This window comes from Rhodococcus sp. G-MC3 (genome assembly GCF_030063335.1).
Lineage (GTDB): Bacteria > Actinomycetota > Actinomycetes > Mycobacteriales > Mycobacteriaceae > Rhodococcoides.
Genome location: NZ_JASISW010000017.1, coordinates 1 through 115,343, shown reverse-complemented (window position 1 = coordinate 115,343; position 115,343 = coordinate 1). Strand labels below are relative to the sequence as shown.

The following is a 115,343-nucleotide window of genomic DNA, read 5'->3' as shown; positions in this document are numbered from 1 at the left end:
ATCGTGCGCTGCGGATCCTGCAGCGGACGTAGTTTGAGGGTGATCTCGGTGATGATGCCGAGAGTTCCCTCGGAGCCGACCATCAGGCCTGCAAGGTCGTAACCGGCAACACCTTTGGCGGTCTTGCGACCGAGCCGGACGAGTTCGCCGGTGCCGGTGACGATCTGCATGCCCATGACGTAGTCGCGCGTCACGCCGTATTTGACGCAGCACAGCCCTCCGGCGTTGGTGGCGACGTTGCCGCCGATGGTGGACCACGGTGCACTGGCCGGATCCGGGGGGTACCAGAGGCCCTGTTCGGCGACCGCTGCCCGCAGGTGGTCGTTGATGACACCCGGCTCGACGACGGCGTAGCGCTCGAGCTGGTCGATCTCTTTGATCGCGTCCATGCCGTCGAGTGCGAGTACGACGCATCCCTCGATGGCATTGGCGCCGCCGGACAGCCCGGTCCCGGCGCCGCGGGTGACGACGGGCGCGCCGTGGGCGAGACATGCCCTGACGACGGCCTGGACTTCCTCGGCGGTGCGGGGGCGCACCGCGGCGGCGGGTGCCGCGTACGGCGCCCATTCGGCTTCGTCGTGCTGGTAGGACGCGATAACGTCCGGATCGAGCACGATGCGGTCCGCGGGGAGTGCCTTCGACAGCGTTTCAACGAGCGGGGTTTCCACAGGCGAGGTTTCGACGAGCATGTCTCGACTGTAGCTGTGAGCTGAGTCTCCGCCAATGTAGGTTTCATCTATGGTGGACCGGAAAACATGGATGCAGTTGCTGCTCGACGAGGCCTCGGTCGAGGATCTCGAGGCGCATCGACTCAGCGTTCCCGACGACGTCGACGACGCCCATGCCGCGCTCCGCCTGCGCGCGCAGCTCGACCAGCGGCGTCAGCGCAGCTCCGAACTCGCTGCCCTCAACGACATCGCCGTCCGGCTCACCACGGTCCGCGACGACCGGTCGCTGCTGCAGGAGGTCGTCGACCAGGCGCGCAGGCTGCTCGGGGTGGACCTTGCCTACATAGGTTCGGCCTACGGCAACTATTTCGTCATCGAGGTGACCAGTGGTGCGCTCACCCCGCAGTTGGTGGGACTCCGTTTGGCGCGGGACCAGGGTCTGGTCGGTTTGGTGATACGCAGCTCGGCTCCGGCGTGGACGCACGACTATCAGAACGAGCCGGCGTTCCTCCACATCACTGGTGCCGACAGTGCCGCCCGGTCCGAGAACATGCGCGGCCTGCTCGGTGTGCCACTGAGGGTGGGCGAACGCGTGATCGGCGCGTTGTTCGCCTGCAAACGGCAGGAGCGGGACTTCACCGAGAGTGAGATCGCGCTGCTGTCCGCGCTGGCGGCGCACGCGGCGGTCGCCATCGAAAACGTTCGTGCCATCGAGCGACTCGAATCCCTCAACGCTGAACTGTCGACGAGAACGGCGGAGCTCGAGAAGACGCTGCAATGGGACCGCACCCTGACGCAGGTAGTGCTGAGCGGGGGAGGTGTGCAGCGGCTGATCAGGGAGGTCGCAACCCTATCCGGCAAGAAGGTTCGATTCCTGAACGCTCAGGACGTCCCGGACGATGAGGATGCCGCGTCGGTCGTTCAGCGTTGCCGCGCCGGAAGTGACACCGCCGCAAGTGACACCGTTATCGGCCACCGGGTCGCCGCCGCCGGACAATTCCTGGGAACGCTGATTGCCTACGGGGACGATTCCGAGACCCGCCTCCTGCTCGACCGAGCTGCACCGGCACTCGCGCTCTCGCTGGCGGAGGAACGCGCGGCATCGGAGGCCGCCCGCCGGGCTCAGGATGCTTTCCTCGTCGATCTTCTGACGCATCCGGCGTCGACACCCGACGACGAGCGTCGACAGCTCCGGCTCGCCGGCCTCACCTCTGAGAAGTCCTATTGCATAGCGGTCGTTCTGGGGAGCACACGCGCGGCGATCCCGACGTCCGCCGGTACCGTCGTCGCCGAGCACGGTTCGAGGATCCTCGTGGCGGTTCCCGCCCGTGATTCATCGGCGGCACGTTCGGTGTTCCTCTCGGGCACCGTGGGGATTTCTGAACCTGCGCGCGGATCCGAGGCGCTGGCGAAGGCCTACCTCGAAGCGCAGCAGACCGTCGACGTCCTGACCACCCTCGGCCGGGTGGGGGATGTATCTTCGGCGAGAGGTCTTGGAATCTACCGAATTCTGTTGAGCCACTTGGCACGTGAGCACCTCGATGAACTGAGCGAGGAGCAGCTGGGGCCGCTGATGGCCGAGCAGAACAAGCGGGGAGTTCCGTTACTGGACACTTTGTCGGTGTATCTCGCGCACGGCCGTCATCATTCGGCGACGGCGTCGAGCCTGGGGGTTCACGTCAATACCCTGTATCAACGGCTCGACGCGATCGACCGCCTCATCGGCAAGGACTGGCGAGACCCCGACAAGGCGCTCGACCTGCAGGTGCTGATGCGATTGCGTCGGAGCGCCGACCTACTGGGGAAGTGACCTCGCAAATTCCAGCAGTGCTGCGTTGAACTCCTTGGGTCGGTCCATGTTCGCGGCATGGCCACACTTGTCGAGCACCACGGATCGGGAGTGGGGATTGTCCGTGAACGAATGCGCGTACGGCCAGAATTGGCTCTCGCGGCCGGCGAGCATCAGTATCGGAACATCAGCTCCTACAATCACTTCCCGCCAATCAGCGAGCGCATGATCCTGCAGCACGGCTTTCATCGGGACACTGTCACATTGTTGAACGCGGCAAACTGGGAGAATATGGCGTGACCACTCCAACGCCGTCGTACAAAGGCCACCGCTACCCGGTCGAGATCATCAACCACTGCGTGTGGTTGTACTTCCGGTTCCCGCTCAGCTTTCGTGAGGTTGAGGAACTCATGCTCGAACGCGGTGTCGTGGTCAGCTACGAGACGATCCGGCGGTGGTGCGCCAAGTTCGGGCAGGCCTACGCCAACCAACTGCGCCGACGGCGGGCGCGGCCCGGTGACAGGTGGTACGTCGATGAGGTCTTCATCAAAATCAACGGCAAACTGCATTATCTATGGCGGGCGGTCGACCAGGACGGAAACGTGCTCGACGTGCTGGTCCAGTCCCGCCGAAACGCGTTGGCGGCCAGGAAGTTCTTCCGTAAGATCCTCAAGGGTTTGCAGTATGTGCCGCGGGTGATCATCACCGACAAGCTCGCTAGCTACCAGGTCGCGCACCGCGAGCTGCTGGGATCGGTTGAGCATCGTCGGTCGAAGTATTTGAACAACCGGGCTGAGAATTCCCATCAGCCGACCCGACAACGCGAACGGGCGATGAAACGCTTCACCTCACCTGGGCACGCGCAGCGATTCCTGTCCGCGTTCAGCGGCATCTCGCCGCATTTCCGGCCCAACCGACACGGACTCTCGGCGCCCGAATGGCGTACCGAGATGGCCGACCGCTTCGCGGTCTGGCAGGAAGTCACCGCGACCGATGTCGCCGCCTGAAAGTGAACGGCCCGGCGGTGTCCCGTAGCAGTCTGTCCCAAACTAGCTGTGCGGCTACGTTTTTGGATTAACGTGACAGTGCCACCGCGACAGAGTCGTTCGCATCTTCTGAGCATCGGCGATCTCGGCCAACACCTCTGGATCGCACTTGCGATACAACTGCTCCACCGCCGGCCACACCTCACCCTCAGCGTCACCGAGGCCCGGGCGCTTCATCAGATCCAACACCGACTGCTCGGCCGTCGCCACCAACACGGCACCCAACTCGGTGTCGATGCGTTCCGCATCCAGACGTGCGGTATTGCGGACGACGAACCGAACCACCGCCTGCCGATCCGCCAACCGAATCGGGTCATGTCGCGTCGGGACCGCCACCACAGCCGTCGCCAACGCCCGCGGAATCACACCGTGCAACCGAGCCGCACTCACCCCCATCACGACTGCGTCATCGACACCGTAGGCAGCGACCGCGATACCGGCTGCTGCAGCCTCCAGGCCCGGCATCCAACCCGTCCCAACCTGATTGTCGGGCACCGCCGCGTAGAAGCCCGTCGCCACCCGATGCAGCAAACCCAGGTCCGTCAGCCGCACGAGCTCGGCCCGCGGGTGCGCATACACCTCAGCCGCCGTCGCGGCCCGCACCATCCGCATCGGAAGACGAGCAAACTCGGGAGGTAACCCGGTCTGACGGCGTCGAACATCGCCCGAAGTCACGGACACCTCCGTCAAGTATCGGATACGTAGGCTTCAAGCCTACAGAATCGACACTGACCGCAACACCCCAAACGAACGCCGACGCCACCTGCCCAAGCCATGCGCATCCACCTGCATCCACACGAACGCTCACCGGAGTTGGCAACGAGTTGTGACATTCTGTGACACCGAGCCCCCGATCCTGCCGGTCTACGGGCAAATCCACAGTTCACGAACACCGCACAACCCCAGGTGGACGAACCAGGCTCGCACCGGAAACGAGCGGCCGAAACAGGCTAAAAAGAAGAGGCCCCAACCATTTTCACTGGTCAGGGCCTTCTCGACGAGCCTCCTAACGGGATTGAACCGTTGACCGCTCGCTTACAAGGCGAGTGCTCTACCGCTGAGCTAAGGAGGCGTACTTGCGAGCCCATAGTATCCGTTGATCGGACGCTCAGCCAAAGCAGGTACCTTGTCGGTGGATCACCCCAGCTATCGGCAAAGACGGACATGACTTTCCTGCAAGACCTGACAACCTCTCTCGGTCGGCTCACCGGCGACCGTCGCGCAACCATCGATACCCCCACGGCGGCGCCGTCGCCGATGCGGCCGATCGACCTCAGCGACGATGCCGTCGTCGCCGAGGTCCTCGATCTGGCGGTCCGTGTCGGTGAGGTGCTGTTGGCCTCGGGAACGTCGGCGATCGATACCGCAACTCAAGTTCAGTACATCGCTGCTACCTACGGTCTGGCGCGCTGCGATGTCGACGTCACGTACAACTCGATCACCCTGAGCGCCCACCGCGGCCCGACGCGCCCGCCGTCGACGACGATGCGCATCGTTCATTACCGCTCGATGGACTTCACCCGTCTCGCCGCGGTCGACCGATTGATCCGCAGCGTCCGTACCAGGATGCTGACCCCCGACGTCGCCCGTGAGGCGCTGAACAACATCACCACCGCGCCTCACCCGTACAACCGTTGGATCGCGACGTTCGCGTGGTCTGGGATGGCGGCGTCGATCGGCGTCCTGCTCGGCGGCGGTGTCCTCGTTGCCGTGGTGAGCTTCCTGACGACGATGGTGATCGACCGTATCGGCCGCATCCTCAACCGTGCGGGGCTTCCGTTCTTCTTCCAGCAGGTCGTCGGCGGCTTCGTGGCAGCGACACCGGCCATCACGCTCTACAACTTTCAGGATCAGCTGGGCGTGTCCGTCTCACCGTCACTCGTCATCGCTGCCGGTGTGACGGTGTTGCTCTCAGGCCTCTCGCTCGTCGGCTCGGTGCAGGACGCCATCACCGGCGCTCCCATTACCGCGGTCGCAAGATTCTTCGAAGTGTTGATGATGACCGGCGGCATCATCGCCGGCGTCGCGACGTCACTGAAGATCGCCTCGATCCTCGGCAGCAACCTGCCGTTGATCACCAACACTGCACCTCCGGACATCACCGAAGTGCCGACGAAAGTACTGGCCGGTGCCGCGGCTGCGCTCTTCTACGCGCTTGCCTGCTACGCCGAGCGCCGCGCGCTCACCGCAGCATTCCTGGGCGGCTTCGCGGGCTCGCTCGTGTCGTTGATCGTGCAGACGCTCGACACCGGGCCGATCATCGCGTCGGCCTTCGCGGCCACCGTAGTCGGTTTGGCCGGCGGCCTGATGGCTCGTCGCGCGCTGATTCCGCCGTTGATCGTCGCCGTTGCAGGCATCACGCCGCTGTTGCCGGGCCTGTCGCTGTATCTCGGCCTGTACGCAATGCTCAACGATCAGCTGCTGCTCGGCATCAGTTCGCTGTTCGCGGCGTTCGGCATCGGCTGCGGCATCGCGGCAGGCGTCACCCTCGGTGAATGGGGAGCACGCACCCTGCGCAGGCCGCGCATACTCGCGCGTACCGAAGAACTGCTACGCCCGACACTTCGGCGCAAAGAAGAACCGCGCCGACCGATTGTTCGTCGGCGACGCGGTCCGGTGGAACTCGAAAAGAAGAAAGCTCAGGCCTCGGGAGTTCCCTCAGCGGACTGACGTGCAGCTGCGTCGGCCTCCATTGCTTCGCGGAGGCTGCGCGGGCGCATGTCGGTCCAGTTCTTCTCGACATACTCCAAGCAAGCACCGCGGCTGTCTTCACCGAATACAACGCGCCAGCCCTGCGGGACGTCGGAGAACGTCGGCCACAGCGAATGCTGATCCTCGTCGTTGACCAGCACGAAGAAACGGCCGTCTTCGTCATCGAACGGATTGGTACTCATCTCGCCTCACTCGTCGCATACATATATCGGCAGTCTTCATGTCCGAAGTGCCCCCCAGACCCTAGCAACGCACGATACGTCATGGGTTCGTCAGCTCCGCAGAAACTCCAGTACTGCCTCGTTGATCGCCTCGGGGCGCTCCAGATAACCGTAGTGACCGACATCGGGAATCTCTACGTACTGGGCGTCGGGAATGGCTTTGGCGAGCTCGGCACTCAGGTACGCCGGGATCATCCGGTCGTGCTCGAAACCGATCGACAGACACGGCACCCCGATTTTTCCGTACGCAGCGCCGCGGTCGAAGTTCTCATCCATACCGAGCTGTGCGCGCACGCCCGGCGATGTCGGAGCAACGGAGAATTCGAACAGGTCCAGCCAGTCACGCGCGGACCGAGGGTCGGCGAGCGTTGTCGGAGACAGGTTCATCGCAGCGGTGATCGCAGCCGCGTACTTCGGAGGCAGCGCGGTCTTGGTGTCGGCGACCGCCCGCTCCCCTTCACCGAGGGTTTTCTGGAATTCGTCGAGCCGGGCATGACCGGCGAGGAACACGGCCTTGCGGACCAGGTCAGGCCTGTGCAGCGCGAGTTCCTGCGCTACCCGCGACCCCATCGACGTCCCGACGACGAAGGCCTTCTCATCACCCTCGCGCACCAGCTCGATGAGCCCGGCGGTGTCGGCAACCAGGTCGCCGATGGTCATTCCGTGCACGCTTTCCGACGACGGCGCGATGCCCCGATTGTCGAAATAGCAGACGCGGTAGCCGGCCTTGACCAACTCGGGAACCTGGTGCAGCTCCCACACTCGGCCGGGGCTGCCAGTACCCATGATGAGGATCACCAGATCACCAGAACCCTTGACCTGGTAATTCAATGAGATCCCGTTCACGGTCGCGATGGGCATGTAGCTCCTTCTGTTTTTGCAGTTGCTCGCGATGAGTTTACGACCGATCGGGTTTCCAGCGCACACCACGGGGTAGTCCTCGGCAGGCACATGACCGTCCGGCAGGCCGAACGAATTTTGCGCAAGGAGTGCTGCACATGACCGATGAGAATGCATCAGAGGAAGCCAGAAAAGGCCTGTTCGACGCCGCAAAAGGCAAGGCCAAAGAGGTTGCGGGTGCGCTGACGGGCAACGACTCGCTCACCACCGAAGGCCAGTTGCAGGCCGCACAGGCCCGCGAGAACAAAGAAGCGAAAGCCACAGCACTTGCGGCCGACGCCCAGGCCGCGGAGGCCGGCGAGGATCTGGCGGCGGTGAAGAACACCGCGGACGCTCAGCGGGACGCCGCCGCACAGAGCGCGAAGGTCTCCGAGAACGAGGCCAAGCGCGACCAGCAGGCCCAGCGCGTGGCGGCTGAGCAGAACAAGGACCGAACAGTCGACGCAGCGGTGACCGATGCCGAGGTCGACGCGACTGCCGAGCAGATCGAGGCTGTGGCCGAAGGGCAGGCCGATGTCGCTGCTGCCACGAAAGACGAACTGGGAGCCGTCGTCGAACACAGCAAAGACGTATCGGACGCCGACGCGGCACGCGCCGAAGCCGAACGCATCCGCCGCAACGCCTGAACAGGAGCAATGCATTTCATGAACGTTCTCGAGATCCCACTGTCCATTTTAAAGTTCCAGTACAAACTCGTCCGAATCCCTCTGGGAATCTTCGAAGCCAAGGTGGTCGACACCTTGGACCCCGAAGCTCCGGCCCGACTCGCGTACGAGCGCACCGTCGGCTCGCTCGACAAGAAGGTCGGAAGCATTCTCGGTGACTCCGAGACCGCGCAACGCGGCGCCGATCAGGTGAAGCATGCCGACGACCTCGCGCGGGCCGTGAAGTTGGAGGCGCAGGCGGATGCAGCCGAGGCTGCAGCCGACGCGAAGCTGCGGACTGCTCGCGAGACCGCGGAGAACGAACGGGTCGCTGCCGAGAGCGCCGCGCAACAAGCAGCTCAGGACGCTCGCGCGACGGCGGACAAGCGTAAGGCACAGGCGGCCGAGCAGGCCGACGAGAAGGCGGCTGCGGACAAGAAGAAGGCCGACGACCTCGCGGCATCCCGCGCCGCATCCGCACGTGAGGCAGAGGCGAAGCAGAAGGCTCGGATCGGCAAGGTCGAGAAAGCCGCGGCCGCACCGGCAGAATCTGAACTCGCCGATGCAGCCGAGCACCAGGAGCAGGCGGAGGACAAGAAGGCCGAAGCCGAGCGCATCGAGAAGCTCTTCCTGGTGGAGAAAAACAAGGACTGATCTCGACAGCGGGCTGGTGGCTCAGCTTTTCTCGCAACCGACGGGGTCCCGTTGGTTTCGAGAAAGGTTGGGCCGCTGCGGTCATTCGTGCCGCAAACCCCTGAACGTCGCGCGGTACGCACTCGGCGACACCCCGATCTCGGACATCAGTTGCTGCCGCATCGACGTCGCCGTGCCGAACCCGGCGTCTTCCGCCACCCGTTCGATCGAGTGATCGGTGTTCTCGAGTAGCTCACGTGCCCGGCGGAGACGTTGACCGGCAATCCATTTCGACGGTGATATTCCCACTTCTGCCGAAAATTTACGAGTGAACGTACGCACACTCATGGATTGCTTCGCGGCCAGCACGTCGAGGGTCAAGGGTGTTGCGAGATTTGCCAGTGCCCAGGCCCGCGCTTCTGCGGTCGATGCTGCGGCAGACCTCGGCACCGGGGTATCGATGTACTGTGCCTGCCCACCACTACGGTGGGGCGGCACCACCGTCCCGCGGGCAACGCGATTCGCAACAGTCGATCCGAAGTCCGAGCGAATCATGTACAGGCACAAATCGATTCCCGATGCCTCGCCCGCGGCCGTCAGGATGTTGCCGTCGTGCGTGTAGAGGACGTTCGGGTCCAGATCGACGCTCGGATACAACTCGCGGAACTTCTCTGCCGAGGCCCAATGCGTCGTCGCGCGTCGACCGTCGAGCAATCCAGCTGATGCGAGTACGAAAGCGCCCGTACAGATCGAGGCTATGCGCGTACCTTCTGGAACGCGATCGAATACCGCGTTGTCGGCGAGCGGGTTCGGGCCGTAGTCGAGGTCCGATGCGGGCACGATCACGGTGTCGGCGCCCGCGAGCGCGTCGAGTCCGCGTGTGACGTGAATGTCCACGTCGGAGTCCGTTCTGACCGGCCCTGGCGTCGTCGTGCAGGTGACGACGTCGTACAGCGCCGCTCCATCCTCGGATCTCGCTTGCCCGAACAGTCGATGGACCGACCCGAACTCCATCGCCAGAAGCCCGTCGCGAACGAACACGACCACCTTGTGCGCACCCATGGCCGGATTCTTTCACATATTGTCCACTCGGCCACTGTTGCCTTCACGATGCTGCTGACAGGCTTGCGAGATGAACATTCTGTGGGTATTTGCGCATCCCGACCAGCGCTCGTTGAACGCTTCGCTTCGCAGTGCTGCTGTGGAAACATTGACCGGCGAGGGGCACACCGTCCGCCAATCGGATCTGTACCGAATGAACTGGAATCCTGTGGTCAGCGCCGACGACTATGCCCACGATCACGCCGAGCGACTCTATGTGGCGACGGCGTCGAGCAGAGCTCTCCACACGGGAACGCTCGCCGCTGACATCGTCGCCGAACAAGACAAGCTCGACTGGGCGGATGCAGTGGTACTCCACTTTCCGCTGTGGTGGTTTTCCATGCCTGCGATCCTCAAGGGCTGGGTCGATCGCGTGTTCGTGGAGGGGTTCGGCTACGGAATCCGAAGTGAAACAGGCGGATCGATGCGCTACGGCGACGGACGGATGGCAGGCAAGCGCGCCATGATCGTCACGAGCACGGGCGGCAGCGAGCACACGGTGTCCGAGCGCGGGATCAACGGTGCTCTGGCCGACCTGCTGTTCCCGATCCAGCATGGGATCTTCTGGTACACAGGCATGTCCGTCGTTCACCCGGTATTGATTCCCAGTGCCGACCGCATCACCCCACCCGGCTACGAAGTAGCGGTGAAGGAATTGACGCGGCGCCTGGGCTCACTGTTCACCGACGATCCGATTCCGTTTCGGCGTCAGAACGGCGGTGATTACGACGAGAAGTTCGTCCTACGCGAGGAACATTCTTCGGGATCCGGGGTGCGGGTACACGTGGCTGCGCCACCCGTGCGCGTTTAGGTACACGCTGGTGTCATGAAACGCGCACCGGCGGCGGAGCCGCACTCTCCCACGCCGACCACAACTGCGCGTAACGCCCACCGGCAGCGACCAATTGCTCGTGCGGCCCCTGCTCGACGATCTTGCCGTGCTCGAGAACCACAACCCGGTCGGCGGAGGCCGCCTGCGTCAACCGGTGCGCCACGATGAGAGTGCTCCGGCCGCGGGTAGCCGCTGCCGCCGCAGTTTCGAGGTCGCGTGCGCCGGAGCTGCCGGCCTCGGCGGTGGCCTCGTCGAGCACCGCCACCAAGGGATCAGCAAGAACCAAGCGCGCCAATGCGAGCTGCTGCGACTGCGCGGACGTCAACTCGTGCCCGCCCTCGCCGACTACGGTGTCGAGGCCGTCGGCCAGCGCAGCGACCCAATTCTCGGCACCGACAGTCGCGATAGCCGCCCGAACCTCGGCGCGGTGCGCATGCGGAGCCGCGAGAAGAAGATCGTCGATCAGCGGACCTGCGAAAACGTGGACTTCCTGGCTGACGATCGCGATGTGGCGTCGCAAACCTTCGGCACCGAGATCGTCGAGACAGACGCCGCCGATGTGCACAGTTCCCGACGTCGAGTCGATCGACCCGGCCGCGATGGCCGCGATCGTCGACTTGCCCGCGCCCGTCGAACCGACGAGTGCCACACTCTCACCTGCCGCAACGGTCAGGTCGATTCCGTGCAGCACCTCGTGCCCGGACTCGTACGAGTGCCGAAGCCCGGTCACTTCGAGCGTGCCGTCGACCGGCGTCGCCCCGGAGCCCTGTGCCCGCTCGTCGGGAATGTCGATGACGCCGACCAGACGCGCGAGCGAAGCTCCGGCGGACTGCACATCGTCGAACGAGAACATCAGCATGCCAATGGGATTGAACAGCCGGTGGAACAGCAGCGCGGCGGCGGTGACCTGACCGACGGTCACGTGGCCGTCCTGCACGAACAGGAAGCCTGCCGCGAGAATCACCGACAGCCCGACGCATTCGGCGCGGTTGCTTCGCGCTCCGAAGCGAGTGAACAGGCGGAACACGTCGACGCCGATATCGCGCGCTTTGCCCGACGCCGTGTCGATCTCGGCCAGGTGCGCGGTTTCGAGTCCGTAGGCCCGGACGGTCCGAGCACCCTGCATGCTGCTGATGAGTGCCTGCGATCTCTCCCCCATGGCGACGCGCTCGGCGGCATAGAGCGGCGCAGATTTGGGCAGGTACCAGCGCAGAGCCAGCACGTACATCGGGATCGCGACCATCCCGGCGAGTCCGAGGCGCCAATCGAGGCTCAGCATGGCAACCACACTCAGCGACACCAGCAGCAGCGCCGAGACGATATTGGGGATGACTTCGCCGATCGACTTCGCCATGACGGCGACATCGTCACCGACGCGAGAGAGCAGGTCGCCCTTGCCGACTCGTTCGAGCGTATCGATCGGAAGGTGGAGCGCACGCGCGAGCACCCGCTCTCGCAGCGCGGCCAGCATCGTTTCGCCCAGCTTGCTGATCGTGTACGAGCTCAGGGCGGTGAACACGCCGCCGACCACCGCAGCGACGGTGATGATGACGACGACCGAGATGATCGTCGAGGTGGGTGCACCGTCGGTGACACTGTCGACGAGAACACCGAACACATACACCGGAACGAGCGACATAGCCGCTGCGACAGCACTGATAGCGAGAGTGAGCAGACCGAGTCCGCGTCGGGCCTTCACCTGTTCGGCCAGATAGGCCCACGATCGTTTCCCGGTTGCAATGGGTAGCAATTGCGTGGATGTCACAGCGCTCATCTCAGGACCGTCTCCTTGTAGCGCGCATTGCCTGTGGCGAGATCGTGGTGAGTGCCTTCGGCAACGACGTGCCCGTTGTCTATCAACAGAACCCGGTGCGCCACCGCGAGCAGAGCGGGACTCGTGGTGATCAGCACGGTCGTCTGGCCAAGCTCATCGGAATGCCGAAGTTCCCTGATACCTGCTGCAATGGCATGTTCGGTAACAGCGTCGACCGCAGTGGTCGGGTCGTGCAGCACCAACACGGGCGCCGAAACAGCCAGCGCACGAGCGAGAGCCACTCGCTGTCGTTGCCCGCCGGACATGCTCGCACCGCGGTCGGTGACGGCGTGATCGAGTCCGCTCTCGTGCATTGCGACGACATCCGTTGCCGCCGATGCAGACAGTATCCGGTCGAGTTCACGATCGGTGCGCTCTCGTCCGGCGATGACGTTGGACCGGACGGTGCCCGCGAACAGGTCGGTGTTGTGTGGTTCGACGAGGACGGTGCGTCGCACTTCGGGAAGTCCGAGTTCACCAATGGCCAGACCGCCGATAGTGATGCTCCCGAGATAGTCGTCGGCTCCGACCTGCCCAGACAACACCGCAGCGAGTGCTTCGCCGTCCTGCGCGCGCAACGCCGCCACGCCGAGGAGCTCACCGGGTGCTGCCGACAGATCCAGTCCATCGAGCGAGCGGTAGGTAATTCCCGTGGCCACCACGTCGGTGGCCGTCGGCGATACGGAACCGCCTTCTGCCAGAACGTGATCTGCACCGAGGACGAGAGCCAACCGATCGGCCGAACCGCGAACCACAGCGGCGACGCCCGGCAGGCGAGACATCGTCGTCAGCGGTTCGATGACGAACTGCGAGAGACCGACGACGGTGATCAGCTCACCGACCGAAATCCGGCCCTGCAACGCGAACAACCCGGCAGCGCCGGCGATACCGACCGACAACAGCGCAGAAATAGTCGTCGAGAAGCCGAGGTAGACGCTGTTGGCCTTGGCCATGTTCATCGTCGCGTTCAGGGCAGTTCGACTCGACACCAGGAATCGATCCGACGCCGCGTGCTCGGCGCCGATGCCGCGCAACGGTCGAACGCCACTGACGAGATCGGTCGCCATGCCGGACACCCGCGCCACTTTCGCCTGCTGATCCGATGCACGCCGCGTCAGAAGCGGCGCTGCCTTCTGCAGCAGATACATGATCACCGGCGTACCGACCAGAACGGCGAGCCCGAGAGGTATGTCGATGATCAGCAGTGCGACGGCACTGACCACCGTCGCCGTGACAGCCGCGACCGTGCGCGCGATGACATCGAGAATCCACGACGTCTTCTCCGCGTCCGACGTCGACACCGTCAGCAGTTCGCCGGAGACCAGATCGGTCCTGACCCCGCGCGGATGCAGTACACGGGCGGCCACCTCGACGCGCATCATGTGAGCCTCACGTTCGATGGCGACAACGATGATGCGGGCACCGAATCGGTACGCGTAGGAGAGGACGACGAACAGCCCGACAAGGCCGAGCAAGGACAAAATCATTGCTCCCCCGTCGCCGGTGTCGATCGCCCGCCCGACGATGAGTCCGATAGCCACCGGAACCATGGTTTCGCAGAACTGGTGCACGGAGAAGAAAAGCGAGGAGATGATCATCCGAGCGCGCTGACGGATCACGGTGCGCCGAAGAATGGCACTACCGGTCAGAGTAGTCGGCACGGTCGCCCAACCGCAGGAGAAAAGGACATTAGCCGACCCTAAACCATTCCTCCAGTTTGTCGAGATTCCTCCAGCGGAGACCTGGGGGAAGACACTGCCAATCACCGAAAGTGGCGGGAGAGCGACGAATTCTCATAGAGTCGTGCCGCAGGCGAGCACATCAGCGCTCGCCGCAGCAGCCGATCTGAAGACGGAGAACAACAATGGCCGCCAAGACGACCACCGACAACGACCTCGCCGACGATAATCTCGTCCCATTTGCCGACGAAACCGCAAGCCAGGCGCAACGCGTCGTTGCCGCGTACGCGACCGACGCCGACGAGTGCCGCATGCTTTTGGCAATGTTGGGTATCGAACCCACTGCCAAGGTCGACTGACCTTCTTCGAAGAGCTAGCTTCGAACCTGAATGAACCGATAGGACAGTAGTGGCTGACGCCTCGCAGGGCTCGGATTTTGTCGTAGTAGCCAACCGGCTACCCGTCGACCTGGAAAAACTCCCCGACGGTAGTACGAGATGGAAGCGAAGCCCTGGTGGCCTCGTCACCGCGCTCGAGCCGATCCTTCGCGCCAACAAGGGCGCGTGGGTCGGCTGGCCAGGCGTTCCGGACGTCGAGTTCGAGCCGTTCGTCGAAGACGAACTCGAACTGTGCCCTGTCTCGCTCAGCGAACAAGAAGTCGCCGACTACTACGAGGGCTTCTCCAACGCCACTCTCTGGCCGCTCTACCACGACGTCATCGTCAAGCCGGTCTACGACCGCGCCTGGTGGAACGCTTACGTAGAGGTGAACCGGCGCTTCGCCGAGATCACCTCGCAGGCAGCAGCCGAAGGTGCCACTGTCTGGATCCAGGACTATCAACTGCAGCTCGTCCCGAAGATGCTCCGCATGCTGCGGCCGGACCTGACCATTGGGTTCTTCTTGCACATTCCGTTTCCACCGGTCGAGCTGTTCATGCAGATGCCGTGGCGGACGGAGATCGTCGAGGGCCTCCTCGGCGCCGACCTCATCGGCTTCCACCTCCCCGGCGGTGCACAGAACTTCCTGTACCTGGCACGCCGACTAGCAGGTCAGGTCACCTCACGCGGCTCCGTCGGTGTTCGGTCGAAGCTCGGGTCGGTGCAGGTCGGGTTCCGTTCCGTCCGCGTGGGCGCGTTCCCGATCTCCATCGATTCCGGTGATATCGACGAGAAATCCCGATCGAAGGTAGTGCGGGACCGGGCCAAGCAGATCCGCAAAGAACTGGGCAATCCCAAGCGCATCATGCTGGGAGTGGATCGGCTCGACTACACCAAGGGCATCGACGTCAGGCTCAACGCGTTCCGCGAGCTACTAGAGGAAGACCGCGTCGACCCGGCGGAGAACATCATCATCCAGCTCGCCACCCCGAGCCGTGAACGGGTCGAGAGTTACAAGGCGATGCGCGGCGAGATCGAACAGCAGGTCGGTCGCATCAACGGCGAATACGGGCAGGTCGGCCACCCAGTGGTCCATTACCTGCACCGGCCGATTCCGCGAGACGAGCTGATCGCTTTCTTCGTCGCCGCCGACGTCATGCTCGTCACCCCGCTGCGCGACGGTATGAACCTGGTCGCCAAGGAGTACGTCGCCTCACGCAGCGATCTCGGCGGTTCGCTGGTGCTCAGCGAATTCACCGGGGCTGCATTCGAATTGCGTCAGTCCTACCTCTGCAACCCGCACGACCTCGACAGCGTCAAGGACGCCATAGTCCAAGCCTTGGAGCAGCAACCCGAGCAGGGTCGACGGAATATGCGCGCCATGCGCAGGCAGGTACTGGCCCACGACGTGGACCGGTGGGCGCGGGCGTTCCTCAATGCGCTGGCACACCCGACCGAGGACGGGCAGAGCACCGTTTCTCGGTAGACGCTCGTCTTCCCGCACGAGTCGGGGGCTAGATGGGCTCGAGACTGCTCGTCAGCCAGCGACCGTCGACCTTCTCCATGTTCATCCGCACCCTGCTGCCACTGCTCGCGGCATCCGGTGCGTCGGAACTGGTGGTGATCTGGTTGAGGAACAACAGGAGCGTCGCTGCATCGGGTTCAGCAGACACCACTGCCGTTCCCTGAACCGTCACCTGCACCGTCAGCGATTTCTCCTTGGCTGCCGGAGCGATGACGTCCGTGACGAGCTTGGTGTACTCGTCCTTGAAGTCTCCGGTCAAACCATCGGCCGCGGAGGCCAACTGTTGATCGACCCCGTTGTAGTCGTACGCCAGCATCGCGATGGCCTGAGCGTCGGCAGCATTGACCGAATCCGTGCGCGCCTGCTCGGTCTGCTCGGTGTGCTGGTACTGGTAGTGCAGCAAGCCAACTCCAGCAGCAAGTACGACGAGGACAAGAACGGCGAACGCGCTCACAACATTACGACGGTTCACGGTACGAACTCCACTCTCGCCGCGGTCATGACGCCGCCGTCGTCGACCACCCGCACACGCAGACGGAAGTCACGTGGTTCGGGCTGGTCGGCGTCCGAGTTCTGCACCATCGCACGCGCTGCCACCAGAACCTCCGCGAAATCGTCTCCACTGCTTTCGATTCCGGCCTCGATGATGTCTCCGTTCGAATCCACGCGAGCCTGCTGGACCACCTGTACGAACGGACCCTCGCGACCTTCAAACTCAGCTTTGAAATCGCCACTCGCGCCCGCGAGGAGGCGGTCGACGTCCGCCTGCGCCGAGTCGGGGTGAATGGTCGTCAAGTTCAACACCGTCTGCCGCGCGGTCTGCACGAACAGCTCGCTGCGCGCATCCTCGGCATCGGCCGAGCGAATACCGAGGAACAAGTACACACCGACCGTCACAAGCGCCAGCACAAGGACGACGAACAGTGCGGTGAGCACGATCCCGCGGCGCGACCTCGCCCTGCCCGCCGCCACATCCGGGACAGCCACATCCGGGACAGCCACATCGCCGGGAGCCAATTCCGAGGCAGGGGCTTCCAACGACGGCTCCTGCGCCTTCTCCAATACCGGCGTGCCGCTCGCCCCGACCGGACCCGCCGCCCGGACGGCCCGGCGGCGTTCGCGCCGCGGAGTCGCCCCCTCGTCGGCACCGTCTCCTGTTTCCCCGCCGCTCATCGCGCCCTTCCTCGATACGTTCTGCACGCCATGCTAACTAGAACCAGTTATGCCGACAGTCCAATCGAAATATTGCCATGCCAGCAAGAGCCGCGGACGTCCGCTACTGGAACCTGTTCCCGCTCCTGCTACCGTCGAACGTTCGGGTTGGACTGCGAGAGGATCCACGAGAAGATGGCTCATACGCTCACCTGGCACGACGATGTCAGTCGTCAAGCCAAGTTCCTTTCCTGCGCGGCCAGGCTGACCCTGAAGCCGACGTTCTCACTGTGGCCACTCACCGACGGCGGCATCAAGGCCATCGGGCAGCTCGATCGCGCTATCGATCGCTTGCCGAAACCGAAGCGGGTGACCATCGAACAGGTCACCCTCGGCGGTGTGCCGTGTGAGAAGACGACACATCCCCGCCTCGCCGCCGGCTCCCTTGCCGGGGCGATGGTGCTGTACTTCCACGGCGGCGGATTCGTGTTCTGCGGTTTGGCAACTCACCGCAGCGCCTGCGCGACGATTGCTGCCCGGGCCGGCATTCCGGTCTACTCCGTCGAGTATCGCCAGATCCCCTACGGCGGAATCGGCACCTCCATCGCCGACGCCATGGCGTCGTACCGGATGGCACTCGAGGTCGCCGAGGATCCGTCGAAAATCATCGTCGCGGGCGATTCTGCCGGTGGCTACCTCGCAATGAAGGTCGCGGAAATCTCTGTGCTGGAGGGTCTCACGCCTCCCGCGGCGGTCCTCGGCTTCTCCCCGCTGCTCAATCTCGACCTGCGGAGCCATCCGCGCAGGTTCATGAAGAAAGACGCCTACTTGCCGATGAAGCAGGTGCTTGCGCTGGAAGATCGATGGCTGAGCGGTCCCGACGCCATCCCCGGTGCAGCCTCGCCGATCGATGCGGATCCGTCGGTGTTTCCACCCGTGTTCCTGTCCACCGCCCAATACGAACTCATGCGCCCCGACGTCGAGGCCATGACCCGCAAGTTGGCCGATGCGGGCCGCACCGTCGAGACGCACGTCTGGAAGGGCCAGGTGCATGCGTTCCCGGTCATGGCGGGCGCGCTGCCGGAGGGACGAACGCTGCTGAGACTGGCGGTCGATTTCGCTGCCCGCAACCTGTAGAACGGCGGTCATCCGATCTCCTGCTGCGCCGTCATGAGCCCCTGGAGGTTGCTGACGCCTCCGAGTTCCGGCTGAGAGTAAGCCGTGCCGTCGGGTGCGACGTACATGCCGGTCTGGGGGTCGTACGGACGGGCCGCCGAGGCAGGAGCGACACTGCTGTTGCCGCTGGGGATTTCGGTGTATGACGGTTGGCCTTGCTCGATCGGACCCCAGGGCGGGTTGTTGCCCTGAGGGACGTATCCCTCTTCGCTACGGCAGAGTTCAGGTGTCGGAGCGCGTCGGCCGGGATTCTCGACGCACGGCAGATTGCGCGCACCTCGCACTGCGGTGTTGTCTCCCTGATCGACCTTGCAGAACAGGTCCGCCGGGGTGTCGATCAACGAAACATCGTTCGGGTCTCGGCGCTGCTCGGGCGGTAAGAAACCAGTGGTGCAGGCGGGCGGGTCGTTGACCTCGAGCTGGAAGTCGACGATGGCTCCTTCATCGGCCGGTCCGCTGCCCGCCGCGGTGACGAGTGCCGCCGTGACGGGTGGGTAGAGCACCAAAATCTGCTCGATCCCGGCGTGGTACATGACGCCCACTTCACCGATGCTGACAAGGTTGGCCACGAGCAGAGGAAGTGTGGGCCGAAGATTCTGGAAAAGCTGATTCGCCTCCTGAGCAGCGCCGGGCCCCTTCTCGATCACCGCGCGCAGATCGGGATCACTGGCCCGGAGCTGATCGGTGAACGTCGCGAGGTTGCTTGTCCACGAGCGGATCGCGTCACTGCTGACCACCTGCCCATCGAGCAACGGCCCCACTTGGCTCAGCAGAGTCTTGGTCTGTTCACTATTGGCCTGGGCCTCCTGCACGAACAACCGCGTCGAATCGATCAAGTTCTGAAGGTCCGGCCCTGATCCGTTGAACGCTGCGAACGATTCGTCGACGACGGTCTGCAACCTCGTATCCGAGATGCTCCTGAGCAGTACGTCCGCTTGGTCCAGCATCGGACCGACGTCCTGTGGCACCGTCGTGCGATCCACACCGATGACGTCACCATCGATCAGAATCGTTCCCGATCCACGACGCGGAATCAGGTCCACGTACTGCTCGCCAACGGCTGACACACTCTTGACCTGGGCGTCGACATCGGACGGTATGGAATACGAACTGTCGATGGATAATTCGGCGTCGACGCCATCGGGCGTCAACCGCACGGCATCGACCTCGCCCACCGTCGTACCCCGATAGGTGACGTTCGCGTGGGAGTACAGCCCGCCGGTGGTGGGTAGTTGCACGATGACGCCGTACCGGCCGATCCCGGCGAGCGCAGGCGCACCGACGTACTGAGTGATCATGACGAGAAGTCCGATGACGGTGAGGATCGAGAAGATCACCAACTGGGCGCGGACGAACCTGGTCAGCATCATGGCGCAGGCACCCCCAGACCAGGAATGACGGGCAATTCGATCGGCGGCAGGCCCGGAATCTGCAAGGTCGGCGGCAAGGCCGGGCCGCGAAGGGGATCCCCTGCTCCCGACGCCGTCGGCGAGGCTTGGGTTCCCAGTGCACCTTCGAGGCCTCCGAGGCGCCCGGCGAGCGGAGTCCCGGTGAGGAAGTTGGCGTCCAGACGCGGCAACGACAGGTCGATCGTCATCGCGAGGTTCGCGTAGTCACCTCGGATCACGTTGTCGATACCTTCCTGGGGAAATGGATAGGTCAGCAGAACCGAGAGCACATCTGTCAGGGAATTTCCGGAGTCCGCCAACGCTTTCAACACCGGAGTCAGGCTGGAGATATTGGTCTGAAGATCCGCGCCCGAATTTTCCACGAGTCGCGACACCACATCACTGAGCCGCCCCAGCGAGGAGAATGCATTGGTGATGTTCGGTCGCTGAGCGATCAACACGTCCAGCGCAGGCGGGACCTCGTTCAATGCTTTTGTCAGAGTGGCATTCTGGTTCTGTACATTCACTGCCAGACGGTCGATCCCGCTCATCGCATCGATGATGTCGGCGCGCTGCTCGTTCAAGCTTCCGACGAGCTCGTCGAGCCGCGGCAGCAAATCCCGCACAGTGTCTTCCCTACCGCCGACCGCATTGTTGAGTTCGGTGGTGATGTCCTGAATTTGCGCCAGACCACCACCGTTGAGGACGACGGACAGCGAAGACAACGTCTGTTCCGTGGTGGGATAGGAACCTGCGCGTTCGAGCGGGATGACATCACCTCCGGCCAGCGTGCCCTCGGGAGCGTCGGGGGACACCAACGCGAGATGCTGTGAACCGAGGAGCGATGTCTGACCGATCTTCGCCGTCACGTTCTCCGGCAGCGTGACGCCCTCGTTCAGCGAGACCGTCACCAGCGCATGCCAATTCTGAACTTCGATGCCGGAGACGCTACCGACGGTGACATCGTCGACCATGACGGGCGAATTCTGCGACAGCGTAGTGACATTGGGCATCTGAATCTGCACCTGGTACGCACCGTCTCCTCGCCCTTCCGTGCCGGGTAGTGGTAACGAGTTCAGACCGTCCCACTGGCATCCGGACAAGGTCAGGACCAGCAATCCGGCAACCACGGCTACGCGCTTCATCGTCCACCGCCCAGCAAGTTGCTCAAACTGGGAACCTGAACGGTGGGCATGTCCGCAACCGGGGAAGGAGCGGGAGCCGGGGCTTGTTCGAGGCCCGGCTCCGTGTAGACGATCTGGTCGGGATGCGCGTCGACACCCATGATCGGATTGGCAAGGAACGCCGGGTAATTGAATACCAACGAGCTGAGCACCGGGCCGAGGTACTGCTTGCACAGGTCGGCGCTGCGTTCGGACGTCGCGTTCTCGATGCCGGCCACGGCGCCGCACACGAAGTTGATGGGATTGCCGAAGTTGTTGGCCGCGATGGCGCCGGTCAACGTCCCCTGCGCCGGCTGGTAGATGTTGTTGAAGTTGGCCAGCGCGTTGGGGCCTGCGTGCAGGATCCGCTCGATCTCGGGGCGCTTGGTGGTGAGTACCTGGGTTGCGTCGGCGAGGCGGGCGACGCCTTCCACAAGACCGGCCTGATTATCGGTGACGAACCGCTGCACTTCACCGACCGCCACGTTGAGATCGGTCATGGCAGTGCCGAACTCGTCGGAACTCTGTGCCAGCATCTCCGACACCGACGCCAACCGCCCACCGAATTGAACGATCTGCTCGTTGCTGTTCGACAACGCCGTGACGAAAGCCTGCAGATTCCTGATCGTGGAGAACAGATCGCTACGACCGTCGGACAGCACCCGCATCGTGTCCGACAACTCGGTCAGCGTGCTGCGGAGCGACTCGCCGTTGCCGTCGAGATTGTCGGCGAGGGTGTCGATGAACCGGCCGGCCGGGCCCTGCTCATCGACACCGTCCGGGCCGAGTGCCGTCGACAGCTTCGTCAACTCGGTCTTGATCTCGTCCCACTCCACCGGCACCGCAGTCCGTTCGATCGGAATGGTGTCACCGCCGGTGAGCGCAGGGCCTCCCGCGAACACCGGGGTCAGCTGCACGAACCGCGCCGACACGAGGCTCTGAGCGATGATGACGGCCTTCGCATCTGCTGGAATCTCGATCTCGGAATCGATGTCCATCGTCACCACCGCGATATCGCCTTGCGGGTCGATCGAGTCCACTGTGCCAACATTCACCCCGAGCACTCGCACGTCGTCGCCCGGGTACAGCCCAGTGGTCGAGGAGAATTGGGCGAGGACGGTGCTGTGGTTCAGACGGGTGTATGCGAAGGAGCCTCCCGCGACGAGCGCGAGGATCACTACGACGGAGACCACTATTTTCTTCATTTTACTGCCCCGGCGGTTTCAGAATCGGTGGAGCGTTCTTGGGCAGAAGATCCTGCAGAGTCTGCGGCAGTTGCTCGGGTGCGACGATGCCGTCGACAACCGTTTTCCACCACGAACTGGGCAGAATGTTCTGGATGTACGCGTTGAAGAACGGCCCACTGGCCACGGACTCTCCGAGGGCACTGATGTAGGGGCCGAGACCGTCGAGGGCTCCGGCGATGTTGTCGTTGTTCTTTTGCAGCACTGCAACAACAGAATTGAGCCTCTCGAGCGTCGGCCCCATCTGCGCTTGGTTCTCTTGAACGAGCGCGGTGAGCTGCCGAGAGACCGCTGAGATATTGGTGATGAGCTGGCTGATGGCGGTGCGCCTGCGATCGAGCTCACCGAAGAGTTCGTTTCCGTCGAGCACCAGTTGGTTGATCTGACCACTGCGATCGGCGAGTATGCCGGTGACGCTTTCCGCGCGGTCGAGTAGTTCCTGCAGGCTGTCGTCGCGCGAGTTGATACTCGCCGAGAGCCTGCTGATGCCGTCGAGCGCGGTCCGAAGTTCGGGCGGGGTATCGGCGAAGGTGTCGGACACGACGTTCATCGCGTCCCCCATCTGCGTCGTGTCGAGTTCGGAGACGGTGTTGCTCAGGTCGCCGAGCGCATCGGTCAGCGAGTAGGGCGAGGTGGTCCGGCTCGACGGTATGGTCTCGCGTGCGCCGATTGCCCCCGACCCTGAAGGCGTAACCTTCAACGACTTTCGTCCGAGGATCGTGTTGGTCTTGATGTCCACCGCGGTGGCGTCGCCGAGGGGGATGTTCTCCTGAACCGTGAACGCGACGCGCACTTCCTGGCCGGCCAACGCGATGTCGTCGACCTTCCCGACGGTGACGCCGGAGACCGTCACGTTGTCGCCGGCCATCAGCCCGCCCGCGTCGAGGAAGAGCGCCGAATAGTTCGAGCCCCCGGACAGAAATGGCAGTCGGTCGTACTGAAGCGTCGCGAGGACGATGCACACCGACAGCACGATGCCGATCAGCCCGACCTGTACGAAATTCCTACCTTTGTCCGCTGTATCAATTGTCATTGATGTTCGCGCACCTCCCCGTGTCCTGCTTCGCCGTCGGGACGAGAAGCGTCGGGGACCCCTCGGGGCCGGAGATCTTGAAGGTGTTGGAGCACAGGTAGAACTGGAAGAAACTGCCGTACGAGCCGACACGGATCAGCTTCTTGTAGTCCGCTGGAAGCCGGGTGAGCACCGTGTCGATGTTGTCCTTGCCCAGATCCAGTTGAGTAGCAGTGCGATTGGCCTGCGCGATCATCGACTGAATGTCCGGCCGCGTGGCCGCAAGCAGGCCGGCGAGATCACCGGTCGCGGAATCGATCCGCGGGATGGCATCGCCGATCGGGTCCTTGTCCTGCGCAAGCCCGCTGATCAACTGCGCCAGCGAGTCGATGGTCGTCTCGAACTGCTGTCCTTGGCTGTCGATGGTGCCGAGAGTGGTGTTCAGGTTGGTGATGACGTCGCCGATGAGTTGGTCGCGGTCGGCGAGAGCGTTGGTGAACGAACTGGTGTTGCCCAGCAATGACACCAACGTTCCTCCCTGCCCTTGTAAGACCTGCAACAGCGCACCGGTGAGGTCGTTGACCTGTTCGGGATCGAGACCGCGCAGCAACGGTTTGAACCCGCCGAGCAGAAGGTCCAGATCGAGCGCCGGAGAGGTCTGCTCCACCGGGATGGTGGCGCCGCCGTCGAGCTGGTCGGTACCGCCGGGGCCCTCCAGCAGTTCTAGATACCGGTCGCCCACAAGATTCTCGTAACGCACGGTGGCCACCGAACTGGTGAGCAGTCGATACTTGGCGTCCACATCGAAGTCGACCTCGGCCAGGTTTCCGTCGGCAATCTCCACGCCCTTCACCGATCCGACTGGAACTCCGGCGATACGAACCTTGTCCCCTGACTTCAAGCCGGACGCATCTTCGAACACGGCGTGATAGCCGTCGGCACTGCCGAATCGGTACTGGCTGAACACCAGCGCCAGCGCAGCGAAGATCAGCACCATGACGAGTGCGAAAATGGACAGCTTGACCGCATTGCCCCTCATGGCCACGCTCCCGCGAACAGGAACTGGAAGATCGTCGGCACGTTGACCGAGGGCTGCGTCGACGGAACGTAGGGGACGGTGCCGGTGTCCGCGACGACGAAGGGCGCAGGCCCCTGCTTGGGATCGAAGTCGGGGAGTCCGTAGCAGTTGGGTCCGCCCGAGGCCGCGACCTTGGGGAGGTCGCCGGGGACGGAATACCCCGGGTCGCCCAGCAGGAACGACGAGCTGAGCTGGATGGACGCGTTGTCGCCTGCACCGGCGAGGGGCCCGAATGCCAAGCGTCCCTTGTTGAGCCCGACGAGGAAGCAGGTGAGGGCGGGCGAATATTCGTCGAGCAGGGTTGTGGTGTCGGTAAGTGTGTTCAGTGCGGTCTCCACGGGTTGCTCGTTCTCGGTGAGCACCTGGTTCGCAGTGTCGGCGAGGCCGGTGAGGTTCATCAGCAACATGTCGAGGTTCGCCTGCTCGCTGACGATGGTGCCCGATGTCGTCGTCGCGTTGTCGAGGACACGCATGAGGTCCGGTGTCGCGTCCGCATAGACGTTCGTGACGACAGCCGCAGCCGACAGATCATGCTGCAGTGCAGGCAAACTCGGGTTCATCGTGGCGAGGTAGGAATCGGTGTCTTCCAGCAGTGAGCCCAACTCCTCGCCGCGGCCTCTCAACGCGGACGACACCGCGCCCAGGGTGGCATTGAGCTTCTCGGGTTCGAGCTTCTGCAACACCTCGGACAGGTGCTGGAACAGGGAGTTGAATTCGACGGTGACGCTCTCGGCGGAGATGACTGTGCCTGCCGCGATGGACTCGCTCGACGGATTCTGCGGAACGATGAGGTTGACGTACTTGGCACCGAACACGGTGGTCGACTTGATGTCGACGGCAACGTTGGCCGGAATCATCGCCAGAGTCGACGGGTCGAGATCGAGATCGATACGCGCCAGTCCGTCGTCCTGCGAGATGGACCCGACGCGTCCGACCTCGACGCCGCGCAGCTTGACCTTGGCCTGCGGATCCATGACCAAGCCCGCGCGTTCCGAGGTGACCGTAACCGGGACGGTGGTGATGAATCCGCCGGCGAACGTCGTCAGCGCGAATGCGGCGATGGCGACAAGACCGAGCACGAGGCCCGCGGCAGCAAGTTTCTTCATCGTTCCCTAGCCCGACAGGTTGAAATTGCCGGAGCTGCCATAGATGGCGAGCGAGATCAACAGGGTGACGGTGACGACGGCGATCAGCGACGCGCGGACGGCATTGCCCACTGCGACACCGACTCCCACCGGTCCACCGCTCGCGGTGTAGCCGTAGTAAGTGTGGATGAGCATGACCGCGAGCGCCATGACAATCGCCTGTGCGAAGGACCACAGAATGTCCGTCGGAATCAGGAAGGTGTCGAAGTAGTGGTCGTAGACGCCGGACGATTGCGCGTAGATCACCACGGTCGCAAAACGACTGGCGATGAACGAGGCGATCACGGCCAGCGAGTACAGCGGAACGATCGCGATCATTCCGGCCAACACACGGGTACTGACGAGATACGGGACCGACGGAATGGCCATCGATTCGAGCGCGTCGATCTCCTCCGACACCCGCATCGCGCCGAGTTGAGCCGTCGAACCGGCGCCGATGGTCGCGGCCAGTCCGATACCGGCGATGACGGGCGCCGCGATGCGCACATTGATGAACGCCGCGAAAAATCCGGTGAGCGCCTCGACGCCGATGTTCCCGAGCGACGAAAAGCCCTGCACCGCTATGGTAGCGCCCGCAAACAGGGTCAGAAACCCGACGATGACGACGGTGCCGCCGATGACCGCGAGCGCACCCGATCCCATACTGATTTCGGCGACCAACCGAAGGGTCTCGCGCTTGTAGCGGACGGCAGCTTTCGGCACCGAGGCGAGCGCCTCGAGATAGAAGATGGCCTGCTCGCCCAGGCGGTCGACCGAACGAGACGCGCTGGCGAGACGCCTGCGCGTCATCGGGAATCGGCCTGCAGCGGCAAGAGCCATTCAGTGCCGCCTCATCCGGCCGTCAATTTGATGCCGACGGCGGTGACAACGACGTTGACGACGAACAGTGCCATGAACGCGAAGACGACCGTCTGATTGACGGCGTCGCCGACGCTCTTGGCACCGCCCCGCACGTTCAGCCCGAGGAAACACGCGACCAATCCCGCGATCATGCCGAAGAGACCGGCCTTGATCTCGGACACGAGCAGTTCCCCGAATCCGGTGAGCAGGGTGATGCCGCTGACGAACGAGCCAGGGTTGACGCCTTGCAAAAATACCGAGAACACGAACCCGCCCAGGATGCCGATCGTGCAGACGAGGCCGTTGAGCAGAAGAGCCACGACCGTCGACGCGAGGACGCGCGGAACGACGAGTCGATGGATCGGATTGATGCCGAGGACTCGCATCGCGTCGATCTCCTCACGGATGGTCCGTGCGGCGAGATCCGCGCAGATCGCGGTGGCGCCTGCACCCGCGACGATGAGAACGGTGACGATGGGGCCGACCTGAGTGACGGCTCCGAGTGCGGCACCCGCCCCACTGAGGTCGGCGGCACCGATCTCGCGAAGCAGAATGTTGATGGTGAAGCTGACGAGCACGGTGAACGGAATCGCGACGAGAAGCGTCGGGACGATCGATACGCGGGCGATGAACCATGCCTGGTCGACGAACTCGCGACGCTGAAAGGGGCGCGAGAACACCGCGCGCAGGGTGAACCATGACATGTCGAAGAAGGCGCCGACGGAACGCAACGGGGTGAGGAGAAGTTCGTTCATGAACCCTCCGATGCTCGTGTTGTGATTCAGGTCATATTAACTAGAACACGTTCAGTAGTCAAAGGAAAGTCTTTTCCTACTGGTTCTGATGCAGCGCAACCTAATTGCGAGTATCGGCCGACTATTTCGCCTTGGAACTGGAACGTGATCTTCCATCCGATTCCACCCGAGACTCCGCCCCGACCACGCTCATCTTCGTACTGGATCGCCGATTGCGTGGTCGAAACCGCGAAAGCTCAAGAACCTACCGTGACCTGCGGCTCGCCGAGATCAAGAGCCGCGGAGGCCGAGAATGTTCTTCCCGGATCACGGCCGTCGAAATAGGACCCGAGCTCGGCCGCCAGCGAATCAGGAGTCCATGCACCGGCCGAAGCGTCGAAACGCTCCTCGACGACGGGCGCCGCCATGAGTGCGACCATGGGCCCGTACACGAGGAACACCTGCCCGTTCACGTGCTCGGCCGCCGGGGAGGCCAGATAGCTGACCAATGTGGCCACATGCTCCGGCGACAACGGATCGATGCCGGCGTCGGGCGCGCCGCCGAACACTCCTTCGGTCATCGACGTACGTGCACGAGGGCAGATTGCGTTGGCGCGCACACCATATCGAGCGAGAGCGCGTGATGCCGACAGGGTCAATGCCGTGATACCCGCCTTGGCCGCTCCGTAGTTCGCCTGCCCCTCAGGGCCGAGAAGCCCCGCCTCGGAGGACGTGTTGACGATCCGTCCGTATACCGGAGCACCGGCCTTCTTGGATTCGGACCGCCAATGCGCACCGGCGTTGCGAGTCAGAAGGAAGTGACCGCGCAGGTGAACACGGATCACCGCATCCCAATCGTCGTCGGACATGTTGAACAACATGCGATCTCGCACGATTCCAGCATTGTTGACGACGATATCGACACTTCCGAACTTTTCCTGCGCCACCCTGAACATTGCATCGGCGGTGGATCTGTCGGCGACGTCGCCGGGGACGAACGCTGCGCGCGCCCCCGCCGCCTCGATGAGATCCATGGTTTCGTCGGCCGCGTGCCCGGAGGTGATATCACCGAACACGACGTCGGCTCCCGACTGCGCCAGGCCGACCGCTTCGGCCCTGCCCAGCCCTGAGGCCCCGCCGGTGACAAGGGCTACCCGCCCGTCCAGACGTACATGCTGTTCGCTCACCAGTGCAATGTAGAACGTGTTCCAGTTTGAGGCAAGGGAGCTAAGCCTTCCAGCGGAGTGCGGCGCGAGGACATCCCGCGATGGCCTCGTCGATTACACCCGCGTTCTCGGGCAGTCGATCGGCGTCCGAGATGATCAGTTCATCGTCGTCGTTGAGGTCGAACACGTCCGGCGCCAGTCCCACACACACGCCGTTGGCCTCACAGAGATCGAAATCCACCTCGACCATCGCTGGTCCTTTCGTCGATGCGGCGTCACCGCCCGTGCGCGTTACGGCACACCTGGGTGTCACCAAACACTCACGGGTGACGAACTCACACTAGAACCTGTTCCACCCGGTGTGCAATGATTCGAGAAACCGAGAACGTGTGTCAGAAACGGGGCTCGTCGCATGCACATCACGTACACCGAGGAGCAGAGTGCGCTCCGCGAGGAACTGCGCACCTACTTCGCCAGCCTGATCACCCCGGAGCGCCGCGCCGCGCTGAGTTCGACGTCGGGCGAGTACGGGGAAGGCACCGTCTACCGCGACGTCGTCAAACAGATGGGTACCGACGGCTGGCTCGCGCTGGGCTGGCCCGAGAAGTTCGGTGGGCAAGCACGATCGGCCATGGAACAGCTGATCTTCACCGACGAGGCAGCGATCGCAGGAGCTCCCGTCCCATTCCTCACGATCAACAGCGTGGCGCCGACCATCATGGCGTTCGGCACCGAGGAACAGAAATCGTTCTTTCTCCCGCGCATCGCCGCTGGAGACCTGCACTTCTCGATTGGCTATTCGGAACCGGAGGCGGGCACCGACCTCGCCTCGCTACGCACGACGGCAGTCCGCGACGGCGACGACTTCGTCATCAACGGACAGAAGATGTGGACCTCCCTGATCCAGTACGCCGACTACGTGTGGCTCGCCTGCCGCACCGATCCCGCGTCCCTGAGCGGCGGCGGGAAGAAACACCGCGGTATCAGCATGATCATCGTCCCCACCGACTCGGGCGGCTTCTCCTGGACACCCGTCCACACCATGGCGGGCCCGGATACCAGCGCCACCTACTACCAGGACGTCCGCGTCCCGACGAGTTCCCTCGTTGGCGAGGAGAATCGCGGCTGGTCGCTCATCACCAATCAGCTCAACCACGAGCGCGTGGCCCTCACCTCGGCCGGACCGCTGGTGGCATCGCTGCGCGAGGTGCGCGAGTGGGCGCAGAACACCAAGAAGCCCGACGGCACCCGCATCGTCGACCAGGAGTGGGTGCAAATAGCACTCGCTCGGGTCCATGCGAAAGTCTCCTACCTCGAACTCCTCAACTGGGAGATCGCGTCGGCAGGGGATTCGTCCCCCGGCCCAGCGGATGCGTCGGCGAACAAGGTCTACGGCACCGAACTCGCCACCGAGGCGTACCGCACGATGATGGAAATTCTCGGACCGTCGGCGACGCTTCGTCAGGGCTCCCCCGGTGCTCAGCTGCACGGACGCCTCGAGCGTCTGCACCGGTCGTCGCTGATTCTCACGTTCGGCGGGGGTACCAACGAGGTGCAACGCGACATCATCGGCATGACCGCCCTCGGACTGCCGGCTTCGGCCCGCTGACCCATCAGGAGAGACATGGATTTCACGACGACGGAGGCCCAGCGCGATCTCGCCGGTCTCACGCGCGACATCGTCGCCAAATACAGCACGAACGAGGCTCAGCGACAACTCGATTCAAATCCGACGAACTTCGATCGCCCGCTGTGGGATGCGCTGGAGGCGAGTGGCGTGATGTCGGCGACTCTGCCCGAAGCGCTCGGCGGTGACGGGTTCGGCGTCCTCGAATGGGTCTCGATCGTGATCGAGTTGGGCCGCGGGTTGGCGGCGGTTCCATTCGTGTCCTCGACCACTGCTGCAATGGTTACTGCTGCAATGGTTACCGAAGATGATGGTTCACGCATTCTTGCCCTTGCGCTCGACGACGAAGACCAACTCGACCCACCCGTGGAAGCCACCCGCGCAGGTGACGATTGGGTCCTGACCGGAACCAAGTCCGGCGTCGACCACGCCCCGATCGCCGACGGCTTTCTCGTCGCGACAACCGACGGTGTCTTCCTTCTCGACGCGGGCCAGGTCACCGTGGTTCCACAGTCCGCTGTCGACAACCGGAGCATCGGCATCGTCCGCCTGGATTCGGTGACAGTCGATTCGAGCCGGCGCCGTGATGCGTCCGCCCAGTCGATCACCGCCCGCGCAACGCTGGGCACCTGCGCCTATCAGCTGGGCGTATTGGAGGAGTCGCTGCGGGTCACCGCCGACTACGCTCGCGAACGCGTGCAGTTCGGCAAACCGATCGGCAGTTTCCAAGCCGTCGCGCAGCGATTGGCCGACGCCTACATCGACGTCAAAGGAGCCCGCCTGACGCTGTGGAGGGCCGCCTGGGCTCTCTCGGCCGACCGGAACGCGGATGAGGAGATCGCCGTCGCGAAATTCTGGGCCGCCGATGCAGGCCATCGCGTCGCGCACACGCTCGTGCACGTTCACGGCGGAGTGGGTCTCGATCGGGACCATCCCGTTCACCGTTATTTCCTCGCCGCGAAACGTTCCGAATTCGCTTATGGCGGTGCAACTGCTCAGCTCCGACGTCTCGGTGCGTCACTGGCCGCAGTTCCTGCGTGATGCCGACGATTACCGATCTGCTGCGTGCCCGCAGCGACGACACTGATACTGCGCTCTTGTTCGAGGACCAGCGGATTTCATGGGCCGAGCACGTGCGGATCTCGTTGTCCTGGGCGGGCCGCATTCGGGCGATGCTCGACCCCGGGAAGCCACCTCACGTCGGGATTCTGCTCGACAACGTGCCCGAATTCTCCTATCTGCTCGGTGCGGCCGCTCTCGGCGGATTCGTTGCGGTCGGCCTGAACTCGACGAGGTCGGGGCCCGAGCTGCGCGAGGACGCCCGCCGTACCCACTGTCAGGTGGTCTTCACCGATGCCGCGCACCGTCATCTGGTCGACGGGCTCGATGTGAACGACTTCGGTGTGAACGGCGTCGATGTGAACGGCGTCGACTCTTTCGAGGGCACAGATCCACTCGAACTGTTCGCGCTCGTCTTCACCTCCGGCACGAGCGGTGACCCGAAAGCTGTGCGCTGCACGCACAGCAAGGTCGTCACACCCGGAATCATGCTCGGTGACAGATTCGGCCTCGGCTGCTCCGACACCGTGTACGTCTCGATGCCGCTGTTTCACTCCAACGCCATCATGGCGGGCTGGGCGGTTGCGCTGGCATCGGGCGCCAATCTTGCTCTACGCAGGACGTTTTCGGCGTCGGGATTTCTGCCGGATGTACGCAGGTTCGGTGCTACCTACGCGAACTATGTCGGAACGCCTCTGTCCTATGTGCTCGCGACCCCCGAACTGCCCGACGATTCCGACAACCCATTGCGCGTGGTCTACGGCAACGAAGCGACACCGGGCGCTGCAACGGAATTCGCCCGAAGATTCGATGTTCACGTGGTCGACGGCTTCGGCTCCTCGGAGGGCGGAGTATCCATCGCGCGGACGCCGCACACACCGGCAGGCGCATTGGGTCCACTGCCGGAGGGAACGGCGATCCTCGATCCCGACGGACGTGAATGCGTCGTAGGGATTGTCGGTGAATTGGTGAACACTGCAGGTGCAGGCATGTTCTGCGGCTACTACGACAACGAGGCCGCCGATGCCGATCGGATGCGCGACGGGATGTACTTCACCGGTGACCTCGCCTACCGCGACACCGACGGCTACGCGTACTTCGCCGGTCGAACAGCGGGGTGGATGCGTGTCGACGGTGAGAACCTCGCCGCAGCGCCGATCGAGCGGATACTGCTGCGCCATCCCGCTGTCGAAGCGGCCTGTGTCTACGGCATCCCTTCGGACGGACCGGGTGATCGAATCATGGCTGCGCTTCTCGCTCCGGGCATCGAGATGACCGAGTTCGCGAATTTTCTTGCAGCTCAGCCGGATCTGTCCCTTCGGGCACGCCCACGGTTCGTGCGTCTGTGCACCGCGCTGCCCCGGACGGCCACCCACAAGATCCTGGCGCGAGAACTACAGAGCCAGAACTGGCGTACCGACGATCCGGTGTGGTGGTCGCCTTCACCAGTCGGGGCATATGTGCCGTTCGATAAAGCTTCGAGGCAAGGCTCAGTCGAACAGGGTGGGTGATTCGGGTTCGTCGGCGACGGGCGCCTTGGCCGGAGAGGCCGACGCCTTACGCACGACCGACAGCGTCGTCGTACGTACGGACAGGCGATGACCACCGTGATGCTCCAGCAGTGCGAGTCCCTGCCGAATCTCGAGCACCTTCCACGGCCCGGCATGGCCGCCCGCTTGAACCAGGTCGCCCACTGCGATCTCGGAAGCCACTGCTTTCTCTCCATTCGGGTAGACACGCGCGATGACCTACCCTAGCCCCAACCCCAACAACCAGGCCGTCGGCCACTTCACCTCGCCCGGTCCGACGGTTCGACGCCGACACGCGCGGGAAACAAACTGCATGTCTTGCATAGTAAGTACGAACCGGTAACTACACCAGTTCGATTGCAATACAATACGTTTCGATTCGACGCACACCGTATGGACAGCTAACCTTCAGTATCGTGACTGGATCTGCTGTAAGTGCCAAGTCCCTTTCCGTGGTGGTTCCCGCCTACAACGAAGAGGCCTACATCGGCCCCTGCCTTGCTGCGCTCGTCGCTCAAAGCGACGACATCCACGAGATCATCGTGGTGAACAACAACTCGACCGATCGCACGGTCGCCGTCGTCGAAGCGTTCATGCGGACCAATTCCAAGGTCACCTTGCTGTCCGAACGCGCACCCGGCGTCGCGCACGCCCGTAACACCGGATTCCGCGCTGCGACGGGTGACATCCTGGGGCGAGTCGACGCCGACACCCGTGTCAAACCTGGTTGGGCCCGCGCTGTGCTCGACTACCTCTCGGTCGACGGAGCGCACGTCGGCGGTGTGACCGGCCTGAACGTGCCGTACGACTCTCCGGTCAGAAGCCTGAAAGCATGGTGGTTCGGCCGCCATCTGAAGAAGGGCACCATCGGCGGAGGTCGTCGGGTCACCAATCTCCACGGCGCGAACATGGCGATCCGCCGTGCCGCGTGGCGTCGAGTCGAGCCGCTGCTGAGCACCGATGCCGAGCTGCACGAGGATCTGGACCTGGCCCTGTGCCTCGGCAAGGTCGATGTGCAGCTCGCGCAGTTGTCCGACATGAACGTCGAACTGTCGCCGCGCCGGGCGCTCACACCACCGTCCGAGTTCGGCGAATACATCGAATGCGGAATAAGAACGTTCGAACGTCACGACTCCATGACCGACGAGAAACGTAAGGCACTTCGTCTGCACTGGTGGTGGCACATTCTCGTGTTCGCCGTGTACCGGCCCTACGACCCGCGCAAGAAGCGCTACTCCGTCCGGTACTTACTCGCACCTGTCCGTTCGCGGGAATTGCCCGTCAGTGCCGAGGCAACGTCGGTGACCATCGAGGACGCCGTCGAACGGGCAAGCTGACGCTTCAGATTATCGTCTTCAGCCTGGCGACCGAGTCCTCGAACCCGGAAACCAGTTCGGCGACGATGTCGGCCACCGAACGAATCTCGTTCATACGTCCGACGATCTGACCGACAGGCATCGCCACCACATCAGGATTCTCGGCGTTGTTGATGCGTTGATGCGCCTCGCTGACCAGGATGTTCTGCAGCGGCATCGGCAGCGGGTCGGGGGCTTCGGGATTGTTCCACGCCTCGGTCCACTTCGTCTTGAGCAGACGCGCAGGCTTCCCCGAGTAGATGCGAGTACGAACGGTGTCACTCGACGTTGCCGACAGCAACGCTTCCTGCATCGCCGACGGCTTACCGTCGTGCCGTGCACCCAACTTGTACTCCGCTGCCGTCAACCACATCGACCCCATCCACACCCCGTCCGCTCCAAGCGCCAGAGCAGCAGCGGTCTGACGGCCGCTTCCGATACCGCCGGCAGCAAGCACCTTCGCCGAGCCTGCCACGGCGTCGACGATCTCCGGTAGCAGGACCATCGAGCCGATCTCGCCGGTATGACCGCCGGCCTCGTATCCCTGCGCGATGACGATGTCGACACCGTTCTCGACGTGCCGCCGTGCGTGCGTCGCCGTCCCCGCCAGCGCCGCCACCGGAACGTTGTGTTGATGCGCTTGCTCGATGACGTCGTGCGGAGGCGATCCCAACGCGTTGGCGATCAACGCGATGCGGTGGCGCAACGCTACATCGACATGCGAACGCGCAATCGAGTGCAGCCAGCCGAGGACACCCTCGTTGCGAGCCGAATCCTCGTCGAGCGGCGGAACACCGAGTTGATCGAGGGTGCGGTCGATGAACGCGCGATGCTCGGCAGGAATGAGTTCGTTCAGATCGACCGATGCACCCTCCTTCGGGATCTTTGCGGGCATCACGATGTCGACGCCGTAGGGCTTTCCGTCGGTGTTCTCGTCCATCCAGGTCAGCACCGCATCGAGTTCGTCGGCGTCGTTGAAACGCACACACCCCAGCACACCGAGACCGCCGGCCCGGCTGATCGCCGCGGCGACATGTTCGGACGGTGTGAAACCGAAGATCGGAAACTCGATTCCGAATGTCTCACTCAGCTCGGTCTTCATCAGCGAACCTTCTCGGCCAGGTGTGCGGCGTTGGTCTCGTCGGCAGCTCTGGCCTCGGTCTGTGCGACGGCCCATCGGTAGTCGGGTTTGCCCGCGGGCGACCGTTTGATCTCGTCGACGAACCACACGGCACGCGGAACCTTGTATCCCGCAAGCTCTTTGCGTGCACAGGCGTCGAGCTCGGCCAGGCTCGGCCGGTCTTGATGTCGCGCTTGCACCACCGCAGCAACCTTGTGGCCCAGTCGCTCGTCCGGCACGCCGACGACGATAGCGTCGAAGACTTCCGGGTGCGATTTGAGTGCGCCCTCGACCTCTTCCGGGAAGACCTTCTCGCCACCGGTGTTGATCGAGACCGACCCGCGGCCGAGCATCGTGACCGATCCGTCGGCTTCGACCTGGGCGTAGTCACCCGGAATGGAATACCGGACGCCGTGAATTTCCTTGAACGTCGCGGCCGTCTTGACCTCGTCCTTGTAATATCCGATCGGAATGTGGCCGTGCCGTGCGATCAAGCCTGTTCTGCCCGAACCGGGTTCGACGGGAAGACCGTCTGCGCCGAGCACCGATGTCGACGCATCGATCTTCACCCGCGGGCCGCCGGTGTGCTCGGTGCCCTTCGCCACGATGCTGAGTCCACCGAAACCGGTTTCGGACGACCCGATCGAATCGGTCAGCATCCGGTTGGGCAGTAGTTCGAGGAACTTCTCCTTGATGCTCGGGGAGAACAGCGCAGCGCTGCTGGCCATCAGGTAGAGCGTCGACAGATCGTAGGGGGTGCCGTCGGGCCTACCTTCGATGAGTGCGTCGAGCATCGGGCGAGCCATGGCGTCGCCGGTGATGAATATCAGGTTGACGCCGTGTTCGTCGATCAATTGCCAGATGGCGTGGCCGTCGAAGTCGGGGTGCAACACCGTCTTTCCGCCACCGAACAGAGACTGGAACGTCGCCCACTGCGCGCCGCCGTGAATCATCGGGGGTATCGGCATCCGCGTCATAACGGGGTTTTCCGCACCCATCTTCGCAAGATCCCACTCGCCGTCGAGGTATTCACCGGTCATGAAGTTGATACCACCACCGAGAACGCGCCACACATCCTCGTGACGCCACATCACACCTTTGGGACTTCCGGTGGTGCCACCGGTGTAGAGCATGTAGATGTCGTCGGGGCTGCGCTCGCCGAAGTCGCGTTCCGGTGAGGATTGCGCGAGGGCTAATTCATAGGAGACGTTCGTGTTGTTGCCGTCGATCACCACGGTGGTGGTCAGAAGCGGACATGAAGGCAGCACCGCCGCCACTTTGTCCGAGTAACGCTCCTCGTGAATAAGAGCCACCATGTCGGAATTCTGGAAGATGTACTGTAACTCGTTCTCGACGTATCGGTAGTTGACGTTGACGACCACTGCTCGCAACTTGAACACGGCGATCATCGACTCGATCGTCTCGATCCCGTTGCGGCTGTAGACGCCTACTTTGTCCCCCGGCTTCACCCCTTGTTCTTGCAGGTAATGAGCCAGCCTGTTCGTTCGATCTTCCATATGCGCGTAGGTGATCTCACGATCCCCACACACCAGTGCGACCCGGTCAGGAACCAGGTCTATTGCATGCTCCACGAGGTCTGCGATATTCAGGGCCACGAGACAAAAGTAGAACGTGTTATCGTTTCTGGCAATAGCCAATTATCGAACCAGGGTCACACAGAGTGGAGATCATCAGTGTCGTCCAATGCACAGGAGATCGGGACTGAATCAGCCCACGCACTCGTCGAGCAGCGTGGCCACGTTCTGATCGTGACGATGAACCGTCCCGAGGCACGCAATGCCCTCTCCGGCGAAATGATGGCGATCATGCGCGACGCGTGGGACCGCGTCGACTCCGATCCCGAGATCCGCGTAGCCATACTCACCGGCGCCGGCGGCGCGTTCTGCGCTGGTGCGGATCTCAAAGCGATGTCTTCGACCCATCCAGGGGACAGTTTCTCCTCGGGCGGCTGGGATATGTCGAAGATCGAAGCACTGCTGAAAGGCCGCAGGCTGACCAAACCCCTCATCGCCGCCGTCGAAGGCCCTGCGATCGCGGGCGGTACCGAGATCCTGCAGGGCACCGACATCCGCGTAGCCGGTGAGAGCGCGAAGTTCGGTGTGTCCGAAGCGAAGTGGGGGCTATTCCCACTCGGCGGATCTGCGGTGCGTCTGGTCCGCCAGATTCCGTACACCATCGCAGCCGACATTCTGTTGACCGGCAGGCATATTCGAGCTGCCGAGGCAAAAGAAATCGGACTGATCGGCCATGTGGTTCCCGACGGCCGAGCGCTGGACAAGGCGTTGGAGCTCGCCGAGCTCATTGCCGCGAACGGCCCATTGGCGGTGCAGGCAATACTCAAGACCATCCGCGACACCGAGGGAATGCACGAGGAAGAAGCATTCAAGATCGACGCCGAACTCGGGGTCGCGGTGTTCAAGAGCAAGGACGCCAAGGAAGGGCCACGAGCGTTCGGCGAGAAGCGCAAGCCGGAGTTTTCGGGCACGTAGTGGGGCTTCGCCCCCCGTGCGCGTTAAGTGACCCCCTGATGTTGTCAAACACTCACCGGCCCTGACCTGCCCGTGCGTGTTTCGTGACGGCAGGGTGCACCGAAACGCACACGGGGTTCGGGTAGCCGTTTTCGTCGGACCCCGGTGCCACTATGCGCCCATGACTCAGACACAAGAATGGCAATCGCTTCTCGACGAGCAACACGGACTGGTACGAACCGCGCAATCTCGGGCACATGGCTACACCCCGCGCGCAATCGCACATCGCGTCGAGTCCGGCGAGTGGCTGCAGGTTCTTCGCGGTGTCCTTTCGGTGACCAACGGACCGCTCACCAGGCCCATGATGCTGAGCGCCGCGCTACTGCACGGCGGTGGCTCGTCGATCCTCAGCCACGACTCTGCCGCCGAACGCTGGGGCATGATGCGGCCGTCGGACGGCCCGATCCACATCACCGTCCCGTATGGCAGGTCCGCCCTTGGCCAAGCCGCGACGTTCCGGCGCGAATCACGCAGGCCCACGGCATCTGCGCACGCACCGGTACACCCAGGCGTCGCCGTACATCGATCGCGAGCGTTCGAGCATATTCGTCTCGACGCGGAATTTCCGATGACGTCGAGTGCTGACACCGCCATCGACCTCGCCACTGCGGCATCCTCGGCGCGCGAGGGGATGATTGCGCTCGTTCAGGCAACGACCAACGCGAAGGTCTCGCTCCCCGAGATCCGCAGACGCATCGAACAACGCGAACCGTGGCGGTACAAGAACGCCATTCTCGACACCCTCGGCCTACTGACCGGCGGTGTGCAATCCGCGCTCGAACACCGCTACTTCCTCGATGTCGAAGCGGCGCACGGCCTTCCGGCAGCGCGCCGCCAAGGCCCGGTGCACGTCGACGATCGTGTTCTGTTCGAAGACGTGGACTACACACCACACGGGGTCCCGTTGATCGTCAGACTGGACGGGGCTCGGTATCACTCCGCATCGAGCGTGAAATTTCGAGATCGACGAAGAGACAACGCCGCTGAGCTGGCGGGGCGTCCGCGGTTGGTCTACGGGTGGGAAGAAGTCACCGCGACGCCGTGCGCGGTGTTCGGCGAGGTTCGGTCGGTGCTGGTACGGGAGGGCTGGCGGGATGTGTCTTACCCGTGTTCGCAGTGCGCCGAGGTGTTCAGAATGGGCGCCTGAACTCATGGATCAGCGCACGATCGCACTCTCCGGGGTTCCGTTGTCCAACAATGCCGAGACTGTGGCAGCTTCCATCCCCGGCGAACCACAGACGAGTACCTGATGGTTCCGATACGGCTCCTGCACGCTCACGACGTCGGCAAGGCTACCTTCCCAGCAATGCTCGGGTCCGAAAAGTGATGCAGCTTCGGCGATCTCGCTTCGAATGGTGTCGTGCCAGCGATCCGGTGCCCACGGATCCTTCAACTGATCCACGACGGGGATGACCGACAGCCACGGTAGCTCTGCCGCGAGAATCCACAGCAGATCCGCCGCATACAGGTCCCGCGGTGACCGGCCGCCGACGAACAACGTCACCTGCGGTGGCGCTTCGCGCTGCGCCAGGTCGAGGATCAAGGAACGCATCGGCGCCAGACCGGTGCCGCCCGCGATCATGACGACGTCGCGGCCCGAATCGTCGATCTTCAGATTGCCCATCGGTCGACTCAGCTGCCAGATGTCCCCCGGCCTGCTTTCGTTGACGATCGATCCGCTCACCCAACCGGCGGGGACTGCTCGAACATGGAACTCCAACTTGCCGTCCAGCGACGGCGGCAACGCGGGCGAGTAACGACGCGACAGCCGCGCGTTCTGCGGAACAGTGACCTCGAGAGATTGGCCCGCCGAGAAAGGAATCGCATCCCCGACGAGTCGAATCACGGCCAGGTCGTTGCGAAGTCGGTGGTACTGGACCACCTCGGCGTTCCACGTCTGCATGGGTTCAAGGATATGCGGCTTCGCCGCCCGTGCGTGAACGGTCACCGCGGGACGTGCCTTCCCACTCACGGGTGCGCAGCGCTCACCACGGATCGTGGCGGACGTTCGAGACGTCGACTCCCGCGCTCTGCAGACGGAACTTGGTGGTGTTGATCATGGAAGGCGAGCCGACGATCTGAATATCGCGATCGGCCCAGGTGCCGAACTCTGCGACAACCTTCCCCAACTGTCCGACGATCGGGGCGGATCCTCCGCTCGGCAGTCCACCCGGCTGGCCCTGGTACCACCAGGGGTCGGTTTCGTCCTCGACAACTCCGACGACGGAAAGCCACGGATTGATCGCCGCGAGCTGCTGCAACGTCGACAGGTCGTATAGGTCACACGGATACCTCCCGCCGTAGAACACGTGGACGCGGGCATTATCGGTGCGCGATGCCATCTCCATCAGCTGAGCGCGCAAAGGTGCGATGCCGGTGCCGGATGCGATCAGCAGTCGGTCCCGACCCCGCGCGGTGTGCCTGGTCATGCTTCCCAACGGCGATCCGAACGTCCAACGGTCCCCGCGCGCGGTGTTGGTGATCACCGCGGGACTGACCCAGCCGCCGGACACCCGACGAATGTGGAACTCGATCTCACCCGCGGCGTTGGCCGGAATCGACGGCGACAGGTATCGCCACATACGCGGCCTGCTCGGAATCGAGACGCTGACGTACTGACCCGCGCTGTAGTCCATCGGCTCGTCGAGTTTCAACCGAACGATCGACACATCGTCCAGGACTCGCAAGTGTTCGACGACCGTGCCTTGCCACACCGGCGGTCCGTCGTCGGCGGCTGCAGCTTCGATCATGGTGCCCGCCATGACGGCGATCACCTCGCGCCACGCCGAGTCGACCTCCTCGGTCCAGATCTCGTTCCCGGCGAACTGTTCGAGAGCGGTGATGAGCGCATCACCGACGGCCGCGTAATGCGCGTCGACGATGCCGTACTTCCGGTGATCGCGACCCAATTGACCAAGAAATGGAAGCAACCGGTCGAGATCTTCCAACTGATCGATCGCGTACGCAATTGCTGTCACCAGTTTGTCGCGCTGCACTTCCATGGACGCGGGAAAGAAGTCGCGGACTCCTGGATTGCGAGCGAACAAAATTGCATAGAACGAGCGCGTGAGTTTCCCGGGGCCGCCCTCGACAGCTGCCACTGCTTTGAACGTGGTTCTCACAAGCGAAATCGCCCGAGCGTCCATCTCCGAAAATCCCCCATTCACAGGTCGCCGACGAAGCGTTCGCATCGCCCCTGGCCACGCGCTCGCTGGAACTGCGAGCCCACGTGCGGGCGGTCCACCACACCGATCGGCATTGGCCGGCCGGCGGTGACCGCTCTGGTTTGTCGAAAGTCTAGCCCAGCGGAGGATAAACAACGCATCCTAGAAATTGGTTCGACTGTGCAGACCACCGTTACCGGGCCATTGGCCCGCAAAAAGACGCGTTAACCAACTGTGGGTACGAAATTGGTTGAGGCGCACCGAATTTCGAGGTCTTTTCAGTATGGGTTCGAGGCTCTAAGATTCGCAGCGTCGATCAAGATCGAAATGATGCCAATCGAAACGGGGTAGGCAAAGTCGTGACTGTGGCTGTCGGGGTTGAGCCGAAGATCTCAGAGCAGGTCGATCTACGTGCAAGTGATCCACAACTGTCGGGGCGCCTGGTGGAATGTCGAGACTTCTTCGACCTGCCGGAACTGAAGCACCTGCCCGCCGACCGCAAGGCGCAGGCGCTGGCAGAGATGCGCAGGGCCGGAACGTACGTCCAGACCCCCGAAGAGATCCTGATCGGAGCCAAGCTCGCCTGGCGTAACCACGCACGATGCGTTGGCCGCAAACACTGGCGAACCCTCAAACTAATCGATGCCCGCGATGCCACCACTGCCGAAGCCATCGCGCAGGCATGCTTCGAGCACCTCCGGGTCGCGACGAACGGCGGCGCACTGCAGTCCATCGTCACCGTCGGCCCGACGCCGCTGCCCGACGGGCGCGAGTACCGGATCATCAGCCCCCAGCTCATCCGCTACGCCGGTTATCGAGCCGTCGACGGCGCCGTCACCGGCGACCCGGCGCATCTGGAACTGACCCAGCTCGCAACAAAGCTCGGGTGGCGCGGCAAAGGAACGGACTTCGACGTCCTGCCACTGATGATCTCCACGCCGGACGAGCCGATCCGCTGGTTCGACATACCACGCGAGCTGGTGATGGAAGTTCCGCTGGAGCACCCCAACTATCGCTGGTTCGCCGGACTCGAGCTGAAGTGGCACGCAGTTCCGGCCGTGTCCAACATGGACCTCGAGATCGGCGGCGTCCGCTACCCCTGTGCGCCCTTCAACGGCTGGTACGTCAACACCGAAGTCGGAGCGCGGAATTTCAGCGACCAGGATCGATACGACATGCTCCCGGCCATCGCCAAGAAACTGCGACTCGATATGAGCTCCGACCGCACCCTGTGGAAGGACCGCGCGCTCGTCGAACTGAACAGAGCAGTGATCCACAGCTTTCGCGAGTCGGGCGCGTACATGGTCGACCACCACACCGTCGCCAAGCAGTTCGTCGACCATGTCGACCGTGAGACCGAAGCGGGAAGAAAGTGTCCGACGGACTGGGCGTGGGTCAATCCACCGATGTCGTCCGGAATCACGCCGACATTCCATCGGCTCTACGACCCGCCGGATATGGATATCCGGCCCAACTTCGTATCGCGCGGAGCCTTGGGCTGCCCGTTTTCCTGACCCGCGGTCTGCAGGCCACCGCCCCGCAACCGCTGCGGCCGTCAGCGCTGGTTGCGGGGCTTCCACACTACGAGCGCGTTGCGCTGCACGGGTACTAGCTCACGCCGGTAGCTCGCGTGAACATTCGTCAACTCCTGCGCGACCTCGGTCAGCCGAGCCTGTAACGCCTCGACTTGGTTGGTGAGCTCGATGATCCGCTTGATGCCTGCAAGGTTGACACCTTCGTCCTGCGACAGCCGCTGCACCTCACGAAGCAACGCGACGTCACGAGGCGAATAGCGCCTTCCGCCACCGGTTGTGCGATGCGGAATCACCAGCCCGAGACGGTCGTAGGTCCGCAGGGTCTGCGCGTGCATCCCCGCCAACTGCGCTGCCACCGAGATGACGAACACCTGCGCGTCAGGGTCTCCCGGAGCGTTCGGAGGGGGACCTGGAACTGTCATCAGACACCTGCCCACCCGGCCCGCGGGTCGAATCCGCTGGCCTTCTCGGCTTCCAGATATACGTGCAGTGCTTCGGTCGCGGGATCGTCGAGCTTCTGCGGCACCGCGATCTTGACGGTGACCATCAGATCACCGGCATTACCTGTTTTCTTCGGAACTCCGCGACCGCGCACACGAAGCACCCGGCCGTCGACCGTTCCCGGCGGAACCTTGACGCCGACTCGGCCATCGAGCGTCGGGACCGACAGCGTGGTTCCCAGCACGAGTTCGCCGTAGCTGACCGGAACCGTGACAGTCAGATCGTCGCCGTTGCGTCCGAAGACTTTGTCGGCGCGCACTCGCACGACCACGTACAAGTCACCGGACGGTGCTCCGCGCAGACCGGCTTCACCCTGACCTGCCAGGCGAATCTTCTGGCCGTTCGACACTCCCGGAGGGACGCGCACGGTAATGGTCCGAGTCCGGTTCTGCACTCCACTGCCTCGGCAATCCGCGCACGGATCGTCGATGATCGAGCCGGTTCCGCGGCAATCGTCGCACGGCTCGCTGAAACCGAACGCGCCCTGATTGCGATTCACGACACCTGCGCCGTTGCAGTTGGGGCACACCCGAGGACTGGTGCCCGGCTTCGCTCCGCTGCCATGACACGTCGTACACGACGACGGGCTGGTCAGACGAAGCGGAACGGTCACGCCCTGAGTGGCTTCACGGAAGCCGAGAGTGGTTTCGGTTTCGACATCGCTGCCACGACGCGGACGGTTGCTCGCGGTACGCGTCTGAGTGCCACCACGGTTGAACAGGCCACCGAACAGATCGCCTATTCCGCCGTCGGCGCCGCCCTGACCGAACATGTCGCCAACGTCGAACGACTGACCGCCGCCGCCGAATCCACCGGCATTGGGGTTGAACCCACTGCCGCCGCCACCTCCGGCGCCGCGTCCGAAGCCGCCGGAGGCGAAGAGGCGCCTGGCCTCGTCGTACTCCTTGCGCTTGGCAGCGTCGGCGAGGACGGAGTGTGCCTCACTGACAAGTTTGAACCGCTCCTCGGCCTTGGAATCGCCGGGGTTCGCATCGGGATGGTTGTCTCGCGCGAGCTTGCGGTACGCCTTCTTTATCTCTTCCGCAGATGCGCTGGAGGAAACGCCCAGCTCCTTGTAGAAGTCCTTCTCGATCCACTCCCGCTGGCTCACCGGGCGTTTCCTCCTCTCGCGTTATCTCTGTTTACTGCTCGTCGGGCGCATCGGCACCCGATTCCTGTGTTGCAGCATCCACCACACCGACCATAGCCGTGCGCAGGACACGTTCCCCGAGCTTGTAGCCCGGACGCATCAGGACTCCGACGACGGGGTTGCTGCCGTCACCCTCGTGAGAGACAGCCTCGTGGATTGCCGGATCGAAGGCGTCGCCCTCGGCTCCGAACGTGGTGAGGCCGATGTTCGTGAACGCACCGGACAGCTTGTCGGCCACCGAGCGCAACGGTCCCGTTTCGAGGTCGCCGTGCTGGCGAGCCCGCTCGAGGTCGTCGAGCACGGGAAGAAGCTGGGATACGACGGACGCCTTCGCGTTCTCCGCACCGGTCTGCTTCTCCCGATCGGTTCGACGGCGGTAGTTGGCGTATTCCGCCGACAGCCGCTGCAGGTCGGCGGTGAGTTCCGCGACCTGCTTGTCGCGGACGTCCTCCGATGCCTCAGCCTCAGCGACCTCTGCTTCGATCACTTCGTTGTCCACCGAATCGGGCTGCGGCGCAGTGCCGGTGCCCACGAGGGGCTCCGGTACTGGCTCGCCTTCCCGCGGTTCGTTGGTCAAGGGATCTACTTTCCTCTTGTCCACGAACGTGACGGGTTCCTGCTCGGTGTTACGCACATCGTGATCGCTGTCGCGGGGGGTCACTTCTTGTCCGTGTCGACCGGCTCGTCGTCCACGACCTCAGCATCGACGACACCGTCGTCGGCAGCCTGGGCTTCGCCTTCGGCGCCGCCCTCCTTGGCCTGAGCCTCGTAGATCGCGGTTCCGAGAGCCTGCGACTCGGTCGACAGCTTCTCCACGGCGGTCTTCACTGCCGAGATGTCACTGCCGGCGAGTGCCGATTTGGCCTCTTCGATGGCTGTCTCGACGCGTCCCTTGAGCTCGGCGTCGACCTTGTCCTCGTTGTCCTTGACGAACTTCTCCGTCTGGTGGACGAGGGACTCGGCCTGGTTGCGGACCTCGGCCTCTTCGCGGCGAGCCTTGTCCTCGTCTGCGTGAGCTTCGGCGTCGGCGACCATGCGGTCGATCTCTTCCTTAGACAAGCCGGAGCCGTCCTGGATCTTGATCGTGTTTTCCTTGCCGGTGCCCTTGTCCTTGGCCGTGACGTGCACGATGCCGTTGGCGTCGATGTCGAAGGTGACCTCGATCTGCGGCACTCCGCGCGGAGCTGGTGGCAACTCGGTCAGCTCGAAGGAGCCGAGGAGCTTGTTGTGCGAAGCGATCTCGCGCTCACCCTGGAAGACCTGGATCTGCACCGACGGCTGATTGTCGTCAGCGGTGGTGAAGGTCTCGGAACGCTTCGTCGGGATGGTGGTGTTGCGCTCGATGAGCTTGGTCATGACGCCACCCTTGGTCTCGATACCGAGAGACAGGGGCGTGACGTCGAGGAGCAGAACGTCCTTGACCTCACCCTTGAGGACGCCGGCCTGTAGTGCGGCACCGACGGCCACGACCTCGTCCGGGTTGACGCCCTTGTTGGGCTCGCGTCCACCGGAGAGCTCCTTGACGAGCTCGGAGACGGCAGGCATACGCGTCGAACCACCGACGAGCACGACATGGTCGATGTCCTTGACGGCGATGCCGGAGTCCTTGACCACTGCCTGGAACGGCGCACGAGTGCGGTCGAGCAGGTCGGAGGTGATCTTCTGGAACTCGGAGCGGCTGAGCTGCTCGTCGAGGAACAGAGGGTTCTTGTCCGCGTCGACCGTGATGTAGGGAAGGTTGATCGAGGTGCTCTGCCCGGAGGACAGTTCGATCTTTGCCTTCTCGGCAGCCTCACGCAGACGCTGCAGCGCCATCTTGTCCTTCGTCAGATCGATGCCGTTCTGAGCCTTGAACTTGTCGACGAGCCAGGTCACGACGCGCTCGTCCCAGTCGTCGCCACCGAGGTGGTTGTCGCCGGACGTTGCACGGACCTCGACGACGCCGTCGCCGATCTCCAGCAGGGACACGTCGAACGTGCCGCCACCGAGGTCGAACACCAGAATGGTCTGCTCGCTGTCACCCTTGTCCAGGCCGTATGCGAGTGCAGCCGCAGTGGGCTCGTTGACGATGCGCAAGACGTTGAGGCCGGCGATCTGGCCGGCTTCCTTCGTTGCCTGACGCTGCGCGTCCTCGAAGTAGGCAGGCACGGTGATGACCGCGTCGGTGATTTCCTCGCCCAGGTATGCCTCGGCGTCGCGCTTGAGCTTCTGCAGCGTGCGCGCGCTGATCTCCTGCGGCGTGTACTTCTTGCCGTCGATCTCCACGTTCCAGTCCGTGCCGATGTGGCGCTTCACGGACCGGATGGTGCGGTCGATGTTGGTCACCGCCTGGTTCTTCGCAGGCTGGCCGACCAGCACTTCACCGTTCTTGGCGAAAGCGACGACCGACGGAGTTGTGCGTGATCCCTCGGAGTTGGCGACCACAACCGGCTCGCCGCCCTCGAGGACGGACACGACCGAGTTGGTGGTCCCGAGGTCGATACCGACCGCACGAGCCATAGTAATTCCTCCTGTTTGTTGCTGTGTTTGATCCACAAGCTGGGTTTGATTCCTAGCTGAGCGAACCTCACTCAAGTCTGCAAGACATTTCGATCGTCTGTCAACTCGGACTTGAGCCTCATCCACTCAAGGCTGTCGAAAGGGTTAACGGAGGTACTCGCAGATTTGTTCCCGGGGTGGCGCTTCGCGCAGGTGAGCGGAAATACGTCGCAGGGGACGTATTTCCGCGCACATACCCCTGCGACTCGAGGGCGTGCTGAAACCACTGCGACCACGACTCGATCGAGTCGTGGTCGCAGTGATCGGATCACCCAGCGACGTGCAGGGCGGATTCGGGGATGAAGGGATTGCTCAACGCCATCAGAACGGCGGCCGCGGCACCGGAAAGACTTCCGACTAGGCCTACCGGATTCTTCTCGGCGGGCTCGGCGGAGAACACGAACGACCCGCCGGCCCACAGCGTTTACTCGGCGGCAGGCGTCCCGGCGAGCACGCAATCGACGTTGAGCAGTCCGAATGCCACATTGTCCGGGTAATTGGCGTCGAGCTGGGGCGAGAATACTGCCGCGCCTGCCGGACGCGAGACCCATTCGGCGTCCTTGCTGGGCACCGTGTAGGTGACAGTCTCGCCGGCGTCGATCTTGTCCTCGTTGAACACTCCCGGCGCGGCGGGCAACACGACGAAGTTGGTCGCCACCATCGACGCAGCACCCTTGCCGACGTTCTTGACGACGATTTCGAGCGCCGCGGTATCGGCTTCGGCCTTGTCGTCGAATCGGGCGCACTGTGCACCGACGGTGATGACTAGATCCGGCGCTTCGGGCATTGCAGCGGAGCCGAGGGCGGGCGGGGGGACCGGTTCTTCGGCCGACGCAATGGGCGCCAGTGCGAACGCACCGACGGCGGCGGCAATAGTGGCCGTCGAGGCCAGGACGGTGGCGCGAGCGAAGGGGCGCATTGTGTTACTCCTGTGGCTGAAGGGGTTATTGATACGTACAACTATTACCGATTTCAATCGGACATTCCAGACCGAGGAGTCTCGATCGAGTGACATTGTTGTTCTCGGCGGGTCACGGACTACACCGATGTAATTCACCGACACCGATGTTTCCCAGTTCGGAGTTCGGGGGAACTATGGAAGTCTGCAAATGCAGCGTTCTCTACGTAGGGTTGAAGAAAAGAGGCTACGGAGGCACATGGATCCCGAAGTGCAGCACGAACCGAGCGAGATCACCTACGACGAAAAGTTCTATCCCGCCAGGCCCCGCCCGCTGCGCCCGTCCGTTCGTCGCGCGAACCGAAACGGATTCAAACCCCAGGACGGCAATCCGTCGGCCGACAACCCCGAGTACGTCGAGTGGCTGACCGAACAGTCGATGCTGCGCGACGCCAAACTCATCGCCGAGCAACTCTCCGGCAAGGGAAGCATGTGGCAGAACCCCTATGCCGATCCCAACCCCCGCGGAGCCGTCGAACGTGCACCCGTGTGGTTCACCGCATACCCCATCTCGGTCATCAATGCGCCACAGACAAGCTTCCTGAGCACCCTCGGCGACGAGGCGCTCTGGCAGGCGTTCTCTGAAATCGGGATCACCGCAGTACATACCGGGCCGGTCAAGGTTGCGGGCGGAATCCACGGTTGGCGCCCGACGCCTTCGGTGGACGGCCACTTCGACCGCATCGGCATGCAGATCGACCCCGCGTTCGGCTCCGAGGAGGAGTTCCGACGCCTCTGCGTCGTGGCATCGGCATACGACGGCATCGTCATCGACGACATCGTCCCAGGCCACACCGGGAAAGGCGCCGACTTCAGGCTCGCTGAGATGGCCGTCGCCGATTACCCCGGCATCTACCATATGGTCGAGATCGAACCGGAGGACTGGCACCTTCTCCCCCGGGTACGCGCCGGAGCGGATTCACAGAACATCGACGCCGAAGCCGAGGCCAACCTCGCGCGCGCCGGCTATATCATCGGCCAGCTCCAGCGCGTCATTTTTTACGAGCTCGGTGTCAAGGAAACAAACTGGAGCGCAACAGCTCCCGTGATCGGCATCGACGGCCGCGAACGTCGCTGGGTCTACCTGCACTACTTCAAAGCGGGTCAGCCGTCGATCAACTGGCTCGACCCCTCGTTCGCCGGAATGCGGCTGGTGATCGGTGACGCCTGCCACTCCATCGCCGACCTGGGTGCAGGCGCACTCAGGCTCGACGCCAACGGATTCCTCGGCGCCGAACGCCGAGCGGAGGGGCCCGGTTGGTCCGAGGGCCACCCATTGTCCGAGGCCGCGAATCATCTGATCGCCAGCGTCGTTCGCAAAATGGGTGGGTTCACGTTCCAGGAGCTGAACCTGACCATCGATGACATCAAGGCGATGGGCGAGAACGGCGCGGACCTGTCCTACGACTTCATCAACCGTCCCGCTTATCAGCATGCACTCGTCATGGGGAACACCGAGTTCCTCCGGCTCACCATGTCGTTGTCCCGCGACCATGGCGTCGACCCGGCCTCGCTGGTGCATGCGCTGCAGAACCACGACGAACTCACTTTCGAGTTGATTCACTTCGCCACGCTCCACGCCGAGGACGAGTTCGCCTACTGCGGTGAGGTAGTGAAAGGGTCCGATCTCGGAGATCAGATTCGCACCGAGCTGACCGATCGACTCACCGGTCGCTGGGCACCGTACAACCGGACGTTCACCACCAACGGAATCGCTTGTACCACAGCCAGTGTCATCACGGCATCGCTGGGAATCCGCGATCTGGACAGGATGGACGAGTCCGATATCGAAACCGTCAAGACTGCGCACCTGATGCTCGCGATGTACAACGCGTTGCAGCCCGGCGTGTTCGCGCTCTCCGGCTGGGACCTACTGGGCGTCTTGCCCATTGCAGCCGACGATGTCGAAGACTTGATCCGCGAAGGCGACACGCGCTGGATCAACCGCGGCGCACACGACCTGATGGACAGCTACCCGGACGCCGTTCGATCGGAATCCGGAATTCCGCGAGGCCGAAGCCTGTACGGTCCACTGCCGGCCCAGTTGAAGGACTCGAACTCGTTCGCGCGTCGACTCGCCCGAATCATCGAGATCCGCAACAGGTTCGGCATCGCCACCGCCCAGCAGTTGGACGTCCCGACGGTCTCGCACAAGGGTCTCCTCGTCCTTGTTCATCAACTCGGCCAGGGCACCATTCAAGCCACGGTGATCAACTTCACGTCCGATGAGATCGTCGCGACCGTCCAGTCGAAGCACCTCACCCCCGGTGCTGGTGTGTTCGACATGTTCGACGACACGGACATCGGCGTCGTCGACGAGCTGCACAGCTTTCCGATGACGCTCGGGCCGTATCAGGGAGTGCCGGTGATCCTCCGCTAGCACCGCCGCCGGAGTGGACACACACGGTTGCTCGCCCGTGTCATCCGTCCCGACAACTTCGGGATCGGTGTGCGATTGCCCGTGGGCCGGAGCGGGCGATCGCGAAGGCCAGGCCAATTCTCTTGTCCATCGTGTTCCACAGGTCAGTTCCGCTCACACTGTGGGCCGATAGACTCCTGCATTGTGAGTGACGCCAGTAGCCCTCGTCCACCAGATCCCAAGTTGCGGCCACAACCGAAGCGACCGGCGTTAGCGGTCGAACCACTCCGTCCCCGCGAGGTGGTGACGAGGCCGTCGGTCGCCTATCGCGTGGCGTTGCTCATGTGGGGCGCGCTCGCGCTGGTCGTCCTCGCACTCGCAGCGGTGGCCGCGACCGAGTACGACGAGGTCGCCACTGCATTGGAGACGATGCTGGCGCGCGGCAGCTCGGGAGCAACCGATACCGACATCGCCGATACTGCCAAGGTGACGTTGCTGGGCAGTGCGGCAACCGCGGTTCTACTGTTGGTTGTGGCTGGTATCGGATTGTCACTGTCCGCTGCGAGAAAGTCGTACGCGATCATCGTGCTTCTGGTCGCAGGCCTGGGCACGATCGGCGCATCCATCCTCTTCTGGTCGTTCATGTCCGACGCCGCATCGGTAGCCGGCGGCGCGCTTCGGTGGGGACCTTTGGTGTGCGCCGGGCTCGCCGTGATCGCCACCGTTGCTGCCTCCACAATTCGCAGGCGGTAATCCTGGTCGAGCAGCTGTGCACGCTAGCCTGCGGCGACAACGCCCTCGGCGCTGCGCGCTGCCACCGCACACGTCCGAGCGGTGAACTGATCGAGCATCGGATGCTCGGAGAGCCTGCGCCACTTCTGCACTGCAGCCAACGCAGCACCGTGCCGTTGGGCCGCACCGGCATCGGGATCGAGTCCGAGACGGGTCGAGCTGTCGATTCCAACGCCTCCGATGAGTCGATGCAGTTCGGTCAGTTCGTTTTCGGGTAGCTTCGGCGTGGTCGAACGCATTCGACCGAGCAGCCTCAGCTCCTGAAATCCGTGTACGTCGGCCAGCATTCGCCCGGCCTCGGCGCGGAACGCAGCAGACTCCGCTATCGGCCGTGCCTCCAATGTCCGTTGCAGTGCCACCAGCGCCGAGTGCAGCTTCAATTGGTCGGCTCTCTGACCGAACTGGACATCGATGACGGAACGTAACTCGTTCAGTCCGCTTCGCTCCACCAACTCCGCGGCGAGGGTTGGCGAATCACGAACACCGAGCTTTATCAACGTGATGGCCATCCGAATACCGAACAGCCCGAACCGATCGACGATCGACGCGCGCAGTTCAGCGTCCACCGGAAGCATCCCCGGCCTGGAGAACCGGTCTGCGGACAGCAGGGCCAACTGGAGATCATTGTCGGGGACCTGCGCGAGCGCCTCGAATGCTGCGAACTCGTTCTGCCGCAACGTTTCCGCCGCGAGCGCCAACAGCCCGGCAACCGGAACGACCGCCTGACAGAGACCGGTCGCCTCCAATTCCGACGCGAACCGCGCCGCAACCTCCTTCGCCGACATCATTGCGTCCATGCGGCCGGATCCGACCTCGTCGGCTCGCGATACGACACCGACGACACCGAGCGGCCCCGACTCGCCGCCCACGTGCGAACCGACCTGCCCGAGGAACGACACGTCCGTCGCGTTGAGCGTGCGAAGAAGGTAGACAACAGCATCCGCACCTGACGACGAATTCTCCGGCGTCAGCATCGACAGTGTGCGCGCCGAAACGTCACGTGAGAGGGACGAGGTGCCGGGGGTGTCGATGATGGTGGTCTGAGTAAGTGTACGAGCGGGCCACTCGACATCGAGACGGTCGACACGAGACGCCGTCAACTCACCGAGGTCGAACGTCAAACGGCCGCTGCGGCGTTGGACGGGAACATGCGCTGACTTGTCACCGTCGTACCAGGCAGTCACATTGGGGGTTGCACCGCTGCGGTACCAGGTGACCACTTTGGTGCACTCTGTCGCATCCGTCGGGGCGATATCCTGCCCGACCAGCGAATTGAGCAACGTCGACTTACCCGCTTTGAGCGAGCCTGCGAGTGCGACGCGTAACGGCTGATCCAGTCGGTCGAGACATTCCGTCAGCGACCAGGCCGCGTGGGTGTCGATGGAATACGCGGAGCGTGCGGCAGCGATGAGCGCCCGGGCGTCGGCCAGAGCGGTCACCGTACTGCTTCACTCGGCACTAGTGCGGCCGCGCGCTCATTGAGTTCCGCAACCACCTTCATCTCTCGATCGAGTTGCGCTGTTCTGGTTGCCCTTTCAGCAGTCTCGACGTTCGCGGCGTCCTGAGCAGCGCGAAGTGAATCGTTGAGCGAACGCAGTGTCTGTTCCGCAATCGAGGTGAAGTGATCACGCAGCACACGCTGGATCTGGCGCAAGCGATCTTTCGATTCCTTGCCGACCTGGAAGCTGACGTCGTCGGTGAAACGCCGCACGGCCATCTTGGCCTCCGCACGCCGATTCTTCACCCGATTTTCCTTGTCTTCCTTGTACGCCTTGGTGCCCAGCAGTACACCGGCACCGATCGAAATCGGATTGAGCAGACTGAGGCCGACGAACGTGGTGATCAACCCGAACATGAGTACACCGCCGTACGAACCGCGCATTCCGACGAGCACCTTCTGCGTGATCCCGGTCTTGCCGGATTCGAGATCGGCAAGGGAGGCAACGGGTTCGAGAACATTGTCGAGATCGCCGAGATCGAGATCGGGCAACGTCACTGCACCTGCGGCAGCGAAGTGCTCGGCGACGAGTTCGGCCAACCACAGCGCCCGCTCGTGCGCCCATACGAAGTTGTCGCCGACGGAGGCCGCGATCTGCTCTTCCAGCCAATTGCCCAGTTCCACCCAGTCCGCGCCGGGGTCTCCCTCGTCGACAGTCTCCTCCGCTTCACGGGTGACGCGCCGAAGTCGATCTCGCAGATCGTGATCGATGTCCGACGCCAGATCTGCGATTCCGTCGGCGAGTGTCTGTTGCCACTGCGAGGTCTTCTTGTGCAGTTCCTCGGCAGCAGTCTTGGCCCTCTGCAATCCGGCAACGGCGGCGGCAGCACGCTCCGGATCACGGAGTGCAGCCAGTTCACTGCCCATCGCCAGAGTGAGATGCTCGGTGACCGAACGGATGTCGAGCGAGACAGCTCCGCGTGTTGTGGCGTCGGCACGCGCCACGACGCGCTCCCGTAGGAAGTCATACAATTCCGGAAAACCGGACTCGGCGTTCAATTCTTCGTCGTTCAACCGGAGCGCGTGCGATCGCAGTAGGGAGGACAACGCAATCATCGGGACGTCCAGCCCTTCGCGCTCGAGGTGTCCTCGGTTGGCTTCGACGATCCGACGCCAATGTGGATACAGGTCTGTCTTGGTGATCAGCACAGCGACCGAAGGGCACAGGCCGAGCACCTGACGCAGAAAAGCGATCTCGGGTTCGGTGAACTCACGACTCGCGTCGGAGACGACCAGCACGGCATCCGCCGATGGAATCAGACCCAATGTTCCTGCTGCATGGGGGTTTCCGTGCCCACCGACCCCTGGAGTGTCGACCAGCACGAGCCCGTCGGCAAGCAGCGGACTCGGCACGTTGACTTCGAGCCTGAGAACTTCACGGCCTTCGGCGCGGGGACTCGCGGGGGTGATGTCCTGCAACTCCTCTAGCGGTACTTCGGCACGTATGGAATCGTTGCCGGGATCCGCCAACAAGAGTTCGGCGTAGGACCGTTCGGAGTTCTGGACAATTGTCGGAATCGCCGTCGTCTCGTCGTCCCCGACCGAGCACACACTCAAATTGAGCAACGAATTCACAAACTGGCTTTTTCCCTGCTTCAGGGGCCCTACCACGACTATTCGTCTTCTCGGGTCGAGTACCCGCTCCTTGGCAAGTTCCATTCTCGACACCAAATCGGACCGCCCGACCGTCTGCGCCACTGCCGCAGTTCGATCGAGCAGATCGGCCAGCTGTTTCGCTTGCCCGTCCATAGCCTTCTTTCGGATACACGTACTTGTCCTGCCGCTAGTGAACTCTAACGACAGAAGAGGCCCCGGGCGTATGGAACCACCCAGAGCCTCTTCCTCCAACATGTAGTTACGGGTTCAGCAGATCCGTGTGGTAGTCCACGGTGGCAGCGTCGGCGACGGAGTGCGCCGCGCTATCGACATCGCCGTGCAGGCTCGAGTCCGAGTCCGACTGCAAGGAAGAATCACCCTGCAGTGACGAGTCGCCCTGTGCCTGCCCGAACACGTTGGAGTCCACCGAGGACCAGGAGTCGAACGAACTCGACGCACTGCCCGCAGCGTCCGCTGCACCGTCGAAGCCACCTATGACGCCGCTGGCTGCGCCGCCGATCACGTCGGCGCCGCCTGCAATCCCACCGACAGCGTTGGCAGCGGCGTCCGCTCCCGCATCCGCACCGGCAGCGACTCCGCCCTCGACACCACCGGCAACTTCACCTGCCACCGAACCGGCAGCATCGGCACCTGCGGCCACTCCACCGGCAACGTCGCCTGCAGCGTCAGCACCGGCGTCGACACCTCCGCCGAGTCCGGCGTTCAGTCCGGCACCCAAGGTCCCGACAGCCGAACCACCGAGGTCCGCTGCACCCTGCAGGGATCCGTCGACGTCGGCGCCCGCCTGAGCGGCAGCGTCCACGCCTGCTCCGACGGTTCCGTCGACTGTGCCTGCGAGCGATCCGCCGAGGTCAGCGGCACCTGCCACCGTCCCGTCGACCGCTCCGGTGATGCCTGCGCCCAAGTCCGTTCCGGTCTGAGCGACGCCGCCGAGGCCGGCGGTCAGTCCGCCTGTGAGGCCTGCGCCTGCATCTCCGACGGCTGCGAGCCCTCCGGTGACGCCTGCGCCCGCAGTTCCGACGGCGGCAAGTCCGCCGTCGATGCCTGCCGCTGCGCCTGTGGTGAGTCCACCAACAGCGGCAAGGCCTGCGTCTGCCGTTGTGGTCAGGCCTCCAACGGCACCGAGTCCGAGGTCACCGGCTCCTGCTACGCCGGCTGCAGCGCCGAGCGCTGCATCGACTGCGCCGTTCAGCGCTCCGCTGAGTTCCGCTTCGCCGCCGAGTACTGCTCCCAAATCGAGTGCGGTGCTGGTGTCGAGCACTGTGTCGAGTGCGGCACCGACGCCGGCTCCTGCTTCTCCGCCGACGCCGAAGGCTGCGCCGAGAACGCCTTCGAGGTTTGTGGCTGCTGCAATGTCGGCGCCTACCGACGCGTCGATCGCCGATTCGAGTGCTGCGGTCAGGCTGCCGACTGCGTTGGTGTCGAGGTCGAGTGCGGTGCCGAGGGCTCCGCTGACGACGGCTCCGATGTCACCGGTGGCGATGGCACCGAGGTCGAGGTCTGCGAGTGCGCCTGCGTCGAGCACCGCACCGAGCGTGGAACCGACGGTCGACGCGAGGCCGCCTTCGGCGCCGAAGATTCCTTCGAGCCCTGCACCTACTCCGAGCCCTGCACCGATGTCGGTGACAGCTTCCAGATCGACACCGGCTGCCAGATCAGCGGCTGCGCCGAGTGCTGCCGTCAGTGCGCCATCCAACGTGCCGCCGAGCGCTGCTCCGGCGCCGAGCGCGGTACCGAGGTCGAGTGCTCCGCCTGCTCCGACGACTGCGTCGAGAGCGGCACCGAGGCCGACGCCTGCTTCTCCACCGACGCCGAAGGCCGCGCCGAGGATGCTCTCCAGGTTTGCTCCTGCGCCCAACGCTCCGCCGAGATCCAACGCTCCGCCGAGATCCAACGCTCCGCCGAGATCGAGTGCCCCGCCGACTGCGCCGTCGATTGCGGTTCCGAGGGACGTCGCGAGATCGGCGACGATGCTGCCGTCGAGATCGAGTGCGGTGCCCAACGCTCCGCTGACGATGCCGCCGAGGTCGACGCCTGCGAGGCCCGCGAGGTCGAGCTCGGCGAGCACGCCTGCGTCGAGGACAGCGCCTAGCGAGGTTCCCAAGGCCGCTGCCAGGCCGGTCTGCAGAGCGAAGACGCTCTCGAGGCCTGCGCCGATGCCTGCGGTGAGTCCGCCGCCTGCGCTCAGCGCTGCATCGAGTGCGGTGCCGACTCCTGCGGCGATTCCTCCGCTGAGACCGCCGGCAAGGCCGAGTCCGGCGGTCAGTGCGCCACCGAGTCCGCCTGCAAGTCCGAGGCCGGCGTCGACTTCTCCGCCCAGATCGATTGCGCCCAGATCGATCGCGGCACCGAACACGTCGCCGAGCGCTGCGCCCAGGTCTGCTCCGATGGTGCCGCCGACGCCGAAGACGGTTCCGAGTGCTCCGGTGAGAGCACCGTCGATCCCGACGAGTGCGCCCAGGTCGATGCCGCCGACTGCGCCCAGTGCTGCGTCGAGTGCAACGTTCAGTTCTGCTGTCACGTCTGCGCCGAGGTCGATGCCTGCGCCGATGAGGCCGCTGAGGGCACCGCCCAGATCGGCCGCGCCACCAAGGTCGATCGATGCGCCGGCGCCGATCATTGCTTCCAGAGCTGCGCCGAGGGCTGCGCCGAGGTCGACGCCGATTTCGCCGCCCACCGCGAGTGCCGCGCTCAGTGCTGCGCCGATCGAAGCCGCGATGTCGCCCGCCAGGTCGAGGTCTCCACCGAATCCGCCGCCGACGCCGCCACCGATCAGTCCGCCGCCTGCAAGTCCTCCGCCGACAATTGCACCGGCACCGAGGCCGAGGCCGGTGGACAGTGCGCCGCCGGTTGCCGCTCCGCCTGCCAGTCCGCCCTCGATGCCTCCGGCAGCGCCTGCACCGACGCCGAGGATCGCGGAGAGCTGCGAACCCGCTCCGGCGAACAAGCCGGACTCGGCGACCAGGGGTGCGACGGCAACGATGTCTGCGTGGCTCACGTCTACGAGGCCGGCTGCGGAGAGCGCAGCTTCCGGGTTGGCGCAGTATGCGGCGGCCGCATCGTCGTTGCGGAGGAGGCTGAGGATGAAGTCGAGGACTGCGTTGGTGGCCATGATCGTGGCTCCTTCAGTGATGGATTTCGTGGTTGATCACAAAGCTATGGGTTCCGGATGGTTCTCCCAACGGGGTCGATCCCCCTGCTCGAAACAGGTGAACCAGGGGTGACGCATTAGGGGATTCGCAAGCGTTAGGGGGTTTCCCCGCAAACACGTGTCCACCCCCTGTGAGACGTAACGAAAGGTGCCATGATTTCGACATGAACAACAGCGTCGGGCGGCGCTTGTGTGAGAAGAAGCCGGAGATGATGATGAGTGCAGGGCTCGGTATACGGATCGGAACGGTCACCTCGGTGGCTGCCCTCGATACTTCACACGACCCGTATGCACCACGTGACTTCGCCACCGACGAGGCAATGCCCACAGTGGTGAAGCGATCGGCCCTCGATCTACACCCAGGATCTGAGCCCAGCCTGGCCGAGACCTCGGAGCGCAACGGACGCCAAACTCTGTCCGGTTTCGCCGACCGCGTCGGTGATCCCGTTCCGCTGATCGACGAGGACGGCCAATCTCATCTCGCCGAGGACCTGTTCGCCGCCGCTACCCGTGCCCTCGTGGCGGAGGCGTCGGCTGGCGCGGATTCGAACCCCACCGTGGTGATCACCCACCCCGACCGCTGGTCCTCCTACACCGCCGACGTACTTCGCGAGGCGCTCGATCGCGCAGGAGTCGAGGACGCCACCCTCGTACCCGAGTCGAGTGCGGCGATGCGCTGGCTCGAGGGTTCGCGCGGACCCGCCAGCGACGGCTTGACGGTCATCTACGACCTCGGCGGAAACTCGCTCGCAATAACGTTGATGCGCACCGGGTCCGAAGCAGGAACAATCGGAAACGGTGTTCACTCGCAGGATTTCGGTGGCGCTCAGTTCGATCATCTGATCACCCAGTACGTGTTGGAGACCGTCTCGAGCAGCACTTCGTTCGAGTTCGATCCGTTCGATCCCGACACCGTCGGCGCCCTCGTCGAACTGCGTGCGCGCTGCAGTGAGGCGAAAGAACAGCTCTCCTACGACACTGCCACCACGCTCACCGTCGATCTCCCCGGTCTGCATTCCGACACCCGGTTGGTGCGCGACGAGGTCGAGGATCTACTCCGGCAACCGATTCTGGGTTCGATCGAGCTGATCCGCGATTCGCTGCACACCGCAGGTCTCGACGCCGCCGACGTGACCCAGGTTCTCCTCACCGGTGGCAGTTCCAGCATTCCTCTTGTCGCCGAGCTCATTTCGTCGGAACTGCGCGCACCGGTGGTCACCGGACCGCATCCCGATCGCATTCCCGCCATCGGGGGTGCTCTGATCGCAAACGAGGTCGCTCAGTCGGTCGTCGCCGATGTGCCACCCGTTGCTGCGCCGGCTCCTCTCACCCGCTCCGCACCGCGTCCGGCACCGTCATCCGCCGCATCCGCCGCAGCAGCCACCGGCATGTCCGGCCGCAAGAAGGCTGGAATCGTGCTCGCATCGGTGGCTGCGTTGGCGATCCTCGCCGGCGGCGGATTGTCGCTGGGAACCGCGCTGACCGGTGGCGACGCCCCGGTCGAGACCGCGGTGTCGGAGAACACCGCTGGAACGACATCGACGACGGCACCCAAGACCACAGCGGAGGCCGCCGCCGCTGTCAACCAGACCACCGAAAATGGCCTGCCTGCACCGACTGTCGCAGCCGACGGCACGCTGATTCCCGCGGCAGGAACGGTGATCGCGCCCGACGGCACAGTGGTCGCCGACCCGAATGTGGCTGGGTCTCCGGCCGGCGCGCCCGCTCCCGCCGCCCCGGTTCCCGCAGCACCGAACGCGTCGGACCCCGGCGTCCCCGCGCCTGCCTACACACCCCCGGCCGACGCAGCTCCGGCCTACACACCCCCGGCCTACAACCCTCCCGCCTACAACCCTCCGGCGTACACACCCCCGGCTTACAACCCTCCTCCGGCCTACACGCCCCCCGCCTACAACGGACCGACCCTCGGCGATGTCGGACAGGGCGTCGGCGACCTCCTCCCCAACCTGACCGGTCAGTAGCTCCGTGCCCGTCGCACTGACGAAAGCCGAGATTGCAGCCCACGCAAGCACCCGCGGCCAACCGATCTCGGGCGCTCTGGCGAGAACGATCCTTACCATCACCGGTGGATGTCAGGTCACCGTCGACGTCGCACTCGATGCTGCGCAGACGGCATCCGCCGACGTGGCGCTCACCAAGGTCATCGGCGACGCAGTTCATTCCCACCAGATCGACATTCTTCGCGCGATGGCCGAATCCGAGCAGGCTGTCGTCGCCCTCGCTCATTTCGGGGTCGGCACCGATCTCGAAGCGATCGCCGATCTTCAAGTGCTCCCCGATCTGAACGAGTCCCCGCCGCGGGACGCCGGATCGATCCTCGACGGCGCTGTTGCATCAGGTGTGTTGACCGTCTCGGCTACCGCGCTCCCCGATGTCGATCGGGCACTGACCGAGGTGCTCGGCCCGCCGCGAATGACAGCGATCTTGACACGACTGCTCGAATATCGCTGCAAGACGGATACTCTCGACGACATAACCGCCGTGAAATTGGTTCGGGCCGGTATCAAGAACCCGGAATTGGCGAACTTCCTACAGACTGCGGCCTCCGCGGCGGCCCCCGAATCAGCTGTCGTACTCTACGACTACGCAGTCGCAGCGGGCGCCGACGACCGGGCCTTGGCCGCACAGCGCGGCGAAACCGCTGCCGTGCTCGGCGACCTTGCATCGGCCCAGAACTTCTGCGACACAGTGCTCGAAAACTTCGATTCCGTCGGCGTCCGTGAATTGCGCACCGCCGTAAGAATTTCGGCGACGATCGCAGCCGAGAGCGGCATGGCATCGCGCAGCGCCGCGCTGTTCACCTGGCTCGGTGCCGAACGTGCGGGCGCCGACTCGGATATCGGCGTCGCGACGTGCCTTGTCGCCGCTGACCGCGCCGCCGCCGACGCCATGTCCACCCGCAGTTCGGCGGCACCGCCGACCGCATCGGGCGCCTCGCTCACGTTGCTTGCAGAAGGACTGCGTCAGTCGATCGACGCGACGTCGACGGCGGAGACGACGGCTGCCGCCAATACGCTCATGCGGGCAGTGTCGTTGTCCACGAATCCGGCTCGGCGAGTGAGCCCGGATTCGGCAGCGGCAACAGCGATCCTGTTGGCGCTGCACGGCGGAGACCTTGCCCATGCCGAATCGATCTCGGCCTCCACTCTTGCCTCGCTCCCCGTGCGCCATCACCAACGCCACCGCATCGCCCTGCTGCAGGCCTGGACGACCATGCTGTCGGGAGATCTCGTCGCCGCACTTGCGCGCGCAGATGCTCTTCAGATCCCGCAGAGCCACAGTCGCGATCAGTTGTTCCTGCACGGCATCCGCGTCGGCCTCGCACGGCGTTCCGGCGACTCCGGATCTCTCACCAAGGCGTGGGAGGACGCGCAGGACATCATCTCGCGCTACTCCGTCGACCTTCTGTCGTTTCTGCCGGTGGGAGAGCTCTGGCTCGGAGCGGTACGCGTCGGCCAACCGGAACGACTCTCGCACCTCCTTGCGCAAGCCGATGCAGTGCGTGCCGGCCTGAACGAACCACACGCGTGGACGTCCGCGCTGCACTGGTACGGCGTTCAGGCCGCCATTCAATCCGAGCGTCCGGCCGATCTGGTTCCCCACGCACAAGCGCTGGCCGAAGCCGCCGAATCGAACCAGTACAGCGCGGTGCTCGCCGCAGCCGGACGAGCCTGGCTCGCCGTTCTGCAGGGCCGCCCCGAGGTCGCCGAAGTGGAGGCCGCGGCACACTCGCTCGCTCGTGTCGGACATTCGTGGGACGGCGCACGCTTGGCGAGTGAGGCAGCATTGCGGGTCGGCGACACGCGTGCCGCGACCACGTTGCTCCACGTCGCACGCTCACTGCGTCAACCGGCGGCAGCACCGGTATCCGTCGCCGCCTCCGCTTCTGCCGAGATCAAAGGATCGCTCAGCGCCCGCGAGGCCGAGGTAGCCGAACTCCTCGTCCTCGGCGTCACCTATCGGGAGGCAGGCGCACGGCTCTACATCTCGGCCAAAACCGTCGAACACCATGTCGCCCGCATCAGACGCAGACTCGGTGCAGGCTCCCGATCGGAGCTGCTGTCGATGCTTCGGGCCATGGGCTACGGCACGGGTTCACCGGACCTGTAGCCGAACTATGTAACTCCAGAGTGGCCTATAGCGACATGGATGTCAGAGAGGTGGCCGTTCCGGGTCGCCAACCCCACGACGGAGTACTACAGACATGCTGATCCGGCCCGCAGAGAACTGCGCGGCATACAATCCTGCCGATGCGCTGCCCGACGTCGGACTGCACGTCGACGACGAGCGGTCCATCGCCGCGGTTTCCCGCCCCTCTCGCGCTAATCCGTCGCTGCACGTCGCGTCGCTGCACCGCACCGTCCTGTATGTGCACGGTGACGGGACCGCATCGCTCGGAGGTACCGATGACCAGTGCGCAGCGGAGTTCACCGACTTCGTGAACGGGGACGTCGATTCGGGTCTCGAACCCGGCGAACTCATCGCAATGACTTTGCGCTGCCTGCTCGTCGAGGTCGCCCAATCGATCGGAACCGATCCTGCCCTGCTGGCGGCAGCCTCCACATTCCCCGCCCGATGGACGGCCCAGCAGGTCTCCGATCTCCGAACAGCGATGAATCGCTACGGCCTGGCGCACGTCGCCCTGGTGTCGGAAACCGAAGCACTCACCGTATGGTCGGAATCAACTCAGGCGACATGGGCAGGTTCGGACACCGGTATCGCGGCCGCTCGTGGCGCCGCGAGCATCGCCTCCCACTACCCGGTCGACGCGATCACTGAGGCGTTTGCGATCGCGCGTCCCGAGCGGGCGGTATCGCGAACCCCCGTCCTGGCTGCGGTCGCCTTCGCTGCGCTTCTCACTCTCGGGGCCGGAGTGGCGTCACTGATGCTGCGCGACAACACGGCACCGGCCATCCCGCAGATCGAGAGCGCAACGATCGCCGACCCGACGACAGCGGGCGCCGTCCCGACAAATGCAATCCCCTTCCCGACGGTGGTTCCCATCATCGAGCCTCTCGCGCCGGTTCCCGCCGAAGCGACGACCGAATCCGCACCGACCACCACCGCGCAGGCACGGGCGAGAGATGAGCCGACCACCGAGCTGCCTCAGACGAGACCGGCCGCCGAGCGATCGGAACAACCGGACCGGACCGTAGAGGTGCCCGTCGAGGAAGATCCCGTCGAAGAAGATCCCGTCGATCCACAGCCGACCAAGCCCAGTACCCAACCGCCGGTCGATGAGGGCAGCGGCCCCAGCACACTGCCCGAACCCACCGACCCAGCGACTGCTTCACCGGCAGTTTCACCGGCGGCGAAAGAAACGCCGGCGGCGGGCTGATGGGGTACCTCGCGGTCACGATCGGCGACGACAGATCCGTCGCCGTCCACCGTCCGGATCAGGCAGTCGATCCCGTCGTCTACGAGACCACGACCCGCTTGTGGTTCGCGGAGGACGGAACCGTCGGCCTCGGCCCGGCAGGTGTCGATGCGGGACCTTCGCCGCGATCGGCGAGTGCATCCATCTCACGCGTCGGAAATCAGGAAGCCGATCCCGACGGACACCAGCCCGAGGATCTTCTCGCGCACGCAGTCAACTGCCTCGTGGCCATGGCGACCGACCGACACGGCGGTGTAACTCCGTCCGTTGCCGTGACCTATCCCGATAGTTGGAGTCCCGGCCGACTCGCGGTGCTGCGCGGCGCGTTCGCCCGCACCGGTCTGCACGGCGTACTCCTCGTACCGAACGCAACCGCTGCAGGCGCATTCGCCGCGTTGGTGCCGACCAACGTCACCGACCCGGACCCCGCCCCGGTCGCCGACGATGTTTCCCTCACCATCGGCGCGCTCGCGGTATTGGAGGGGCCAGGTCCGCAGTCGCCGGATTCAGCAGTGACCGATGCGCTACCCATCGTCGCGAAATCTCAGGCGCTCGCGTTCTCCGAAGCACTCCCTGTGGACGACCCGACGACAACGGTCACCCCGGTCGAAGAAGATCCGCACCGGAAGAGAAGGCCACTGCTGATCGTCACGGGTGCCGCGGTGGCCGTGATCCTGGCATCCGTCGCAATCGCGGCGGCGCAGGGAACATTCAGCGACGGCGTCGACGTGGCACCGCCTGCCATCACCGACGCACAGACCGCGCCTGCCACATCGTCGACTGCCACCTCGCCGAACGGGCCCGTGCTGCCGGCAGTGGCCCCGGCAGTTCCGTTCCCGACGACGGTCCCCGAGGTCGTTCTGCAGCAGCCGCCGTCGTCCGGTCCATCCGAGCCGACGCTCGCCGAACCCCCACGCCCAGAAACTCCGCGCGCAGAACCCCCGCGCCCAGAAACCCGCGCAGAACCCTCGCCGGAGCCCGAGCCTGCAACTCCGACCCCCCCGAGGACACGCAGACCTCTGACACGCCCGACCGTCCCGGACTTCACTTATCCCACCGTCCCCGACTTCACGTATCCCACCGCCCCTCGCTCCAACGGCGCCGGACGCTGAACAGGCTCTTAGTCGATTCTCAGCTCTCATGCCCTAAGGTGAGGCGCTGATGCTCAGCACCCGATGAAGGGATTTCATGCGTAACACGGGGGCACTGCGCGCAGCAGTGATCTGTTCGACGGCGTTTCTGTTCTTCGGTATCTTCTCGGCCCCCGCGTCGGCAGACCCTGATCCAAGCGTCAATCAGAGTGCGGCGGAAGAGCTTCCCCGCGAACTGGCCGATGCTGTTGTTCGCGATCTGAAAATCTCACCGCAGGAATACCTCGATCGAGCTGCGCGCGCGCAAGAACTCTCGACGTATGCCTCCGATTTCCGCGCATCCAGGCCGTCCGACTTCGCAGGCGCCTGGATCGGGCCCGACGGCAAAGCCGTCGTCGCCGTCACGTCCGAAGACGCTGCTCAGGCCGTCGCCAAGGATGGCTACGGCACCGCACACGCGCCAGTGTCCGCCGACGGTCTGGAAAAGTCGCTCGCCGATCTCAATGCATGGATCTCGTCGCTTCCTCGTGAGGTCGCAAGCCAGGTGAACGGAACTTCGATCGACATTTTGGACAACCAGATAGTCATCGACGTCGTCAACAGTCCGATCGGAAGCGCCCTCAATCTTCCGACGTTGCTCGCCAACCTGAAAGTCATCCTCTCCCCCGGCGCGCCAAAGCCCGTCGATCCGTCACCGATGGGCGGCGACACCTACGTCACCACACGCAACGCCATTGCGGATACCCCGTCCACCGACATCAGCGTCTGCTCGTTCGGCTTCAACGCCACCGACGGATCCGGTAACCCGGTCAATCTCAGTGCAGGACACTGCAATCCGAATGCCGAGACCGGCGCTGGCGGAGCCCCCGTGTACCTGCCCGATCCGGCGAACGTCCAGGGCAGCGCCCAGATCGGTACGTTCGACCGCTCCAGCCTCGGATCCCCCAGCGGCCTCGACTGGTCGGTCATCTCACTGAACGAGACGGGCACGTCCTCCGGCCTGGACCGCCCTACCGTCCGTGGCGCGAACGGCAGCACCGTCACCATCACGGGTACCGCCTCGCCGGTCGTCGGCGCACCCGTATGCAAGTCGGGGCAGTCCTCGTCGTTCACTTGTGGAGTCGTCGCTGCCGAACGCGTCGAGACTCAGCTGTACATGGATGACGGTTCGAGCCGAACTGTCCGAGGATTCGCCAGCACCGCCTGCACCCTTGCGGGCGACAGCGGCGGGGCAATCGTCACCGGCACACTCGCACTCGGAATCACCAGCGGATCCAACAGTGGTGGCGCTCCCGACTGCACCGAGGCCAACCTCGCGCTCGCTCAGTTCGGGGGGACCGCAAGCCTGGGCATCCCGATCGGACAGGTCGCATCCGAGACGGGTGCGACGCTTCGAACGGCCCCTGTCAGCTGAGCCACTTGTGTGCACAATGGCCCATCGCGTCTCCGGACACGGTGGGCCATTGTTCTGTATTCGTCTGGCGCAGAATCTCATCCAACCTCGGGTGAACGCGATCATCGGCGAATCACTCGATCAGCTGATGCCCGACTGCCTGCTTTCCGACTGAACACGCTCACAGGCCCGCCTCCGAACCGGAGACGGGCCTGTGAGCGTTGTAGCTATGGTCTATTTCCCGTACTGCGTCGTTCCTGCAGGTGCGTTCAAGGTGTTGAGAAGGTCGATTCCCGCAACGACGAGCGTCGGGCCTCCGGCAAGGATCGTGCCGACAACTCCACCGACGCCTGCTCCGGTCACCAGGCCGCCGATACATGCTGCAGGCAGGGTCACAATGCAGCCGATGGTCGCGCCGACGATGGTTCCGCTCAAGCTACCAATAGCAGTGGCGAGTCCCAGCTGCGAGACGAAATTGTCCTGCGCCATCATATTCTCTGCAGGCGAAGCAACCGGAGTTGCACCGAGGCTGCGCGAGTTCGCCGACGCCTTGGTCAGATCGAGCTGCGGGACCAGACGAAGCGTCTTGCCGTCGTTGTCGACGTTCTGCTCGTACGGGAAGTTGAGGCCGCCCAAGTTGAAGGACAGGGGCAGCGTCACGACGACATTGTCGGTCGAGTCGAGGACGTCGACAGTCTTGCCGTCGTCTGCCACCTTGAAGACGCCGGCATCGATCGTCGTGACGATCGTTCGGTCTTCGACGTTCGACTCGAAACCAATTTCTTCGTTCGCCGAGGGTTCCGCAGGGGCGGGAGCTGCATATGCCGTGCCGCTGGCCAGACCCATCGCAGAGGCCACGAAAGCCGCCGCAACGACCAGTTTGCTGAGTTTCATGTAAATCTTCCGTTTCTCGCCGTCGAGCTCGGCAGTTGCCGAACAGAGGTAGCCCGTCAAACGCAGATGAACCCTCGACCAAATCCACGAGTGTGCCGGTGCCGCAGCAGCATAACCCATAGGTCGGACCATTCGTTATCTTCTCCCTGACGCCCCAGGGCTCCTGTGATGTCCGCCACACAAACCGGACTATCAGCACAAATCGGAAAGGCGCAACCGTCGAAGTTTCAGCCCTGCTGCAACCAAACCCGACCGTCTCGTGAACATGAAGCGCAGAACTTAGGACTGCCTTCTCGAAGGCCGGTTGAAGCGGTACGCCTAACGTGACATCCAGGACGCAACCTACTGACCGGTCCAGCCCACCGCGATGCAGGTCGATCCCATTAACGATGTTAAGTTACTCGTCGGTATTGCCTTAGTTGTTACTGGCCAGTAACTTGGCTAGTCTTAGGCTGATCGGGCTGACCCTGAGGTAGCTTCCCCGGCTACCGAATGAACGAAAGGCCGCTTACATGAACGCCCTGACGATCACGTTGGGCACGGTCGGTGCGCTTCTGAGCCTCGTCTGTTGGTTCTCCTTCATCCGTGGTGGCCTGCGGATGTTCAATATCATCCGCCTCGGACAGCCTGCACCGGACCGTTGGCGCCCGATCATCCCTCGCTTCAAGCAGATGACCGTCGAGTTTCTCGCCCACACCAAGATGGTCAAGTTCCGCACTGTCGGTTGGGCCCACTGGCTGGTCATGATCGGCTTCATGGCCGGAGCGATCCTCTGGTTCGAGGCATACGGGCAGACGTTCAACCCCGAGTTCCACTGGCCGATCTTCGGCGACTGGGCCATCTATCACCTGATGGACGAGCTACTCGGCATCGGAACCGTCCTCGGCATTGTCACGCTCATCGTGATCCGTCAGCTCAACCACCCACGCAAGCCCGAGCGGATGTCCCGCTTCGGTGGCTCCCGGTTCCGTGCCGCCTACTTCGTCGAGGCAGTCGTTCTCGTCGAGGGCCTCGGAATGATCTTCGTGAAGGCCGGCAAGATCGCGACGTACGGCCACTCGAACCCGTGGACCGACTTCTTCACCCTGAACGTCGCCAAACTCCTGCCCGAGAGCGTCGAGCTGGTCTCGGTGTTCGCGTTCATCAAGCTGATGTCCGGCATGATCTGGCTGTACATGGTCGGCCAGAACATCGACTGGGGCGTCGCGTGGCACCGTTTCACCGCGTTCCCCAACATCTACTTCAAGCGCATGGACGACGGCACCGTCGCGCTCGGCCCGGCCAAGCCCATGATGTCCGGCGGCAAGGTGCTTGTGATGGAGGAGGCCGACCCGGATGTCGACGCGTTCGGCGCAGGCAAGGTCGAGGACTTCAGCTGGAAGGGCTGGCTCGATTTCAGCACCTGCACCGAGTGCGGCCGCTGCCAATCGCAGTGCCCTGCATGGAACACCGGTAAGCCGCTGTCCCCGAAACTTCTCATCATGTCGCTGCGCGACCACAGTCACGCCAAGGCGCCGTACCTGCTCGCAGGTGGCAAAAAAGACCTGGGCGGCGACGAGATAGGCCTCGTCGACGCCGAAGGCAACGTTGATCAGAAGAAGCTCGACGCCATCCCGCAGGCCGCGCGTGACGAGGCCGATCGCAAGCTCGTCGCCGACGCCATCGATGGCGGCATCATCGATCCCGAGGTCCTGTGGAGCTGCACCACCTGCGGCGCCTGCGTCGAACAGTGCCCGGTGGATATCGAACACGTCGACCACATCATCGACATGCGTCGGTACCAGGTCCTCATCGAATCGGAGTTCCCGTCCGAACTCGCGGGACTGTTCAAGAACCTCGAGAACAAGGGCAACCCCTGGGGTCAGAACTCGAAGGACCGTCTCAACTGGATAAAGGAGATGGAATTCGACATCCCGGTCTTCGGACAGGACGCCGATTCGTTCCGTGACTACGAGTACCTGTTCTGGGTCGGCTGCGCCGGCGCCTACGAGGACCGCGCGAAGAAAACCACCAAGGCCGTTGCGGAACTGCTCGCGACCGCGGGCGTCAAGTTCATGGTGCTCGGCGCCGACGAGACCTGCACTGGCGACTCCGCTCGTCGTGCCGGCAATGAATTCCTGTTCCAGCAGCTCGCGCAGCAGAACATCGAGACTCTGAACAGCGTGTTCGAGGGTATCGAGCAGAAGAAGCGGAAGATCGTCGTCACCTGTGCGCACTGCTTCAACGCGCTCGGCAACGAGTACCCGCAGGTCGGTGGCGACTACGAGGTGGTTCACCACACCCAGCTGCTCAACCGTCTCGTCCGTCAGAAGAAGCTGATCCCGGTGGCCTCGGTCAGCCAGGACATCACTTACCACGACCCGTGCTACCTCGGCCGTCACAACAAGGTCTACGACGCTCCCCGCGAGCTCATGGCCGCGTCGGGCTCCAATCTGAAAGAAATGCCGCGTCACGGCGAGCGGTCGATGTGCTGTGGTGCCGGTGGCGCACGCATGTGGATGGAAGAGAACATCGGCAAGCGCATCAACATCGACCGGGTCGACGAAGCGCTCGCCACCAACCCCAAAAAGATCGCCACGGGTTGCCCCTTCTGCCGCGTCATGCTGACCGACGGTGTGACGGCACGTCAGGAGGGCGGCGCACACGAAGGCGTCGAGGTAGTCGATGTCTCGCAGCTGATGCTCGAGTCCATCACTCGGGTCGAGTCTTCGGTGCTCGCGGCGAACATCAAGGTCGTTCCGCGTGAGCTCACTCCGGAGGAGAAACTCGCGACCGAAGAAGCCATGGAGGTCGAAGAGGCCGAACGCATCGAGCCGGTCGAAGAGCCTGCAGAGGCCAAGTCAGCTCCCGCTGCACCAGCCCCCAAGGCCGGCGGCTTGAAGATGAAGGGTCTCGCGAAAGCACCGGGAGCTGCGAAGCCTGCAGAATCAGCGGAAGAGGCTGCTCCCGAAGCTGCCGCCAAGCCCAAGGGGCTTGGTTTGGCCGGTGGCGCAAAGGCTCCGGGCGCCAAGGGGCTCTCGCTCAAGGGCAAGGCTCCCGGTGGTGCGAAGGCTCCCGGTGCGCCAGCACCGAAGCCGGCGGAGGAAGCCGCTCCTGCGGAAGCATCCGAATCGACACCGTCCGTCAAGCCCAAGGGCCTAGCTGTGAAGTCCGGCTTCAAGAAGCCAGGCGCCAAGGCACCCGGTAAGCCGTCGGCCGCTGAGCCGGCTGAGGCCGAGGCATCTGCTGCCGAACCTGCAGAGGCCAAGACACCTGCAGGCGACACCGCAAGTGCTGCGTCGGAATCCCTGCCGACGGTCAAGCCCAAGGGTCTGGCAATGAAGTCCGGCTTCAAGAAGCCAGGCGCCAAAGCACCCGGCAATCCGGCCGCTCCCGCCAAGACGGCCGCTGCTGCTGCTGCTGAACCGGCAGAGTCTCCCAAGTCGGAAGCTCCTGATGCAGTGGAGACGCCTGCAGAGCCGACCACTGACGCCTCCCCTGAGGCCGAGGTGTCCACGCCGACGGTCAAGCCCAAGGGCCTCGCTGTGAAGTCGGGGTTCAAGAAGCCAGGTACACGTACTCCGGGTCAGGCTGCTGCACCTGCCGAGCCACCTGCCGAGTCAAAGGCACCTGCCGAGGCTGAGGCACCGTCCGAGTCGGAGGCACCTGCCGAGGCTGAGGCACCTGCCGAGGCTGAGGCACCGGTTACGAACGAATCCGGCGGCTCGGACAGCTCCGATGCTCGTAAGCCACCGACTCCGAAGGCTGGTGGGCTGGGATTCGCTCCAGGAGCAAAGGTTCCGGGTAGACGGAAGTAACCTCGCACTCTTTCGCCGACTTCGCGCCCCCGCTCACTTCAGAGCCGGGGCGCGAAGTCGTTGAAGGAGGTGCTCGGTCCTGAGCTCTCGCCCCGCCGCAGCAGCACTACCACCCACGTCGATTGCGAGAACGATCGCCGACCTCGCCAGCTCACAACCATTCGACAATGCCGGTGTGCAGCAAATTTCACTGCTTGAACCACAGGACTCGCCCTCGAATACCTTCTCGAGGTGCACGATGCTTGTCCGAAGCACCCCGACAATCGCGCGGCCGTCGGCTCGCGAACTTCATAGACGGCGGATCGGAACGTGTCACGGGGTCCAGAGCTCGAGCTTCGGAATCCCGGGAGGGGTGAAACCGAGGACCTGACCATAGAAGGAGAGCTCGGATTCGCGCGCGTTCACCTGTGTTTCCAACTTCCGGAATCCGTGCGACTCCCCCTCGTACGCCAGGTACGCGTGCGGAATCCCTTTGCGTACCATTGCGTCACGGAACCGCTCGGCCTGCGACGGCGGCACGATCGGATCCGAGAGGCCCTGCAGCAGCAGAACGGGACACGACAAACCGTCGACATTGTTGACCGGCGCTCGGGTTCGGTACAGGTCGAGGGCTTCGGGGAGGGGGCCGATCAGCCCGTCGATGTAGCGGGATTCGAAGTCATGGGTTTCCGCGACGAACAGCTCCAACTCGGCGACGCCGTAATACGAAGCACCACAGGCGAACACATCGGAGGAGGTCAATGCCGCCAGCACTGTCCACCCACCAGCCGACCCTCCCTCGATCGCCAGACGAGCCGGATCGGCAAGACCGGCGTTCGCGAGTCCCTGCACAGCAGCGACGGTGTCTTCGACGTCGACTATTCCCCATTGCCCTCGCAACCGGTTGCGATATTCGCGACCGTAGCCGCTCGACCCTCCGTAGTTGACGTCGACGACGCCGATGCCCCGGCTGGTGAAATACGCGAAGACCGGATTGAGCGCCGGTGCGACGTGGGCTGTCGGACCGCCGTGCACGAACGCAACGTACGGAGGCAGTTCACCGTCCAGGCCCTGATACTCGGGGTTTCGAGGCGCGTAGGCGATGGCGTGGACCTCACGCTCCGCTCCGTGAAATGTCATCGGTTTGCCCTGCGGGAGGTAGTCCGCGTCGGGGACTGCTTCGAGCCCGGAGCGAATGTCGGTGAGTTGCCCAGTGGCGAGGTCGAGAAGCCGAAGCCCACTGGGACTTTGCGCGCCACCGGCTTTCAACAACACCGTCGAACCCTTGCGCCCACCGAGCGACACCGACGTGAGCCCGCCGAGATCGACGTCCTCCAATACGCCGCTCGACGGGTCGAGTACGCCGAGCGTGTCGACCCCGAAAGTGCGTACGGTCAAGAGCTTTCCGTCGTCGAGAACCGAATACCACCGAGCGCCGAGTTGCCACAGAGGCGCACCAAAGTCCGCTTCGGCCGCATGCAACGGCGAGACGGTTCCATCGACGCCGGCCCGGTAGATGTTCCACCATCCCGTGCGGTCGCTGATGACGTACAGGGACTCGTCGTCGATCCATTCCGGCTGAAGCACCGATTCCTCGGTCCCGCCCAGTACAGTCTTCCACGTTCCGCCGGCCAGATCGGCGACGCGCAGTTCGGTTCCGTCCCAGGGCATCTGCGGGTGATCCCACGCGATCCAGGCAAGCTTGGAGCCATCGGGAGACAGTCGCGGATAGGCAAGAAATTGCGACCCGGACACCAGTGATCGCACACCGCTTCCATCGAGCGCGATGACACAGATGTCGCGGGCGACCTCCGAGCCGTCGTGAATTTCCCGCACCGCCAGCACGTCGTCACCGACGATCGACAGCTCGCCGAAGCGAACCGACGACGCGCTCTCGGGTTTCGGCGTCAGCGGGACGGGCGTTCGACCCGGTGATGTGACGTACACGCGCTGATCCGAGAACTCCGCGAAGACGATTCGGCCGTCGGGTGTTGCCGTCCACGCTCCTCCGCCGTACTCGTGCACCCTCGAGCGCGCGTTGGACGGCGTGGTCAGGAGCGTCTCCACGACGTCGCCGCGGTACCGGCACACCGCGGTCCTGCCGTTCTCGGTCGGACGGAGCTCCGACCACCAGATCTCGTCGCCGACGAAACGGCCGGCCTCCACGGGATGCCCGCTCGCGGACAGGTCCGCAGCGGAGATCGGAGAAGGCCAGGAACCGAAGGGCAACGAGGTTCGCGTCATGGCGACCACAGTAACCAGTGGCACCGACGATTCGGCGCCACCGAGTCAGGCGCTGCACCGGGCAGCGCTGGGTGGCGCGCGGTCGCCGTAACGCCGCGTTCACCACGCAGTCAAATACGTGGTCGAAGATGGAACGTGGATAGTTGGGACCACAGGGGGGGTAGCAATGCGTGAAACCGCACCGAACACCGTCGACGAGGCAATCCTCGCCTTCGGCAGGTCCTGGTATGGCTACGGCGGCGGAAGCGACGAGGACATTTACGTCGCGTTCGGATTGGGCGCGCGGTCGTACTTCGAACGTCTGCGACGACTTCTCGACGAGCCGGCCTCGGCTGCTCTGGACGAGACGACGCGCGAGAAGATGCGGGCGGTGTGCGCGCGGCGGCTTCGCTAGCTGACGGGGAGCAGTAGGTCGGCGAAGTCGTTTCGGACACTGTTGACGGCGGTGCTGACTTCGTACGGAACCAGATGGGGCTCGGGAATGTCCGCCAGCATCTGCTGCACGGATTCGATCGACGTAACAGTCGGATCGAGCCAGTGATCACGCATGTCCGCCGGCACGATCACCGGAGAACGGTCGTGGATGTGGCCGAGCGCGTCCGCGGCCGGGGCCGTCAACACCGTCACCGACCACACCCAGCGGTCATCGTCGTCGTCCCCTTTGGTTGGATCACGCCACAGCTCGTACAGCCCAGCCATGGCCAGCACGGCAGGAGTGGAGCCGGCTGAACGATCCAGGTCGACGTCCTCGTGCAGGAAGTACGGAACCTTCTGCCCGTCGCGCTTCTCCCACTCGTAATATCCGTCGGCGGGAACGATGCATCGCCTTCGGGCGGCCGCCTTCTTGAACGACGGCTTCTCGAGAATCGTCTCGGAGCGCGCATTGATCATTCGGCTGCCGATCTTGGGGTCCTTCGCCCAGGACGGAATCAGGCCCCACCGTACCGACCTGAGCTGGCGGACGGCACCTGCGTCCGGTTCGTCTTTCGGTGCCCGCTCGAGCACGGTCCGCACGGTCTGCGTCGGTGCCACGTTGTAGGCGGGCGGGATCTCCTCGCCCACCGTCTCGGCGATGTCGAACACCGCGCGTAAATCGCTGTCGGTCTGGGTGCTTGCATACCGTCCGCACATGCTCTCGATTGTCGCACCCGCTACCGACAAGTAGGCGTCGAGCGAATATGCCTCGCGGTTCCGGCGCCGCACCTGGCACGATGGGAGGGTGAGCCTTCCGCAGACCGACCACCAGAGAACCAAACATCGCACGCTCCAGCAGTCGACGAAGCTGCAGAACGTGCTGTACGAGATCCGCGGTCCGGTGCACAGGCACGCCGCGCGGCTCGAAGCGGAAGGCCACCGAATCCTCAAACTCAACATCGGAAACCCGGCACCGTTCGGGTTCGAGGCACCCGACGTCATCGTCCGCGACATGATCGCCGCGCTGCCGTACGCACAGGGGTATTCGGAGTCGAAGGGCATCCTCTCCGCCAGGCGTGCGATCGTCACGCGGTACGAGCTCGAGCCCGGTTTCCCCGAACTCGACGTCGATGACATCTACCTGGGCAACGGTGTCTCCGAACTCATCACGATGACTATGCAGGCGTTGCTCGACGACGGTGACGAGGTGCTGATTCCGGCGCCCGACTACCCGCTCTGGACTGCGATGACAACACTGTCCGGCGGCAAGGCCGTGCACTACATGTGCGACGAGGAGAACGGTTGGAACCCCGACCTCGCCGATATCGAATCGAAAATTACACCCAAGACCGTCGCGCTGCTGGTGATCAATCCCAACAACCCGACGGGTGCGGTGTACTCGAAAGAGGTACTGCAGGGCATCGTCGACCTGGCACGCAAGCACCAGCTGCTGCTGCTCGCCGACGAGATCTACGACCGGATCCTCTACGACGACGCCGAGCACACGTCGCTGGCCAGCCTCGCTCCCGATCTGCTGTGCCTGACGTACAACGGGCTGTCCAAGGCGTACCGGGTGGCTGGATACCGTGCCGGGTGGCTCGCGATCACCGGACCGAAAGACCACGCGGCCGGGTTCATCGAAGGCATCGATCTGCTGGCGTCGACCAGGTTGTGTCCCAATGTTCCTGCACAGCACGCGATCCAGGTGGCACTCGGTGGACATCAGAGTATCGAGGATCTGATCCTGCCCGGCGGCCGTCTGTTGGAACAGCGCGATGTCGCCTGGACCAAGCTGAACGAAATCGACGGCGTCTCGTGCGTCAAACCGCGTGGTGCCTTGTACGCGTTCCCTCGCCTCGATCCGGAGGTCCACGAGATCTACGACGACGAGAAGCTCGTCCAGGACCTACTGCTTCAGGAGAAGATTCTCGTCGTCCAGGGCACCGGATTCAATTGGCCGGGACACGATCACATTCGCATCGTGACGCTGCCCTGGGCGAGAGATCTGTCGGTCGCAATCGAACGTTTCGGCAACTTCCTCTCGTCGTACAAGCAGTAGGTCCGAGGGAGTATGGCGGATTCTACTAACTGACCGGAAAGTAGAAGAAGTGATTGAAAGTGACGGAAAAAACACTGCCGTGATCTAACACATCCGCCGCAATCTCTGTAGATTGGCAGACGGCACCTTGTGTGCCCGAGCACTGGTCGTATCCCACCCCCCCGGGTCGATCAGGAAGGTGGCGGGGGACGCCCCCCCTGCTCCCCGCCACCGAGCTCCACACATGCCCTTTTCACTGCTAGGCCCGGCTCACGTCGAGCCACCCTCTAAACTCTCACCGTGGAGTCACACGGTCATGGACATGGACACAGCACCGGACCCGCACCGGTCGGTCCCGTCGCTGCACGCATAGTCGTAGGTCTACTCATCGCTATCGGGATCGCGGTAGTCGCAGGGGCAATCGTGCTGTGGCCCGCCAAGCAGAACGTCGACATTCCCCTTCCGTTTCAGACCTCCAGCGGCGGCGCCGTCAACTCCGAAGCGGGAACCGTCGTGTCCCAGGACATCGGTCCGTGCGGAAGCGCTTCTTCGGGCAAGGTGTTCACCGGAAACCCGACGCCACCGGTCAACGCGGGATACGACTGCCAGCGCAGCATCGTCACCATCGACTCCGGCCCCAATGCAGGTACCCGAACGCTCGTCGAAATCGCTCCGGGTCCAGGGCAACCGGATCTCCGTACCGGGGAAAGCATTCGGCTCGTCCGGGCGACGGATCCGTCCGGAACAACGCAGTATTCGTTCAACGACTTCGCGCGCGGCTTGCCATTGTCGATCATCGTCGGAGTGTTTGCCGTTGTGATTTGCGTCGTCGCGCGGTGGCGTGGCTTCCGAGCTCTCCTCGGACTCATCGTCGCGTTCGCGGTGCTCGTCGTATTCATGCTGCCTGCGCTTCTCGACGGCTCACCGGCCATCCCCGTCGCGCTGGTCGCCGGAGCGATCATCCTGTACGCCGTTCTGTACCTGGCACACGGCGTGAATCTACGGACGAGTGCTGCCCTGTTGGGGACGTTGACATCGATGGCGCTGGCAGCGGCATTGTCCTACGTTGCGATTCGAATGACCCACTTGACGGGACTGTCCGAGGAACAGAACACCGACGTGCAGGCGTACATCCAGCAGGTCAGCATCACCGGGCTTCTCCTGGCGGGGTTCATCATCGGCTCCCTCGGCGTCCTCAACGATGTCACCATCACGCAGGCATCGGCCGCGTTCGAAATTGCATCCGCCGACGGGACCGCCACCAGGCGGCACATTTTCTCGTCGGCGATGCGCGTCGGCCGCGACCATATCGCGAGCACCGTCTACACCCTCGTGCTCGCCTATGCGGGCGGAGCACTGCCGTTGCTGCTGCTGTTCAGCGTTGCCGGAAGATCCATTCAGGATGTCCTGACCGGTGACGCCGTTGCCATCGAGATCGTCCGCTCGTCTGTCGGCGGGATCGCGTTGTCGCTGTCGGTTCCGCTGACCACCGCGATCGCCGCAATGCTCGCGAGGCCCGGCGGAGTGTCACGTTCGCCGGCCGGCGGCAAGCTTGCCCCGGTCCCGGCACCGACACCCGCGCCGGCTCCTATAGCCGCTCCGAGAAAATCGGGGCGACATTCGCGGTAGCGCGGCTGCTTACCCGTGCGCGTTCAAGTACACCCTGACGTAATTAAACGCGCACGTGCAGGTGGGAAGCCGTGAGTGTTTATGTACAGCCTGATGTTCCTGAACACGCACGGGCGGCGCAGTCGCACTCAGGCGAAAGCCGCAGCTACCGACTCCGAAAGCAACGCACCCGCATGGGTACTCAGCCCGTCTCTCAGACCCGGATCGGACTCGCATGCGGCTTCCCAACCCTTGTCCGCGAGCGCGAGTACGTAGGGCAACGTCGCGTTGGTCAGCGCGTAGGTGGATGTGCGCGGGACTGCACCCGGCATGTTCGCCACGCAGTAGAAGACGGATTCGTGGACGCGGTAGGTGGGATCGGCATGCGTGGTCGGGACCGAATCCTCGAAGCAGCCGCCCTGATCGATGGCGATGTCGACGAGCACCGAGCCCGGTTTCATCCGCTGAACCAGGCTGTTGGAGATCAGCTTCGGCGCCCTGGCGCCCGGGACGAGTACTGCGCCGATCACCATGTCTGCAGCGAGAACGGCCTGTTCGAGCTCGAACGCGTTGGAGACGAGGGTCTTGACGCCGCCCCGGTATTGATCGTCGATCGCTCGCAGCGCTCGCACATTCAGATCCAACACCGTGACGTCGGCATGCATCCCGTGAGCAATCGCGACGGCATTGCGGCCCGAGACACCGGCGCCGATGACTACGACGTTGGCGGGTTTCACCCCTGGCACTCCGCCCATCAGAACTCCGCGGCCGCCTCCGCTGGCCATCATGTGGTACGCCCCGGCCTGCGGCGCGAGCCGACCTGCGACCTCGCTCATCGGGGCGAGAAGTGGCAGTGAACCGTCGGATGCCGTGACGGTCTCGTACGCGATCGACGTTGTTCCCGATTCCAGTAGCGCATCGGTGCATGCCTTCGATGCCGCGAGATGCAGGTACGTGAACAGCACCTGCCCCTCTCTCAGCCGTGAGTACTCCTCGGCAATGGGCTCCTTGACCTTGAGCAGCAGATCAGCCGCTTCCCACACCTCGTCGGCGCTCGTGAAGATCAGTGCACCTGCCGCCTTGTAATCGGTATCGGAGAACGATGAGCCGGCACCGGCGTCGGTCTCGATGATCACCTCGTGTCCGCGGGTGACCAGCTCATGCACGCCTGCCGGAGTGATGGCCACCCGATATTCGTGGTTTTTGATCTCGCGTGGGATTCCGATCTTCATGGCCGCCTCCAAAAGCGTTCGGTCGATTGGCCCAACTATGAATTATCTGGAGAAATACCTACAACCGATGTGAACATAATTCTGTAGATTGGCGCTATGAGTCCGGAAAGTTCATCCAAGAGTGGTACATCGCCGCGGGTTCCGAAGGATCTTCGGCCGCGCCTCGACGAGATCGACCACATCCTGATCGATGAACTCAGGCGTGACGCTCGAATCCCCAACAACGTTCTCGCTGCCGCGGCGGGGATCGCACCCTCCACCGCGCTCGGGCGCGTGCGGTCGCTCATCGAACGCGGAGTGATCCGCGGATTCCACGCCGAGATCGACCCCGAGACGCTCGGGCAGGGTATTCAGGCGATGATCTCGGTGCGCCTACAAGCCGACGCCCGACGCCGTATCAGTGAATTCGGCAAACAGATCGCCGCGCTGCACGAGGTGTTGAACATCTACTTCATCGCCGGTGCCGACGACTTCCTGATCCAGATCGCCACAGCGGACACCAATGCGCTAAGAAACTTCGTAGTCGACAACCTCAGCGCGCATCCCGCTGTCGCGGCTACCGAAACGATCCTGATCTTCGAACACGTGAGGCCGCGTAACAGCGCCACTCGTATGTGAATGGAAATACGTCCCCTGGGACGTATTTCCACGCACGTGCGACGAAGTCGCCCTACGGAGCAGGCGGGAACAGCGGCGGAATCGTTGGCAAGGTGAAACCAGGGAACCCGGGGATGGTTTGCGGTGGTGCAGGCGCAGGTGGCGGCACCGGCGCGGGCGCGACCTCGGTGACCGTCGGGGCAGGGGGAGCTTCCTGAGTCGGCGAGCTCTCCGGCTCATCTTCCACTGCAGTGGGTTCGGGTGCAACGGGCTCCTCGGTCGGGGCGACCGGAGCAGGCGGAACCACAGGTACAACCGGGACGGCCGACGGGCTGGGTGCAGGCGCCGCCGCAGGGGTGGTTGGAGCAGCACTCGTCGCAGGAGCTTGGGTGACGGCCGTGTCCACTACGGCTGGTTCCGCGCTCGGCCGCGTCAGAAGAAAGCCCGAGACGGCAAGGACAGCCGCTGCGGCTACTCCGACGATCGACCACGATCGAACCTGACGGCGCTTGCGCACCGACTCGTCCTCGCCGTCGTCGTCCTCGTAATCGGCGTCGAGCCAGTAGACGTTCTTCAAAGCGAAATGCCTGTCTTTGTCCGCGGGCCTTGCGTCTTCAGTGGTTTCCGGGGCCGGACGCTCAGGCGGCTCGACCAGCGGAGGTTCCGCTCGACGAGGTTGGTCCAGCACCGCGTTCGGCTCCGACACAGCAGATCCCGTCGACGGCGCGATCGGCCGATCTGCAGCAGAGCGCGCCGGAACAGGACGTGCAGCAGCGGCAGAGAAATTTGTGGGCAGCGAAGCGAGCGGCGGCAGCGCCACAGGCAGGTCGGTGCGCGAGATTGCAATGGTCGGCGTCGCGTCGGTCGGCCGGGGCGTCGCTGTGGCAACACTCGAAGCAGCTGTAACACCCGAGACAGCTGTTACACCCGAAACAGCTGCGGCAGATACCGGTTTCCCTGCGGGAGCGCGCGTTCGGTCACCGACCTGTCGGCCTTCGACCGGGCGCGCCGACAGTGCGGCCCCACGGGCAGCCACTGATTCCGGCTCGTTGGGCGTCACCGCATGCAGATCGAGCGAGGGGCCGACCCGGTTGTGAACCAGCGGAATTCGCGATCCGCCGCCGATCAGGACGACTGCGTCGATCGGCACGTTCGCGGAGATCAGCACCTCGCGCGCAAATTCGATGGAACGATCGACCTCGTCGGTGATCAGCGTTTCGTAGCTGTCGCGAGAGAGCAAGATCATTCCACTGTCGTCGGGCAGGCACACGGCGTCGTTTCCGGACAACCGCTCCTTCGCCACTCGGCAACGACGGGTGAAGAGCTTGATGTCCGGCGCATCGCTTGCCTTACCGAGGCGGATGAGCTGATTGTCGCGGAGAATCGCGTCGAACTGATCGCCGCTGAACTCGGTACTACGACGAGTCGTGATCACTCGTCGATTCGCCAGGTCGACGACACTGATGTTGAGGCCGGAACTTCCGAGGTCGTACAGCGCGACGGTGGAATATCCGGCCGCCTCGCCACTGGCGATCAGATACTCGACGACCGCCTCCACCTCATGCACGAGGTGGTAGTTCTGCAAATGCTGGTGTTCCAGGGCGCGGTGCAAAGTGTCCGCTTGATGCTCGTCTCGATACGCGACGCCCGTTGCCATCAATGGCTCCGACTCGGCAGCAAGCGCACTGATCGACTCGGCGGCGAGGTACTCGACGTCGTCATCGACGGTGTCGATGACCTGATTCCTGAAAAAGAGCTGCTGGGGAGCTTCGAGGAGCCGTGATGCCGACCTGACGGGAGCCGTGGCCGCACCGTTGCGAGGCAGGGCCATACGCACGGCGTGGGCGCCCATGGACACCCCCAGCAACACGGTCATCGTCCCGGCCTCACTTCGTCAGCACACTTGTCACTTCTCGTCCGGCTCGCAACGCTACCGGGTGCGAGGGCATCTCGTGTCGCGGCCCTGGGCCGCCGGGCTGTCAATTGCCGACCCCGATCCCGGTTCCATCGTCCAAACCGCCAAGCGTGTCCGCCTGAGGCGCGGAACCCGAATCCTCGGTATCGACCAAAGCACCCTCGGTGGAGGTGCCTGCGGCAGATGCCGGATCGCCTTGCGTCCGGTTCAACCCCGGGCCTTGCATGGGTGGTTCCTCGCCGTCGGAGCCGGCCGGCGGCTCCGTATCAGGATTTAGGGCACCGGGATCAAGGGCACCGGGATTCACAGATGCAGGAGCAGCAGGCGCGGGTACAGCAGGCCCCGTCAGCGCCGGTACACCCTCCGCGATGGACGGCGTCCCGGTCACAGCGCCAGCCGGGTCGACGCCGATACCGGGCGGCGGTGGAGTGTCCCCGCGCACGAAGATCACAGCCCACACGAGCAGTACGACGGCAGCGACGCCGGCAAATCCTGCTGCATCGCGGAGAGACCACCGGATGCGGCGTCGAGATGGCGATGACGCGACATCCGGTGACGGTGACGAAGAAACAGCGGGCAAGGCAGGCGCCTGCGACACGACGGGGACGCTCGCCGCGTGAGGATAGGACGGCCCAGCAGACTCCTCGGCGACGACGCGGATGGGCGTGGTCGGCGACTCCAGATCGTCGATCGCAGCGAGAGCGAGTACCTCGCTCTCGCGGGCCTCGTCGATCTCGACTTGATGCACCAGCGGTGTGGCTTCGAGTGCTGCGCCTTCGAGAATTACCGATCCAGGTGACTCGGGAACGATGAGCGGAACGGTCCATTCCTGCTCGGTGAGCTTCTTGACCAGAGGAATGTGCGCGCCCCCGCCGATGAGCAGCACGGCATCGGGATCGGTGGGTGCGGCCCAGGCCAGCGTCTGCAGAACAGTCGCGGTGATGGCTACTTCGAACTCACCGCGAGTGAGAAGCATCGGGCCGTCACCGGGCGCCCGCACCCCCGCCGACGACGTCACGAGTTCTTTCAGTTCTCGGAAGAATGCTCGGTACTCTGCCTCGGCCTCTGGCCCCTGCGCGGGAGGAAGAATGCCCTTGCCGATGACAATCCGCTCGACGATGTCGTCGAGCGCTTCACCGGACAGCGCAGACCGTCGGGCGGATCGCAGAACTTCGCCGGCCGCGACATCGAGCGTGAAAGCGGATGTCCCATGTCTGCCGAGATCGAGCACGAGCAGCGCACGTGCACCTGCAAGTTGGTTTATCGATCGGGCGTAGGCCAGCAGCGCGGCGCCTTCGTCGACCATCCTGATGGTGGAGTTGTCACCGGCGCTCAATGAAGCGAGCAAGGACTCGACGACGTCGGAATCGCGACCGGTGAGGACGACGTCGTCGAACGGTCCACAGTCGAGAAGTTTGCCGTTCAGGAGCCATCGAGCCCCCTCGGCATCAATCGAGTCCTCGACACGCTGCCCGTCCCGAAAATACGAGATTCGAACGGCCTCCGACTCCACGGCCACGCCGCAGACTCCACCCATCGGCAAAAAATTCCTTCATCTGTACGAGCCCCGACGTACTGCCCACTGTACTTCGGCGCGGGGAGCACGAACCAATCCGTGCACTTGGCCTCGACCTTCGAGAAAAGAATTGCGTCGTTCGCCACAGGCTTTCGTGGTGTAATCGCAGGTGGACACGGCGACGGGAAAATATTGCGTCAGCAAACTACGTCAACGCGCCAACGCCAAAAAACAATCTAAGATATTGTTTGGGTGGGTCTGGGGAGACTGCTGGGTCGAATCCGTCATGTGTCTTCGGCCCACGGTCATTCGCGAGGCCGTCCGGTCTCGGGTTTCACGAGATTCGCTGGAGGTTCGCATGGAGACACTCAACTCTGAAGATGTCAGCCGCGTTCGAGATGTTCTGAACAAATTCGGCAAGCTTCCGGTGTCGGCGGTCGACCTGGACGCAGCGGCAGATCTGTACGACAGCGGCCTCACGTCGCATGCAAGCGTCAACGTGATGATCGCGCTGGAGGACGAGTTCGACGTCGAGTTCCCTGACACGATGCTCCAGAAGTCCACGTTCGGCAGCATCGACGCCATCGCCGCCGCCATCTCACAGCTGACGAACTGACCGCGGTGACCACCGTCTACGACACCATGGCCATGTCGGACGTTCTCGCCGTTCTGCGCGAGCACGCGGACTCCGTCGACCGCGATGGACGCTTTCCGTCCGAGTCGGTCGACGCGATGCGGAAGGCTGGTCTGCTCGCGGCCGGAATTCCGACGGAGTTCGGCGGCAGCGGCCGGTCACTCACCGAGCTTGCGCACACCGCGCGCGCTCTCGGTGCCGAGTGCGCGTCGTCGGCGATGATCTTCGTGATGCATCAGTCTCAGGTTCTGAGCATCGTTCGTCACGGCAAGTCCGATGCGATGACGGCCCTGCTCGAGCGTCTTGCAGCCGAGCAGCCGTTGGTCGCGTCCGCCACCACCGAGATCAACATCGGCGGAGACGTTCGGACGAGTAGTTGCGCGGTGAAGTACGACGGCGAGCACATCACGTTGTCGAAGACTGCGCCGGTCATCTCTTACGGTGAATATGCGCAGTTCGTCCTGGCAACGGCCAGGCGTTCGGAAGACAGCCCTCCGAGCGATCAGGTCCTCGTCGTCTGCGAGAAGCCCAACGTCGAGCTTCGGCGCACCGGCGACTGGGACACATTGGGATTCCGTGGCACCTGCAGTCCCGGATTCCAGCTGGAGGCTACCGCGACGACGTCGAACATTCTCGGCGACAATTACGGTGACATCTCCTCGCAGACAATGCTTCCCGCCGCTCACGTACTGTGGGGTGCAGCATGGCTCGGCATTGCCGACGCGGCAATCACCAAGGCCCGCAAGTCTGTTCGCAAGGCCGCCAGCCGTACGCCCGGCGTCACACCGCCGAGTGCGCTTCGCCTCGCGGAGCTCTACGTCGTGCACGAGCAACTCGTGGACACGGTCTTCGGTGCGGCCGCCAAGTACGAGGCGATTGCCGACTCGCCCGCCGAACTCGGTGCCATCGGATTCGCCGTGAAGATCAACAATGTCAAGGTGACGGCGTCGACGTTGGTCATCGACATCGTCGGCAAGGCATTGCAGATCTGCGGCATCTCCGGGTACCGCCAGGACGGCGATCTGAGTATCGGCCGCCATCTTCGGGATGCGCACGGCTCGGCCATCATGGTCAGCAACGAACGAATTCTAGGTCACAACTCCCAGCTGGCACTCGTCTACAAGGGGAAATGAATGACGTTGTCCGCACACACCGAGATCAGCGAACTCGACTCGGCACGCACGCTGTTCCGCGATGAACTCATAGGCGCCGGCCTCCTCGTTCCCAGCTCCGTCGAAGGTCTCTACGGCCGATCCGGTGAGTTCGAGGACATCATCGACATCATCGACGAGCACGTGAAGGCTGCGGGCGAGGCCGAACACGGCCGCAAAGCACCGCGATTCCGTTTCCCTCCGGTTTTTCCGCGAGAAGCGTTCGAGCGCACCGACTATATTGCATCGTTCCCCAACTTGACGGGCGCGATCAACACGTTCGACGGCGACAACAAGGCGCACGCGGCGCTGCTGGCGGAACGCTCGGATGGCAAGGACTGGGACCACTTCCTCGAGTCCGCGGGAACCATGCTCGTATCGGCGGCATGCCACCCCGCGTACTCGATGCTGACCGGGACCCTCCCCGAGGGTGGAAAACTACTCGACATCTACGGGTACTGCTTCCGACACGAACCCGCAGTGGATCCTGCTCGCATGCAAGCATTTCGGATGCACGAGTACGTCCGCATCGGAACCCCCGACGACGCCGTCGCCCATCGTGAACGGTGGGTCGAGCGCGGACTTCAGGTGCTCGCAGACCTCGGTCTCGAAGCCGAAGCCGTCATCGCGAACGATCCGTTCTTCGGTCGCGCCGGACGCATGCTGGCCGCCAACCAGCGCAACGAAAACCTCAAGACCGAACTTGTGGTCAAGCTGTACGGAGATCTCGACGACGGCACGGCAGTCGTCTCGTGCAACTGCCACCGCGACCATTTCGGTCACACCTTTGCCATCGACACCGCCGATGGCCGGCCGGCCCACAGCGCATGCGTCGGGTTCGGCATGGAGCGAATCGCGTTGGCAATGTTGCGTACACACGGACTCGACCGCCGAAAGTGGCCATCCGCGATCGCAGTGTAGAACCATTCGCCCCCTCTCGCCGAGAACCACAAGACAGGATGCACACACGTGAACAGTCAAAGAACCGCACTGCGGAACACCGACATGATCACCGCAGACTCCTCGGCGATCGAGATCGAATCGACCGCGAACCGACCCTCGATCAATCAGGGGGGCAAATATTCGACGTGGTTCGGCCCCGAGGACGCACGCTTGTTCGGGACGGTCCACGTGCCGGTAGGTGGACGGGCACGCGGAAGCGTGGTGCTGTGCCCGCCGCTCGGCAAGGAACAGGTCGATTCGTATCGCGGCCTGACCCTGCTCGCCCAGAAGCTCTGCGCCCGTGGATTGCTCGTTCTCCGATTCGACTATCTCGGTGCAGGCGACTCGTTCGGAGCTCAGGACGAGGCCAACATCGTCGGGCACTGGATCGGCAGCATCGTGACGGCCGTCGACTTCGTACGTAGTTGCGGCCCGAGCGATGTCGCCCTCGTGGGCCTGCGCGCCGGGGCGCTTCTGGCATCGACAGCAGCGTCGCAGTGCGGACCACTCACCGCGGCGGTGCTGTGGGATCCAGTGGTACGCGGTCGCTCGTACCTGCACGAACAGCGTGCACTGTATTCGGTGAGTGTCACCACGGACTCCGACGCCGATCCTCGCGTCTCCATCATCGGCGCCGTGCTGCATGAGGGGGTCGCCGCGGAGTTCGCTGCGCTCGACATCTCCAAGCACGCCGCACTCGCCTGCCCGGTTCTCGTCGCAACCCGCCAGGAGCGCGGCGACTCCAAACCTGTTCGTAGCCTTGTCCGTAACCAGAATGCCGAAGAACACACCCTGTCCGATCACGACCTCTTCCTCGAACCGAGTGATTTCGAGGTCGTGCTGCCGAGCGTGGATATCGCCCACCTCGCGTCGTGGATCGACGACAGGTTCGATCACGCGCGGTCTGCGGTGACCCTGCAGGTCGTCACCGAGGCCGAGGTCGGCGACGGCAACCTCTCCGTCACCGAGACGATGGAATCGATCGGGCCCGACGGCCTGTTCGGTATACGCTCGAGCTCGCCGACGTGCGTCCCGGGCGGACCGACCCTCGTGCTGTATCCGACGGCCAACGAACATCGTGTCGGCCCAGTGCGGATGTGGGTGGAGATTTCCAGAGAACTCGCAGCACAGGGTGTATCGGTGCTCCGATTCGACCGTCGCGGCACCGGCGAGAGCGGCGTCGTCCTCGACGGTGAGATCACCAAGCTTTACAGCGACGAGGGCAATGTGGACGCACTCAACGCCGTTCGATTCGCCGGGTCGAGCCCGCGGAACGTCATGGTGTCTGGAATGTGCTCGGGATCGTGGTATTCGAGTTTCGCTGCGCGTGAGCTCGGTGTCTCCTCGGCCGTATTGCTCAACACACTCGACTGGACCACCCGGCGGCTCGAGTTCGTCAAGCGGTCGTCGATGCACAACGAGAAGAACGGCGCCATCAGCACTGCACTGGATCGACTGCACAACTTCGGTGTCACCGTGAAGAACGCTCTGCAGACGTCACTTCCGTACCCGGTGTGGTTGTGGCTCGGAACTCGTGGGCTGATCCAGGTTCCCGAAATTTCTCTCTCCAAGTTGGAGGCGAAGAGTGTCCGCACCACGGTCCTGCTCTCGCCGACCGATACGGCGTGGTTCGTGGCCAACCGCGGCCCGGAAGGCATGGATCGTCTCCGCAAAACCCGTGCAGCCGCGAAGCGCGGCGCGACCGACCGTCGGCCCACCGAGGTCAAGTCCTTCGTGAGCGGCGATCACTCCCTCTACGGCCGAGACCTCCGCGAGACGGTTCGCACCGAACTTCTCCAGGCGGTCTCCGACGCGTTCGGCGTGAAAATCGATGCACACGCTCCGCCAGTGCCAGTGGACTGGACGTCCTTGTGAAGCACCGCGCGCCGAAAATAGCGCCTCCGCGGCACAAGAGCCTGGAACGGCTCGAGTGGTACCCACTCGAACCGGTTCGTTGGGACATGGGTCTCATGTCGCACACGATGCCGATCCAGCAGGTCCAGGCGGAGCGGCCGTCGACGCCGGTCGGCCCTTCAGCACCGGAACGTGCTTCCGCGGCCGTCGACGCGCCGGATCGGAAATCCTCCGATCGCAACCTCGCTTTGAACTCGCTTGCCCTGATGCTGTCGACGGTGGTGACCGGTGCGCTCGGACTGCTGTTCTGGGCTGCAGCAGGCAGGCTCTATCCGGTCGCCGAAGTGGGCAGCGCCTCTGCCGTCATCACCTCCGCCGTGATGCTCTCGACGCTGTCGAACCTGAGTCTCGGGTCGATGTTCGAGCGCTTCCTACCGGTGTCGGGGTGGCTTGCCCGATCGTTCGTCGTCCGTGGGTACATGATGGTCACCGCCTTCGCGTTCGTGCTCGGATGCGGATTCCTTCTCGTGGCTCCCACCGACAAGATGTTCACCAGCACCGCGGAGATCGTGACGTTCCCGGCTTTCGTGGCGGTCCTGGCGGTATTCGCCTTGCAGGATCAAACCTCGTCCGGGCTCGGTGTTGCACGCTGGGCCGCCGGCAAGAACGTCTTTCACGCCGTGGTCAAGTTCATGCTGCTCATCGCGTTGTTCGCGACGGAGCGCAGCACGTCGATCATCGCAGCGTGGGCTGTTCCCGCGGTCATCGCATCGATCGTCGTTCTGCGAGCGGTCCTGCGTAACCTTCGGACCGAGCCGCGCTACCAGTTGCCGCCCGATCTGCCACCGAAACGTGAGCTGTGGTCGTATTTCGGCTCGGCGTACGGCATCACCGCCCTCGGATCGCTGGCACCACTTCTGGTTCCGATGATCGTCGTGGCAACACTCGGCGCCGAGGACAACGCGTACTTCTCGCTCACCTGGTCGATCGTGAGCGCTCTCTACATTCTGATCAGTGTTCTGGTGGGCCCGTTCGTCGCCGAGGTCGCCGCCAATCCCGAACAGTTCACCCGCTTGACCAAACGTTTCATGACGATGGTCTGCATCGTGGCGCTCGGTGGATCGTTCTTTCTCGCGTTCCTCGCACCGTTCGGGCTCGGCATCGTGGGCGAGCAGTACCGGGAAAATGGCACCATCATCGTGCACCTCGCCGCCATCACCATCCCGTTGTCGGTCGTCGGTTCGCTGTACGACGGACTCGCCCGGGTCCAGCGGCGGATGAAACTCGCCGTGGCGGTTCAGGTCGCCGCGACGTCGATCATCATCATCGGATCGGTGACGCTCTCGTCTTCTCTGGGTATCGCTGCCGTGGGCTGGGCGTACCTTGCGGCCGAGGCCTTCGGTGCGATCGTGCTGATCGTGCCGCTGATTCGGTGGATCAAGGAGCTGTCCGCACGCGGGCACACGCCACCCGACGACGATGACGACGACCGCTTTCCTCCCGACCCGCCTGCGCCGACTCCGCCGCTCCTGGGACGACCAGTGACGACGCTGACTGCCGAAGGCGCGTATCCCCGCGAATACAGCACTGCCGGGTCGCACAACATCCGCATCGACCCCAAGCGAGGCCAGACGCCCTACAGTCCGAGTCCCTACGGCCAGGGGCGTCCCTACCGCACACCTGCACCGGGAAGAGGCACTCCGTGAGCCCCACAACCGTCACCTACAAGGCAAGCGCCATGGACATGTCGAGGTCCGACACCCGAATAATCTGCGGTCTCGGTCCCGCGAACTTCGGCGGCATCGAACGTGTCCGTGCTCGTCTTTTCGCGTTGGCGTCCGCGGGACCGTCTGCGCGGGTCGGCCTTCAGGTGACCCCGACCTCGCCGAAGTGGAAGTACCGGCCGGACCTCGTGTGCGACAACGTGATCGAGGTGGATCCGATCACTGCCGTACAGGTAAAGGAACTGCTCGTCGAACTGTCGCGGACCGCGTCTGCGGAAGTGCCGTTGCGGGCACGCCTGGCCGGTGACTACTTGCTTCTCGATCTGTCACACGGATTCAGTGACGCTGTACTTCCAGTCGAGCTGTACGCCTACCTCGGCAATCCCGACCCGAACCCGCCGCTGCCCTCGTGGGCGACCGCACGCGCGGTGCGGAACCCGCTACCGCGTGCGTTGGCCGACTGGATGATTCACAACCCGCGCAACATTGTCGATGTCGTCCATGGGCGGCTGCGCACAGTCCCGCCCGAGCTCGTCTCACCTGCGCTCGCGCCCATGGAGGACTCGCGTGTCCCGTGGTCGCCCTCCCCGGCCTTGGCCGTCGCGTCATCGAGCGTCGGCGCTCCAAGCGCTCTGACTGCCTGGCGTGCCGAGAACCTCCCCGAGGTGTCGATCACGTCCATGCTGAGTGCAGCAGTCGCGAAAGCGTTGTCCACCAGCGGTATTCCCACAGCATATTCGGCCAATTTTCTGTTCGATTGCCGACGCTATCTCCGTGCCGAGGGCGTCGTACTGGGGAATTTTGCGGTCGGGATCGACTTCCGCGGTATCGACCCAACGTCACCGACCGCTCTTCACAGTTCGCTCGCGCACGCCATCGACAAGGGTCGCCCACTCGCCGTTGGTGGGCTGAGCGCCTTGCACTACCTCAAGACCAGGTCTGCGGTTCCTTCGATTCGAGCCACCACCGCTCCCGCCACCGCTGACGCGGAAATTACCTTCTCCGACATCGGGCGCGTCAGGCAGGTCGAGAACATCGCGTGGACGGAGCAGCCCGACAAGTGCGTCTTCTACCCCTTGAGTGAGCCCTCGATACCGCAGTCGATCGTCGTCACGTCGATGAGGGTTCGCGATGTCTTCCACTTGACGGCAACGTTCCACGACAATTTCTTCGATCGCGACGCAGTGCAGTCCGCGATCGACCTGGCAATGTTCGATCCGATTGCGCTGCTCGCCCCTCAGGAGTTATCACGATGAGTACTCATCTACACCAGGCTCGTGCGGCACTGAAGGGGAATCCGACCACCGGCCCAGATGCGTCACTATGGGCGAAAATCGGCTATTGGGCCGGAATCTCGGTGCTCCAGCTCCTGCTCGTCGAGTTCGTGGTGTCAGCGACCTGGCGTGGTCTCTACAGCTACCGGAACAACTTCGTCAGCGAACTCGGGATCTCGTTCTGCGGGCCGGCCGGAAACTGGCCGTGCAGCAAGCTCTATGTACTGATGAACGCCTCGATCGCCCTGTTCGGCGTCGCATTGATCGTCGCCGTGCTGGCGTGGTTGGTGACGGGTGTCCTCGACGTTCGCGGCGGTGCTCTTCTCGCTGTCGCCGGTGGAGGTGCGTTCGTGGCGGGCATCGTCAATCAGGGGGTCGATTACCAGATTCACTCGCTCGGGGCCACCGTGATGTTCGTCGTCGGTTCATTGGGGATGATCGTCGCGGGCGGCCATCCCACTCTTCGCGTTCCGGTCAGAATCGTCGTGACGTCGCTCGGCTCCCTCGCTCTGGCGGCGTCGCTTCTGTACATCGGCGGGCACAACATCGGCATCGGCATCGGGGTCGTCGAACGAACCGTTGTCTACTCGCTCCTGAGTGCAACCGTCGTATTGGCCGTCGCGAACCGGTCGACTGCGCGAAAGATGGCTTCACTCCTCGAGACGTCCTCCCCTGACGACGGGCCTCGATGACACACCGAGATCACGGCACCGTCGAGGTCGCCAGGCTTCCTTCACCGGGTCGGTTTCAACCACCGAAACGCAAGCTGTGGCCGCGTGTACTGAGCACTGTTGTCGTCGCCGCGACCTTCTCCGCCTCGGGAGTCGTCGCGTATCACGAGTTTTGGGACGAATCGTCGCCAGCGGGGGCGAACACCGCAGACTCCTCCGAGACAGCAGGCGACTTCACTGTCTACGACCAGTTCGACGGGGCCAAGGATTCGGCGCTGGATCCCGACAAGTGGAGTTTCGACACGGGTCAGACCGGGTGGGGCAACAACGAGAAGCAGAACTACACGGACGAACGCTCCAACGCGAACCAGGATGGGTCGGGAAACCTGTCCGTCTCGGCGCTGAGCACCGCGGACGGTTACACCTCGGCGAGGGTGACCACCAAGGACAAGTTCGAGTTCACCTACGGCCGTCTCGAGGCACGCATCAAGATGCCTGCGGGCCAGGGACTGCATCCAGCGTTCTGGTTGCTCGGGTCCGACATCGACTCTGTCGGCTGGCCACTCTCGGGTGAGATCGACGTCATCGAGACGCTGAACGCCGCCGACAATTATCACACCGGTATTCACGCTCCACAGCCCGACAGTCCGACCAGCCAAAAGGTACAGACTGCGGGGTCACCGGCGGCGCTACTGTCCGACGATTACCACACTTACTGGGTGGAGCGTTCGCCCGGCAAAGTCGTCACCGGCATGGACGAGACCGTGTTGCAGACTGTCACACCCGCCGATCTGACCGATGGTTCCGAATACTGGGTGTTCGACAAGCCCTTCTACCTCCTGTTCAACGTCGCTGTCGCGGGTGACTGGCCTGGACCGACCACTGCGGCAACGAAGTTCCCCGCAACCATGTCCGTCGACTGGGTTCGCTACCGGGCCAGCTGACACTCCCTCGCAAGACCATGCTGTACCGAAAGGATCTACCCGTGTTGAAGCCCGCACTCCCCAGACTGCAATCGCCCGAGTGGGACGGTGCGGTCTGGATCGGCGACGTCGACATCGAGGTGGAGATGCCTGCGACGCTTGCACTCGCCGACGCTGAGGGATACTCACGCGCGCGGCTGCTGGTCAGGCAGGGAATGAATCCTCTCGGCTTCGTCGAGTTGCCCATCGAGGATCTCGCGGTATCGTCCGACGATCTCATCGAAGCGGTCCGCACACTCGACGTCACCGATGCGGGGGTACTGCCGGAGGGGTCGGGCGCGAGGCCGCCGATCTCGGTTGTCGTGTGCACGAAGGACAGGATCGATCATCTGCGCGGCGCGTTGGCCTCGGTGCTGTCGGTGGACTATCCCGATTTCGAGGTCGTCGTCGTCGACAATGCCTCGACCACCAGCGCGACGGTGGACTACGTCAAGGCGCTCACCGATCCGCGGGTCCGCGTGGTCTCGGAGCCGACGGCAGGGCTGTCGCGGGCTCGCAACACCGGTCTTCGCGCTGCCCGACACTCGATCGTCGCGTTCACCGACGACGACGTCGCCGTGGATACGCGGTGGTTGGACGCAATCGCCCGAGGCTTCGGCCGAGACCCGCGAGTGGCCTGCGTGTCGGGAATCGTTCCGAGCGGAGAGATTCGCACCCACGCACAGGCATACTTCGATCGCCGGGTCGGTTGGGCCAGCTCGGTGACGCCCCGTATCTACGATCTCGCGAACCCCCCGGCGGACGTGCCGCTCTTCCCGTTCCAGGTCGGTATGTACGGAACGGGTGCGAACTTTGCTGTCCGCCGCGATCGTATGTTCGACCTCGGCGGTTTCGACGAAGCCCTCGGGGTCGGTTCGCCCACCAACGGCGGCGAGGATCTCGACATGTTCTTCCGGGTGTTGATGGCCGGCGACAAACTCGTCTACGAACCGGCCTCCATCGTCTGGCATCGTCACCGCGCCGATTCGGAGGCACTTGCGGTCCAAGCTCGCGGGTACGGACTCGGACTCGGCGCATGGCTGGCGACGGTGGCCACCAACAGGCAGTCGGCGACGCTGGCCGTCCGCGTCGCCGTGCGCCGCGCAGGCAGTGCTGTCCGGCTCTCTGCCAAGATGAGCAAGGTGGCATCGCCGCCCGACGATCTGGCTGCAGATCTTCCCGACGGCATCGGCCGGATGGAATTGCTGTCCATTGCGAAGGGTCCGGGCGCGCTGCGCCGCAGTCGACGCGAAGGACGTGTGCGCATGCCGTTGTTGGAGGTGAGCCGTGAGCCTGTACTCGACTGATCACAGACTGGACAACACTGGCGAGCAGACCAACTCGCGCCCGGACGTTCGCTTCGCCGATCTGGCCGTCGTCTCCGGTGTTCTCGGAATGCTTGCGATGCTTCCCCTTCCGTCGGCGATGCGTGCAGTTCTGCTGGGAGTTCTGGTCTTCGCGGGACCGGGTTCGGCGATCCAGACGTGGATCTACGTACCGCCACGGGCGCGGCTGGCGGCCGTCCCGATCCTGAGTATCTCCACGATCGTTCTGGTCACGACGGCGGCGATGTGGGGATATCAGTGGTCCCCACGCTGGATCACCGCGATCGTCGTCGCGATTCAGATCGGATCGTCGGTTCTGTGGTATCGCAGGCACCACGAGTGGCCCGACCGCCATGCGTGGCAGTCGTGGGCGGGCCGCGCGTTCTCTCGTAACACCCTGCTGGCACGTGCCGATACCGCCAGGGCGACGCTGTGGGATCGAGAATTCCTGCGCCGCAACGTCGCGGGCCTCATGATCGCTCTGGCCGTCGTGCTGTGGCTGCCGTCGCTACCGGGACTGCAGGAGGCGGGCTATTCACAGTTCGGCCTGCTGTCCGCGGGTACAGGTCCGGTTCTGGTGATCTGTATGGCGCTTGTCGTCAGTGCGTTCCTGATCGCGATTCGGCGACATCAATTTCGCATCGCGGTGGCATCCATCGCCGCGGCAATTTTGATCCAGCGGCTCACGGTCACCTTCATCACCGACGCTCCGGTGTACGAGTGGACGTACAAGCACGTCGCCATCTCCGAGTACATCCTGTCCTTCGGATCGCTGCCGCCCAACGGAATCGACATCTACTCGCAGTGGCCGAGTTTCTTCGTCGTCACAGCATGGTTCAGCGACGTCAGCAACTTCGGCATCCTGCCCATGGCCCATATCTTCGCGCCGATGGTGCACGTGCTCATCGCCCTGTTCGTCTACAGCCTCGCGCGCGTGTTGAAGCAGCGCCCTCGGGTCGCGGTGACCGCGGCGATGCTCGCCGAACTGGTCAATTGGGTCGGCCAGGACTACTTCGCGCCACAGGCAGTCGGCTTCGTACTCGCCATCGGATTCATGGTGCTGCTCATGGCCTCGACGCAATTGCGAGTCACCGGTTTCCTTGCGCTACTTCCGTTCGCCGCTCTTGTTCCGACGCATCAGCTCACGCCGTACTGGCTGTTCGGCGTCTCCGGCGTATTGCTCGTCACCCGCCGTGCCAAGCCATGGTGGCTGATGCTTCCGCTGGCGATAATCTTGCTGGGCTATCTGTATCCGCGGCTGAGCATCGTCGCGCCGTACGGTTTGCTGTCCGGTTTCGATCCCGTGGAAAATGCCGCCAGCAACGTGCAAACTCCAGGAATTCTCGGTAAACAGGTGACGTCGTTGATCTGTCGAGCGTTGTCGGCGGGTGTGTTCGGGCTGGCGATGATCTCGATCGTCTACGCCTGGCGGACCAAGAAGACGTTCTGGGCACCGATGGTCATGGCCTTCGGTTCCATTGCCTTGCTCGCGGGTCAGAGTTACGGCGGCGAAGCCATTTTCCGTGTGTACCTGTACGCGATCCCTGGGTGCGTACTACTGATTGCACCGATGTTGCTGGCTCTGCTCGACGCTCAGCCGGCGAAGGCCAGAGGAGCGGTCAGGAAGGTCGGCACTCGTGTTGCGATCGCCTGTGCCGGCCTGGGGACTGTCGGGGCGGCGACGTTCGGCCTGCAAGGCTATTTCGGTTTGTGGCCGTTGATCATCGAGAACCAGGTGCAGATCGACAGCACCCAGGCGTTGTCGGAAGCCAACCCTCCCGGCACCACTTTCACGATGCTCTATCCCGCGGGATACCCGATCAGGTCGACGGCGAAGTACGTGGCGCAGGCCGAAGCCAACGAGATGTACGACGCCCCACTGAACTTTTACGGACCCGAGTACATGCTGGAATTTCCCACGTCGACTCAACTCGACGCGTTGGAGTGGGATGCGTCTCAGCGCACCACGCCGACATTCGTGATTTTGACCCGCCAATCGATCGAGGCAATGAAGTACTACGGGTTCATGCAGGACGGTGCCGCGGACACGTTCGAGCGGTGGCTCAGGTCGAATCCTGCCTGGTCGGTGCACTCGCAGGACAGGGACACCATTGTGTTCGAACGTCCAGCCGATTAAACATCCGACGAGTATGACGTTACTAACACAAACATTCGCTTAGTTTGTTTATCTGTGACTTGACAATCTCACGGCTTCTTTTAAGGTTATGAGTCAGTCGAAGAACAAAGATTTTCGCCCTCGAAGCCGGGAGCGGAACCTTGAAGTCTGTGGATCCGCCGGGGGTCGCGTCACAGATGTTCGGAGATCAGTCGGTCAATGCACACTTACCCGTCACTGCACTCAACCCGTTTGGAATGGATATGTTGAAATCCCATAACCCGCGCATCAGCATCGTCATCCCAACACTCAACGAGGCTGCGAATCTGCGCCACGTGCTCCCGTTGCTGTCCCACGACTACGAGCTCGTTCTCGTCGACGGCGGCTCGGTCGACGGCACCATCGATGCAGCCCGCGAGATCCGCGGAGACATCCGCATCATCAAACAGACCCGCAAGGGCAAGGGCAACGCACTTGCGTGCGGCTTCGAAGCTGCCACCGGCGACATCATCGTGATGTTCGACGCCGACGGCTCCGCCGACGCAGACGAGATCCCTCGCTTCGTCGACGCGCTCCTCGCAGGCGCAGACTTCGCCAAGGGCAGCCGCTTCACCGAAGGTGGCGGCAGCCACGACATCACGCCGCTTCGCCGCGCAGGCAACGGCGGACTGCACCTGGTGGCCAACACACTGTTCGGCACCAAGTTCTCCGATCTCTGCTACGGCTACAACGCGTTCTGGCGCGACTTGGTGCCCGTGCTCGATCTGCCTCCGGTGGACCAGGAAGGCCTTGAAGCAGACATGCTCTGGGGCGATGGTTTCGAGATCGAGACCATCATCAACTGCCGCTTCGCCGAGGCAAACGTGCGCATCCAGGAAGTGCCGAGCGTCGAACTGGCCCGGATCTACGGCCAGAGCAACCTCCGTACGTTCTCCGACGGTTTCCGCGTACTGCGCACCCTCTTCACCGAGCGCGTCCGTGCCCGCAAGCTGGCGAAGAACTCGATTGCTCGCCCAGACCGCCGCACCAACGAAGCGCGTACCGACATGGACCTGGAGTTCGAGACGTTCGGAATCTTGAGCGAGATTCCACTGCATGAGAAATCAGCGTGAGCGAGCAGTCCTCGTCGGTAGTCATCTGCGCGTACACCCTCGATCGGTGGGACGATCTCAGCACAGCCGTCGACGCCGTGCTTCGTCAGTCCACTCCCGCAACCGAGTTGCTGGTCGTCATCGACCACAACGATGCGTTGCTGGAGCGAGCACAAGCCGACTTCGTGCCACGGAGCACCACTGTGGTGGTCACCGAGAATATGCACCCTCGTGGGCTTTCGGGTGCTCGTAATACATCACTCGACCGTGCGGTCGGCGACATCGTCGTGTTTCTCGACGACGATGCGGCGCCGCGTTCGGACGAGTGGCTCTCCTCGATTCTGGCGCACTACTCCGACCCGGCCGTTTACGCGGTCGGCGGATCGGCATACCCGGTCTGGCCGGATAGACGTCCCTCCTTCCTGCCCACTGCTGTGGCCGGGGAGCCGGGGGAACTGGATTGGATCGTGGGCTGTACATACAGGGGGCAGCCCACGACCACTTCAGCGGTTCGTAACTTGATGGGCGCCAACATGTCGTTCCGCCGTGAGCCGATCGTCGCGCTCGGCGGGTTCGTGTCCGGCATCGGCCGGATCGGACGAGTTCCGTTGGGCTGCGAAGAGACCGAGCTGTGCATCCGCCTCCGGCAGAATCACCCGGAAGCGGAAATCGTCTTCGATCCGTCGATCGTCGTCGATCACACTGTCAGCTCGGACCGGACGCGTCCGCGTTACCTGCTCTCACGCAGCTACGCGGAGGGCGTATCCAAGGCTGCCATCGCCCGCCTCATCGGTTCGGAGGACGCACTGTCATCCGAAAGGTCGTACACCGCCAAGATCCTGCCGCGGGCAGTCGGACGTGAAACCAGCGCTGCGGCACGGGGAAACCCCACTCGCGCGTGGGGAGCCGTTGCAGTGGTGGCAAGCGTCGGCGCAGCCGGTTTCGGTTACGCTCGGGGCCGGTTGAGCCGCATCTCCAGCTAGCAGCGCGCCGTGATCAGCTAGTTGAAGTGCGCTCGTTTGATCGAGTTCAGCGCTCGCACGTGCCCCGACGGCTTCGGCTTGTCTCCGGTCAGTGTCAGTGTCCGGCTCGCTCCCGGCGCAAGGTGGAACCACGAGTCGCTGATGTCCAGGCCGTCGACATCGACGCACACGTATTGCGCAGCCCACTGGGTCGTTACCGTCAGCGTCCACTCCCCCGGACCTACCTTCTCGGCATGCGCAGTCAGTCCGACGTCGTTCTGCCGTACCGGTCGCTCACCGATGAGGTGGGTGGCGTCGGCGACGACGGCCCCGTGTTCGTCGACCAGTTCGGCGACGGCGGCCACATAGGTCTGCGCCCCGAAGCGGTACGCGTGGTTGATGTCGGCAAAGGCACCGACGACTCGGTCCAACGACACCGATTGTGCGCTGTGCGGTTCCAGTTCGACCTGCGTCTCGTGCATGTCGCCGACGGGACCGAACGGGCCGTACAGGGCAACTCGGAGTGCGCAGCGAACCGAGTGTGCGGTGTCGTCGATCAACTCGATGCTCAGCCCGTCGAGACCGTCGTCGACGAAGAACACCGAGACCGGCCTGCTCATGCGGGCCAAGCTGTACCACGGTGCCTTCGGCGAACCGTTCGAATCGCGCAGACCCCATCCTGCACCGGGAACCAGGTCCCGCAGCGTCAGCACGAGCGCGCCGCCACATTCGGAATCATGTCTGCGCCAATGCTCGAACGACCTGGTGACTGCTTCGCACACCGCGGCTCGCCCGTAGTCGAGGTAGAGCTCGGCGTCGTCTCGTCGCACCAGATTCGGGTCGACCCCGAAGATGTCGCGGACATAGTGATCGCGGACGTCTTCGAAGTCCCATGACGATCCGCGATCTCGCGGTACCGCGGCCTTCCACTCGGGGTGATGCCCGGCGACGTTGGCCGATCCGAACATCTTCTCCACTGCTCTACGTTCCGGCGGCACTGCGAACGCCAGACATTCGGCCGCGAAACGAACACGTGCCGTGCGCACGTCGGACAGGGGGCGCAGGTAACCGCCGACGCCGAAGTAGTGCGCAATGCCATCGCCCACGTGGGTGTGTAGCTCGCCGGACACCGAGGACGGGCTGGAGGTGACATAGGGAACTCCGGGGAGTTCGCTGGCGAGTAGATCAGGAATAGTCTTCTGCAACAACGGAATATGTTGCTCGCTCGCGGGCACTCCCAACATCGTGGCCTGCTGCTGAGTCTCACTGCCGCCGCTGACAACCACCAGAGCCGGGTTGTCGCCGACCGTCAGCGTGAGAGCGCCGAGCTCCTGCTCCACCGAGCCGACGAACTCGGGGTCCTCCGGCGGATCAGTGGTCGCGAACATGACGTCCTGCCACACCATGATTCCCAATTCTGCACAGAGCGACCAGAATTCGGGCTGCTCGTAGACGAGCGTTCCGACGACTCGTACCATGTTGAGACCGGCTGACCGTACCTGCTCGAGTTCCGTCCGCATCCGATCCGCGGATACCCACAGTCGCGTCGGATCGGGCGGAACCCAGCATCCACCCCGCGCGAAGACACGAATGTCGTTGATTTTCAACGTCACCGAAGCATCGTTGCGTTCCAGTACTGCGCTTCGAAATCCTGCTCTCCCAGCGTGTAGCGTGCGCCCATCGACGTCGAGCGACCACGGGTAGAGCACCGGCTCGCCGTGAGTGTGCGGCCACCACAGTGCGACGTCCGCGATCGTCACCTCCTCGTCGAGCAGGCACCCCACCGGCAGCGCAAAGGTCGACTCGCCTACTCGGAGCACCACCGACGTTGGCTCGGTATCGAACTCGGCCCGGATCCGCATCACTCCGTCGTTTCCGTTCAACGATGTGTTTGCCTGGACGTCGCGTACGCGCGACTGGTCCCTCAGGGTCACCGGTCGCCACAACCCGACCGGCGCGTGCAGCGGGCCGTACACCGGGGCGCGGCCGAGCATCGTGGTGCGCTCGTGACGTAACCCCTGCTGAGCGACGAGCGAGGAACGCCAACGCCCCCGGGGCCGTCGCTTCTTCAGATGGGCATCCATGGAACCGATACGTACTGCGATATCGACAATGCTGCCATCGCACGTGAAGTGGATGGTCTCGGGGACGAACATCGAACGCGTGCAGGCGATTTCGATGTCATCGACCCAGATGGTCGAATATGTTGCGATTCCGTCGAAGGTCAGCGACAGGGCCGTGTCCTCGCGGACCGAAGCGGTCGTCACGAACCACCAGTCCACGGCATCCTGGTCGGGGCGATCCAACACCGAAGCAACCGTGCCCGGCACCTGAGCGGTGATCCACGAGGCATCCGTCGGCAGATCACGTGGATGCGCGCAGGACCCGGCACTGGTGGACGTCAGCTGCCACCGGGCATCGACCAGATAATCCACACTGCCAGTGATGGAGGAACTCACTGTCCCGGCACTATTTTCTTCCACCGAAACTTCTCACAGTGCATTGGACACGATATCCATCGCTGCCGACCAATTTGCCGCCATGTCTGCGAGTGGTTCGTCGAGCGCGACGGCCCGGCCACGCGCCGCGCGTGCCATCCGGAACTGAACGGCCTTTGCCCCCTGAGCCACCTGTAGGAAGTGTGGTCCCGCTGCAGCGATCTCGGGCACGCCCCGGCCAGCCAAGTAACCGACGAGGTCGGCGGCCAGTTCGGCGGTCGCACCGCACTGACGCAGGAGGCCGAAAGACCAGAGGTGGAAGGCGTCAGGGCCTCCCGTCTGCACCAGCGGAATGTCGGCGATGATCTTCCGTGCGAGAGCCTCGACGGGGTTGGCTGACGGCCGTCGTGCGAGATGCGCACGCGCTACGGCCAGATCTCGATCTTCCACACCGCCGGCAATCAAGTTTCGTCCGAGTCGGATCTGCTCGACGTACGGCAGCAGCACCTCGGCATGCGCGGCAGGCGCGAGGTTGAACACTCCGTCGAAATCGGCGCCGGACAATTCGAAGTAGCCGCGATTGTGGAAATAACCGAGAACCTTCTCGGTCTCGTCGACGGAGTTGGGGACGATCGTGGTCTTGGTGTGCTGATTGCGGTAACTGGTGCCCGCGGTGTCGGGAAGCCAGAAACCGTCGACCTCGACAGTGACCAGAACGCCGTCGGCAAACCCTTCCCGCACGTGCTCGAGCACCGGCCGCCAGACGTTCATCTCGCCGACATCGATCCCGTAGAGAGTGCGGAGGTCCTCTGATTGCATCTTGACGAAGTCCCACTGCCTGCCGTCGCAGTCCGCGCTCAGCACGAACGCCAGTGCTGGTGTCGGGTCCGCGCCGAGCGAGTGCAGAAGCTCGATCCAGAGATCCACGTAACAGTTCGTTTCGGTCCAGACTCGATCGTGAGCATGGATGGAATGGGTTCGATACGTCGATGGATGCAGCTCGAGAACACGCCACTCAGCGGCTTTCGCGCTGGTCGCGGCTGCTGCGATGGTCGCGCTGTGCGACATGACCGTGCCTCCCGCTTCGATCACAAGCTCACGGTCTCCATGCCGAATTGCCCGTATTGCCTAGATTTACCACCATGATTCTAACCAATCGGTATGTTTACCGCCCAATTTTGGGCGGTACGATCGCTTAGAGGTAGATCGGCTAACGATCCGCTCGGCCCGTCAGCAAGGTTAGTACTGGACGACGGAAACGATGGCATTCACAGAGGGAGCAGTCGCTTCCTCGGCGGTAATGCTGATGCGCGGTCCGCTGATGACCACACTTACATACCGTGTCTGAGCTGGGCATACGCCAAGTCTAATCACTGAAGAACTACTGGATTGCCGCTTGCGGCTCGACCAACCGGAGGCGGCAGAGTGGCACGCGTCGTGCGCGGATCGGCACTGGTGATCGCGTGGTCGATCCTGGCGCTGGCAGTGGTATTCACCATTGTTCGCCAACTAAATGTGACGCAGATCACTCTGGTTGCGGTCATGGTGGGCATGCAGTTCGCCGCCATCCCTACAGCCGTCGCCGCAGTCGTTTTCGCCGCGGCGAGGTCGCGCGTTGGATTACTGGTGGCACTGATCGTGACGGTAGCGCTGGCTGGGATTCAGGTTCCGCGTTTCGCGACCGACGAACAGGTCGCAACCGGACCCGAGATGACCGTTCTGACCATCAATGCCGGACACGGCGAGGCGGATGCGAGGTCGATCGTGGCGCAGGTGGAAGCAAGCGACGCCGACATTCTCGCGGTCCAAGAGCTGACCCAGGACGAGGTGGACGATCTCACGTCGGCCGGGGTGGAGAAATTGCTCCCCTACAGCTTCACTGCTGCGTTACCGGTCGCCGACGGCACCGGACTGTGGAGCAAAACTCCGCTCACCGGCGGAACCCGACTCGAGGGCTTCGGTTTCGTCCCAGTCCAAGCCGACACCACCATCGACGGCGTCGACCTGACGGTCGTGTCGTTTCACGCGATGTCGCCTGCGACCCCGCGCCACGCCGTCGAGTGGGCAGCCGACCTCGAGAAGATGCGGACCGGGATGGACAACTACACGAAGACCGTTCTCGTCGCGGGTGACTTCAATGCCACGTGGGACCACCGCCAGTTCCGAGATCTGGCGACCGACGGGTTCGGGGACGCGGCCGGAATGGCGGGGGCAGGCCTGTTCCGCACGTTCCCGTCCGACCGTCCGCTGGCTCAACTCGATCACGTGGTGGTCAGCGACAGCGTCGACGCCCTCAACGTGGCGCCGGTGTCGATACCCGGCTCCGACCATCTGGCAGTGATGGCCAACCTACGACTGCCAACAGGTCGGACGGAGCACCTTTCTGGCGACTCGCCCTGACGTGATTCGGGGCGAGAAGTCAGCAGAGTGTGTGCCTGGTTCCCGGGACGCTAGAAACGTGGAAGTTGGAAGACCGGGGGCGGCGGCAGCTGGATCTGCGGGAGCTGGAACTGCGGCAGACCCGGAATCAGCGGAGCCGGGGCTGGAGGCGGCGCAGGTGCAGGCTCTTCGTACTGCGGTTCCTCGTATGTCTCGACGGGAGCGGGTTCCACTGGAGCAGGCGCAACCGTTGTGGTGACGGGCGGTGGCGTCGTCACAGTCGTGGTCGGCGCCGAACGCGTCGTGGACGGGGCCGCGGAAGTCAAGGGCTGCTCGTTGTCGGCGGGCGCACTCGTCGAATCTTCGGACCCCCCGTAGCCGAGCGTCAAACCCAACGCGGCAACGGCCGCGAGACCGCCGGCAACCAGCGCAGCGCCACGGATCTTTCGTTTGGAGGTGACCGAACGGTCCACCGGTTCCGGGCTGAGCCATTCGGGTGCACCGGTCAGTGCGGTAGCGCCACCGTTCGAGGACGAGTGAGCGGTTCGGGCTGGGTTGTTCGGCGGCGGGACGTTGTTCACCGGGGTTGCGAGCAGAGCAGCGCCTTTGGCTGCCACGGCCTCGGGATCTGCGGGCGCGACGACGGGAAGGCCCGTCCAGGACCGCAGGATTGCCTCGACGAGTGGAATGCGAGCTCCACCGCCGACGAGGAACAGTGCGTCGACGCGCTGCGGAGACCGGGTGATGACATCTCGAACCAGCCGCGCCGAGTACTCGATCGGAACGGTCACGAGAGCCTCGAACGACTCACGGGAGATGAGGATCACGCCGGAGTCACCGGGTAGGCACACCGCACCCGAGGTGGAGAGTTGTTCCTTGGCGATCCGGCATCGCGTGGTGAATTCCGCGATGCCGACCGCGTTGTCCAGATCGACGCCCTGCTTGGCCAGCTGGTTGTCGCAGATAAGACGATCGAAGTCCGAGCCACTGATGTCGGTGGTCCGCTCAGCGAGCAGGACATCTCCCGACGCACGGTCGACGACGGTGATGGTCAGGCCCGAGCTGCCGAGGTCGTAGAGCGCGATGGTGGAGAAGTTGCCGATCTCGCCAGTCGCTTCGAGGTAGGCGAGTGCCGCTCTAGCCTCGGGCACGAGCCGGTAGTTGTAGAGCCGCTGCTCCATCATGGCCTGCTGGATGTCGCCGAACTGTTGCTGGTCTCGGTAGGCGACTCCGGTCGCTTCGACATACCTATCGCCGTTGCTCTGCGAGAGAACGACACCGATGGATTCTGCGGCGACTTCCTCGGCGCGATCGAAGTGGGCGTCGACGGTGTCGTTGTGAAAGTCCAGCTCACGCTCACCCGATGTATGGAGGCGAAGGTCGGGGCGCGCCATGCGGACAGCACTCGCTCCTACCGATACCCCGAGAACCTCTGCCATGACCTGCCTCACTTGGATGCGCGAAGGGACTCGCCGACAGGATAGATAACGATCCAGTCTCGAAGCCCCCGCTCGGGCCTCACTGTAGCGTGACCGTTCCCCGAATGCGATTGGTGCCGGGCGTGGAGCCTGCGGAATGCCCCAGGGGCCGGGCGTGGAGCCTGCGGAATGCTTCAGGTGATGCCGCGGGCATTACTGTTGCGCCGTGCATGTCCTCTTCGTTTGTACCGGGAACATCTGCCGATCTCCTACCGCCGAACGACTCGCGGTGGCGTATTCAGACGAGGGCGGCCTGGACGTGACGTCGTCCAGCGCGGGTACACACGGCCTCGTCGGGCATGCGATGGACGAGGAGGCGGCGTCTGTTCTGCATCAACTCGGCGGCGAATCCGAGGGATTTGTCGCACGGCGTCTCACGGCGAAGATTGCGGACGAGGCGGATCTGATTTTGACGATGACCGCCCGCCATCGCGATGCGGTGCTCGCTATCGCTCCGCGCAAACTGCGACGAACCTTCACCCTCCTCGAGGCCGCCTCGCTCGTCGAGGTGGCCGGCGCTCGAACTGTCGACGAGGTCGCCGACGCCCGGGCGCGGCATCAGGTGGGTGCTCTGGATATCGAGGATCCGTACCGCCGGGAGCGTGAAACGTATGAATTGATCGGCCAGCAGATCGCCGACGCTTTACCTACAATTCTTCGCGTCTGCTGACTGCCGGCCCGTTTGCATACCGGCTGAATGAAAGCTCGAATGCTGTGTGGCAGTTACCAAGCGATGCGACGGTCCGCATAAATTCAAGGCCGAGCGCGACTGGTTGTCGTCGTGCATGATGTGCTCATGCCGATGTATCAGGTACGTACCGAGGACGACGAACTGCTCGCCGAGGCGGAGCTGTCCACCGATAGCAAGGCCATGACATGGGCCGTGCGGACGACCACCGAGCATCGTAAGGCGCTTCGTGGACGCCGATGGCAGGGCCACCGTCTCGTTGGTGACGTCTGGGAACACCGATTCGGCGGCGGTCGAGGCAACGCTGCGGTCGCCAGCTGAGCACAGCCAGCCCCTCCGATCTGCGGTAGCGTCCTGGGCAACAGTGCCGCTGGGACCGACGTGGCAACCGGAGAAAAAGGGATCTCACTAGATGCGCGACAAAGTCATCGCAGTGTCCGCGGTGGCAGTCGCGGGGCTCGCCGTGACGGTTGGCCTGACGATCGGCGCCCTCGGCGGCGCCTTCGACGACTCGGACACCAAGGTCGCGCCACCCGCACTGCGCTCGGACCTCAGCACTGCCGTCAACGCGACGAGCTCGGGAATCGTTGTTCCTCCGTCACCGACGTGGCAGGTGGCGGTACCGACCACTCCCCGCGTCACCACCACGACGCCGGCCCCCAGCAGCACAACCGCCCAGTCCACGGCAAAGTCCACCGCTCAATCCACCACGAGGACGTCACGAGAGCGTCCCCGGACGAGCAAAGCGTCGGAGTCGGAGTCGGCGACCACCACCAGGTAGTTCGTCTCGCTCGTCCGACGCGGAACAGCGGTATCGAAGTATCGGTTTTGTTTCTCTCGCCATCGTCGTGCGTGAATCGAGGACCGTAATACTTCACAATCATTCCGGAAAATATATGTGTAAATACTAGTTACATGTATCGTCTTGTGCATGTCCGCACACCATCCCCCATCCGATGACACCGTCAAGGTCTTGGTCGTCGGCGCCGGTCTGTCCGGCATCGCCGCCGCCGCGAAGCTGCGCGCCGCAGGCATCACCGACTTCGTCGTGCTGGAGAAAGCCTCCCGCGTCGGTGGGGTCTGGCGAGAGAACACCTATCCGGGATGCGGAGTCGACATCCCGTCACCCGTCTATTCGTTCTCCTTCAATCCGAACCCCTCCTGGCGCAGCAATTTCGCCAAGCAACCCGAGCTGCTCGAGTACATCGAGAACACCGTCGACTCACTCGGCCTCGCACCCTGGATCAGGACCGACACCGAGGTGATCGAAGCTCGCTGGTCGAGCGAGCTCCGGAAATGGATCGTCGACACCACTGCCGGCCGATACAACGCGCAGTACGTCATTTTCGCGGCCGGACCCATCACCGACCCGAAGACGCCCGAGGTTCCCGGTATCGAGAACTTCGAGGGCGAGATCTTCCATTCCGCCCGATGGAATCACGACGTCGACCTCGAAGGTAAACGCGTCGCCGTCATCGGAACCGGCGCCTCCGCCGTGCAGTTCATTCCCGAGATCCAGCCGATCGTCGAGTCTCTGTACGTCTTTCAGCGAACTCCGTCGTGGGTGGTTCCGCGCCTCGACTTCACTTTCCCCGCGGTGGCTCACTCCCTGTTCCGTCGTGCACCCATCGCGCAGCGAGTGCTGCGCCAGGGCATCGACGTCATCCTCCGGACTCTGACCGCTGTGATGCGGCGCGAGCACACAGCTCGGTTGCTTACCCCGATCGGGACCGCCTGGTTGGCACACCAGATACCCGACCGCGAGCTGAGAAGGTTGCTGACACCGGACTTCACCCTCGGATGCAAGCGATTGCTGCTGTCCAACACATATCTCCCTGCGTTGGCCGAGCCGAACGTAAACCTTCTGCCCGAGGCTCTCGTGAGGATCGACGGCAACCGGCTCATTGGATCCGACGGCTCGTCCCGCGACGTCGACGTCATCATCTTCGGCACTGGGTTCGATGTCAGCCATCCACCGATTGCTTCCAAGATCCGGAGCGATGACGGAATCCTGTTGTCCGACAAATGGGTCGACAGTCCCGAAGCGTATCTCGCCACCACCGTGCCCGGCGCACCGAACGCATTCATCATGCTCGGCCCGAACATCTTGGTGTACAACTCATTTCTCGGATTGGCCGAATCCCAGCTCGACTACATCGTCGACGGCATCATCCAGGCAGATCGCGCCGGAGTGGAGGTGATCGAGATCGCCGACGCACCCTTCCGCGAGTTCAACGACGCAGTCCAGGAATCGCTCGGCGCCACGGTGTTCAACAGCGGTGGCTGCGCCAGCTACTACCTCGATGCCAACGGCAAGAATTTCGCGGCGTGGCCGTGGTCGACGGGGTCGTTGCGCCGCAAGCTCTCTGGCTTCGATCTCGAGAACTACACCAGCACCCCCTACAACAGGGTAGGCGTCTGACATGGCTCTGATCGAGCACACCGCAGTATCGGACTGCACCCGAACACACGCGTTCGGCTACGTCGACGATTACCGAACGATCCCGAAGTGGATGTTCGGGGTTCGCTCGTTCGAACCGGTCGGCGACGTCAGCCATGGTCTCGGTGCGACGTTCGCCGCGGCGATGCAGATCGGCCCCAAGACACTACGTTCCACACTCAGAGTCACCGAGTGGATCGAGAACGAGTCGTTGACGCTCTCGTCCATCGACGGGATATCGACCACGTCGACGTGGGCCTTCTCCGACACCGACGACGGCGGAACACGTCTGGATGTGAAGTTCGCGTACTCGCTCCCCGGTGGGCTCGCCGGCCGCGCGCTCGGCGCGTTGGTCGAGCCGGTGGTGGGTCAGGCTATTCGCCAAACCGAGTCAACCTTACGTAAGCAGTTGGAGGCCTGACGCTCGAAACCAGTGCCTCGAAGCTTTGTTCCTCATGCCGGACGGTGGAACACCATGGGCCCTGGACATCATCTCCCGGTGAATCCGATCTCGGAGAAGTCGGAGGCGAACTGCGATCCGGACGGTGCGAGTCTCGCGACCCAGATCAGCAGTGATCGCGACGTCTCGGGTGTAACGACGGGGATGTGCGTAGCCCCCAAGCTCAGAACCCCCGAGGCGAGGATCCGGGTGGAGTCCAACGTGCCGTCGGCGTCGGGCGGCGTCCTGACTTCGACGACGGTGCCCGGATGCGCCGTCGTCACCCAGACTTCGCTCACGCCGACGGGTTCGGCGAAGGTCACGAGCACACCGATTCCGTCGTCGCTTCCAGCGAAGGGCGTGCGGTAGCGGTCGGTGGACCAGGACGTCGCCGGATCGGCGTCCACGGCACGGCCTGCTTCATCGGAGTTGTCGGGAGCCCGGACGGCCGACCACGCTTCGGCGCCGGTGGGGAGGACTGCTACAGGCGGTGGCGTCGTGGTAGGAGCAGGCAGGGACGGGATTGCGACGACATTGTTGATGTCTCCGTAGTCACCGCCGAACACCGCGGTCGAGAGGTACCACCCGCCTGCGCCGAACACGGCCAGTACCGCGCAGGCCAGTGCTACCGACATCGTCCGCGCCCCGGCTGTATCGGTCCACCGATTGGCCGGTGCATGTTCGGTCGTGGCGTCGACCAGCGCCGCTTCGAACTCGTCGAGAGTCGCGTAGTGCCCTGCCCGGGCTTCGGCTGCCACGGCGCCGACGCGTCCCGGCGGGGCAGGATCCATGGCCGATGGCCAGTAGCCGACGAGCATGGTGTGCAGTACCGCACCGAGCCCGACCAGCTCGGTCTCGGTGGAGGAACCGAAACCGACTGCAGGACAGGCGAGTACAGCGAGAGAGTCGTCGGTCACCCGCACCAGAGTCGGATGATTCAGAGCGACCGTACGTCCTCGCCGATGCACTGCTCGCAGAACCGACACCAGATGGGTCACCGCCTGCACTGCAGCGGCCGATGATGTAGGCCCGAATTCCTCCAGAGTGGTGGGAGGCGGCACACCGGCAGCGACGACGACGTAGGGACGAACCACGTCGACTGCCCGAATGGGGAGGTTTCGGCTGGACAGAGCCAGGGTGCGGTCGCAATACCGTCGGACCGCACCGGTCGACCGGTCCTTCGATTCGATGACATCGACAGGGACGAACGTCAGTGTTATCTCGGCTGCGGTGGCGAGGTCTCGGGCCATCCACCACTGCGCCCACTCGACACTGCGCATCCTCCCGAGCAAGCGATATTTGCCCGCGACAACTGTTCCCGGCACAAGCGCATTCATCTTCCCCTCCCCCCGGGCACCGTGACTGCTGAGGTAGCCGATTGTGCTCCGTCACAGCGAGCGTGTCCGGATTTTGGGGGAACTTCACACGTTCTAGGCGGGAGTGAGGGCGTCCCACACCAGGCGAACCGTGGTTCCGTCGTGATCGGATGTGACGGCGGTGGAGTCGGCGAGGGCGTGCATCAGCGGGACGCCTCTGCCACGGGTCGAGTCGGGTGCGTGAACATCCCACGCGCCCCGATCGGAAACCACCACTTCGATCCACCCGGTCTTGGGCATACATCGAGCGTGCAAGTCGAGGGTTCCGGGTGCGCTGTCGCGGACGTAGGCGTGTTCGACGGCGTTGGCCAATGCTTCGTAGGTAGCCAGCACCACGTCGTACACGCGGTCCGGCGCAACCTGGAGGCTGGTAAGCCACTCACGGAGGGCCACTCTGAGTGCAGAAGCTCTGTCGGCGACGGCAGATTCACCGTCGAAATTGAGGTTCATGACGTCCCCACGAGGTAGTCCGGCTTGCGGTCGTCGATCAGAGGCAGCCAGGGCGTCGTCTTCACCGAATGCGATTGCCATCATGAGTTCGTCATACCCGAAAGTTCAGGAACTACCCGCTTGTAGCGCAGCGAGCGCTTCGTCGACTGTGGCGAAGATTCCGAATACCTGATCCAGTCCGACCAACGTCAGCGGACGACCAGTGGCTGGACCATCCGCGACCACCGCGAATCCCGTCGTGCCAGAAATCTTCTGATGCGTCGACGCCAGGAGGGACATCCCGGCGGAGGCGAGGAATCCAACCTTGGACAGGTCGATCACCACACCGGTCGGATGCTTCCCCAGCACCAACTCCATCGACTCGGACAACTGCGGCGCGGTGACGAGATCCAACTCGCCTGAGACAGTGACGATCACCGTGTCGTCCTGCCAGTGCACGGTCACGTCGAAATGTTGCGGGCCAATCCCTGACTCTTCTAGCGTCACAGTTGCTAAACATACCGGAGCGAACTTGCGGCCTGCATACGGTGTGATCTCGACTCTTCGGCAGTGCCGTCGGCCTCGGTGGCCGATAGGCTCGGCCCGGTGATGCCGATACCTCTGCCCACTGGCGCGGCGGTGGCGTTCGGGGGTGCGCTCGGAGCCGTCGTGCGCTACGAGATCTGGCACTGGCGTGACTCTCCCAAGTGGCTTCTCATCAATACGTTCGGGATCAATGTTCTCGGGTGCGTGCTGCTCGGCGCGGCACTCGGTTACCTGTCGGGGCGGGCAGCCGCCACGGTCCGCGCGGCCGTCATCGGCCTCGCCAGCGGTTTCACCACATTCAGCTTCTACGCGCTGCAGGGCGTGACCTTCGACGGCGCGTGGAAGTCGGTGGTCTACATCGTCGTGACGCCCGTTGTCGCCGTTCTCGCGCTGGCAGTCGGTGCGCTGGTCACGCGACCGACGGAAGCAGCGCGATGATTCTGGTCTTACTCATCGCTGCCGGTGGGGCGGGCGGGGCGCTCGTTCACTACGCGGTGACGCAGGCCGTGACCGACGCCAGGCGGGTTCTCATGCTGACGGGCGGCACGTGCGTGCTGCTCGGTTTCGTCACCGCTGCGTCGCCGCCCCAGTGGTTCACCGGGTTGGTGTGCTTCGGATTCCTCGGCGCTCTGGCCCCGATGTCGTCCGTTGCGTGGGTGACGGTGACTCGGTTGCGCGAGCGCCGCTACCGCGCCGGTCTGACGTTCTTGGCGGCGTGCGTGGTGAGCGGCGTCGCGTGCGCGATGTTCGGTTTCCTGCTCTACAGCGCAGGCCTGACGCTTCACCGCAAGTTCTGACAGTCGCCCTGGACTGCAGCTTTGGCGAAGCCGCCCAGTTGATAGAGGTAGGTGTACTCCCAGTACACGAGCGAGAAGTTGTATGTGCGCGGCACTGCTTCCATCGTGACCTGCCCGTCGAAGCATTGGGCGAAGATGTGTCTGGCCCTCGGAAGGTGGTAGCGCCAGCTGATCACGACCACGTGCGTCCAACCACGTTCCTGCGCGAGCTGCTGGGTGAAGATAGCTTCGCCGCGCGTCGTACTCGGATCCGGTTTTTCGCAGAGAACGGTGTACGTGGCGGTGGAAGTGTCGCAGTACTTCTTCATGACGGCATCCGACTTGCCATACGGATCGGACAGAACGACGGTGTCCGCGACGCCCTGTTCGGCGAGGGAGACGCCGTACGCCTCGCGGCCGTCGTGTTCACCACCGAGGACGATGATGGCGTCGGCCTTGGCGACCGTGTCGACGGTCGCCTTCGTGAACGTGAGGTACCCGCCGATGCCGACCACCGACACCAGGACAACCGGGAGCACCATGGCCAGCGCGACGAGGAAGTTCCGGCGGATCACCAGTCAAGAGTAGGCAGCGAGCAACTCACGTGCCTCGCCCAGCGACGAACGTCACCCCACCGTCGACGGGTGAATTTCGATTGTTGCGCTGATGTTCGTTTCGGTCGTCGCCGATGTGATGCCCCAACCCCTGCACCGGCGCAGGTCAGTAGGCCGCGGTCCGCACACGCATGAGTGGTCCGCGGCAACGGTTCGAGCGTTGCCACGGACCACTCATGGTGAACTGAGAGCTACTGGCTCGGTTCCGGAAGGTTGCAGTCCTTGACTTCTGGGTTCACGCCCACGTAGTTGAGCGGCCCCGCAACGACGGTCAAAGCGATGGTCCCGATGCCTGCGCAGTTCTCGGGGGCGCTGTCGAAGTATCCGCGCTGGAACACCGCGACTCCGCCGATGATGAGCCAGACCAAGACGATCAAAGTAACGAAACGCATCACAATCCCCTCCCCGTAGCCGAGTCTCGGCTACCGCGGACCAGTCGAATACCCCATTTTCGGTAGCCGAAACCTGTTCGTTCGCGGCAGCGTCGTTCAACTGATCGGCGCAGGTTCCTCGGTCAGAGTGTCGAGTGCACGTCCCTTGGTTTCCGGCGCCGCGTAGGCCATCCAGAGCACAGCGAACACGACGAATCCGGTGACGATCGCGAAGGTGAGCGGGAGCCCCAGGACCGGCCACATCACCGACCCGAAGAGCAGCGGCGCGAAGCCGGTGGCGACGCGACTGACCGAGGACGCGTAGCCGAATCCCGACGCCCGCAAAGGCGTCGGGTAGAGCTCGGAGACGTAGCAGTACAGGACCGGTATCGCGATCTGGATGACGAACCCGAATACCGCGAGCCACAGAAGCGCACCGGATCCGACGTCGAGCATCACGGCGAAGAGCACCAGCGCGCCGCCTGCGATCGGGCCCGAGATCCCGATGACCCATTTCCGCCCGACGACCTCCACAAGGTACGCCGACACCGCGACTCCGAGGATGCCGACGGCGGTCATCAGCGTCGTGCCGGCGAACGCAGCAAAATCGTCGTACCCCTCGCGGCGAAGGATCGACGGCATCCAACTCAGTGCCGCGTAGTACAGCAGCAGGATGGACACGAAGAGCAGCCATGCCGTCGAGGTGATCCTAGGGCTGTAACTCCATACGGACTTCAGCCCGCTCTTGACCGTCGTCTGCGCGGCAATCGCGTACTGCTGCGGCTCGGCGCCCGTGCGGGTGACCATGTCGTCGATGACCGCACGCGCTTCGGCATCACGGCCCACATTGGCCAGATAGATCGGCGATTCAGGGATCCCGCGTCGCACCCAGAACAGCAGGAGCGCGGGCAAGATCATGAACAGCAACATGATTCGCCATCGGATGTCACCGTCGATCGGAACGAGAAGCGTCGCGACGACGCCGCAGATGGTCGCTCCGATGGGCCACCATCCATCCATGGCAGACAGCACTTTTCCGCGAATCCGGCGCGGCGAGAATTCACCGACGAGTGCGTAATCGACGGGAATGCACCCTCCGAGTCCGAATCCCGCGCAAAAACGAAGAAGTACGAACAGCTCGAAGTTCGGCGAGAACGCCCCGAGGATGGAGAACAACGCGAAGATCAGCAGCGTCAGCGTGAACGCGCGCTTGCGGCCGAGCCGGTCCGCAATGGTTCCCCAGACGACGGCTCCCACCGCCATGCCGATGAGGTTGCCGGTGGCGACGAGTCCTCGTTCGGCCTGCGAAAGATCCCAATATGCGCCGAGCAGTGGCGTCAGAAATCCGTTGAGTGCCACGTCCCAGGCGTCGAACATGAAGCCGAGGCCGCCGATGATGAAGATGCGGCCCTGAACCGCCCATTTCCAGGGGAGTTCCTGAACGATCTGCTCGCCGGTTTTCACCGAATCATTCTCTCATTGCCGGTCGGTATACCCTCGTCCCCATGCGAACTGGGGTGGCGCTGCTGTGTGCGGCGGGCCTGTTGCTCGCCGCTTGCAGTACCGAGGACACGACCGAGACCATCACGCAGTCCACTGCTCCCCAGACGGTGGACGACGTTCGTATCGCATCGGGATCGTTCACCGTCGGTTCACCGGTTCCCGAGGTTGCTCCCTCACCTCAGGGCATACCCGCCACCACGACGCCACCTGGTCCGTTCGGAATCTCTGACGTCAGAATGGACCGGGGCGGAGTGGTATTCACGTTCTTCGGCGACGGCGTGGTCAATTATGTCGGCCACTACGTCGACGCCGCCGTGACCTATGGCGACAACGCGACGCTCGATGTACCCGGCACGTCGATTCTGCAGCTCGATCTGATCTCGTCGCCATCCCCCGAGCCCGGCTCGACCGTCCGGCCGACGGTGCTGGATTCGATGCACACCGGAGTGGAATCGTTCCAGACTGCGGAGCCGTCGAGCGGCGTCACGCAGGCTTTCATCGGAACTTCGGCCGATCGGCCCAATTTCACGGTGACGTCGCAGCAGGATCCGCCGACCCTCACTGTCGCAGTGTCTTGACAGATCACTCTGGGCCTACCTCGTCTACGTCGCGAGTGCGTGCTCGTGACCGCAGCGGCTTGAGTACGCGGCTCGGTACCCAGTGCGTGACCGTCTCGCATCGATCCTTCGACATCAACTGGTAAGTGACGCGGCCGATCCAGTCGCCGTCGACCGTCATGGACCATTCACTGAGGTCGCCGGGCACGACCGCGCGAACGTCGAACCCCTCCGCCGTGTAGTTGCCACTGTGGTGTGGAGGCTGCGGGTAGAGGATCGACAGATCGATCAGAACCTTCACCGAAGGCGTCAGCACTTTGAACGGACGGCGGCGCGGATCCACTCCGCTGCTCGATCCGTTCACCCTCATTGTTCGACCATACGTTCGAATCGAGCGGTACTCAATCCAGGCCTGGCCCACCTGCCCGTGCGCGGCTGACGCCCCTCCTGTGTACTTAAACGCGCACGGGCAGGTGGTGACAATTCACAGGCCAGCGGCACCCAACTCGACATCGACGGACCGAACTGTGACTGTGGGGAGCGACCTGCACGCTCGTCAGTTTGGAGAATTACCCGTATGAAGCCCTCAGCTCGCTCGATCGTCGTCATCGCCGCCGCCCTCACCATGGGGCTCGCCGGCTGCGGGGCGGACGAAGGGTCGGACGAGAGTTCCGACGCCGCCGGCGGCGGTGACCTCTGCGCGCAGTTGGAGGACATTTCCAAGTTCGAGATGGAATCGCAGTCCAACACGGCGATCGACCCTGCCGATTGGGCAGGATTTCAAACGGTGTTGTCCGACTACGGCAAGGGTCTGCCCGAGCACTACGACCCAGCCATCGCGGCGGCGGATCCGGACATCGCGGCGGATCTCACGACGGTGCGCGACGCCAGCGCCAAGGTCACCGAACTGGTCAACGGAACTACCTCGCTCGAGGAATACCAGACGAAGACCCAGGCCTCGATGGACGTCGCGAGCATTACTGCTGCGCGTGACGCGAGCAGTCGTATCGATACGTATGCGCAGCAGAACTGCGAGTTCGCCAAGCAGATGCAGCAGCAGAGCCAGGACCCGCAGCTGCAGGAAGTTCCCCAACAGGATCCGGCCCAGCAGGATCCGGCCTCGCAGGAGGCCACGCCCGCGCCTGCCGGCTGAGTCCCGACGGAGCTTCTCGAAAACCAGCACGTATGGCGATCCGCGAGCGGCGGAGAGGCGCATCTCGGCCCACTCCTCCGCTCGTCGACGCAGCCAGGAGGACACTGCGATACGAACCGTCGAGCGGGAAAATCCGTATGCGCGCTGTGCAAGCTGAGCTTGCCGGCCTGATCAACACCGCCGCAGCGCTTCCGGCGACGGCTGACGTGTCCGGACGTTCGAGCCCGATGTGGTGATGCCGGACCCATGCGACCACGCGTCTGCCGTCGTCGCTTCCCGGCAGCAGATCCCCTATCTCGCAGTATTTCCCGGCGGGGACGGTCCGGGTTGATACTCGTGCCCATCCGGTATTCCATTGCACTGCAGACCGAGTGCGCTGTAGACGGGTCGGCAGAAGCACTGACGCTGAGCAGGATCGGAGTTGCGCCGGCCGAGAGGCGCTGCACACGTGCTTGTTTTCGTAAAATGACCGCGAATCAATCTTCGCGACTGGTTAATTCGCGGCAATCAGCCGGTTCGGTCGGTTACGCCGCCATCTGGCCGCGTCGCGTACCTCACGGCAACGCGGAGTTCATGATTGGCTACACCCATGAGGTAGCGTGGCCGTACCGTAACGATCGGTTCCGTAGCTGGATCGAGGTTGCGAGTCGATGCACATCACGACGAGCAGCACACAACCTGGCGACAGGGAGGGCGTATGTCATTCAGTTCGACCGGTGCCAGCGTTCGCCTTCTGTTGTTCGGATCGCTGATCGTGACTGCGGCCGCCTTGTCCGGGTGCACGTCAGGGACCGACAAGGGCGCTCAGCCCACTTCTTTGGAGTCGAGTACCGCCGGCCGGCCGCCGCCGACCTCGGTGTCCGCAACTTCGGTGGCCGCGTCGACGATCCCTCCGAGTCCCGCCTCGACCAGCCCGGTCCCGCCCCTGGAACCGACCATAGCGAGCACGGTCTACGTGTCGACGCCCGTTCCCGAAGTTCCGGTCGCACCCCGAGCTCCTCTCGTTCCCTATGTCCCGGCGCCGTCACTGTGCACCGAATGCGAAACCGTGACGCAACCGAGCGAACCGGTAATGCAACCGCCCAACCCTGTGGATTCACGCGGGCTACCTCTGGGGACGACGTGTGGGGCCGTGTCGTGCACGTCGCCGGGAGGGATTATCTTCGTCAATCCCGACGCCGTGCCCAACCTCGACGGCCAAGGCCTTGACCTGTGCGAGCACACTTACTGCCCACCCCCCGGCTTCCAGATCATTCCCAACCCGCTCCCTTCCACGGGTAGCTCCGGCGGTTGAGGCACTCGACTCGCTGATTGGGCGACGGTGGTACCAAGTGCGGTCGAGCGTGAAACAGACCACATCTACTAATTCGTTTTATATACACCGTCCCGTTCATTGCTCTGGCAGGCTGAGCAAGCAAGGAACTTGTAAGGCATTATGACGGCGTGAAGATCAGACGAACCACTCCTCGGCCTCCTGGAGCCACTCATCCACTCCAACTCGCCGGTTTCGCAGCGTTGATGGTCGTTCTCGCCGCTGTGCTCGCATTGGCCGCGGTCACCGGCAAGCTGTGAGGCCGTCTTGACGCACACGTTGCTAGAGTCGATCGGTGACCAACCGCCGACGTGTGATCGTCAAGCGCGTCGTAGCTGTTGTTGTTGCGTTATGCATCGCATTTACGCTGGTCGGCTCTGTTGCCGACCATAGTTGGTACAAGGTTGCGTTCGGCGGCCTTGCGGCGATCCTGCTGGTCGACTGGCTGCGTCCCAAGCCGGTGGCGCCGGAACCGCTTGCCCCAGACGCAGTGCCCGATCACGCTGTCGCTGCGGCAATCGCCGCAACCGACAGTCGGATTCCGGCGATCAAGCTCCTGCGCGAGCAATATCCAGGACTGGGATTGAAGGACGCCAAAGAGTTGGTCGACGAAAAACTCGGCGCTTGATCACCCCGTCGCAATCAGCCGATGATCGTTTTGTATTCGGTGAAGATGGCGGTGTACTCGGCGTCGCAGTTCGCGATGGCCCAGTCTGTCAGTAGTCCCAGGTTGCCGAAAGTCGCGTCGAGCGCACTGAAATCACCTGCCGCGCTTTTGGCGTCGGCTTCTTCCATTTCCTGTAGCCACGCGAGCGGCTCCGGTGGCGCCACGGCCTGTAGTTGGCTCTGCGAGACAGGGGCCTCCGCCGCCAACCTTTCGGCGATCTGAGTCTGGTCTTCGACATTGCCGGCTTCGGCGTTTCGGATGTCGACGAGCCCTTGCGCAACTCGTGTGGCGTACAACGTGCAGAAGTCGCCGCCACCCGATACGTCTTCGGCTTGGGCCGCTTCGGTTTCCACACCACCTGCGTCTGAAGCCGATGTTGCGGCGGGCGATGGACCGGAGGCGTTTTCGCTGCTGTCGGACGAGCATCCGCCGCACGCGAGCGCTATCGACAAGGCGATCAGAGCGCCGCCATTCAGTAGTTTCGCCATCTCGTTCGCCCCTTGATTTTGCCCGCCCCGGTTTTGTGTCGAACCAGTATGCGACCTGGTCAGCGACGGCGCAGCTCGAACTGGCGGGTCGACGGAGCGATGTAACGCCTCTGTGCGGGCGGCCAACAGTTCGACCGTCCGATGCTCAACCGCTCGGCGGAGTGCCGACTCGGCTGAGCCAGACCTCGATATCGTTCTAAGCGGCGGGTTTTCGTTGTCGGTGGTAGCTGGGTCTGGGTTGTCGTTGTGGGTCTTCGGTGGCGGGTGGGATGACGGTGGGGTGCCCGTCTGCTCCGAGGGTGATGTCCCAGCCTTCGTTGTGGATGC

Annotated in this window: 104 protein-coding genes and 1 tRNA gene (1 of these 105 running past the window's edge); 53 read left to right on the top strand and 52 right to left on the bottom strand. The window is 63.7% G+C overall.

Going from position 1 to position 115,343, the window contains the following annotated elements:
* Positions 1-689: the 5' portion of an FAD-binding oxidoreductase gene (locus QMK17_RS18615; protein WP_283510778.1), read on the bottom strand. Its footprint begins 712 nt before the window's first position; the window shows 689 of its 1,401 coding nt (coding positions 1-689); the start codon lies at positions 687-689; its stop codon lies beyond the left edge, outside the window.
* A 70-nt stretch (positions 690-759) separates the two neighbouring features.
* Here QMK17_RS18615 and QMK17_RS18610 point away from each other — a divergent pair, with 70 nt between their 5' ends.
* Positions 760-2,478: a helix-turn-helix domain-containing protein gene (locus tag QMK17_RS18610; protein WP_283510786.1), complete on the top strand. Its 1,719-nt coding sequence runs from the start codon at positions 760-762 to the stop codon at positions 2,476-2,478.
* On the opposite strand, the gene QMK17_RS18605 is transcribed toward QMK17_RS18610, so the two are convergent.
* On the bottom strand, positions 2,464-2,706 hold the full coding sequence (locus QMK17_RS18605) for an alpha/beta fold hydrolase (protein WP_283510777.1): 243 nt from the start codon (positions 2,704-2,706) through the stop codon (positions 2,464-2,466). The two genes, QMK17_RS18610 and QMK17_RS18605, sit on opposite strands and share 15 nt — an antisense overlap.
* A gap of 47 nt (positions 2,707-2,753) precedes the next feature.
* On the opposite strand from QMK17_RS18605, the gene QMK17_RS18600 reads away from it, so the two are divergent.
* Positions 2,754-3,464, top strand: a complete 711-nt coding sequence (locus tag QMK17_RS18600; protein WP_283510776.1) for an IS6 family transposase — start codon at positions 2,754-2,756, stop codon at positions 3,462-3,464.
* Between the two features lie 54 nt (positions 3,465-3,518).
* Here QMK17_RS18600 and QMK17_RS18595 read toward each other — a convergent pair whose 3' ends face one another.
* Positions 3,519-4,178, bottom strand: a complete 660-nt coding sequence (locus QMK17_RS18595) for a type IV toxin-antitoxin system AbiEi family antitoxin domain-containing protein (RefSeq protein WP_283510775.1) — start codon at positions 4,176-4,178, stop codon at positions 3,519-3,521.
* A gap of 325 nt (positions 4,179-4,503) precedes the next feature.
* A tRNA-Thr gene (locus QMK17_RS18590) sits at positions 4,504-4,575 on the bottom strand.
* A gap of 92 nt (positions 4,576-4,667) precedes the next feature.
* On the opposite strand from QMK17_RS18590, the gene QMK17_RS18585 reads away from it, so the two are divergent.
* Positions 4,668-6,173, top strand: coding sequence for a threonine/serine ThrE exporter family protein (locus QMK17_RS18585; protein WP_283510774.1), 1,506 nt, complete (start codon positions 4,668-4,670; stop codon positions 6,171-6,173).
* On the opposite strand, the gene QMK17_RS18580 is transcribed toward QMK17_RS18585, so the two are convergent.
* Positions 6,143-6,397, bottom strand: coding sequence for an MbtH family protein (locus QMK17_RS18580; RefSeq protein ID WP_115965245.1), 255 nt, complete (start codon positions 6,395-6,397; stop codon positions 6,143-6,145). The two genes, QMK17_RS18585 and QMK17_RS18580, sit on opposite strands and share 31 nt — an antisense overlap.
* 90 nt (positions 6,398-6,487) lie before the next feature.
* The gene (locus QMK17_RS18575; RefSeq protein WP_283510773.1) at positions 6,488-7,297 is read right to left on the bottom strand and encodes an alpha/beta fold hydrolase; all 810 of its coding nucleotides are present in this window, start codon (positions 7,295-7,297) and stop codon (positions 6,488-6,490) included.
* Positions 7,298-7,434: 137 nt separating this feature from the next.
* Here QMK17_RS18575 and QMK17_RS18570 point away from each other — a divergent pair, with 137 nt between their 5' ends.
* Positions 7,435-7,962, top strand: a complete 528-nt coding sequence (locus QMK17_RS18570) for a general stress protein CsbD (RefSeq protein ID WP_283510772.1) — start codon at positions 7,435-7,437, stop codon at positions 7,960-7,962.
* Between the two features lie 18 nt (positions 7,963-7,980).
* Positions 7,981-8,634: a hypothetical protein gene (locus QMK17_RS18565; protein ID WP_283510771.1), complete on the top strand. Its 654-nt coding sequence runs from the start codon at positions 7,981-7,983 to the stop codon at positions 8,632-8,634.
* An 81-nt stretch (positions 8,635-8,715) separates the two neighbouring features.
* Here the strand turns inward: QMK17_RS18565 and QMK17_RS18560 are convergent, their stop codons facing one another.
* The gene (locus QMK17_RS18560) at positions 8,716-9,675 is read right to left on the bottom strand and encodes a GlxA family transcriptional regulator (protein WP_283510770.1); all 960 of its coding nucleotides are present in this window, start codon (positions 9,673-9,675) and stop codon (positions 8,716-8,718) included.
* A 70-nt stretch (positions 9,676-9,745) separates the two neighbouring features.
* Between QMK17_RS18560 and QMK17_RS18555 the strand changes: the two genes are divergently transcribed.
* A complete protein-coding gene (locus QMK17_RS18555; RefSeq protein ID WP_283510769.1) occupies positions 9,746-10,525 on the top strand; it encodes an NAD(P)H-dependent oxidoreductase in 780 nt (259 codons plus the stop codon).
* Positions 10,526-10,538: 13 nt separating this feature from the next.
* Here the strand turns inward: QMK17_RS18555 and QMK17_RS18550 are convergent, their stop codons facing one another.
* Positions 10,539-12,320 (bottom strand): ABC transporter ATP-binding protein, encoded by a 1,782-nt coding sequence (locus QMK17_RS18550; RefSeq protein WP_283510768.1) that lies wholly within the window; start codon positions 12,318-12,320, stop codon positions 10,539-10,541.
* Positions 12,317-13,957 (bottom strand): ABC transporter ATP-binding protein, encoded by a 1,641-nt coding sequence (locus QMK17_RS18545; protein WP_283510785.1) that lies wholly within the window; start codon positions 13,955-13,957, stop codon positions 12,317-12,319. The genes QMK17_RS18550 and QMK17_RS18545 overlap by 4 nt, the downstream gene beginning before the upstream one ends.
* A 266-nt stretch (positions 13,958-14,223) precedes the next feature.
* On the opposite strand from QMK17_RS18545, the gene QMK17_RS18540 reads away from it, so the two are divergent.
* A complete protein-coding gene (locus QMK17_RS18540; protein WP_283510767.1) occupies positions 14,224-14,397 on the top strand; it encodes a hypothetical protein in 174 nt (57 codons plus the stop codon).
* A gap of 49 nt (positions 14,398-14,446) precedes the next feature.
* Positions 14,447-15,901, top strand: a complete 1,455-nt coding sequence (locus QMK17_RS18535) for an alpha,alpha-trehalose-phosphate synthase (UDP-forming) (protein ID WP_283510766.1) — start codon at positions 14,447-14,449, stop codon at positions 15,899-15,901.
* 28 nt (positions 15,902-15,929) lie between these two features.
* Here QMK17_RS18535 and QMK17_RS18530 read toward each other — a convergent pair whose 3' ends face one another.
* Both QMK17_RS18530 and QMK17_RS18525 read right to left on the bottom strand, forming a co-directional pair.
* Positions 15,930-16,412 carry a h domain protein gene (locus tag QMK17_RS18530; protein WP_283510765.1) on the bottom strand — a complete coding sequence of 161 codons (483 nt, stop codon included), beginning with the start codon at positions 16,410-16,412 and terminating at the stop codon, positions 15,930-15,932.
* Positions 16,409-17,113 (bottom strand): hypothetical protein, encoded by a 705-nt coding sequence (locus QMK17_RS18525; protein ID WP_283510764.1) that lies wholly within the window; start codon positions 17,111-17,113, stop codon positions 16,409-16,411. Before QMK17_RS18525 ends, QMK17_RS18530 begins: the two co-directional genes overlap by 4 nt.
* A 174-nt stretch (positions 17,114-17,287) precedes the next feature.
* Here QMK17_RS18525 and QMK17_RS18520 point away from each other — a divergent pair, with 174 nt between their 5' ends.
* Positions 17,288-18,229 carry an alpha/beta hydrolase gene (locus QMK17_RS18520; RefSeq protein ID WP_283510763.1) on the top strand — a complete coding sequence of 314 codons (942 nt, stop codon included), beginning with the start codon at positions 17,288-17,290 and terminating at the stop codon, positions 18,227-18,229.
* 8 nt (positions 18,230-18,237) lie between these two features.
* On the opposite strand, the gene QMK17_RS18515 is transcribed toward QMK17_RS18520, so the two are convergent.
* The 10 genes from QMK17_RS18515 to QMK17_RS18470 form a co-directional block, all read right to left on the bottom strand.
* Entirely contained in the window at positions 18,238-19,638 is a 1,401-nt protein-coding gene (locus QMK17_RS18515) for an MlaD family protein (protein WP_283510762.1), read from the bottom strand.
* Positions 19,635-20,801 carry an MCE family protein gene (locus tag QMK17_RS18510; protein WP_283510761.1) on the bottom strand — a complete coding sequence of 389 codons (1,167 nt, stop codon included), beginning with the start codon at positions 20,799-20,801 and terminating at the stop codon, positions 19,635-19,637. Before QMK17_RS18510 ends, QMK17_RS18515 begins: the two co-directional genes overlap by 4 nt.
* Positions 20,798-22,024, bottom strand: a complete 1,227-nt coding sequence (locus tag QMK17_RS18505) for an MCE family protein (RefSeq protein ID WP_283510760.1) — start codon at positions 22,022-22,024, stop codon at positions 20,798-20,800. Before QMK17_RS18505 ends, QMK17_RS18510 begins: the two co-directional genes overlap by 4 nt.
* 1 nt (position 22,025) lies before the next feature.
* Positions 22,026-23,096 (bottom strand): MCE family protein, encoded by a 1,071-nt coding sequence (locus QMK17_RS18500; RefSeq protein WP_283510759.1) that lies wholly within the window; start codon positions 23,094-23,096, stop codon positions 22,026-22,028.
* Positions 23,086-24,114, bottom strand: coding sequence for an MCE family protein (locus tag QMK17_RS18495; RefSeq protein ID WP_283510758.1), 1,029 nt, complete (start codon positions 24,112-24,114; stop codon positions 23,086-23,088). The genes QMK17_RS18500 and QMK17_RS18495 overlap by 11 nt, the downstream gene beginning before the upstream one ends.
* A complete protein-coding gene (locus QMK17_RS18490) occupies positions 24,111-25,259 on the bottom strand; it encodes an MCE family protein (protein ID WP_283510757.1) in 1,149 nt (382 codons plus the stop codon). Before QMK17_RS18490 ends, QMK17_RS18495 begins: the two co-directional genes overlap by 4 nt.
* 6 nt (positions 25,260-25,265) lie before the next feature.
* Entirely contained in the window at positions 25,266-26,117 is an 852-nt protein-coding gene (locus QMK17_RS18485) for an MlaE family ABC transporter permease (protein ID WP_283510756.1), read from the bottom strand.
* A gap of 11 nt (positions 26,118-26,128) precedes the next feature.
* A complete protein-coding gene (locus QMK17_RS18480) occupies positions 26,129-26,893 on the bottom strand; it encodes an MlaE family ABC transporter permease (protein ID WP_283510755.1) in 765 nt (254 codons plus the stop codon).
* 236 nt (positions 26,894-27,129) lie between these two features.
* Positions 27,130-28,068 carry a 3-oxoacyl-ACP reductase gene (locus QMK17_RS18475; RefSeq protein ID WP_442972794.1) on the bottom strand — a complete coding sequence of 313 codons (939 nt, stop codon included), beginning with the start codon at positions 28,066-28,068 and terminating at the stop codon, positions 27,130-27,132.
* 31 nt (positions 28,069-28,099) lie between these two features.
* Positions 28,100-28,288, bottom strand: a complete 189-nt coding sequence (locus QMK17_RS18470) for a ferredoxin (RefSeq protein WP_283510753.1) — start codon at positions 28,286-28,288, stop codon at positions 28,100-28,102.
* A 162-nt stretch (positions 28,289-28,450) separates the two neighbouring features.
* Between QMK17_RS18470 and QMK17_RS18465 the strand changes: the two genes are divergently transcribed.
* The 3 genes from QMK17_RS18465 to QMK17_RS18455 are packed head-to-tail and all read left to right on the top strand — an operon-like array spanning position 28,451 to position 32,235.
* Positions 28,451-29,647, top strand: a complete 1,197-nt coding sequence (locus tag QMK17_RS18465; RefSeq protein WP_283510752.1) for an acyl-CoA dehydrogenase family protein — start codon at positions 28,451-28,453, stop codon at positions 29,645-29,647.
* Positions 29,648-29,662: 15 nt separating this feature from the next.
* Positions 29,663-30,706, top strand: coding sequence for an acyl-CoA dehydrogenase family protein (locus QMK17_RS18460; RefSeq protein WP_283510751.1), 1,044 nt, complete (start codon positions 29,663-29,665; stop codon positions 30,704-30,706).
* Entirely contained in the window at positions 30,706-32,235 is a 1,530-nt protein-coding gene (locus tag QMK17_RS18455; protein WP_283510784.1) for a long-chain-fatty-acid--CoA ligase, read from the top strand. The genes QMK17_RS18460 and QMK17_RS18455 overlap by 1 nt, the downstream gene beginning before the upstream one ends.
* On the opposite strand, the gene QMK17_RS18450 is transcribed toward QMK17_RS18455, so the two are convergent.
* A complete protein-coding gene (locus QMK17_RS18450; protein ID WP_283510750.1) occupies positions 32,215-32,436 on the bottom strand; it encodes a hypothetical protein in 222 nt (73 codons plus the stop codon). The genes QMK17_RS18455 and QMK17_RS18450 overlap by 21 nt on opposite strands.
* Positions 32,437-32,669: 233 nt before the next feature.
* On the opposite strand from QMK17_RS18450, the gene QMK17_RS18445 reads away from it, so the two are divergent.
* Complete coding sequence (locus QMK17_RS18445; RefSeq protein WP_283510749.1) at positions 32,670-33,590, top strand: glycosyltransferase family 2 protein; 921 nt, start codon at positions 32,670-32,672, stop codon at positions 33,588-33,590.
* Positions 33,591-33,594: 4 nt separating this feature from the next.
* Here the strand turns inward: QMK17_RS18445 and QMK17_RS18440 are convergent, their stop codons facing one another.
* On the bottom strand, positions 33,595-34,710 hold the full coding sequence (locus QMK17_RS18440; RefSeq protein ID WP_283510748.1) for an NAD(P)H-dependent flavin oxidoreductase: 1,116 nt from the start codon (positions 34,708-34,710) through the stop codon (positions 33,595-33,597).
* Positions 34,710-36,344: an acyl-CoA synthetase gene (locus QMK17_RS18435; protein WP_283510747.1), complete on the bottom strand. Its 1,635-nt coding sequence runs from the start codon at positions 36,342-36,344 to the stop codon at positions 34,710-34,712. Before QMK17_RS18435 ends, QMK17_RS18440 begins: the two co-directional genes overlap by 1 nt.
* A gap of 159 nt (positions 36,345-36,503) precedes the next feature.
* On the opposite strand from QMK17_RS18435, the gene QMK17_RS18430 reads away from it, so the two are divergent.
* Both QMK17_RS18430 and QMK17_RS18425 read left to right on the top strand, forming a co-directional pair.
* Complete coding sequence (locus tag QMK17_RS18430) at positions 36,504-37,238, top strand: crotonase/enoyl-CoA hydratase family protein (RefSeq protein ID WP_442972793.1); 735 nt, start codon at positions 36,504-36,506, stop codon at positions 37,236-37,238.
* Positions 37,239-37,398: 160 nt separating this feature from the next.
* Positions 37,399-38,424, top strand: coding sequence for a type IV toxin-antitoxin system AbiEi family antitoxin domain-containing protein (locus tag QMK17_RS18425; RefSeq protein WP_283510745.1), 1,026 nt, complete (start codon positions 37,399-37,401; stop codon positions 38,422-38,424).
* A 9-nt stretch (positions 38,425-38,433) separates the two neighbouring features.
* Here the strand turns inward: QMK17_RS18425 and QMK17_RS18420 are convergent, their stop codons facing one another.
* Entirely contained in the window at positions 38,434-39,180 is a 747-nt protein-coding gene (locus QMK17_RS18420; protein WP_283510744.1) for an FAD-binding oxidoreductase, read from the bottom strand.
* A gap of 82 nt (positions 39,181-39,262) precedes the next feature.
* Positions 39,263-40,423 carry a globin domain-containing protein gene (locus QMK17_RS18415; RefSeq protein ID WP_283510743.1) on the bottom strand — a complete coding sequence of 387 codons (1,161 nt, stop codon included), beginning with the start codon at positions 40,421-40,423 and terminating at the stop codon, positions 39,263-39,265.
* Between the two features lie 407 nt (positions 40,424-40,830).
* Here QMK17_RS18415 and QMK17_RS18410 point away from each other — a divergent pair, with 407 nt between their 5' ends.
* A complete protein-coding gene (locus QMK17_RS18410; RefSeq protein WP_283510783.1) occupies positions 40,831-41,955 on the top strand; it encodes a nitric oxide synthase oxygenase in 1,125 nt (374 codons plus the stop codon).
* A 41-nt stretch (positions 41,956-41,996) separates the two neighbouring features.
* Here QMK17_RS18410 and QMK17_RS18405 read toward each other — a convergent pair whose 3' ends face one another.
* The 6 genes from QMK17_RS18405 to QMK17_RS18380 form a co-directional block, all read right to left on the bottom strand.
* Positions 41,997-42,398 (bottom strand): heat shock protein transcriptional repressor HspR, encoded by a 402-nt coding sequence (locus tag QMK17_RS18405; RefSeq protein WP_283510742.1) that lies wholly within the window; start codon positions 42,396-42,398, stop codon positions 41,997-41,999.
* Positions 42,398-43,588, bottom strand: coding sequence for a molecular chaperone DnaJ (dnaJ, locus tag QMK17_RS18400; RefSeq protein WP_283510741.1), 1,191 nt, complete (start codon positions 43,586-43,588; stop codon positions 42,398-42,400). The genes QMK17_RS18405 and dnaJ overlap by 1 nt, the downstream gene beginning before the upstream one ends.
* Before the next feature lie 31 nt (positions 43,589-43,619).
* Positions 43,620-44,288 carry a nucleotide exchange factor GrpE gene (gene grpE, locus QMK17_RS18395; RefSeq protein WP_283510740.1) on the bottom strand — a complete coding sequence of 223 codons (669 nt, stop codon included), beginning with the start codon at positions 44,286-44,288 and terminating at the stop codon, positions 43,620-43,622.
* Complete coding sequence (dnaK, locus tag QMK17_RS18390) at positions 44,285-46,126, bottom strand: molecular chaperone DnaK (RefSeq protein ID WP_283510739.1); 1,842 nt, start codon at positions 46,124-46,126, stop codon at positions 44,285-44,287. Before dnaK ends, grpE begins: the two co-directional genes overlap by 4 nt.
* A 307-nt stretch (positions 46,127-46,433) precedes the next feature.
* Positions 46,434-46,565 (bottom strand): hypothetical protein, encoded by a 132-nt coding sequence (locus QMK17_RS18385; protein ID WP_283510738.1) that lies wholly within the window; start codon positions 46,563-46,565, stop codon positions 46,434-46,436.
* Positions 46,566-46,589: 24 nt separating this feature from the next.
* Positions 46,590-47,084: a Pro-kumamolisin, activation domain family protein gene (locus QMK17_RS18380; RefSeq protein WP_283510737.1), complete on the bottom strand. Its 495-nt coding sequence runs from the start codon at positions 47,082-47,084 to the stop codon at positions 46,590-46,592.
* Positions 47,085-47,322: 238 nt separating this feature from the next.
* Here QMK17_RS18380 and treS point away from each other — a divergent pair, with 238 nt between their 5' ends.
* Positions 47,323-49,503, top strand: coding sequence for a maltose alpha-D-glucosyltransferase (gene treS, locus QMK17_RS18375; protein ID WP_283510736.1), 2,181 nt, complete (start codon positions 47,323-47,325; stop codon positions 49,501-49,503).
* A gap of 183 nt (positions 49,504-49,686) precedes the next feature.
* A complete protein-coding gene (locus QMK17_RS18370; RefSeq protein ID WP_283510735.1) occupies positions 49,687-50,235 on the top strand; it encodes a hypothetical protein in 549 nt (182 codons plus the stop codon).
* Between the two features lie 23 nt (positions 50,236-50,258).
* Here the strand turns inward: QMK17_RS18370 and QMK17_RS18365 are convergent, their stop codons facing one another.
* From QMK17_RS18365 to QMK17_RS18355, 3 genes are all read right to left on the bottom strand, one after another.
* Positions 50,259-51,713 carry a dynamin family protein gene (locus QMK17_RS18365; protein WP_283510734.1) on the bottom strand — a complete coding sequence of 485 codons (1,455 nt, stop codon included), beginning with the start codon at positions 51,711-51,713 and terminating at the stop codon, positions 50,259-50,261.
* Positions 51,710-53,521 carry a dynamin family protein gene (locus QMK17_RS18360; protein WP_283510733.1) on the bottom strand — a complete coding sequence of 604 codons (1,812 nt, stop codon included), beginning with the start codon at positions 53,519-53,521 and terminating at the stop codon, positions 51,710-51,712. The genes QMK17_RS18365 and QMK17_RS18360 overlap by 4 nt, the downstream gene beginning before the upstream one ends.
* A gap of 106 nt (positions 53,522-53,627) precedes the next feature.
* On the bottom strand, positions 53,628-56,501 hold the full coding sequence (locus QMK17_RS18355) for an IniB N-terminal domain-containing protein (RefSeq protein ID WP_283510732.1): 2,874 nt from the start codon (positions 56,499-56,501) through the stop codon (positions 53,628-53,630).
* A gap of 203 nt (positions 56,502-56,704) precedes the next feature.
* Here QMK17_RS18355 and QMK17_RS18350 point away from each other — a divergent pair, with 203 nt between their 5' ends.
* From QMK17_RS18350 to QMK17_RS18330, 5 genes are all read left to right on the top strand, one after another.
* Complete coding sequence (locus tag QMK17_RS18350) at positions 56,705-58,522, top strand: Hsp70 family protein (protein WP_283510731.1); 1,818 nt, start codon at positions 56,705-56,707, stop codon at positions 58,520-58,522.
* Between the two features lie 4 nt (positions 58,523-58,526).
* Positions 58,527-60,671 (top strand): LuxR C-terminal-related transcriptional regulator, encoded by a 2,145-nt coding sequence (locus QMK17_RS18345; protein ID WP_283510730.1) that lies wholly within the window; start codon positions 58,527-58,529, stop codon positions 60,669-60,671.
* 94 nt (positions 60,672-60,765) lie between these two features.
* On the top strand, positions 60,766-61,899 hold the full coding sequence (locus QMK17_RS18340; protein WP_283510729.1) for a hypothetical protein: 1,134 nt from the start codon (positions 60,766-60,768) through the stop codon (positions 61,897-61,899).
* On the top strand, positions 61,899-63,050 hold the full coding sequence (locus tag QMK17_RS18335; protein WP_283510728.1) for a hypothetical protein: 1,152 nt from the start codon (positions 61,899-61,901) through the stop codon (positions 63,048-63,050). The genes QMK17_RS18340 and QMK17_RS18335 overlap by 1 nt, the downstream gene beginning before the upstream one ends.
* A 76-nt stretch (positions 63,051-63,126) precedes the next feature.
* Entirely contained in the window at positions 63,127-64,443 is a 1,317-nt protein-coding gene (locus QMK17_RS18330) for a S1 family peptidase (protein ID WP_283510727.1), read from the top strand.
* Positions 64,444-64,656: 213 nt separating this feature from the next.
* On the opposite strand, the gene QMK17_RS18325 is transcribed toward QMK17_RS18330, so the two are convergent.
* The gene (locus QMK17_RS18325) at positions 64,657-65,316 is read right to left on the bottom strand and encodes an ammonium transporter (protein WP_283510726.1); all 660 of its coding nucleotides are present in this window, start codon (positions 65,314-65,316) and stop codon (positions 64,657-64,659) included.
* A gap of 512 nt (positions 65,317-65,828) precedes the next feature.
* Here QMK17_RS18325 and QMK17_RS18320 point away from each other — a divergent pair.
* A complete protein-coding gene (locus tag QMK17_RS18320) occupies positions 65,829-69,113 on the top strand; it encodes a (Fe-S)-binding protein (RefSeq protein WP_283510725.1) in 3,285 nt (1,094 codons plus the stop codon).
* A gap of 312 nt (positions 69,114-69,425) precedes the next feature.
* On the opposite strand, the gene QMK17_RS18315 is transcribed toward QMK17_RS18320, so the two are convergent.
* Positions 69,426-71,336, bottom strand: a complete 1,911-nt coding sequence (locus QMK17_RS18315; protein ID WP_283510724.1) for a prolyl oligopeptidase family serine peptidase — start codon at positions 71,334-71,336, stop codon at positions 69,426-69,428.
* Between the two features lie 166 nt (positions 71,337-71,502).
* Between QMK17_RS18315 and QMK17_RS18310 the strand changes: the two genes are divergently transcribed.
* Complete coding sequence (locus tag QMK17_RS18310; protein WP_283510723.1) at positions 71,503-71,730, top strand: DUF3263 domain-containing protein; 228 nt, start codon at positions 71,503-71,505, stop codon at positions 71,728-71,730.
* Here QMK17_RS18310 and QMK17_RS18305 read toward each other — a convergent pair.
* Positions 71,727-72,467, bottom strand: a complete 741-nt coding sequence (locus QMK17_RS18305; protein ID WP_283510781.1) for an SOS response-associated peptidase — start codon at positions 72,465-72,467, stop codon at positions 71,727-71,729. The two genes, QMK17_RS18310 and QMK17_RS18305, sit on opposite strands and share 4 nt — an antisense overlap.
* Positions 72,468-72,555: 88 nt before the next feature.
* On the opposite strand from QMK17_RS18305, the gene QMK17_RS18300 reads away from it, so the two are divergent.
* Positions 72,556-73,809 (top strand): pyridoxal phosphate-dependent aminotransferase, encoded by a 1,254-nt coding sequence (locus QMK17_RS18300; protein WP_283510722.1) that lies wholly within the window; start codon positions 72,556-72,558, stop codon positions 73,807-73,809.
* Between the two features lie 279 nt (positions 73,810-74,088).
* Positions 74,089-75,417 (top strand): YibE/F family protein, encoded by a 1,329-nt coding sequence (locus tag QMK17_RS18295; RefSeq protein ID WP_283510721.1) that lies wholly within the window; start codon positions 74,089-74,091, stop codon positions 75,415-75,417.
* A 128-nt stretch (positions 75,418-75,545) separates the two neighbouring features.
* On the opposite strand, the gene ald is transcribed toward QMK17_RS18295, so the two are convergent.
* The gene (ald, locus tag QMK17_RS18290; RefSeq protein ID WP_283510720.1) at positions 75,546-76,628 is read right to left on the bottom strand and encodes an alanine dehydrogenase; all 1,083 of its coding nucleotides are present in this window, start codon (positions 76,626-76,628) and stop codon (positions 75,546-75,548) included.
* Between the two features lie 96 nt (positions 76,629-76,724).
* On the opposite strand from ald, the gene QMK17_RS18285 reads away from it, so the two are divergent.
* Positions 76,725-77,246, top strand: a complete 522-nt coding sequence (locus QMK17_RS18285; protein ID WP_283510719.1) for an Lrp/AsnC family transcriptional regulator — start codon at positions 76,725-76,727, stop codon at positions 77,244-77,246.
* A gap of 52 nt (positions 77,247-77,298) precedes the next feature.
* Here QMK17_RS18285 and QMK17_RS18280 read toward each other — a convergent pair whose 3' ends face one another.
* Together QMK17_RS18280 and QMK17_RS18275 are read right to left on the bottom strand one after the other, a co-directional pair.
* Complete coding sequence (locus tag QMK17_RS18280) at positions 77,299-79,101, bottom strand: Hsp70 family protein (protein WP_283510718.1); 1,803 nt, start codon at positions 79,099-79,101, stop codon at positions 77,299-77,301.
* Between the two features lie 103 nt (positions 79,102-79,204).
* Positions 79,205-80,677 carry a hypothetical protein gene (locus QMK17_RS18275; protein ID WP_283510717.1) on the bottom strand — a complete coding sequence of 491 codons (1,473 nt, stop codon included), beginning with the start codon at positions 80,675-80,677 and terminating at the stop codon, positions 79,205-79,207.
* Between the two features lie 337 nt (positions 80,678-81,014).
* Here QMK17_RS18275 and QMK17_RS18270 point away from each other — a divergent pair, with 337 nt between their 5' ends.
* The 12 genes from QMK17_RS18270 (at position 81,015) to QMK17_RS18215 (ending at position 95,383) form a co-directional block, all read left to right on the top strand.
* Positions 81,015-81,272, top strand: a complete 258-nt coding sequence (locus QMK17_RS18270; RefSeq protein ID WP_283510716.1) for an acyl carrier protein — start codon at positions 81,015-81,017, stop codon at positions 81,270-81,272.
* Between the two features lie 5 nt (positions 81,273-81,277).
* A complete protein-coding gene (locus tag QMK17_RS18265) occupies positions 81,278-82,423 on the top strand; it encodes an acyl-CoA dehydrogenase family protein (RefSeq protein WP_283510715.1) in 1,146 nt (381 codons plus the stop codon).
* A complete protein-coding gene (locus QMK17_RS18260) occupies positions 82,424-83,362 on the top strand; it encodes an amino acid--[acyl-carrier-protein] ligase (RefSeq protein ID WP_283510714.1) in 939 nt (312 codons plus the stop codon).
* A 48-nt stretch (positions 83,363-83,410) separates the two neighbouring features.
* Entirely contained in the window at positions 83,411-85,258 is a 1,848-nt protein-coding gene (locus tag QMK17_RS18255; RefSeq protein ID WP_283510713.1) for a hypothetical protein, read from the top strand.
* Between the two features lie 95 nt (positions 85,259-85,353).
* Positions 85,354-86,943: a lipopolysaccharide biosynthesis protein gene (locus QMK17_RS18250; protein WP_283510712.1), complete on the top strand. Its 1,590-nt coding sequence runs from the start codon at positions 85,354-85,356 to the stop codon at positions 86,941-86,943.
* The gene (locus QMK17_RS18245) at positions 86,940-88,217 is read left to right on the top strand and encodes a hypothetical protein (RefSeq protein ID WP_283510711.1); all 1,278 of its coding nucleotides are present in this window, start codon (positions 86,940-86,942) and stop codon (positions 88,215-88,217) included. The genes QMK17_RS18250 and QMK17_RS18245 overlap by 4 nt, the downstream gene beginning before the upstream one ends.
* Positions 88,214-88,927: a DUF998 domain-containing protein gene (locus QMK17_RS18240; RefSeq protein WP_283510710.1), complete on the top strand. Its 714-nt coding sequence runs from the start codon at positions 88,214-88,216 to the stop codon at positions 88,925-88,927. The genes QMK17_RS18245 and QMK17_RS18240 overlap by 4 nt, the downstream gene beginning before the upstream one ends.
* Positions 88,924-89,850 (top strand): glycoside hydrolase family 16 protein, encoded by a 927-nt coding sequence (locus tag QMK17_RS18235; protein ID WP_283510709.1) that lies wholly within the window; start codon positions 88,924-88,926, stop codon positions 89,848-89,850. The genes QMK17_RS18240 and QMK17_RS18235 overlap by 4 nt, the downstream gene beginning before the upstream one ends.
* 41 nt (positions 89,851-89,891) lie before the next feature.
* On the top strand, positions 89,892-91,175 hold the full coding sequence (locus QMK17_RS18230; RefSeq protein WP_442972792.1) for a glycosyltransferase family 2 protein: 1,284 nt from the start codon (positions 89,892-89,894) through the stop codon (positions 91,173-91,175).
* The gene (locus QMK17_RS18225) at positions 91,156-93,330 is read left to right on the top strand and encodes a hypothetical protein (RefSeq protein ID WP_283510707.1); all 2,175 of its coding nucleotides are present in this window, start codon (positions 91,156-91,158) and stop codon (positions 93,328-93,330) included. The genes QMK17_RS18230 and QMK17_RS18225 overlap by 20 nt, the downstream gene beginning before the upstream one ends.
* A gap of 242 nt (positions 93,331-93,572) precedes the next feature.
* Complete coding sequence (locus QMK17_RS18220) at positions 93,573-94,421, top strand: glycosyltransferase family 2 protein (protein WP_283510706.1); 849 nt, start codon at positions 93,573-93,575, stop codon at positions 94,419-94,421.
* The gene (locus tag QMK17_RS18215; protein WP_283510705.1) at positions 94,418-95,383 is read left to right on the top strand and encodes a glycosyltransferase family 2 protein; all 966 of its coding nucleotides are present in this window, start codon (positions 94,418-94,420) and stop codon (positions 95,381-95,383) included. The genes QMK17_RS18220 and QMK17_RS18215 overlap by 4 nt, the downstream gene beginning before the upstream one ends.
* Positions 95,384-95,400: 17 nt before the next feature.
* On the opposite strand, the gene QMK17_RS18210 is transcribed toward QMK17_RS18215, so the two are convergent.
* Positions 95,401-97,821 carry a glycosyl hydrolase 2 galactose-binding domain-containing protein gene (locus QMK17_RS18210; protein WP_283510704.1) on the bottom strand — a complete coding sequence of 807 codons (2,421 nt, stop codon included), beginning with the start codon at positions 97,819-97,821 and terminating at the stop codon, positions 95,401-95,403.
* Positions 97,822-97,854: 33 nt separating this feature from the next.
* Positions 97,855-98,868: a DUF1839 family protein gene (locus QMK17_RS18205; RefSeq protein ID WP_283510703.1), complete on the bottom strand. Its 1,014-nt coding sequence runs from the start codon at positions 98,866-98,868 to the stop codon at positions 97,855-97,857.
* Positions 98,869-99,225: 357 nt separating this feature from the next.
* Between QMK17_RS18205 and QMK17_RS18200 the strand changes: the two genes are divergently transcribed.
* Positions 99,226-100,200: an endonuclease/exonuclease/phosphatase family protein gene (locus QMK17_RS18200; RefSeq protein ID WP_283510702.1), complete on the top strand. Its 975-nt coding sequence runs from the start codon at positions 99,226-99,228 to the stop codon at positions 100,198-100,200.
* 50 nt (positions 100,201-100,250) lie between these two features.
* On the opposite strand, the gene QMK17_RS18195 is transcribed toward QMK17_RS18200, so the two are convergent.
* On the bottom strand, positions 100,251-101,618 hold the full coding sequence (locus QMK17_RS18195) for an Hsp70 family protein (RefSeq protein ID WP_283510701.1): 1,368 nt from the start codon (positions 101,616-101,618) through the stop codon (positions 100,251-100,253).
* Positions 101,619-101,823: 205 nt separating this feature from the next.
* Between QMK17_RS18195 and QMK17_RS18190 the strand changes: the two genes are divergently transcribed.
* The 5 genes from QMK17_RS18190 to QMK17_RS18170 all read left to right on the top strand — a co-directional run bounded on the left by QMK17_RS18190 (position 101,824) and on the right by QMK17_RS18170 (position 105,206).
* Positions 101,824-102,327 (top strand): arsenate reductase/protein-tyrosine-phosphatase family protein, encoded by a 504-nt coding sequence (locus QMK17_RS18190; protein ID WP_283510700.1) that lies wholly within the window; start codon positions 101,824-101,826, stop codon positions 102,325-102,327.
* 126 nt (positions 102,328-102,453) lie between these two features.
* Positions 102,454-102,666, top strand: coding sequence for a hypothetical protein (locus QMK17_RS18185; RefSeq protein ID WP_283510699.1), 213 nt, complete (start codon positions 102,454-102,456; stop codon positions 102,664-102,666).
* A 91-nt stretch (positions 102,667-102,757) separates the two neighbouring features.
* On the top strand, positions 102,758-103,126 hold the full coding sequence (locus tag QMK17_RS18180) for a hypothetical protein (protein WP_283510698.1): 369 nt from the start codon (positions 102,758-102,760) through the stop codon (positions 103,124-103,126).
* A gap of 150 nt (positions 103,127-103,276) precedes the next feature.
* Positions 103,277-104,767, top strand: coding sequence for a flavin-containing monooxygenase (locus QMK17_RS18175; protein ID WP_283510697.1), 1,491 nt, complete (start codon positions 103,277-103,279; stop codon positions 104,765-104,767).
* A 1-nt stretch (position 104,768) separates the two neighbouring features.
* A complete protein-coding gene (locus QMK17_RS18170) occupies positions 104,769-105,206 on the top strand; it encodes an SRPBCC family protein (RefSeq protein ID WP_283510696.1) in 438 nt (145 codons plus the stop codon).
* A gap of 68 nt (positions 105,207-105,274) precedes the next feature.
* Here the strand turns inward: QMK17_RS18170 and QMK17_RS18165 are convergent, their stop codons facing one another.
* The 3 genes from QMK17_RS18165 to QMK17_RS18155 all read right to left on the bottom strand — a co-directional run bounded on the left by QMK17_RS18165 (position 105,275) and on the right by QMK17_RS18155 (position 107,494).
* Positions 105,275-106,561 carry a hypothetical protein gene (locus QMK17_RS18165; protein ID WP_283510695.1) on the bottom strand — a complete coding sequence of 429 codons (1,287 nt, stop codon included), beginning with the start codon at positions 106,559-106,561 and terminating at the stop codon, positions 105,275-105,277.
* A 93-nt stretch (positions 106,562-106,654) separates the two neighbouring features.
* Positions 106,655-107,134 carry an ATP-binding protein gene (locus QMK17_RS18160; protein WP_283510694.1) on the bottom strand — a complete coding sequence of 160 codons (480 nt, stop codon included), beginning with the start codon at positions 107,132-107,134 and terminating at the stop codon, positions 106,655-106,657.
* A gap of 21 nt (positions 107,135-107,155) precedes the next feature.
* A complete protein-coding gene (locus QMK17_RS18155) occupies positions 107,156-107,494 on the bottom strand; it encodes an STAS domain-containing protein (RefSeq protein WP_283510693.1) in 339 nt (112 codons plus the stop codon).
* Between the two features lie 120 nt (positions 107,495-107,614).
* Here QMK17_RS18155 and QMK17_RS18150 point away from each other — a divergent pair, with 120 nt between their 5' ends.
* Entirely contained in the window at positions 107,615-108,013 is a 399-nt protein-coding gene (locus QMK17_RS18150) for a FluC/FEX family fluoride channel (protein WP_283510692.1), read from the top strand.
* A complete protein-coding gene (locus QMK17_RS18145; RefSeq protein WP_283510691.1) occupies positions 108,010-108,372 on the top strand; it encodes a hypothetical protein in 363 nt (120 codons plus the stop codon). The genes QMK17_RS18150 and QMK17_RS18145 overlap by 4 nt, the downstream gene beginning before the upstream one ends.
* On the opposite strand, the gene QMK17_RS18140 is transcribed toward QMK17_RS18145, so the two are convergent.
* The 3 genes from QMK17_RS18140 to QMK17_RS18130 form a co-directional block, all read right to left on the bottom strand.
* Positions 108,357-108,926, bottom strand: coding sequence for a YdcF family protein (locus QMK17_RS18140; protein ID WP_283510690.1), 570 nt, complete (start codon positions 108,924-108,926; stop codon positions 108,357-108,359). The two genes, QMK17_RS18145 and QMK17_RS18140, sit on opposite strands and share 16 nt — an antisense overlap.
* Positions 108,927-109,156: 230 nt before the next feature.
* Positions 109,157-109,357 carry a hypothetical protein gene (locus tag QMK17_RS18135; RefSeq protein WP_283510689.1) on the bottom strand — a complete coding sequence of 67 codons (201 nt, stop codon included), beginning with the start codon at positions 109,355-109,357 and terminating at the stop codon, positions 109,157-109,159.
* A gap of 96 nt (positions 109,358-109,453) precedes the next feature.
* Complete coding sequence (locus QMK17_RS18130) at positions 109,454-110,800, bottom strand: MFS transporter (RefSeq protein WP_283510688.1); 1,347 nt, start codon at positions 110,798-110,800, stop codon at positions 109,454-109,456.
* Between the two features lie 41 nt (positions 110,801-110,841).
* Between QMK17_RS18130 and QMK17_RS18125 the strand changes: the two genes are divergently transcribed.
* Complete coding sequence (locus tag QMK17_RS18125) at positions 110,842-111,417, top strand: AMIN-like domain-containing (lipo)protein (RefSeq protein ID WP_283510687.1); 576 nt, start codon at positions 110,842-110,844, stop codon at positions 111,415-111,417.
* A gap of 4 nt (positions 111,418-111,421) precedes the next feature.
* On the opposite strand, the gene QMK17_RS18120 is transcribed toward QMK17_RS18125, so the two are convergent.
* The gene (locus QMK17_RS18120) at positions 111,422-111,766 is read right to left on the bottom strand and encodes a hypothetical protein (protein WP_283510686.1); all 345 of its coding nucleotides are present in this window, start codon (positions 111,764-111,766) and stop codon (positions 111,422-111,424) included.
* A gap of 207 nt (positions 111,767-111,973) precedes the next feature.
* Here QMK17_RS18120 and QMK17_RS18115 point away from each other — a divergent pair, with 207 nt between their 5' ends.
* From QMK17_RS18115 to QMK17_RS18100, 4 genes are all read left to right on the top strand, one after another.
* Complete coding sequence (locus QMK17_RS18115; protein WP_283510685.1) at positions 111,974-112,549, top strand: hypothetical protein; 576 nt, start codon at positions 111,974-111,976, stop codon at positions 112,547-112,549.
* A 697-nt stretch (positions 112,550-113,246) separates the two neighbouring features.
* Positions 113,247-113,843 carry a hypothetical protein gene (locus QMK17_RS18110; protein ID WP_283510684.1) on the top strand — a complete coding sequence of 199 codons (597 nt, stop codon included), beginning with the start codon at positions 113,247-113,249 and terminating at the stop codon, positions 113,841-113,843.
* A 149-nt stretch (positions 113,844-113,992) separates the two neighbouring features.
* A complete protein-coding gene (locus QMK17_RS18105) occupies positions 113,993-114,121 on the top strand; it encodes a hypothetical protein (protein WP_283510683.1) in 129 nt (42 codons plus the stop codon).
* 35 nt (positions 114,122-114,156) lie between these two features.
* The gene (locus tag QMK17_RS18100; protein WP_283510682.1) at positions 114,157-114,489 is read left to right on the top strand and encodes a hypothetical protein; all 333 of its coding nucleotides are present in this window, start codon (positions 114,157-114,159) and stop codon (positions 114,487-114,489) included.
* A 14-nt stretch (positions 114,490-114,503) separates the two neighbouring features.
* Here the strand turns inward: QMK17_RS18100 and QMK17_RS18095 are convergent, their stop codons facing one another.
* Positions 114,504-115,016: a hypothetical protein gene (locus QMK17_RS18095; RefSeq protein WP_283510681.1), complete on the bottom strand. Its 513-nt coding sequence runs from the start codon at positions 115,014-115,016 to the stop codon at positions 114,504-114,506.
* Positions 115,017-115,343: the final 327 nt, after the last annotated feature.

Bases quoted from the DNA above. Each gene is read 5' to 3' on its own strand.
- QMK17_RS18610 (WP_283510786.1), top strand. From the start codon at position 760: ATGCAGTTGCTGCTCGACGAGGCCTCGGTCGAGGATCTCGAGGCGCAT.
- QMK17_RS18605 (WP_283510777.1), bottom strand. From the start codon at position 2,706: ATGAAAGCCGTGCTGCAGGATCATGCGCTCGCTGATTGGCGGGAAGTG.
- QMK17_RS18585 (WP_283510774.1), top strand. From the start codon at position 4,668: ATGACTTTCCTGCAAGACCTGACAACCTCTCTCGGTCGGCTCACCGGC.
- QMK17_RS18580 (WP_115965245.1), bottom strand. From the start codon at position 6,397: ATGAGTACCAATCCGTTCGATGACGAAGACGGCCGTTTCTTCGTGCTG.
- QMK17_RS18575 (WP_283510773.1), bottom strand. From the start codon at position 7,297: ATGCCCATCGCGACCGTGAACGGGATCTCATTGAATTACCAGGTCAAG.
- QMK17_RS18570 (WP_283510772.1), top strand. From the start codon at position 7,435: ATGACCGATGAGAATGCATCAGAGGAAGCCAGAAAAGGCCTGTTCGAC.
- QMK17_RS18565 (WP_283510771.1), top strand. From the start codon at position 7,981: ATGAACGTTCTCGAGATCCCACTGTCCATTTTAAAGTTCCAGTACAAA.
- QMK17_RS18560 (WP_283510770.1), bottom strand. From the start codon at position 9,675: ATGGGTGCGCACAAGGTGGTCGTGTTCGTTCGCGACGGGCTTCTGGCG.
- QMK17_RS18555 (WP_283510769.1), top strand. From the start codon at position 9,746: ATGAACATTCTGTGGGTATTTGCGCATCCCGACCAGCGCTCGTTGAAC.
- QMK17_RS18550 (WP_283510768.1), bottom strand. From the start codon at position 12,320: ATGAGCGCTGTGACATCCACGCAATTGCTACCCATTGCAACCGGGAAA.
- QMK17_RS18545 (WP_283510785.1), bottom strand. From the start codon at position 13,957: ATGATCATCTCCTCGCTTTTCTTCTCCGTGCACCAGTTCTGCGAAACC.
- QMK17_RS18540 (WP_283510767.1), top strand. From the start codon at position 14,224: ATGGCCGCCAAGACGACCACCGACAACGACCTCGCCGACGATAATCTC.
- QMK17_RS18525 (WP_283510764.1), bottom strand. From the start codon at position 17,113: ATGAGCGGCGGGGAAACAGGAGACGGTGCCGACGAGGGGGCGACTCCG.
- QMK17_RS18520 (WP_283510763.1), top strand. From the start codon at position 17,288: ATGGCTCATACGCTCACCTGGCACGACGATGTCAGTCGTCAAGCCAAG.
- QMK17_RS18515 (WP_283510762.1), bottom strand. From the start codon at position 19,638: ATGATGCTGACCAGGTTCGTCCGCGCCCAGTTGGTGATCTTCTCGATC.
- QMK17_RS18510 (WP_283510761.1), bottom strand. From the start codon at position 20,801: ATGAAGCGCGTAGCCGTGGTTGCCGGATTGCTGGTCCTGACCTTGTCC.
- QMK17_RS18505 (WP_283510760.1), bottom strand. From the start codon at position 22,024: ATGAAGAAAATAGTGGTCTCCGTCGTAGTGATCCTCGCGCTCGTCGCG.
- QMK17_RS18500 (WP_283510759.1), bottom strand. From the start codon at position 23,096: ATGACAATTGATACAGCGGACAAAGGTAGGAATTTCGTACAGGTCGGG.
- QMK17_RS18495 (WP_283510758.1), bottom strand. From the start codon at position 24,114: ATGAGGGGCAATGCGGTCAAGCTGTCCATTTTCGCACTCGTCATGGTG.
- QMK17_RS18490 (WP_283510757.1), bottom strand. From the start codon at position 25,259: ATGAAGAAACTTGCTGCCGCGGGCCTCGTGCTCGGTCTTGTCGCCATC.
- QMK17_RS18485 (WP_283510756.1), bottom strand. From the start codon at position 26,117: ATGGCTCTTGCCGCTGCAGGCCGATTCCCGATGACGCGCAGGCGTCTC.
- QMK17_RS18480 (WP_283510755.1), bottom strand. From the start codon at position 26,893: ATGAACGAACTTCTCCTCACCCCGTTGCGTTCCGTCGGCGCCTTCTTC.
- QMK17_RS18470 (WP_283510753.1), bottom strand. From the start codon at position 28,288: ATGGTCGAGGTGGATTTCGATCTCTGTGAGGCCAACGGCGTGTGTGTG.
- QMK17_RS18465 (WP_283510752.1), top strand. From the start codon at position 28,451: ATGCACATCACGTACACCGAGGAGCAGAGTGCGCTCCGCGAGGAACTG.
- QMK17_RS18460 (WP_283510751.1), top strand. From the start codon at position 29,663: ATGGATTTCACGACGACGGAGGCCCAGCGCGATCTCGCCGGTCTCACG.
- QMK17_RS18455 (WP_283510784.1), top strand. From the start codon at position 30,706: ATGCCGACGATTACCGATCTGCTGCGTGCCCGCAGCGACGACACTGAT.
- QMK17_RS18440 (WP_283510748.1), bottom strand. From the start codon at position 34,710: ATGAAGACCGAGCTGAGTGAGACATTCGGAATCGAGTTTCCGATCTTC.
- QMK17_RS18430 (WP_442972793.1), top strand. From the start codon at position 36,504: ATGAACCGTCCCGAGGCACGCAATGCCCTCTCCGGCGAAATGATGGCG.
- QMK17_RS18425 (WP_283510745.1), top strand. From the start codon at position 37,399: ATGACTCAGACACAAGAATGGCAATCGCTTCTCGACGAGCAACACGGA.
- QMK17_RS18420 (WP_283510744.1), bottom strand. From the start codon at position 39,180: ATGCAGACGTGGAACGCCGAGGTGGTCCAGTACCACCGACTTCGCAAC.
- QMK17_RS18415 (WP_283510743.1), bottom strand. From the start codon at position 40,423: ATGGACGCTCGGGCGATTTCGCTTGTGAGAACCACGTTCAAAGCAGTG.
- QMK17_RS18405 (WP_283510742.1), bottom strand. From the start codon at position 42,398: ATGACAGTTCCAGGTCCCCCTCCGAACGCTCCGGGAGACCCTGACGCG.
- dnaK (WP_283510739.1), bottom strand. From the start codon at position 46,126: ATGGCTCGTGCGGTCGGTATCGACCTCGGGACCACCAACTCGGTCGTG.
- QMK17_RS18380 (WP_283510737.1), bottom strand. From the start codon at position 47,084: ATGCGCCCCTTCGCTCGCGCCACCGTCCTGGCCTCGACGGCCACTATT.
- treS (WP_283510736.1), top strand. From the start codon at position 47,323: ATGGATCCCGAAGTGCAGCACGAACCGAGCGAGATCACCTACGACGAA.
- QMK17_RS18360 (WP_283510733.1), bottom strand. From the start codon at position 53,521: ATGGACGGGCAAGCGAAACAGCTGGCCGATCTGCTCGATCGAACTGCG.
- QMK17_RS18355 (WP_283510732.1), bottom strand. From the start codon at position 56,501: ATGGCCACCAACGCAGTCCTCGACTTCATCCTCAGCCTCCTCCGCAAC.
- QMK17_RS18350 (WP_283510731.1), top strand. From the start codon at position 56,705: ATGAACAACAGCGTCGGGCGGCGCTTGTGTGAGAAGAAGCCGGAGATG.
- QMK17_RS18340 (WP_283510729.1), top strand. From the start codon at position 60,766: ATGCTGATCCGGCCCGCAGAGAACTGCGCGGCATACAATCCTGCCGAT.
- QMK17_RS18335 (WP_283510728.1), top strand. From the start codon at position 61,899: ATGGGGTACCTCGCGGTCACGATCGGCGACGACAGATCCGTCGCCGTC.
- QMK17_RS18330 (WP_283510727.1), top strand. From the start codon at position 63,127: ATGCGTAACACGGGGGCACTGCGCGCAGCAGTGATCTGTTCGACGGCG.
- QMK17_RS18325 (WP_283510726.1), bottom strand. From the start codon at position 65,316: ATGAAACTCAGCAAACTGGTCGTTGCGGCGGCTTTCGTGGCCTCTGCG.
- QMK17_RS18320 (WP_283510725.1), top strand. From the start codon at position 65,829: ATGAACGCCCTGACGATCACGTTGGGCACGGTCGGTGCGCTTCTGAGC.
- QMK17_RS18315 (WP_283510724.1), bottom strand. From the start codon at position 71,336: ATGACGCGAACCTCGTTGCCCTTCGGTTCCTGGCCTTCTCCGATCTCC.
- QMK17_RS18310 (WP_283510723.1), top strand. From the start codon at position 71,503: ATGCGTGAAACCGCACCGAACACCGTCGACGAGGCAATCCTCGCCTTC.
- QMK17_RS18305 (WP_283510781.1), bottom strand. From the start codon at position 72,467: ATGTGCGGACGGTATGCAAGCACCCAGACCGACAGCGATTTACGCGCG.
- ald (WP_283510720.1), bottom strand. From the start codon at position 76,628: ATGAAGATCGGAATCCCACGCGAGATCAAAAACCACGAATATCGGGTG.
- QMK17_RS18285 (WP_283510719.1), top strand. From the start codon at position 76,725: ATGAGTCCGGAAAGTTCATCCAAGAGTGGTACATCGCCGCGGGTTCCG.
- QMK17_RS18280 (WP_283510718.1), bottom strand. From the start codon at position 79,101: ATGACCGTGTTGCTGGGGGTGTCCATGGGCGCCCACGCCGTGCGTATG.
- QMK17_RS18275 (WP_283510717.1), bottom strand. From the start codon at position 80,677: ATGGGTGGAGTCTGCGGCGTGGCCGTGGAGTCGGAGGCCGTTCGAATC.
- QMK17_RS18270 (WP_283510716.1), top strand. From the start codon at position 81,015: ATGGAGACACTCAACTCTGAAGATGTCAGCCGCGTTCGAGATGTTCTG.
- QMK17_RS18260 (WP_283510714.1), top strand. From the start codon at position 82,424: ATGACGTTGTCCGCACACACCGAGATCAGCGAACTCGACTCGGCACGC.
- QMK17_RS18250 (WP_283510712.1), top strand. From the start codon at position 85,354: ATGTCGCACACGATGCCGATCCAGCAGGTCCAGGCGGAGCGGCCGTCG.
- QMK17_RS18240 (WP_283510710.1), top strand. From the start codon at position 88,214: ATGAGTACTCATCTACACCAGGCTCGTGCGGCACTGAAGGGGAATCCG.
- QMK17_RS18235 (WP_283510709.1), top strand. From the start codon at position 88,924: ATGACACACCGAGATCACGGCACCGTCGAGGTCGCCAGGCTTCCTTCA.
- QMK17_RS18220 (WP_283510706.1), top strand. From the start codon at position 93,573: ATGTTGAAATCCCATAACCCGCGCATCAGCATCGTCATCCCAACACTC.
- QMK17_RS18205 (WP_283510703.1), bottom strand. From the start codon at position 98,868: ATGTCGCACAGCGCGACCATCGCAGCAGCCGCGACCAGCGCGAAAGCC.
- QMK17_RS18195 (WP_283510701.1), bottom strand. From the start codon at position 101,618: ATGGCAGAGGTTCTCGGGGTATCGGTAGGAGCGAGTGCTGTCCGCATG.
- QMK17_RS18185 (WP_283510699.1), top strand. From the start codon at position 102,454: ATGCCGATGTATCAGGTACGTACCGAGGACGACGAACTGCTCGCCGAG.
- QMK17_RS18180 (WP_283510698.1), top strand. From the start codon at position 102,758: ATGCGCGACAAAGTCATCGCAGTGTCCGCGGTGGCAGTCGCGGGGCTC.
- QMK17_RS18175 (WP_283510697.1), top strand. From the start codon at position 103,277: ATGTCCGCACACCATCCCCCATCCGATGACACCGTCAAGGTCTTGGTC.
- QMK17_RS18170 (WP_283510696.1), top strand. From the start codon at position 104,769: ATGGCTCTGATCGAGCACACCGCAGTATCGGACTGCACCCGAACACAC.
- QMK17_RS18165 (WP_283510695.1), bottom strand. From the start codon at position 106,561: ATGAATGCGCTTGTGCCGGGAACAGTTGTCGCGGGCAAATATCGCTTG.
- QMK17_RS18160 (WP_283510694.1), bottom strand. From the start codon at position 107,134: ATGATGGCAATCGCATTCGGTGAAGACGACGCCCTGGCTGCCTCTGAT.
- QMK17_RS18145 (WP_283510691.1), top strand. From the start codon at position 108,010: ATGATTCTGGTCTTACTCATCGCTGCCGGTGGGGCGGGCGGGGCGCTC.
- QMK17_RS18135 (WP_283510689.1), bottom strand. From the start codon at position 109,357: ATGCGTTTCGTTACTTTGATCGTCTTGGTCTGGCTCATCATCGGCGGA.
- QMK17_RS18125 (WP_283510687.1), top strand. From the start codon at position 110,842: ATGCGAACTGGGGTGGCGCTGCTGTGTGCGGCGGGCCTGTTGCTCGCC.
- QMK17_RS18120 (WP_283510686.1), bottom strand. From the start codon at position 111,766: ATGAGGGTGAACGGATCGAGCAGCGGAGTGGATCCGCGCCGCCGTCCG.
- QMK17_RS18115 (WP_283510685.1), top strand. From the start codon at position 111,974: ATGAAGCCCTCAGCTCGCTCGATCGTCGTCATCGCCGCCGCCCTCACC.
- QMK17_RS18110 (WP_283510684.1), top strand. From the start codon at position 113,247: ATGTCATTCAGTTCGACCGGTGCCAGCGTTCGCCTTCTGTTGTTCGGA.
- QMK17_RS18095 (WP_283510681.1), bottom strand. From the start codon at position 115,016: ATGGCGAAACTACTGAATGGCGGCGCTCTGATCGCCTTGTCGATAGCG.